The organism is Fibrobacter sp. UWH4 (genome assembly GCF_900142475.1).
Taxonomy (GTDB): Bacteria; Fibrobacterota; Fibrobacteria; order Fibrobacterales; family Fibrobacteraceae; genus Fibrobacter.
Window position 1 is genome coordinate 230,687 of the sequence record NZ_FRAY01000005.1, and the last position, 115,343, is coordinate 346,029.

The window sequence follows — 115,343 nt, forward strand, 5'->3', positions numbered from 1 at the left end:
GGGAATTGCCGTGCGCTGCGATTACGATACGCTTGCCGGCCTTCATTTGAGGTTTGATTTCTTCGAGATAGTAGGGGATTACGCGAGCAATTGTCGTTTCGAGGCTTTCGTTCTGCGGGAGGAACGATTCGTCTACATCTCGGTACATGGCCTGTTTCTTTGCGCTGCGTTCGTCGTCATCGGCGAGTACGGGCGGCTTGATATCGAAGGAACGGCGCCAGATCTTCACTTGGTCTTCGCCGAACTTCTCGGCGGCTTCGGACTTGTTCTTGCCCTGCAAGTCCCCATAGTGACGTTCGTTCAGTTTCCAGCTTTTAACGACCGGGAGCCAGGCTCGGTCCATTTCGTCAAGAACGTGATTCAGTGTATGGATGGCTCGCTTCAGGTAAGAGGTGTAGCAGAGGTCAAAATCGTAACCTTCATTCTTCAGAAGCTGGCCGGCGGCAGCCGCTTCTTCGTGGCCTTTTTCGCTAAGGTCTACGTCCATCCAGCCGGTAAAGAGGTTCTTCTTGTTCCATTCACTTTCGCCGTGGCGTACAAGAACGAGTTTAATCATGAGGATTCTCCTATTTGTTAAATCTGATGAACGCAATAATAGAAAAAATCCTTGCTAAAGTTAGATTTAGTTAATAAAATTAACTTAATCTAACTAAAAAGGGGAGAAAGTGGTGCGTTTCTCCGTAACAAAAATAACCCTCCCTTTACGGGGAGGGTTTAAACTTGGTTTTAGACCCGATTACTGGACCTTGTAAATCTTGACCTTGAAGGTGTAGTAGCCGTTTTTGTCGGGGAAGCCGCTGTCGTAAACGGCGAACGGATAGAATCCAGCTCCGTTTGCAGCGTCGTATGCGGCGGTCTTTGCCACATACGACAGTCCCTCGCCGTTTTCAATCAACGTCGGGAGGCTCGACTTTTCGATCGTGCCCGCTCTGAAGTCGCTCAAATAAGCAGGACGGTTGTTGACGTCTTCGGGCCACATGCCGTTACCGTAGTCGTCGTTGCTAATCGTGAGGAACGTGACGCCTGCGCCTGCATTGGCGGTGACATCGGGTTCGCTCTTGGAGCCGGACTTTTCAAAGACGATGTCTGCAGCTTCGGCGGGAACCGCAGTGCAAGTAGCGAGGCTGACGCCGCTGATGTTTTTATCGGCCGTAGAGACCGTCACTTCACAGGGAGTCATGACAATTTCGTCGGAACCCGGATCGGTGGAGGCGGAAGAGGCCGGTTCCACGTTCTTGCAGAGACGTTCCGTCTTGGCTTCTGCATCGAAAGGAATCACGTCGGTTCTGAAGTAATCCTTGGCGCCGTCGTTTGCGGTTACCGTAACGACCAGGCTATAGTCATCGCATGTGAAGATAGGGTCAGCCAGGTTGATTTTCACGAAAGCAGACATCATTGAATTGAGGTCAATTTCGTTTGCTGTCGGGACGACTGCTTCGTTGTAAATAACCTGATACTGGACCTCCTGCTGGGCGGAGTTCATGACTTGGAACTTAATCGCGGTAAACAGCAGGTTCGAAGAGTTTTCGTTGGTTTCGTCCGTGCGGTCCAGACCATAGATACCCTTGAAGCGGAGTGTGTCGCCAGACACTCTGGAAACGAGACCGTTGGCAGAAATGTTGGGTGCGTTGTTATCCGGAATAACAATCTTGCCGTTGTCCTTGTTAGAGGCGTTCGTGCTGCTGTCGTCACCGCAGGCAATGAGACCGAAAGCGCCCATGGCGATAACGGAACCCAGGAAAATTTTCTTAAAGTCCATGATTTTTCCTCATAAAAAGTTTTTCTGCCCTTGAAAATAAACAAAAATGGTCAAAAAAGCAACTGAAAATATGAAAAAAAGGTAAAAAGAACTTAGAACTTAGAGCTTGGTGCTTAGATTGTTGGTTCGACAGGCTCACCAACCTTTGGTTAAGGTCCCTTACTGCACTAAGTATGGCCGAAGTGAGCTTGCCGAATGGCCAACTAATTTCCGCCCAATTTATTTCATGCCGCGGATAATGTCGCGGAGGCGTGCGGCTTCCTCGAAGTCGAGTTTGGCGGCAGCTTCCTTCATCTGGCGTTCCAGGTCTTCGAGCTTGTCCCCTGTTTTCGACCCACGATTCCCTTCTGTCATCCTCGCCCCACGAATCATCCCTTCTGTCATCCTCGACCCACGAAGTGGGGAGGGGATCTCATCGCCTTCTGCTCCAGGATGGCGCTTCTGGGTGCTGCCTCGAGTCCCCTTCTTCTTCGTCTTGCTGCTCGGTTGGAGCGGTTCCATCGGGCGAATGCCTCCGGAGGTCCCTGAGCTTGTCGAAGGGCCGTCGTCTTCGTAGTCGTCGTCGACGGAATCGTCGCCGTCGATTCCAAGGGGATCCGCAATCCTCAGGTCGTCTTCCAACTTGCGGGTCACGGACTTCGGCGTAATGCCGTGTTCCTTGTTGAATTCTTCCTGCACGGCCCTGCGGCGGGCGGTTTCGGTGACGGCCTTCTCCAGGCTGTCGGTCATGTTGTCAGCGAACAAGAGCACTGTGCCGTTCACGTTACGGCTCGCGCGGCCCATCGTCTGGATGAGGCTGCGGTAGTTGCGGAGGAACCCTTCCTTGTCGGCGTCGAGTATGGCCACCATGCTCACTTCGGGCAGGTCCAGGCCTTCGCGCAGCAGGTTGATGCCCACCAGCACGTCAAATTCTCCGGTACGCAAGCCCCGGATGAGTTCGTGGCGTTCCAGCGTCTTGATGTCGCTGTGCAGGTAACGCGCACGGATGCCCGCTTCCACGAAAAAGTCGGTAAGGTCCTGCGCCATCTTCTTGGTGAGGGTCGTCACCAGCACGCGGTCGCCGTTCTTGACGACCTCCTCGATGCGGTACAGGAGCACGTCCATCTGACCCTTGATGGGGAACATCTCGATTTTTGGGTCCAAAAGTCCGGTGGGTCTGTTAATTTGTTCGGTAACGACGCCGCCCGTCTTGGTAAGTTCGTAATCGCCGGGGGTTGCAGACACGAAAAGCACCTGCTTCGGGTACATGTACTCGAATTCGGCAAAGTTCATCGGGCGGTTGTCGAGTGCGCAGGGGAGGCGGAACCCGTACTGTACAAGGGTTGTCTTGCGGGATTTGTCGCCCTCGGCCATGCCGCCCACCTGCGGAATACTCACGTGGGATTCGTCCACCATCAGGAGCCAGTCGTCACCGAAGTAGTCGATGAGCGTGAACGGGCGCGTACCCGGGGCGCGGTTCTCGATAATGCGGGAGTAGTTCTCGATGCCGCTGCACATGCCGGTCTCGCGAATCATTTCCATGTCGTATCGAGTGCGGCTCGAAAGGCGGGCCGATTCTAGAACTTTGCCTTCTTTGTCGAGTTCGGCGAGGCGCTCGGTCAGTTCCACCTGCATGCGTTGCAAAATGCCCGCGCGGCCTTCTTCTTTCGTCACAAAGTGCTTTGCCGGTGCAATCGTCATCTCGTCCATTTCCTGAGTAACTTCGCCGGTAATGATGTTGAAGCGAACGAGACGGTCCACTTCGTCGCCGAACAGTTCGATGCGGAGCCCTTCTTCGTCGTAGCTCGGGTGAATTTCAATCACGTCGCCGTGCACGCGGAAACTGCCGCGCTCCAGGCTGAAATCGTTTCTCGTGTATTGAATTCGCACCAGGTCGTGCAGAATCTTGTCCCGGTCGTAAACGTCACCCTTCTTGATACGCACCATCAAGTCAAAGTATTCGCTGGGGCTGCCCAAACCGTAGATGCAGCTCACGGAAGCCACGATAATCACGTCGCGGCGGGTGAGCAAGTTTGCGGTGGCGCGCAGGCGGAGCTTGTCAATCTCGTCGTTGATGCTCGCATCTTTCTCGATAAACGTGTCCGTATGCGGGATGTACGCTTCGGGCTGGAAGTAGTCGTAATAGCTCACGAAGTATTCCACCGCATTGTGCGGGAAGAACGCCTTGAATTCTTGGTAGAGCTGCGCCGCCAGCGTCTTGTTGTGCGTGAGAATCAGCGTCGGCTTGCCCACGTTCTTGATGACGTTCGCCATCGTGAAAGTCTTGCCGGAACCGGTCACGCCAAGCAGCGTCTGGAACTGTTCTCCGTGTTTGAAACCTTCGGTGAGTTCCTCAATGGCCTTCGGCTGGTCACCCGCCGCTCCGTAAGGGCTCACCAGTTCGAAGTTTGCGCGAGTGGGCGACTGGAACTGCTTTAACTTCCCCGGTAAACTCTGCTCGGGCGGTAGCGGTTTCGCTATCGGTTTTGCATACGGGTCAGGTGTAATTGTCTTGCGTGCGCGTGCCATGGAAATTCAGAATTCGGAATTCAAATTTCGGGGTTAAAAAGCGACGCGGTTTCTGCCGTTTTCCTTGGCGACATACAGCAGACGGTCGCATTCGGCGATCATTTCTTCGATCTTGCCGATGCTTTCGCCCTGACGGCTAGCGAGTCCCAATGAAATTGTCACGGGGATAACGGTATCCTTCCATGAAAAACGGTGGCGTTCCACGGCGCTGCGCAGGCGTTCGGCGCTTTTCTTGGCGTCTTCGGGGCCGATTCCGCTTAAAAGCAACACGAATTCTTCGCCGCCGTAGCGGGCGAGCAGGTCGGATTCGCGCTTTTCTTCTTTGAGAATTCGGGCAATCTCCTTAAGGACCATGTCGCCGCACTGGTGGCCCCAGGTGTCGTTTACGTGTTTGAAATGGTCTGCATCGACCATTATAGTATGTATATAATAGTTGTTGCGGCGGGCGAGGGCGAGTTCGCCGAGGCTTCTGTCCATAAAGGTGCGGCGGTTGCTGATTTTGGTCAGCGGGTCCATGGTGGCCGCCTCGTAGAGTTCTCGGTCGAAGGCTTCTTCGCTGGCGTCCTTGAAGTCAACCTTCAGGACCATCTTGCCGATTTGCAGACGGTTGTGGTCTTCAAGCTTGCTTTCGGCGACGGGGCTACCGTCGACGAAGGTGCCGTTGGTGCTGCCCAGGTCCTTCACGGTGACGTCGATGCCGTCGAAGGTGAGTGCGCAATGCCTGCGGCTTACCAGTTCGTCGTCCATGCGGATGTCGGCATCTTGGCCGCGGCCTAGGATGACGGTGCCCTTTTCAAGGGGAATCTGCTTGAACTGGTTTTGCGGGTAGAGTACAATCAGGTGCGGCCTCATCTTTGCGATGGGGAGTTTGATGGTGTTGCCGCTGGCAATTGTTCGGTCCATGTCCTGCATAAGTGCTCCGTTGTTCACTCGAAATGTAGTAAAAAGATGCAACTTGTGGGTCCCCTCCCGCGCTGCCGCTTCGTCGAGGATGACTTTGAGGGGGGGGGGGATGTCCGCGGACCGTTCCTGCCGAGGATGACGTTTCGGGGGATGCCCGCGGACCGATCCTGTCGAGGATGACGTTAAGGGGAGGTGCGGGGGCTGTTCCTTGTTGGGGAGACATTTTAATATACAGTCATCCTGGAGGGAGTGCGCGACCGACGGGATCCATTGTAGATCCCCTCCCGCGCTACCGCTTGGTCGAGGATGACTTTGAGGGGGGGGGGGATGTCCGCGGACCGTTCCTGCTGAGGATGACGTTTCGGGGGATGCCCGCGGACCGTTCCTGCTGAGGATGACGTTTCAAGGAAAGCCCGTGAATTGTTCCTGCCGAGGATGACATTAAGGGGAGGTGCGGGGACTGTTCCTTGTAGGGGAGGCATTTTAATATGCGGTCATCCTGGAGGGAGCTGCGCGACCGACGGGATCCATTGTAGATCCCCTCCCGCGCTGCCGCTTGGTCGAGGATGACGTTTCAAGGAAAGCCCGGGAACTGTTCCTGCCGAGGATGACGTTTCGGGGGATGCTCGGGGACTTTTAAACTGTTTTGAAAACAGTTGTTTACAAACGGGGCTTTCTCGGTGTGATTTTATTCACTATTAAATGCGAATCCACCGTTTGTTTACAAAAATGAACGGAATTTTTATCAAAAATTACAAAAACAGTTGGCATTTTTCGCTAGAAAAGAATAAATTTGAGGGTGGTATGTGGCATTTCAAAAAGGCCGGTCTTTTTGTTATGCCGTTGGTAGGAAAAACATCGATGGAAACTAAAATGATGAAAAAAACGAAAATCTCCATGTGGAAGTGGGTTTTGGGTACCTGTCTGATTTTCGCTGGAGTGCAGAATGTTATTGCCGCCTGCGAAGGCACGCTGCATTTTAAGAAGCCTGATGACTGGACTAGTGTCTTTGTTACGATGAATAACATTGCCGCTCCAGTCCCGGCAACCGCCTTGAATGCGGCGACCGGTTATTATGATTATGATTTGTCTGCTGCCAAGGGCGAAGCTCAGGAAATGACCTTCGGTCTTGCAAGTTCGTCTACAAATCCGTTGAACTACGTGCTCAAGAGCACTTGGAACGGAAAGTCCGCCTACGACCCGAACCTTCCGAAGAACCAACGTGACATCGCCTGCCCTGGTGCCGGTAAGGATGTCTGGGTGCTCGAAAACCCGAAACAGGCGAGCAAGACCCTGGTTTCCTATGAAGAACCGAAAATCAAGTACTTCTATGTCCTGGTTCCCGATGACGAAGACTGGAAGTCCACCGTGCCGCAGTGGTCTCCCGATGCAACTTTCGAAAACCGCCAGCCGTTGAAGGTAGACCCCAACTTGTGCGGGTGGTACTACGTGGTCTGGATGAACGAAGCCATGCCGGAAAACTTTATCATCTTCCGTGAAGACGACGAAACTCTCGACGACGCGATTGGTGTCGATGGCTGGGGTGCTCCGCTCACTGCGTTCCCGATGAATGTTTTCTTTGACGCTTATCCGAATACCAACAAGATTTACTTTATTGCCGACCCGGAAAAGGCTGAAGAAGAGGGTGTACCTTCTATTTCTGAAACGGACCCCATGGTTGAAGGAAACTGCACCTATCAGTTGGCCGCCTTCCTTTACGATACCGATGCGAGCCTGCACGGCGCCTTTACTTGCGATGCTTACCCGCAGGCTGGAGCAAATAAGTGCTATGTTGCCACAGCTCCCTTTGGTTATGCTGGTGGCGGTGCCGCCAATACGGTTCCCTGTATCGGTGTGACCAAGGGAATTGTGTCTGATCTTTTGGATCCTTCTACCAAGAAGCCGACTTACAATGCCGCAAGCGGATGCTTTGCAAGTGCGGATGCCTTCAATGCCATGTTCGATGACTCCAAGGGTACTAGCGTAAAGCATTGCCGCAACGTGACTTTCAGCCTCACCAAGGAAGGTATGTGGGAATATGATTCCTATAACGAACCGACCGGCGCCTTTACCATCCTGAACGACTTGGCTGACTCTATCTTGGCGGGGACTTGCACGGGTCTCTGTGCCCAGGCAGCGAACCCCCGTGAGGGTCTAGGCAACGTTGCCTATGGTCTTGGGGAAGGCCAGTTGACTAACACTGCTGCCCAGAATGCTACCGCGAACAATATCTCCGCTGCCGCTCAGGCTGCCCTTCCTGGTGTAATGGACTGGTCTGCCATTGATCCTGTTTCCGGTTTGCCCTATATTGACCTTTATCCGGTGGCCAATGGCGAATTTGGTGACGGTACGCACCCCAACGTTTATGATAACTCCACTTGGGATTTGCGTATTAAGGGGAATAACAACCAAATGTTCTGCTTTGAATCCCATGCGAACTTCACCTACCGCGCCGGAATGCAGTTCTCGTTCCGTGGTGATGACGACATTTGGGTGTACATCGACAACAAGCTTGCCGTGGACCTCGGCGGTACCCACCTTGCCGCTCCGGGTTACGTGAACCTCGATCAGTTTACGGGGGCCTCAGGTGCGCTTAAGGATGGCACAAAGTATGACATTGACATCTTCTTCTGCGACCGCCGTACCGATATGAGTAACGTGCGTATCAAGACGAACATGTATATCGTCCAGCAGACTGCTATTGCTTTGACGCGCAAGAAGAATGGTACAGCGACTTCGTACGACATTTGCTATTCCAAGTCGGGTGACGGTTCCTGCGAGGCCGCTGCGAAGGGCCAGTCTGAAACCCAGGTCTTCTGTGGTGCGCAAATTGCAGATGCTGGCCTGCCGATTTCCTACACCCTCGTTCAGGGAAGCAAGATTACGGACCCGGCCGTGGCCATGCCTGAACTGGCCGCTTCCGGTATTACCAAGTTCGAAAACATTTCTGCCCCCGGTATTTACAAGGGTGGTATCGACTTGAGAAACCTGGCCGCTCCCTCGATTGACGGGACCAAGGTCAATCTCGGCGCCGGCAGCTACACGTTGTTCGTAACCATCGATGGCAAGACCAAGAAGATAAAAAGCTTCCGCCCGAGTGGCGAAGTCGACGTGGTCTACGCCGATGGCGAAGCGGTCGATATCAACGAAGATACGGGCGAAATGAAGAAACTCGGTAAGTACAAGGCAGTGAAGAGCGCCATGGGTGGCGAATTCGTGCCGGTCTATATTTCTAACGTGGGCAAAGCAGAAAATCCGGGCCAGCCGCTGGTCATTCAGCCTATCGATGCCAAGGGTATGAAGTATACGCTGACCCCGTCCAGCAACCTGATGAAGCTTTATGAAAGAACGGTGGACGAAAACGGTGCTGAAACATTCAAGAAGATCGCCTTTGGTGATTCCCGTGAGATTGGCGAAAGCGGTGTCGATACCGTCTATGTGACCGTGGAAATGGACGACCTGACCGAACCGAACAACGAGTTTACCGTCGGCGTGACCGGCAGGCCCAACGCTTTGAAGATTAATTTCTACTTGCCGATTATCCAGTTCGTGTCCGCTCCGGATAGCACGGGTGAAGTTGTCAATGGCGACAAGCCCGAAGCTGACGGCACCTACGACGAACGCTGGGTCGGTAGTATCTATGAACTTTACCTTGCCGTGCTTAAGCCGAACGACAACGGCGACTACTATATCTGCGAAGACTGTAACTTCACGATTCATAGGGATCCGAGGACTTCTGACTACATCACCTTCGCCGATGCCGAATTCGTGAACGGTTATGCAACGATTTCTATCGTAGCTACCAAGGAATACCGCTTCGATACGGACCCGACGATCCATAATCCGGGTATGGTTGTTGCGGCCTACAATGACTACGTGTTCACGAACCCGGGGTATTCTCCGATTTACTTCCGCGAACCGCCGGTTCCGTCTCCGCGTCTTGCCGATGTGTTCGACGTTCACGGTGCTTCGCCCGAAGTTGAATTCAAGATTCCGGCCCCGTACTTCAGCATGAACCAGGAATACCTCGACGGTGTGGCTGACTCTGTGGTCATCTACTATCACCGCGCCATCCATAAGGACTCCGTGCCGACCCAGATTTGCGTGGTGTGGGATTCCACTTCCGCCAAGAAGCACAACCCGATCGCAGAAGGATTCTCCAATATCTCGAAGGATACCGCGATTGTCTGTAACGCTCTTGTCAAGGTGAACAAGGATACCGATATCGACTGCTCTGGTGCCGGTGCCGACGGCTACTGCACCAACGTGGTCAAGTTGAGCTCCAGCTACTTCAAGGGAGATTCTACCAAGCTTTCTAATGGTGTCAAGACCTCCGGTAAGGGTAAGGTGATTTCTTACGCCGAATTCAAGGACAAGGGTAAGGACATCAAGCAGGGATTCCCTGGCGAGCTGACTGACCGCATGGCTCCTGTGCCGCTGCGTGCTGAAGTGCGTGCCATTAGAAAGGGCGACGAACTCAGCGACTTCGATAGCCTTGTGGTAATTATGTCTGAACCGGTCAGGATCGTGACGGACCAGAAGAAGAACGCTCTGGACTTCTACCTGAATTCCGCTGTAGACCTCTCCGAAGACAGTCGTTTCGTCTCTATCCTGAACAGCACTGTTGCCTCGGTGACCGGTGCCCAGGACGCCCTTGTGGGTTCTGCAAATGGCCAGGGCCGTATCAAGTACCAGTATATCCGTGGCAATGTTTCTCCGCACGTGGGTGACTTTGTCCGCCTCTCCGGTGACATGTCCACCATCTTCTGGGTCGACAGTGCCGATATCGCCGTGCCGGGTGCCGATACGCTCCGTGCCGCTGCCGATGCCGCATACAACTGGAACTCCCCGACGTCTTACAACGAGACCAAGCGTCTCCCGACTCCGTGGGTGTTGGTGAGCGGTGAACCTGAAGTCAAGGTTGTCGAAAACAACTTTGCCAATACGGGTAACTCTCCTGTTGGCGAAAATGTTCCGGTCGTAACGGTGAATGGCTATTCTACCAACCTGTCGAAGAACGAAGTGATCGCTGCAGAAGGTGGCCGTCTGGGCTTGTTCGCTCAAGCGGATATGTACTCCCTGATCAACGACATGAAGGCTAAGGGCTTCAAGGACGAAGATCTGGATCCTGCAAAGATTTACTTCTCTTACGATCTGCAGATCTACACCAACCTGGGTAACTACGTGGCTGGCAAGAGTGGCAAGATCTTCTGCGACGACAGCAAGAATACGGAAACCGACGAAAATGGCAAGAAGATTGACTACTTCGGCGGTAAGACCTGTATCGATGCAGGTATCGGTTCCAACTTCTTCATCGGCTGGAATACTCGCTCTGACAAGGGCCGCATGGTCGGAACAGGCGCCTACATTGTCAAGTACACGACCTTTATCAGACTCGATAAGGCCGGCAAGTACGGCAAGAAGGAAGACACCTCGGTCTGGGGCGTGAAGCGTTCTCCGCTTCCCAATACGGACTACCTGAAAAAGGCTGCCAAGTAAATCCAACCGGAACTTAATTTGAAAAGGCCCCTGCTTAGGCAGGGCCTTTTTGTTATATTTGCGGCATGCGAAAGATTTTAGCTGCTATGAGTCTGTGTGCCGCCGCGACGGTTGCGTCGTTTGCGGCTGAACCTACGGATTTGGATTCCCTGTTCCGCGGCAAGGAATATAAGCCTGTGTTGAGCGCCTCGTTGCGCGATTCCGCGGCGAACGAAGCTTCGGCGGTGCCCGGCAAGGCTGCCGCGAAGACGTCCAAGTCCGACGGCTACTATATGCTGCAGTTTGAATCGGTCGCCGATTTTGATGCCGCCCAGCGTCGCCGTGCGCAGATTTCTGCAAGTACCGGCTACGCTATCCAGGTGGTATTCGACGCTCCCTTCTACAAGCTTCGTGGCGGTGGATGGGGCAATAAGAAAGCCGCCGAGGACAAGGCCCGTGAACTTTCTGCTTATAACATTACCGCTTTCGTCGTGAAAGTGAAGTAATCGCAGCGAATCCGTTTATCTTTTTCGGTGGAGGATTTTTCCAGAGTCCGAATGTTGAAAATTTAAGGGCCTGGATTCCCTCCCGCGCTGACGCTTGGTCGAGGATGACTTATACCGAAGGCCTGCCGCGTCCTTGCAGACGAGGGTGACTTGTAGCGAAGGCTTGTCGCGGCTTTGCAGGCGAGGGTGACTTACTCTAGCAGTCCCATTGCTTCTTTGAGGGCGTGCTCGTCCATGCTTTGCGGCATGAGGGCGCGTTCTTCCGGTGCGACGTAGGCGAGTTTCCTTTCGAAGTCGGGGCGTCCGGCGCGGTTGCGCGGGGCAAGTTCCTTGGGTTTGAGCGAGTAGAAGAACGGACCGGTCTTGATGAAGCGTTTTTTCTGCAACCCCTGGTTGATGGCTTCGGTGAGAGCCTTCTGGAGGATTGGCCCCATGCGGTCCACATGGTGGAGTTCCAGGATGCGCAGTATCAGGACGTCCTGGTGGATGGGAGCCTCAGAGTCCACGTAGAATTTGAGTTGCGTGATGAGTGCCGCGGCAGGGAGTTCCGCAATCGGCTTGTCGTGGGCGGTACCCTCGATTTTCGGATGCTGCACCTGGTACGGGACCGTTGTCGGGGCGCTGTTGGCAAAGACTTCCGATTCGTCGTCTTCTTCGGTCGAAGCGGACGGCGGCGGGGCGACGCTCTGTTCGATGGCGATGGTCGCCACGAGGTGGCCGACTTCGTCCTTCTGCGCCATGAACCAGAAGGGGAGCCAGAGGTTCATGACCTTCCAGCCGAGCTGTTTTAAAATCTGCGGACGGATGTAGTCGCGGTCTTCGACCGAGTCGCGGAAACGTTCCGCGGTGCAGTCGTCCTCGATGAGTGCCAGGTAGCGGTTCGGATTGTTCGCGTCGATAATGACGGGACCGACGGGGATTCCTCCGCGGGAGAAGCTTTCTTTCGCCTGGATGTTCTCGCTGGCGAGTGCCTTGAGTACCTGTTCGCGGAGCGGCGATGTGGCAGATGTTGCCGTGTCGTCTGCGTTGTATTCCTTGTTCTGCAAGTGGCTGATCCATTCGCGGAAAAGGGTGTGCTTCTGGTCGTTGCCTTTTGCGGAGTCTGTTTCCGATACGAAAACTTGCAGTTCCTTTTTAGCGAGGGTCGAGCAGATGGCGACCTTGTTGTTGCTTGCAATTTCCGGTTCACCACAAACGAGGACGACGTCCCTGAAACGGTCGACGGCGCGGTCCGGCGTCTTTACGAAGAAACTGATGTCCGGGTTCGGGCGCGTGAAAAATGCCGCAATGGGGGTGCCAGTCAGGAGCTGGGCGCGAATGGCGTCTTCGATTTCGCGACAGGTGGACTGGTGGAATGCGATGATCCCGAGAGTCTTTTCGGGGTGGCGCTCGGCGTGCTGCAGGGCGGCCTGCGCAATGGCGTTCACCTTGTCTTCGACGACCTTGAGTCGGATTCCCTTGAACGGTTCGCTGCTAGGCGTCGGGAACTGCTTGATGCCGTGGTTGTAGATATGGCTGTTGGCGAATGCGACGAGTGCGGCATCGCCGTACAGCGAAGAGAACCAGAGCTCGCGGGTCGGGATGCCCTGCCGGAGTGCCGCTGTCAGGATGCTTTCCTGGAAGAAGGGCGAGTGCGGGAACGGCTGGTCTTGGAAGGCGTCAAGCGGCTGGAACTCCAGCGCCGGATTGTGCGGGTCGCCGACAAGGATGGTCTTGCCTGCAGCAAGAATGGTCGGGATCGCTTCGGCGATCGAGATGCTGTCGGCATCCAGGATGAGAGCGATGTCAAAAGAGGTCTTCCCGGAAATGCGGAAGGTGTCGCTCAGCGAAAGGTGCGTCAGGGCGTCGGGATTCTTTTCGACGGCCTGGTGCAATTCGCTGAAGTTTGCGTTGCTGAATTTGTCCAGAAGTTCGCGGTACGCCTTGCCTTTCTTGGAACGTTCCTTGGGCGGTTGCGTAAACAGGTTCGGGCAGGTCTTGGTGACATTCTGAATCTGTTCCCTGCTCCAGCAGGAAGACACGACGTTGATGAGTTCCTTGTCCGCATTTTCGGGGTCGGAAATGAATTGTACCAAACCCTTGCACGGGTAGCTTTCCATTTTCTTGAACAAGGCGGTCAGCTGCACGTGGATGTCAAGGTGGTCCCAGTTTTCGCTCCACGATTTGATCCTGCCGAGCCATTTTTCGATGCTCAGGCTTTCGAGCGGAGTGTCCAGTTCCATCGCCTTGTTGATTTGCTTGATGGACTGCTGTAGTTCGAGGACCGAACGGTACAGCTCGTCGAATTGCGGGAGCATATCCTTGAACAGGTGCCATTGTTCCAGAATCTGCAGGAGCAGGTCGAGCTTGGGGTCGTTCTTGTGTTTGTCGCGGAATTCGTAGATAAACTGGATCTTGCTGTTGAGTTCGACCCAGTTGGACCGTTCGTAGTGCCAGTCCTTGCCGAGCAGATGGTTGCCGAGGACTGCGCTTTCCTTGTACGCTCGCTTGTTGGCTTGCAGTTCAAGCAGGGTGTCTATCAGGTCGAGTAGGTTGGCGTCGGATTCGACATCCTTCGGATTGCGGAGCACCGAGAGGAGCTTGCGCCGAGAAGAACGGTAACGGTCGGAAAGCCCCTTGAGGGTGGCCTTCTGGCTTTCGGCAAAGTCGTCGCGCGCCGACTGGATGTTTTCGTCGACGGCTGTGTCCGTATAAATTTCGGAGGTCTGTCTGCGGTAGCGTACCCATTGGTCGCCCGCTTCGGGAAGCGCCGTGAGCGTGTCTCTGTAGGCGGTCCAGTTGTAGCTTCGCAGTTGCCAATCTTCGAACTCGGGAGTGTCCTTGTTGAAGTGGTCGCGGATGATTTCCAGCGTGTCGGCGAGGCTCGAAAGGAAAATGCCCGTGGGGAATAGCCCGGTGGCCTCCATGATCTTGATGAGTCCGTCGAGGCTCGAGGCGCGGCTTGCGGCACGGCCCAGTTCCTGCGACAAGGTCTGTTGCAGTTCGGCGTTGAGACCGGGGAGCTTTACTCCCTGGAATGCCCTGCGCGCTTCGATTCCTTTCTTTTCGAAATAGAGCTCGTTCAGAAGGTTGAGATCGTTCTTGAGGTCTAGGTATTCCTGGTAGCTCAGCGAAGAAATTCCTTGCAGGACCGAAGCGGGATACTTGCGCTTGGACGGCTTGATGGCGATGAATTCTTCGAGGAGGCTTGCCAGCGGAACATTTGCCGGCGCAATCGGATTGTTGACCGTGTCGTAGTATTCCTGGAATTCCGCGCGCATCTTGCGGACGTCCTGTTCCAGGGCGCTTCGGTCGGCTTGCGGAAAACTGCGGAAAGCGGGTTTCCAGGCTTCCTTGAAGGCACGGCCGGAAACGGCGCGACGGTGAACCACGAGAACCTTTTGTCCCTTGGCGACGGAATCGGCCACGATGTTCGCGGCGACCTTCATCTTGTCGGTACCGGGGAGCGCCTGTATGGCATAGGCTTTCGCCTCGTCGTTCAGGGCGTCGACAATGACCTTGTCGGTATGCGAATCCGTGGTGTAAAGGAAGTGGTGATCCGCGGGCGAGAATACCTTGTCAAAATTCTGTTCCTCGAAAAGGGATTCCTGCGTCTGGAAGCCGTCTTCGCTGAAAAGGGAGGCGAGCGCCGGATTGGCGTTGACCGTCTTGTCCTGGAATCCTTGGGCCATTCGCTTCTTGAGAAGCAACTGGTCCGTGTTGAAGAAACTGAGACAGAGACCGTGGCGCGTAAATTTCCAGTTGCGGTTGCTTGCGATCGCCTTTTCGAAAAGCGAAAAATAGAGGAGCAGGCTGAACTTGCCGTTGATGACCGCGTCCTCGGTGGTGGGGAGCGTCACGGAATCCTTGAGTCGTTCGCGGAGGATGACGTTCTCGATGGGGGTACGCTTTGAAATGGTAAGCGTCTTTTGGACGGGGTCGGCATCCAGGGGAATGAGCAGGCTCGGGGCGAGCGCGTTGCCGTCCCACTTCAGGAATCCGAGGACCAGGTAAAGGTCTGTTTCGCCGAAGTCTTCGAGCTTGTTGCGGAGAACCGCCGTCATCGCGTCAATGGCGGTTATCTTTTGCTGAGCTGTAAAGTTGGCAGAAACCTGGAAGAACGATTCTAGCGGAAGGGGACCCTTGGCCTGAAGCCATTTTTCAAAGAAAAGGTCGCCGGCTTCCATGACGAGTGGGGATTGGAAGTCGTTCTTGGTGGCGAAATTGAGGAGACGGTCCTTGGTATCGAAGAGGGCCGCTTCTTGCCTTATTTTTGCAACAATAGCGGATGGCGATGACATACCCTGAATATACTTATTTTTTGCGGGGAAAACCGAGATGGTCGCTATAAAGTACGGATGATTTGTCCAAGTGCGTCTTCCAGGGGGGTGGGGAGGTCGCTTTCCTGGAGCTTTGCCTTGAAAAGGACCCTTCCGAAAAGGGCTTCCGGGGTGATTCCGGCTTCCTTGTCTTGGCGAAGGCTATGGGCATGTTCGCGCTTGGAAAGCTTTTTGCCGCTGCCGTCGACGATAAGGGGGTGGTGCAGGTACAGGGGGCGCGTATAGGCGGGAACCTGGAGCGAGGCGTCGCCTGTACAGGCATCTGCAATCATCTGCGAAAGAGCGATCTGGCGAGCGGTGGAATTGAGGATGTCTTCGCCGCGGACGATGTGCGATATACCCTGCGTGAGGTCGTCGATGCAGACCGCGAATTGGTAGGTCCAGTAACCGTCGCGGTCACGGATCGGGAAATCGCCGCATTGCAATTTGGGGTTTTCGTGGAAGTCGCCGAGGCGCTCGTCGTGCCAGTCAATTACTTTGTCTGGAATGACGATGCGGAGGCTGTGCGGAGTTTCTCTGTTTGACTGAATGGGTCTGCATTTTCCCTGATAGATGACTTCGCCGGTTTCGCTTCGTGGGTTTTCGGCAAGGAGCTGCTTGCGGCTGCAGGTGCAGGGGTAAACAAGTCCAAGAGCGTCCAGTTTTTCGAGGATGCGCTGGTAGAAATTGAATCGTGTGCTCTGGATGCTTTCGCTGTCGTACTTGAATCCAAGCCAGGCGAGGTCTTCGTAGATGCTGTCGATGTATTCCTTTCGGGCACGACCCTGGTCGTGGTCCTCGATGCGCAAGTGAACTTTCAGGTCCCATTTTTTTGCCGCCGCCCACACGTAAAGGGCAGAAAGCAGATGCCCTTCGTGGAGGTAGCCCGTAGGGCTCGGTGCAAAACGGATTGTGCCTGGCATACGCGAAAATATAGAATTTGGAGTTTAGTGTTTAGAGCTTAGAGTTTAGAACTTAGAACTTAGATATGTTCTACGAAGCTCTACCTGGTAATTTACTATCTTATTCAAGGATGAGTTTTATGTTTAAAATATTTCTTTCGACGGCTGTGTCCGCACTTACGTTGGTTGCCTGTTCCGGTGCGCCGGAGCCGCAGACGGAACCCGTTGCTTCTGCTGTGCCGGCAGATACGGTACCTGCTCCTGTTGTAGAACAGGTTGCGGCGGCTTCGCTGCCGCAAGGTGAAGTGTCCGCTGTTCCTGAGAGCTACAAGGATATCCAGTTTCCGGAATACAAGTATGTTGCGCCTTATCCGAAGGATTACCGCGTGGAAATTGCGCCGGGGATTGCCGGTTACATCGTGAGTGACCGCAGCCTGCCCCTGGTGAATTTTGCGGTTTTCTTTGAACAGCCGCGCGTGCCGATGGTCTTGAAGGACGAGGCGGCAAGTTCCATGGTGGGAAGCATGCTGCGTCGCGGCGGCGGTGGCGGTATTTCGGCTCGTGCCCTCGATGATTCCCTGGAATTTATCAGTGCGGGAATCGGTTCGTCGGTCGGGACCTTTACCTCGACTTTTGACATTGACTGCCTTTCGAAGGATTTTGACAATATGCTTGCCTTGGCGAAACAGGTGCTCACGGCCCCCGCCTTTGACAAGGAACAGCTTGAGATTTTGCGGGCGAATTTCCTGACTGCTTATGACCGCCGTTACGATACTCCGGCGAAGGTGCTTTCGGCGCTCCGTTCCAAGGTGAACTATGCCCCGAATCCGAGGTTGTGGGATGCCAACGCGGAGGAGTACAAGAAGGTTTCCGTTGCCGACGTGAAACGCTTGTCCCAGGGAGTCTATTCCTCGAACCGGATCGTGTTTGCGCTTTCGGGCGATGTGGACCGGGATTCCGCTGTCACGAAACTCAAGGAATTCTTCGAAGGCTGGAAAATTGCGGTCGGTGCGGCGGACTCTTCGGCAAAGAAGAAGGCGGCGAAACCCACGGTGGCAGAACCGCAGCCGCTTTCGTTCTTGCGCAAGCCCGGCATTTACGTGGTGGACAAGGATATAACGCAGGCGAATATCTCGATGAACCAACCTTTCGTAAAGAGGCCGCACGAAGATTACTACCCGGCGGCGGTGGCGAGTTTCATCTTGGGTGGCGGAAGTTTTACAAGCCGCCTGATGAACCGTGTCCGCAGCGACGAAGGCCTTGCCTATAGCGTGTACAGTTCGGTCGGTAACGACTACCGCGATACGGCTATGGTGACGATTGCCTTGCAGACCAAGGTGGAATCGGTGGATTTCGCTCTGAAGCTGATTCGCGAGGTAGTGCAGGAATTTGCCGAAAAAGGCCCCACCGAAGAAGAACTTTCGCAGGCGAAAAAGTCGCTGATCGAAAGTCTCCCTAGCCTGTTCGATAGCCCCGAAGCGACCGCGACGATTTTTGCGAGAGGCGAACTTGTCGGGAAAACCTTCGACCATTATCTGGACTATGTCAAGGAAATCAATGCCGTGACGGCGGACCAGGTGAAGGCGATGACCAAGAAATACTTTGACATGGACAAGATGACGGTCTCGATTGTGGCGCCCGTGGCGAAACTGGATGCCGTGAAGCCGTTTACGGTAGTGCCGCTTGATAGCCTGGAGTTCAGGGATTGATGTTTCGCTTTGTTCGACAGGTGATGCTAGCCTCTGTTGCGATGCTTATGGGCGTTGTGGTGTCGCTAGCTGCGGACAATGCTGCGCGGACGGTGCCGGCGGATTCGCTTGCCAAGATGTGGGTCCATGACAACCTCCGGAAAAAACTGGGCAACGACGACGACTTGCGTTCGCTCTGCTCGGGGCTCAAGATCTGCATGGACATTGACTACGAAGGCTGTTTCGAGGAAGACAAGAAACCCTGGCCGCACCACAAGTACGACAAAGAATTCTGCGGCGTTTACAAGGAAGTGGAAAAACGCGGCTACTTGCCTAATCCCAAGGTCCCGATGGCGGCGGAAGTCTTTGCGAGGCTCGGACGGCGCTACCGTGCGGTCTATGTAAACGAGGGAACGCTTCCGCTCAACGAGGATGTCTTCAGGTACCTGTTTGACAATATGCCCTTTACGGCGCAACTGATCAACGCCTACCTGGATGAAAATTACACGCTTGAGTATACGCATCCGAACAGGCGTTTCTTTAACGGAAGCAACGGTCGCAGCCTTTCCGGGGAATTCTACTGGGCCCTGCAGGATAGCGCCGGAAAACGGCTCGGGATGCGCAACCTGTTCTTTGGTTACGGCCATGCGCATGTGCTCAAGTGGCAGTTGCACGGAACGGCAATCGCGTATCTGGACATGGATCCCCTTCCGGGAAACAAGATTAAGTACAAATTAACTGCTATCGTGTTTCCGGCGAATTCGGTGCTGAATTCCATTATGCAGATGAAGGTGTTCCGGAGTGTCGTGAACAGCAAAATCGACCATATTGTCGATGATATCAAGAAGGCTTCCAAGATGTACTTTAGCGGCAACAAGGAACCCATGCTGAAGAGTGCAGCCCTGAAATCTTCCGAGAATGTACAGTACGTGCTGGATTTTGAAGAGGTGGTCAACGGCGCCCATTGGGAACTGGGCGACTTTGAACGTTTGCAGAAGGCCCGCAAGGAAAAGCGCAAGCAGGATATGCAGGCTGTGCCCATCATGGTAGACGACAATCAAATAATCAAGGACAAGAAATGAGCGAAGAAAGAGAATCGATGGAATCCCTGTTGGCGCGCGTAACGGAACGCCGCCGCGAACTTTTGACATCTGTGGTGGATCGTCGCACAAGGCATTTTTGCATGGTGCTGGAAGACCTGTTCGATCCGCACAACATTTCTGCCGTGATTCGAACCGCCGAAGTTTTTGGCCTTCAGGATGTCCACATTATCGAAGAGGACAATGCCTACAGCGTGAACAAGTCCATTCTGAAGGGGTCCTACAAGTGGATGAGCCTGTACCTTTACAAGAAGCGTATGCTCTGCATGGAAAAGCTGCGTGCGAAGGGCTACAAGATTGCCGTGGCAAGCACCAATACGACCAACTCCGTTCTGGACTTGGACTTGAGCCAGCCTATGGCCTTTTACCTGGGAAGCGAATTCCACGGGAACCATCCCGATACGCTCGCCCATGCCGATTACGAGTTCAAGCTTCCGCAGTACGGCATTACCGAATCGATGAACGTGTCGGTGGCCGGTGGCGTGCTGATGACCTACCTCGATGTGTTCATGCAGAAGGAAGGCCGCGAGAAATTCCTGCTCAAGAAGGACGAGCGCGACGCCTTGCTGTGGGATTGGCTCGATCGCCATGTGAACGGCATCGAGAACAACAGCCCCATTACGCGGGTGGAAGAATAATCCGTCTGTCCCGTTCGTAAAAATGCGATTTCAGCCTCAAAGCCCCCTTTTTAGAGGGCTTTTTTTCTGCGCTGTATACAAAAATGCTAGATTGCTTCACAAATGAAAAAGTATACGGCTCTTTATTTTTCAGTCGGCCTAGTGGTCATACTGGCCCTTATCATTCTTGTTTTCGGAATTTTCTTTTTGAACGAGAAGGATCCACGGGAAACGTACAATACCTTCCATCTCCGTTTTACCCAGGTGAGTACTCTCGTTTTGGATGACCCCGTCAAGGTGAACGGCGTGAAACTCGGAAAGGTCGAGGCCATCGAACTTTCGGGACACCGCGTGGTGGTGACCATCCGCCTGCGTACCGACGTGAAAATTCCGAAGGATTCTGAAATCCGCGTGCAGAACATCGGCATCATGGGTGAACGCCAGATTGGCATTATCCTGGGCGACCAGATGGAGTACTTTGCACCGGGCGATACCATTACGGGCCAGTTCGATGCGGGTATTGCCGAGGCGATTGGCCTTGCGGGCGAACTTTGCGACAGTACCAAGGTGCTTTTGGAATCGGTGAAACTTGCGCTTAACCAGACGATTGTGAATCCTGAATTCCAGGAAAGGTTCAAGACCCTGCTCGTGAAGGCGGAAACCCTGGAAGACCGTGCCATTACCATGCTGAATACGACGGATCCGCAGCTCAAGAAGAGCCTGCTGGGGCTGAACCAGGTGGTGGCGAAGGTCGACGCCCTTTTAGACGGGGTGAAACCGCCCATCGACAATATGTTTGCCAATACCGACAAGGTGATGAGCGATGCCGACAAGCTGATCGGCGAACTCGAAGGCGTGACGAACCATTTGGATGAACTGATCGTCAAGGTTCAGACGAAGATTGAATCCAAGGACAATACGGTCGGCATCTTGCTGAACGACAGGACCTTGCATGACGATTTGGTGAAGACGGTGCACTCGGCGGATAGTTTGGTACGCGTTATCCTGCACGACGGTCTCGATATCAATGTGGATTTGTTCTGAGGAAAAAATGATAGAGAAAACACTGGTGGTGACAAACAAGTTGGGAATTCACGCTAGGCCGGCCGGAATGATCGTCGATATTACCGGTCAGGCGAAAAGCGACATCTCGATTGTGTTCGAAGGCTCCAAGGCAAATGCAAAGAGCATCTTGAATGTGATGATGCTCGCCATTCCCGCTGGCTCCGAAGTCAAGTTCGAGATAGACGGCGAAGATGAAGAAAGCGTGGCTTCTCAGCTGGAAAGTCTGTTCAATGACCACTTCAACGAAGAACCCTGCTAGCAAGAAGGCTCCCGCCCGTATCGTGATGACGGGCGTGCCTGCGTCTCCGGGCTTTGCCATGGGACGCGTTTTTCCGGTAATCAACCGGAATATCTCGGTGGTGGAAGAAACATTGCCGGAAAGCCGTCTTGCCGACGAGGAACAGCTTTTCTTGAAGGCGATCCACAAGACGGTCAAGGAAGTTTCGCAGATCAAGGAAATTTCCGAAAGTCGCACCGGGATGAAGGATAGCCTCATCTTCGCGACTCACTTGATGATTTTGCAGGATCCCGTGTTGATTAACGGAATCCTTGATAAGGTCCGCAAGGAACACAAGAACGCTCGTTGGGCGGTTCACGTGGTGCTGGGTTCCTATATCGACCAGTTCGAAAAGGTCGATTCCCCGGCGATGCGCGACAAGGCGGCGGACCTGAGGGACGTGTACAACCGCTTGATGGCGGCGATGGAAGACTCCGGACCTGTGTTGGAGGATGAAGCTCGCGAAGACGGCATTATCCTTGTGGGCCATGAGTTGCTGCCGAGCCTTTTGATGTCGATCAAGCCCGGCCAGGTGGCGGCGCTTGCGATGGATACCGGTGGCCGTACAAGCCATGTGGCGATTCTCGCGCGTTCGCTCCAGATACCCCTGGTGTCGGGTCTCCGTAATTTTGCCGCCCTGGTGAAATCCGGCGATACGGTCATTGTCGACGGTTCGAGCGGACAGGTCGTCATCAATCCGAACCAGGATGACGTCAATGATTTCCACGCCCGTCAGGAAGTCTTTGAACGGCAGCGTCGTGAACTGTTCACGATGCGCCAGCTGGAACCGATGACGCGCGATGGCAAGTATATCACCTTGCACGCCAATATCGAACTTCCGTCTGAATCAGAAAAGGTGACGGATTTCGGTGCGACGGGTATCGGCCTTTACCGTTCTGAATTTTTGTTCCTGCGCAAGGATGCGCCGACTCAGGACGAACAGCGCGATGCCTACCGCTATATCCTCGAGACGATGTACCCGTGCCCCGTGACGATCCGTACATTGGATGCCGGTGGCGACAAGTTGGTGAATGGCATTACGGCGGTGAACGAGTCGAACCCGTTTATGGGGTGGCGCTCGATTCGCGTGTGTCTCGACCGCGAAGATATTTTCTGCACCCAGCTGAAGGCGTTGCTGCTTGCGAATACCAAGGGTAACCTGCGCTTGTTGTTGCCGATGATTTCGGGGATGACGGAACTCCGCCGTGCCCGCGCCTGCATCGAGAAAAGCCGCAAGGAACTCGAAGCCGAAGGCCACAAGGTCGCCAAGGTGAAGATGGGCGTGATGATCGAAGTCCCTGCCGCGGTGATGATTGTGGACAAACTAGCGAAAGAGGTGGATTTCTTCAGCATCGGAACGAACGACCTGGTTCAGTTTACCTTGGCCGTGGACCGGACGAACGAATTGATTACGGACATGTTCCAGCCGCACCATCCGGCAGTGCTCAGCATGATTTACCAGACGGTCCAGGCGGCACACCGCGAGGGAATTCCCGTGGCGGTTTGCGGCGAAATGAGTGCGGACCCGATGAGCGTGCTGCTCTTGGTGGGACTCGGAGTCGATGAACTTTCGATGACGCCCTGGAGCGTGATGTCGACCAAGAAGATTATCCGTTCCATCAACTTCGAGGATGTGCGCGATTCGGCCCTTACGGTTTTGCAGATGGATGACGCCGAAAGCGTGAACAGCTATATGCACGGCAAGTATGCCCAGACGATTCGCGACCTGGGAATATCGAGCTTTGTGGGCCAGGTGGACAGTAGCAAAAAATGATGCTGCCGTGCCTGCTTCCTTTGATAAACATTTCGATTGAATCGGAACTCCGTTCGTATATCGTGGCTGTCGGAGTCGCGTGTCGCCGGAAAAGACTTTAGGAGAAAATATGTGTAGGATTTTTTGTTTGGTTGTTTTTTTAAGTGTGCTCGCCCTGGCGGATTCGTCGAAGGTCGCGCCTGTTGCCCCTGCGGCTCCTAAGGAAAATGCCGTAGCGCCGCAGGGACCGCTCCCGTCGCAGACGACGGATAGCCTGATTGCGACGATGCCCCTGGCGCCCGTCGATCCGTATGCGGAACTGGAGCAGATTGCACCGGCGCATTTCCAGGACATGGTGGTGCGTCAGCAGCGCCTGAAAGCGATAAGCGAGGATGAGTCGCAGCCGAAGAACGTGCGCGACTTCGCCCGTGCGGCCCAGTTCTTTTACAAGGAACAGTGGGACAGTTCCTATGCGGCATACGATGTATTGCGAGGTCGCGATACGCTGTTGGACGGTGCGGTCATTCTCCGCATGGCAACGGCGAAGTTCAAGCTGGGCGATTACAAGATGATGCGTTCCGCTTTGGCGGCCTATAAGAATTACGAGAAGGACGCCTCGTTTGACAGGGCGGCCTCCCGCCTGAGAATCGAGGCGGCAATGGCGGATTCGACCTTGAGTGACCATGCCCATGCAGACTCGCTGAAGGCGTTCGTGGAAAAGTACCCGAAATCCGACGATGCGGCGGCTCTCCGTTACCGTTACGCGCAGTACCTGGAACAGTTCAAGCAACTGAAGGATGCCAAGCGCGTTTACCTGAAGCTCTTGACGAGTTCCTCGGTGTATAAGGATTCTGCGTTCATGGCGATTCGCAGGCTCCGCAAGGTGCGCGGCGCCCCCGAGACTCTGGAAGAAAAGGTGGCGTATGCCAAGATGGCATGTGCGAAGGATAATGCAAACGAATGCCTGACGCTGTTGGATTCGATTCGGATTCTGGATTCCCTGCTGATTACGCTTTCGCCGGAAGCGGCCCTCCCGCCTCCTGAAGATTCGTTGCAGAAAAATCTGCCGCCCAGTTCCCTGGATATGGCGACCCGTATCAACTTGTGGGAAAAACGCGCCGTGACACTGCGTACCTTGAAACGCGAAGAGGAATCGATCAAGCAGTTCAGGTTCCTGCTGGATTCCGTGGAAGCGCGGCCGCTGTGGATGCAGTCCATCTTGCGCCTTTACAGGAATAATGCCGGACGCTACGAAAAGGAAATCCGAGCGATGGATGCCGCGTTGCAGGATGCGAGCCAGTTCAGCAAGGAAAATGCGAACAACCTCTGGGTGAAGGGTTTTGAATACGAACAGAAGGAAAATTACGATAGCGCGATCGTCTGTTACAAGACGCTTTCCCATAAGCGCTTTAAGAACAACATAAAGAGACAATGGGCGAAGTTCCGTATCGGTTTTGTGTACTTTAAGCAGGAAAAGTGGAACGAAGCCGTGGCGGCCTTTATCGATGCGAGCAAGGAACCGTTCCTGTGGAGCGGAAGCGGCGCCCGTATGTTCCTGGGCGATGCCTATATGAAGCTCGGCAAGGATTCCCTTGCCCGCGAAGCCTTCCTCGACTGTATCCGCGATTTTCCGCTGGCCTACTATGCGCACCGCAGCCGCCTGAAGTTGGTGGAATACGGATTGATGGCCGAGAAGGATGTCCCGTATGCGCACGGCGTGCTGATGGCGCCTGAACAGACTCTTGCTTGGGTGCGTGCCTCGCAGAAGGTCGGAAAACCCGACACGAGCTACAATGCGGAACGTTACAACAGAATCCGTACCCTGTTCCAGTACGGCTTTAGCGAACAGGCCTTTGCGCTTTACGACGAGGCCCGCAAGAAAAATGCGAAACGCCTGGATTTCTTGTACGAGTACGGCAAGCTTTTCTATGAAATGGGCGAGACTGCAGCGGGTTACCGCCTCGCTCGCCAGTTCCAGAACAACATCGATCGACGCCGCCTGATGGCGCCGCCCATCGACGTGCTGCATTACCTGTACCCGATTCCGTACAAGGAACAGGTCAAGTTCCATTCGGGCGAACGCATCGACCCGTTCTTCGTGTACAGCGTGATGCGCCAGGAATCGATTTTCAACTTCGAAATCATGTCGCCGGCAGGTGCTTGCGGGCTACTGCAGATTATGCCCGCGACCGGCAAGATGCTCGCCGGCAAGGAAGGCCTCGAAAACTTCGAACCGCGCCAGCTCTTTAATGCCTACATGAACATTCGCCTGGGAATTCGTTACTTGGTGGACTTGAAGGCCGAATACAACGACGACTATATGTACGTCCTCGGCAACTACAACGCTGGCCCCAAGCCCACCAAACGCTGGCAGGCCGCCGGTGAGGGCAAACACTGGGATGTCCGCGCCGAAGAAATCAGCTACTGGGAAACCCGCGACTACGTGAAACGCGTCATGGGAAATTATTGGATATACCAGGAAATCTACGAAGGACTGTAGCTTAGAGCTTAGAACTTAGAACTTAGAACTTAGAACATTCCTTCTTCTATATGCGTATGGAATCAAATTACAAGAAATTAATTGTTTGGCAAAAGGCGATGCAATTGACGACAGGTATTTATAGAAACGTGAAAAAATTACCAAAGGAAGAATTGTTTGCTTTGTCTGATCAAATGAGAAGGGCTGTAGTATCAATTCCCTCAAATATTGCAGAAGGTTGTGGTCGTCAGTCTCCTAATGAAATGTCCTATTTCTTACGAATAGCAAGTGGATCCGCCTCAGAATTAGAAACACAATTGTTAATTTGCAAAAATCTAGGTTATTTAAATGATGAAGATTTAAAAGAATCTATGCCGTTGTTGAATGAAATCATAAGAATGCTTTCTCGACTAGGAAAAAGAACTGCTAAATCTCTAAGCTCTACCAACTAAGTTCTACCAACTACTATGCTCTTTCTTCTCCTTACAATCGGTCCGGCATTTCTTTTTGCTTGCGGGAACATCCTCGAAAAGTCGGGGGTGTCCACGGTCGGCAAGCGTACGGGCGGAACTTCGCAGCCTTGGGAATTTTTCAAAGGCGTGATTACGAATAAATTCTGGTGGCTGGGCATTGGCTGCTCGGGGCTTGCCACGCTCGGTTATTACATTGCCATGGCGCAGTACGACCTTTCGCAGGTGCAGCCGATGATGGTGCTGAACCCGGTGCTTACGGCCCTGATGGGTTTTTGCATCTTGAAGGAGGTCCTGACAAAGCGAATTGTCATTGCCATTTGCTTTGTGGTGGCGGGCCTCCTGTATTCGGTGGAAAATCTGGGAGAATCGACCGCGGTTCAGAATATCCCGATGCTCTGGGCGTATGCGGGCGGACTCAGTGCCGTGACGCTTGTGGCGCACCTTTGGGTGAAGGACCGCGAAATGGTAGATTCGCTGATCATGGGCGTTGGCTTCGGCCTTTCGGCGGCGTTCTACAAGAGCCTCTCTATGGACTTTGACCTGGAACATATCGAGCTGTCTTCTGTAGCGAACCTGTTGCTGGATTTTAGGACGCTCGGCTACATTGCGACTTACGGCATTGCGTTCCTTTATTCGCAGGTGTCTTTCTCCCGTGGGCGAGCCTTGTTCATCATCCCGTTCAGCGCGGCGGTGGGCGCGGCGGTTCCGACCCTTGCGGGGGCGCTCGTCTTTTCCGAGGCGTTCCCCGTGGGGAAGGCGATTTCGGTGACTCTCGTGCTGATTGGCGCATGCCTGTTTATTGTCCGCAGGCCGAGACGCAAGAAAAAGTGTGATTAAAACAGATTTTTCTTATAAAAAGGCTCCGTTCGTGACAAAGATGCGAATACATTTGTAATGACCTACGATTGCAAATGGATTTCTAGTCTTAATTTAATTTTTGGCGGTGATTTATTATTCTGTTGCGTCAATAACAAGAAAGAAAAAGATAATCGTCAAATGAAATAATTCCGAAATTCGAATTAATAATATATATTACTCCTGATGTATAGGGATTTTTTTCAAATGAGTGGTTCGCGAACATCGCCTGTCGCGGTCCTAGAGGTGGTTGTTGCAGTCTGCTTGTCTGCATTCCTATTGGCGTGCTCGGACGATTCGTCCAGTTCGTCTAGGGATGCCGAGACGGATGTTCCCGCAAGCAGTTCTTCGCATGATTCCCTTGCGGCACCTGTGCTTCCGTTTGTGGGTGGCCCCGTCATGTTTACCGAGGTCGATCCGATTAACATTGGGTACGAAGACCATGAGGGTGACGATGCGGGCTGGGTTGAAATTTTCAATACTTCTTCTGATACGGCCGACTTGTCGGGAATGTTCCTAACAGATACGCAGTCGGAGCCGTTCAAGTGGAAGTTCGGGAAGGCGAAGGTCGCCCCGAATTCGTTCCTGCTCGTTTTTATGTCGGGGAAGAACTATCCCGATTATGTGCTGCCGCATGATACGCTTGACATGGTTGGAAGTGGTTGCTGGACCTGGACCGATGCGCAGAACGATCCGCCGGGATTCAGTTATGCGGACCCGTTGCCAGGTAAGACGAAGAACTGTTTCAAGGAAGACGGTGTACAACGTTTCGGTAGTGTGATGCGGCTTGGTGAAAACGAAGAACTCGGCTGGTCGTCCATTTCTTTTTTCGTAGGGACGGGAAATGCTGATCCTTCGGATGTGCAGGATATTTCGGCGGCGAATGAGTTGCTGGTTCACGCCTACATCACCAAGGACCGCAAGGTTTCTTTTCGCCTGGCGCAACCCGATATGGATGATTGGAAAGGTTACGAGCTGATTCTGGAAGGCACGGGGGATTCCTCGACGGTTTATCGGTTGCCGCTCCCGACGGGGACGACTTTCCCCGACCTCAAGAATATTTACGGCACGCGTATTAGCCCCGAGGCAAGCGATTCGCGGGAGGTGGCGCTCAAGGTGTTTAGCTACATCGCCCGTAATCGCGGGCATGAGCCGCACGCCGGTTTCAAGCTCTCGCAGAAGGGCGGCTCGCTGTACCTGGTGAATGCCGATACGGCGATCGTGGATTCCGTGGCGTACCCTGAAACGCCCGTGGGAAAAACGTGGGGCTTTGGTGTCTTGGCGGACGGTTCGAGTGGCTTTGGATACGGGGATGCTTCCCCGTACGGTCTTACTGCATCGGTGGTGGCGCCGTCGCGATCCCCGTCGGTCGACACGTTGGCGGATTTCCCGCCGTCGGGATTCTATGCGGAGCCGTTCGAGGTGCAGATTCCGCGGAACAATTCGGTGCGCTGTGTCGTAGGGGGTGCTTCTCCTACGGAAGGCCCGACGGAAACGGCGCTAGTACAGATAAAGTCTTCGGCGACGGTTCGTTGCGCCTCGTTTGCGAAGGGGGCGCTCCCTGGCGAAGAACTGGTCCGCACCTACATTATCGGGGAGGCCCCCGCCTTGCCGGTCGTATTCGTGACTGCAGATCCGAATTCCATGTTCGATCCCGATTCGGGAATCTATATGGAGGGGCCTAATGCGCAGAGCAAGGAACCGCATTACGGAGCGAACTACTGGCTCGACAAGGAAATCCCCGTGACGGTGGAACTGGTGGAGCCGGGCGCGAGTTCGCCTGCATTTTCCAAGAATGCCGGCCTCAAGATTTTCGGCAATTACAGCCGCCAGAATGACAAGAAGTCTGTCTCCATCACGTTCCGCGAAAAGTACGGCGACAGTCGCCTCAAATACGCGTTGTTCCCGGATTTCCCGGAGCTGAACAAGTTCAAGGTGTTCCTGCTGCGTAATAACGGCAGCAATTTCGGCAACGACTATATTCGTGACCGTCTCGCGAGTTCCATTAGCGAAGGACTCGAAGTCGATTACCAGCGGGGACGTTTTGCGGTGGTGTATTACAATGGCGAATACTACGGCATTCACAGTATCCGTGAACGTTCTACGGAATACTATTTCGAGACGCATTACGGCCTGGACCCCGACGAAATTGACTTGCTCAAGGCGGACAATTCCGTCTCGGCGGGCTCCGCTGTCGATTACGTGGCGTTGATGGACTGGATAGAATCGCGTTCGCTTGAAAGTGCGGAAAATTACGCCTATGTTGAGTCGCAAATCGATGTCGATAATTTCATCAACTACATGCAAACCGAAATCTACGCGAACAATCGCGACTGGCCGGGAAACAACCTCAAGAAATGGCGCGGCACGAATCCGAAGACCAAGTGGAAATGGTTTCTGTATGATATGGATTTCGGAATGGGAAATGACTATAGCGAATTTACGAACAACGTATTTGAATTTGCAACGGCTGAAGATGGCCCTTCGTGGCCGAATGGCCCCGAGTATACTCTGTTGCTTCGCCGCCTGTTGGAAAATGAAGGCTTCAGGGCCGCATTTGTCAATCGCATGGCGGTGCTCCTGCAGATGAATTTTGAAAGTTCCCGCGTGCTGGCCCGCATCGACAAGATGATGGCGGAAATCGAGTCGGAAATTCCCCGCGACCAGAAACGCTGGGGCTTGAGTGCGACGCGGATGGCGTCACAGCTGAATTTGATCAAGGATTTCGCGAAGGCGCGCCCCGGTGTCGTATATGACGAGTTGCGTGAATATTTTGCTCTGGACGAACCGGTGCCAGTAAGTTTGTCTGTAAATGGCCTCGGTGCGATTCATGTACACGGATTGAAGGTCGATTCGTCTCCCATCAAGGTAAACTTTTTCAAAGGCTTTCCTGTGACGGTAACGGCGGTCGCCTCGGCCGGGGGAATTTGGGCGGGCTGGAGCGACGGCGTGATGGATGCGACCCGGACGGTCTTGCCGGAGAATGTCGGTTCGTTGACAGCTAATTTTAAGTAGCTTATGACGGTGGCGCCCATTGCGAACGCCAAGGGAACAGAAAAATGTGATGTAAATCCTAAAGAATGCCGCTTTCCCGTTTTTTTAGCTAAAATAAAGGGTGCGGGAAATGCGGTTTTTCTAAATTTGGGGTACTATGAGTTACAATACCAAGATTCTTTGCATTGGCGCGGGCTATGTCGGTGGCCCCACTATGACTGTTATTGCCGACAAGTGTCCTGATGTCAAGGTGACCGTAGTCGATATCAACCAGGCCCGTATTGATGCCTGGAACAGCGACAATCTTCCGATTTTTGAACCTGGCCTCGATGACGTGGTGAAGCGTGCCCGTGGCCGTAACCTCTTCTTTAGCACCGATATCCCGGCTGCCATTAAAGAAGCGGACATTATCTTTGTTTCTGTGAACACCCCGACCAAGACGTTCGGCCATGGAGCCGGAAAGGCTTCTGACCTCCAGTACTGGGAAAAGACCGCGCGCAACATCTTGGAAATCGCCGACGAAGGCAAGATTATCGTGGAAAAGTCCACGCTCCCGGTGCGTACCGCCGCCGCCATGGAACGAATCCTGAACTCCAACGACAAGGGCCTTCACTTCGAAGTGCTTAGCAACCCGGAATTCTTGGCGGAAGGTACCGCCATTAACGACCTTTTCGAACCGGATCGCGTTCTTATCGGTAGCCACCAGACGGAATCTGGCCTCGCTGCCTGCCAGAAACTGGTGGACGTGTATGCTCATTGGGTGCCGCGTGACCGAATCCTTACGACGAACCTCTGGAGTTCCGAACTCACGAAGCTTACCGCTAACGCCTTCTTGGCTCAGCGCATCAGCTCCATCAACTCCATCAGTGCTCTCTGCGAAAAGACCGGCGCCGACGTGGATGAAGTCGCCTACGTGATGGGTAAGGACCGTCGTATCGGCCCGAAGTTCCTCAAGGCCTCCATCGGCTTTGGCGGTTCCTGCTTCAAGAAAGATATTTTGAACCTCGTGTACCTGTGCGGCTACTATGGACTCCCCGAAGTGGCCGCCTATTGGGAAAGCGTCGTGAAAATCAACGAATGGCAGACCCACCGCGTGGTGGACCGCATGCTCGAGACGATGTTCAATACCATCGCGAGCAAGAAAATTGCCGTTTTCGGCTTTGCTTTCAAGGCGAATACCGGCGATACCCGTGAAAGCCCCGCTAACTTGGTTGTTCGCGATTTGCTCGCCGAACATGCACAGCCGGTCGTGACCGACCCGAAGGCGATTCCCGATGCCAAGCGCGACCTGAAGGACGTGATTGACCAGGTGCAGTTCGAAGAAGACCCGTACAAGGCCGCCGAAGGCGCTCATGCCGTGGTGGTTTGCACGGAATGGAAATGCTTTGCCGAACTCGACTGGAAGCGCATCTATAAGGGCATGGCCAAGCCCGCTTTCGTATTCGATGGCCGCAACATTTTGGATGCCGACGCCCTCCGTAAGATTGGATTTGAAGTATCCAGTATCGGTAAGGGCAAGGCGGAGTAGTTTAAGTTGAAAGTCGCTGTTGTTGGCACTCGCGGAATTCCTGACATCATGGGCGGAATTGAAACCCATTGTCAGGAATTGTATCCACGCCTGGTGGAACGCGGTGCTTCTGTCGTAATTTTTGCGCGAAAGGCCTATACGCCCCAGAAAAAACCTTATTTCTATAAGGGCGTCGAGGTCGTTCCTGTCTATGCTCCCAAGATTTCGGGAGTGGAGACGTTCGTCCATACCTTCAGGTGCTTCCTCAAGGTGTTGGCCTGGAAACCCGATGTCGTTCATCTGCACGCCATCGGTCCCTCCTTTATTGCCCCGTTGTTCAGGCTCGCAGGCCTCAAGGTGGTCTATACCCATCATGGTCAGGACTACAATCGTGCCAAGTGGGGCAAGCTCGCCAAGGCAATCCTTCGCTTGAGCGAATACGTGGGAACCAAGTTCTCGAATCGCGTTATCGTGATTTCGGATTTGCTGGAAGACTGGCTGCAGAAAAAATACCATTGCAACAAGACGGTCCGCATCAATAACGGTGTGACCCTGTTGTCTGCCCTTCCCGAAGAAACAACGAAAAAATGGCTCAGCAAGTATGGGCTCGAAGGCAAACGCTATATTTTCGCGCTTGGAAGATTCGTCAAGGAAAAGGGCTTCCATGACCTGATTGCTGCTTACAAGAAGGCGAGCCTTGTCGATGTGCAACTTGTGATTGCCGGATCGGCGGATTTTCAGTCGGAGTATGCGACTAGGATGAAGCGTGACGCCGAGGAAGTCGGTGCGATTCTTCCGGGCTTTATTCACGGCGAAGAACTGCAGGTCCTTTTTGAAAATGCGTCTCTGTTTGTGATTCCGAGTTACCATGAAGGTCTTCCGATTGCGTTGCTCGAGGCTCTCGGCTACAACAGGAACGTTGTGGCGAGTGATATCCCTGCGAATATGGAAGTCCCGCTTCCTGAAGAGTGCTTCTATGAATTGGGCGATGTCGACGAACTTGCCGACAAGATGACCCTGTTTATGGAAAACCCCGTGCAAAGGGATTTCAGACATATCGTCGAATACCATTACGATTGGGACAAGATTGCAGACCAGACGATGGATCTGTATAAGAGTCTCGTCAAGAAAAAATAGGCCTGCGTCTGGTAATGAATCGGTTTGAATCGCTTGATTGCTTAAGGGCTTTTGCGGTAATCGGTATCGTAATTTGTCATGTTCTTTCGAATGCCGATTTGAACTTGCCGGAAAATTTCTTGTTTCAGAAATTTCTTCCGTTCGGGTCGGAATATGTTTTTCTGTTCATGATGCTTAGCGCGTTTTCGATGTGCTGCGCCTATTATCAGAAATTCAAAGACCGTCAAGTTGATTTAAATACTTTCTACAAGAGGCGTTACCTTCGTATATGGCCTTTTTTTGCTTTGATGGTCCTGATTGATGTTGCCTTGGGCTTTTCAAGGGAATCTCTTATCGAGGCCTTTGCGGATTTGACGCTCTTTTTTGGCTTCTTGCCGAATCCGGACATCCATGTGATTGGGGTAGGGTGGTTCCTCGGGCTGATTTTTGTTTTCTATGCAATCTTTCCCTTTTTTGTATTCCTGATGGATAACAAGAAAAGGGCGTGGTTTGTTCTTGCCTTGTCGATTGCGATGATGTATTTTGCGTCGTCGTATTTCTCTAGGCCAGAATTAGTCGTGCGTTCCGTGAGCAAGTGGAGCATCCTGTTCTGCATGCCCATGTTCGTTAGCGGCGGCATCATTTATCTTTATATTGACAAGATCAAGAAGATTCCTGTTTTGTGGGCCCTTGCGATTGCGGTTTTGACTACTGCCCTGTTTTTTATTCTGGGAAAGGATCTTTTTGTGTTTAAGATGCTCGTGTTTGCATCGTGGCTGGTTTTTGCCATTGCGGATAGCGTTCGTCCGGCCCAGTGGACCCTGATGAAAAACAAGTATGTCGCCTTTTTGAGTGGCGTCTCGATGGAAGTGTATCTGTGTCACATGATGTTTTTCAGGGCCGTCGAGAAAACGCATATTCTGGATGCCTTTTCTTCGGGAATTGTCCGATTCCTGGTTTGCTTGACTCTGACTTTGGCGGGGGCCATTGTATTTTCCTTTGCCGTCAAGAAAACGATCTTTCGCGGTATTCACCGATAACGGTATTCTCTAGAGATGAAACGGCTCCTGCTGCCATTTCTTTTTGTAATCGCGTTTGGTAGCTGCGCCTTCGAAGAAGGTGAAGACGAACTGTGTTTTGTGGGGGATTCCATTACCTATCTGTGGGATCTTGAGTACTATTTCCCGAACTACATTATTCATAAGCATGCGGTTAGCGGTGCGGGACTGAAACAGATGGATTCCTGGGATGTATCCGATTGCAAAGGGCGTACGACAATTCTCTTGATAGGCACCAACGACATTGGCTATTGGAAATCGACTGCCGATGGTATTGAGCGTTTGCGTGAAGATTACAAGGACAGGTTTATCAAGAGTGCAAAAAGGATTGGCGGAAAGCCGATGCTGATCATGTCGATTTTACCTCGGAATGAATGGGGAAAACAGGATTCGCTGGTAAACGAAAATATTCGGGCGCAAAACGGAGTTCTCCGTCGTTCGTTGAAAGATATCCCCGATTGGGAATTTGTAGATGTCTTTGATTTATTCTTGGACAAAGGCCTTCAGATACGCGAGGACTTGTTTAAGGATGGACTACATCCGAATGACGAAGGCTATGAAATTTTGTCTCGCCAAATACAGGGGGTCTTATGAGAAAGTTTATCTTGATCGCATTGTTGCTAAGTTCTATAAATTTGTATGCAGACGAATCGTTCTCTTACCTGATGGGAATGCGGAATAACCGCTATGTGTTTGCCGGAGTGGAGTATGCGGCGCGTTTTGGAATTGCAGTTGAAAATTCGGTATTTACGCAAGGAACAGAAAAACAGTATATCCGCGTGGCTCCTTATTACCGCTGGAATTTAGGTGAAGGGCTTGTCGGTAGTTATGCCCTGTATACGGGAATGCGCTATGACCGTGATTATTACGATACAGGGGCGCGTTTGGATGTCCTTTGGACAAATTACCGCTACTTGCAGGTTGGGGGAACGCTGATGCCCTTTTACGACAGTTTCTTGAAGGGGCTGGTCGGGTATCAGGCGTATGTCCAAAGTTTTCTGCTGAAAGAAATCGGCGTGTTTGCTGGAGCGAAAAACTTGCCTGATTTTAGGAATGTGGAACGTCGTTTTATGGGCGGCTTGGTGTTCGAATCGGGAAACCTGTGCGTTCGCCCGGAAGTATCGGTTCCGATGAACGGGGGGACGCATTTGTCGCGGGTGTCTCTATTTTTTGTTTACCGGTCCCCCTGAAAGTCCTGCTGAAAGCTGGCGAAAAGCAAGGCAGTGGTGTCGGCGGGCAGACTTAAATTGCTATAATTGTAGAAGTTGTTCTTGGGTAGAAAAGGAGGCTTGCTGAGGTTTTATGTCTTGCTCGAATTGTAGTCATTGTAATTCTAAGATTCAGATGCCGACGGACGTGTCGGTGATTACGACATATCGTTGCCAGATGCGCTGCAAGATGTGCAACATCTGGAAGAATCCGACCAAGAAGAGTGAGGAAGTCCAGGCAAAGGATTTGGAAATCCTTCCGCAGCTTAAATTTGCCAACGTGACCGGCGGTGAACCGTTCATTCGCCAGGATTTGGAAGATATCGTTGAAGTGCTCTATACCAAGGCCCCGCGCATCGTGATCAGTACGAGCGGCTGGTGGGTAGACCGTGTTATCAAACTGGCCGAACGTTTCCCGAACATTGGTATCCGCGTCTCCATCGAAGGCCTTGAAGGCACCAACAATTTCTTGCGAGGCCGGGACGATGGCTTTGAACGCGGCATGAAGACGCTCAAGACCCTGCATGAAATGGGCGTGAAGGATATCGGCTTCGGTCAGACGCTCAGCAACTGGAACAGTAACGACTTGATTCCGCTTTATGAACTCGCGCTTTCGATGAATTTCGAATTTGCGACGGCTGCCTTCCATAACAGTTACTACTTCCATAAGGAAGACAACCAGATCAGTAACAAGGAAGAACTCTGCGACAATATCGGCAAGCTGGTGAACCGCCTCCTCAAGGAAAACCATCCGAAGTCCTGGTTCCGCGCCTTCTTCAACCTGGGTCTCATCAAGTACATCCAGGGAGGCAAGCGAATGCTGCCTTGTGAAGCAGGTTCCGTGAACTTCTTTACGGATCCGTGGGGCGAAGTCTACCCCTGCAACGGTCTTGAACCGCGCTACTGGCAGGAAAGCATGGGTAACATCCATAACGCGAAGAATTTCGAGGAAATCTGGTTCAGCGAACAGGCCCAGAAGGTGCGCGAAAAGGTGCGTACCTGCCCCAAGAACTGCTGGATGGTTGGTACTGCCGCTCCGGTCATGAAAAAGTACATTGCGCACGTGGCACCGTGGGTGCTGACGGCGAAACTCAAGAGCCTGTTCGGCAAGGAAATCGACTGCTCCAAGTTCCCGACGTTCGATGTCGGCCAGGACCCGCGTCAGGGCAACCTGAGAATCGAAGGGTAGAGAGCTCACGATGCGGATTCTGCTTGCAAATAAGTTTTACTACCGTCGTGGTGGTGATTGCGTTTATTCTATAGAACTGGAAAACCTGCTCAAGGCTTCGGGGCACGAGGTCGCTTTTTTTGCGATGGATTATCCCGAAAACCAGAACAGCGAATGGAAAAGCTACTGGCCGAGCGAGGTCGCCTTTTCTCCGAAGAAACCAGTCGCTTTTCTCAAGGCGTTCAAGCGTCCGTTTGGCGATGCAGAAACCGTAAGGAAATTTACCGCGCTGCTTGATAAATTTAAGCCCGACGTGCTGCACCTGAACAACATCCATACGCAACTTTCGCCTGTAATGGCCGAAATTGCGCATGCGCGCGGCGTCAAGGTGGTGTGGACGTTGCACGACTACAAGCTGGTTTGCCCCGCCTATACGTGCCTCTGCAACGGTAAAATCTGTGAAGACTGCATCGGTGGTGACAAGCGGAACTGCACCGCGAAAAAATGCCTCAAGAACAACTGGCTTGCAAGCAAGATTGCCGAGAAAGAAGCCGTGGTGTGGAATCGCGAGCGGCTGGAACGCTGCGTGGACAAGTTTATCTGCCCGAGCCATTTCATGAAGCAGAAAATGGAACAGGACGGTTTTGATGCTTCGAAGCTGGTTGCTCTCCATAATTTTGTCGATGAATCGAAATTTGCACATGGGCCGGTGGAACGCGAAAATTCCTACTGTTTCGTGGGACGCCTTTCCAACGAGAAGGGTGCCGAAACCCTGCTGCGCGTGGCGTCGAAAATTGAGGCGACTCTCAATGTGCTCGGTACGGGCCCGCTGGAGGCCGAACTCAATGCGAAATATGCGTCGGCAAGGCAGATTCGGTTTATGGGACACTGCGACTGGGAAACCTGCAAGTCCGTGTTGCTCAAGTCCAAGTTCAGCGTGGTGCCGAGCGAATGGTACGAGAACAATCCGTTCTCAGTGATTGAACCGCTCTGCCTTGGAACTCCCGTGCTGGGGGCGAACATCGGCGGAATTCCCGAACTGATCGAACCGGGAAAGACCGGCGAGCTTTTTGAGATGGGTAACGCCGAGGACCTCGAAGCGAAAATCCGCAAGATGCTTTCCGGCGACTATTCCTTTGATGTGGAACCTCTCCGTCAGCATTTCTCCAAGGACAATTACTTGGAACAGATGATGTCTGTTTATAGGTAACGAGCATGCCGCAAGAACAACCGTTGATTTCTGTTATCGTTCCTGTCTATAAGGTCGAGGCGTACTTGGACCAGTGTGTCGAAAGTATCGTAAACCAGACCTACCGGAACTTGGAAATCATTCTGGTAGATGACGGCTCTCCGGATCGTTGTGGCGAAATGTGCGATGCGTGGGCCAAGAAGGATTCCCGAATCAAGGTCGTCCATAAGGAGAACGGGGGACTTGGCGATGCTCGCAATGCGGGTGTTGCTATAGCGAGGGGCGACTATTTCGGGTTTATTGATAGCGATGACTGGTGCGAGCCGGATATGTATCAGGAACTCTTGGATTCGTGCGTGCGATTTGACGCTCCTGTCTCGGTCTGTAATGTTTTTATTAACTGGGAATGCGGCTGGCCAACAGAACAGACTGTTTTTGCAAAAGAAAAATCTGCTATAGAACGTGATGAAGTCCTGCGGAGGTTCTTTAGCGACCGCCTTACGGCTTGGGCCTGGAACAAGCTGTATCACCGTGATCTTGCTGGAATATTGACGTATCCCAAGCAGGGCTATGAGGACATTCCTGTAGCAAGAGAACTTTTTATAAAAGTGTCCTGTATTGCGTTTACGGGAAAATCTCTTTACCATTATCGACAGCGTCAAGGAAGTATTGTTAATTCGACGGTAAATCTTTCGCAATATATTTTTATAGAGGAACTGCGCAAGAATGTTGAACTCGCACGGGAATGGAACTTTGAAAAGGAATCTGTGGCGCGGCTATCGGTGAGCGCCTTTAACTTCCTTGAAAAAATTTATTCAAATCGAACTAAAGAATTGGAATGTAAAATTCCTGCGTTGATAGAAGATGTTTCTCAAGGTAGAATGTATTTTAAGGATCTGAAGACTCGAAAGTTGGATAAATTTTTCATGGGACTGTTGGCGAAGGGTGTTTCCTATAAGAAAATTTTCGCCGTTCGTCAATTGTTTCAGTGGTTCTATAGAAAACTGAACTTGAAGAAATTCTGAATTTATGCATGTTGCTATTGCCATATATATAGCGTTTGCTTTTATAAACTATCGTGTTGCCGTACTCCTTCTGGCTCCGTGGGGACTGTTTTTAGGACATTTTCCTGCCGTGGATGGCCAATATACGTCTATATTTGATCTCTGCTGTTTGGGCTTGACCGTTTTGCTTCCGATAAAGACAAATATCATTACGAAAATAAAAACATATCCGTTTTTGATTCCGACCTTATTAGTATTAGTTTCTTATTGCACAACAAATCTACTTGCTGAAACTCACTGGCCAAGTACAATTATCTTTTATAATACGGTATTTCTTTATCCTTTGGCAGTGTGGAGTGTCTTGGAGGAAAAAGATGATTTACGTCTGTTGTTGATTAGCAACATTGTTTTCTTTGCGCTCTGTGCTATTTATGCTTTGGTGGAATTGGCTCTGGATCAGAATATAATTCTTGAAACCATTATTCAGAAAAGAATGGTGAATGAAAACGTGTTGAACTACACAGAAGTACGTTTTGGAATCAAACGTATCCAGAGTGTTTTCTGTACGCCCATGTCTATGGGGCTTGCTATGACCACCTTTGCTTATGTACTTTATGAAAAGTATAAGATGATGGAAGAAAAAATCCTACTGCTTTTCGTGCTCATTGTAATGTGCTTTATTTTGCCGTGGCTTACGGGGGCTCGTTCCGTATTTGTCTCGGCACTGATTATCCTAATTCCGGTTCTACGTGAAGTATTTAAAGATGGTCGTTTTGCTCTTTTGAAAATAGGTATTGTTGGCTTGGTTGTTTTTGTAGGTGGAAACTGGATCCTTACTCTGATAGATTCGTTCGTCCATTCCGACACGGCTGTCGCCGGAAGCAGCTTGGATATGCGCTTAATGCAATTTGCGGTGATTGTTCCGTTCTTCCTGAATTCTCCCATTTGGGGAAATGGCTATGCTTTCATTTGGACATTTGTAAAGGCGGTAGATAAGGATATTTTGGGTGCCGAAAGTATTTGGATTCAGCTCCTGGTGGATTACGGACTCCTGGGCGCCTTGGCTTATTTATCTTGCATCGTGTCTATTTATCGTAATTTGACTAGGTTTCGCCCTGAAGGAAAATTTCTGCCACTCGCCATAATTGTCGGCTATACGTTGTCGACGTTCCTTGAATTGGAAATGAACTTTTTCTTCATTATGAGTATCATTCTGATAAAACTCTATGCGTGGAATGATGAAGAAAATGCGCGGCAGAATATCAAAGAGGATGACGAAACCGACATCAACCCTAAAAAGGATCTTCAAGAATCAAAGGCAGACTAGTGCTTGAATTTGTTCCTGATTTTCTTGAAGTATTTCAGGGCGATGGCGTCGCGAATCAAGTAGAGCACGAGGCTGTAGGCCGGCATGAAGATCGCTGTTGACAGAATAATGTTCAGCAGGTGCATGTCGGTTTGGATTCCCTTTGTGATACCCCAGGCAATCGGGTAGGCAATGAGTATATATTTGACGAGGTCGAATAGCTGCATCGCGTAGTTGTATTGCAGAATCTTTTTGGTCGGATACAAGTTGATGAGCGCTGCGGAGAAATTGATGAAAAACTGCGCAAACGCAAGGCCGATTACTCCGTATTGAATGCCGACAACGATAAAGAGGACGCAAAGGGTCTTCTTGGGAAATTCCAGTTTTAGGATGGTCCCCGTGCGGTTGACAACTTGCAATAGGCTGAGGCTGAGTTGACCAATAGGATTCCAGATGTTACTTGTGACAAGAATCTGGAAAAAGATAACGGCCGGTAGCCATTTTTCGGTCCAGAGAAAGACGATGATATCGCGCCCGGTAAAGCAGAGTATCGCCGACATGGGGGCCGTAATCATGACAAGCAGGCGCATGACTTCGCGAAAACGATCCTTGAGAACGGCGGTGTCGTTCTGGTACTTGGATAGGACTGGCAGCGCAATCTTTTGGACGATGCCGGAGCTGATGGAATTGACGTTGCACCTCAGACCGTTTGCCTTCGAGAAATACCCGAGGTCTGCTTTGGTAAAGAACTTACCGATGACAACAGAATAGATTTCGTTGAATACGGTTCCGATGAGGTTCGCGCTGAGCAGTTTGGAACCGAATCCGAACAGGTAACGGAACGATTCTTTGCTGAATCCTTCACGTGGATGCCACTTGGCGCAAATCCAGAGGAGAATGGTGCGGATGAAGGCCGCAAGGACAGTCTGTAAAGCGAGCGTGTAGACTCCCCATCCGTAAAAGGCGAGGACGATTGCCACGAGGCCCGCGGGAATTTGACCGCACAGGCCGATAATCGTCTGAAGTCTGATGTTCAGTTTTGCCGTCAGGATGGCGTTCTGGACGATACAGAGGGAATTGAGGAGTACGCTGAGGCCGACAATCTTGATGAGCGGTATCAACAGCGGCTCGTCGAAGAAATTTGCAATGAGTGGGGAACAAACCCAGAGGATTGCATAGGCGACAATGCCCACAACTACATTGAAGTAGAAGGCTGTCGCCAGATCCTTTTCGGTGCGGTCTATCTTACGGATCAGTCCGTTGGCAAAGCCGGAGTCGACGAACGTGTTGGACAGCGAGATGAATATGGTCGTGAGCCCTACGATGCCGTATTCGTTAGGTGTCAGCAGTCGGGCAAGAACGATGCCGATGGCAAAGCTTACAATCTGCGAAGAGAGCCTTTCGAGAAGGCTCCAAACTGCAGCGAGAAAGGGCGTGTTCTTTTTATAGGACATCGGTCTTGGGCCTAATCAAGATACCGGTAATTTCGTTGGGGGTGTAGTAGGTGGCGCACTTGTTGCCGCCGTTTTTACCGGTCCAATTCGGATTCGGAATCATGAAATCTTCGCCGTAGTACATAGATAGTGTCTTGACCGGGTCGGCGGGGGCGCCCAATTCAACTCCGTTGATCGTTACGGTAGACAAAGGTTCCTTGGTGCTGAAGGTGTAAGACCTTGTCGAAGAAACGATGTCGCCCTTTTCGACTTCGTAGCAGTACACAGTGCGGGTGTCTCCCTCGCGGATACCGAGGAAAATATCGAAGGCGAGTCCCTTGTAGTGGAAGGCGTATTCCGAAGGTTTGCGTTCTCCAGTCGAGACCTTGACGACGTCAAAGGAATGATCCTTGACAAAGCCTTTGGCGATCAGTTTTTTTTCGAAATCTTCCGTATAGGAATCTTCGAGGATGCCTACGTCTAGATCAAAATCATGGGGAATGAAGGACTTGTGCCTTACGGCTCCAAGCAGGGTTCCGAATTCCAGCCAGTAGCCTACGCTGGATTCCCGGCAGATTTCTTTGAATGCCTGCAGGGCTTCAATACCGTATTGGCGCAACAGTTTCTGTTTTCTTTTCAGGTCTTTGCCGATGCAATAATTGGACCACTTAGTCTGAAGAAAGGAACCTTCTTTTCCTCCGAGGAGGGTGTAAACTTTATGCACGATACCCATGATAATCCTTGATAACTATATCCAGTAGATGTTGCTTAAGGTGTGAGGCGATGTACGGTCTTTGTTTGCCGGTGGCGTCATATAGTCTCCGTACATTCCCGTGAGCCATTGGTCATAATCGGCGATGGCCATGAATTTTCCGTCTTCGAAAGGAACTTCGATGAATTTTTCGAACGTACTTCGCGGTGATATGGAGCGGATGGCAGCCTCCTTTTCGGGATCTACGGCCATGGCGACCCATTGGGCGGAAGGGTTGTTCAAATCACCAATCTTTGCGTATTCCATTTCGGTGATGCTCCTAATGGACCACGGAAGAACTGCAATTTTAGAGAGCCTGATTAGAATCCGTTTCCACCAAGAGTTTTTCTTACCCGGCTTTACGAGCTTGATGCGGAAAAGGGTTTTGAGTCTGTTGAGAGAGTGAATGAAATTTTTGCAATCATCTTTCTTGTCGAACATATAGTCGAACGGGAAAACATCGATATTGACGCCGATGTTCTTGGTCGAGACATTCTCTTCAAGAAGGGTGCGGGTGTCGGCGACCTTGGCGTAAGGGTTGTGGTAGTCTTTGTCTTTGCGAAAGTCGTAGACGTGATACCAACCATCTTTATGTTTGTAGTGAGCGACGAATTTTTCGTAGTCGGGACGCATCATGGCGATGTCGATGTCGTCGTCCCAGGGAATGTAGCCCTTATGGCGAATGGCGCCTAGTAGCGTTCCGAAAATAAGTGTGTAATGAATGTTGTTTTCGATGCAGAATCGATGGACGTCCTTGAGAATGTCCAACTGAATGTGCTTCATTTTGTCTACGTCAATTTTCTTCATTTTGTCTTCCAGTAGAACTGGGTGTGATCGCAGCTGTGCTGGCGACGCTCTTCTTCTGGCGGGAGCTGCATATAGTCTCCGTACAGCTCCGAAAGACAGCGGTCCCACTGCTTGATCGCCTTGAATTGATGACCCTCGAATTCAATATCGGTATAGTCTTCGAAGAAGGCGATGGGCAAGTGCTCGATGCTTTTTTCGTCGGGGCAGGCGAGTTGGGTGCAATGGGTAGTGGTTTCACTCGCTTTCGCGGTGCATAGTTTGTTCAGCCGGTCATTGATAATGGCAATGTCAAGATTCCTGTATTTGACCTTCCTGCAAATTTGCTTGAAAGCGGATTTAAACCCCTTTTTCCAAGGGATTTCGGGTGTGGCTCTTCTTGCGGCCAGCTGGGTTTCGTATAAGCGAAGTGCTTCCTTTAGCTTGTCTTGATAGACGGCCTTGTCGTCATCGATGGGGTCAATTGGGAACAGGTCTATCCAAATGCCGGTTCCTTTTACTTTTGTCCAGGGGAGGACCGTTTGGGTTGTCGTCTGCTCGGTGTCGCAAATTCTAGCGAATGCGATATAGCTCTCCTGGCCTGCGATGAGTTTCAAATTTTTTCTGGTGCCGAATGTTTTGATGAACCGTTCGTAATTTGGGCGGGTCATGTAGAGATCGATGTCGTCGTCCCAGGGAATAAAGCCCTTATGGCGGATGGCGCCTAAAAGGGTTCCGTAGGCGAGAGAGTACTGAATTCCGTTCTCCATGCAGAATGAGTGAACTTCTTTCAGAATTTCCAGCGAAACTTGCTGGATGTCTTTGAGAGTCATCGGTTTCATATCTTAAAAAGAAGGAAATTCTAGAATTCTTTATAGTCGATCGGAGTGCCGATGGTTTCCAGGTATTCGTTCAGGTCTTTGAGTGTATGGGGAATGCCGATATCCTTCGGATAGCCTCTCCAATTTTTCCCAAACTGCTTGTCGAGCATAATATCGGGTTCGTTGGGACCCGGCAAGGCAGTATTTTCAAACGGGATGGGCTTGAGCGGATAGAGCTCGTTGTAGTTTCTGAATCCGTGGAATTTGTATTCCGTGAGGACCCAGTTGCCGAGCCCCGGAGTAATTCGGGATGTTTCTTCGAGGGAGTAGATTTCGCTGTTTTTCAGCTCGGCTTCGTAAAATTCGAAAATTTCTTTCCAGGAACGGTTACTGTGGACGAATTGGATAACCTTTTCGCGGTAGGCCATATAGGCCTCTTCAGTAACACCTTCTTTGACAAAGTCGTTGGAGAAGAATTCCAGGTTCAGTGCGTCTTTCAGGCAGGTGCCCTTATACAGGTGAATGCAGTAAGGCGTCATTAGGAAGACATACTTGCCGGGATTGGCGCGGATGGCGTTATCGTAGAACTCGGCGTAGTTCCCGTTTTTCTGGGAGGAGTCGATCCAGACGAAGTCTTTCTTGGCGATTTCGATCAGCTTGAGGTAATCGGCGCGTGTCACGCCAACATCGATATCGTCGTCCCAGGGAATGAATCCTCCATGCCTCTGGGCGCCAAGGAGCGCGCCGCCTTCAAGGAAAGGCTTGATGTCATAGGCCTTGAGCATTTCGAGGATTTCTTGCGTGAACTGAAGCTCCTTGAGCTGATATTCACGCAGGTAACCCGTGGCGGGTTTCATTTGTTTGATGTCGAAATGGTGCTTGAAGTATTCCAGTTGGAATTGCAACGATTTGATTTCTTCTTTCATCTGTGGGCGAAAGAAAAAATTGTAGATAGGACGCAGGTATCTTTTGATGCGCCTTTTAGCTTTGCCTGCTAGCGACATTCTAAGTCCTTTTTGATTTGGGTTGTGCTGATTTCCGGAGTGCGTTCCAGATAAACGACTTCGCACTGCTCTTTGAGGAAGTCGAATTTACCCTTCCAGTCGTCACCCATGACAAATGTGTCGATGCGGAATTCCTTGACGTCGGTCTTCTTTTGTTCCCAGTTTTCTTCGGGAATGACTAAGTCTACGTAGCGGATGGCTTCGAGCAACTGCTTGCGTTTTTCGTAGCTGAAGTAACATTTTTTCTGCTTGGCGTTCCAGTTGAACTCGTCAGTCGAAAGAGCGACGATGAGATAATCACCTAAAGCCTTGGCGCGGCGCAGAAGATTTATGTGCCCGTAATGTAGAAGGTCAAAAGTTCCGTAGGTAATGACTCGTTTCATACTAAATCCTAATTCTGTTAGATGAAATTTTTCTTCATCAGGTCGCGGAAAGCATCAAGCAGCTTGTCGTAATCGGCGGTTGTCAAGGATCCGATGTGACCTACGCGGAAAACGGTTTCCTTCATTTCGCCGCCGTTGGGGCAGATCCACATGCCGTATTCGTCCTTGATTTTGAGGAAGATATCGTAGGCGGAAGCAGTTGTCGGGTGAAGCGGAGTCACTGCATTCGAGAGAGATTCCGAAACGATTTCGAAGGGAAGTCCCTTGATGCGTTCGCGGAAGTAGTTGGCAAGCGATGCCGTGCGGGCGATTTCTGCCTCTACGCCGCCGTTTGTGTCAATTTCCTTGAGGCGCACATTGATTTGGCGTAGGATACTGACGGCGGGCGTCCACGGGGTCTGTCCACGTTCGGCGTTTTTCAGGGCTAGCTTCAGGTCCAGGTACTGACACTTGCATTTGATTTTTTCGATGCGAGCAAGCGCCTTCGGTGAAAGCGCCATCACCGTGATTCCCGGTGGGCAGGCGAGAGCCTTTTGCGAACCTGTAATCATAATGTCTGCGCCGAGTGCCCCCATGTCGAAAGGGTCGGCGAGGAAGGTGCTGATGCAGTCCACAATCAGAAACAGGTTGTTTCGCTTGCAGAAATCACTGATGAGCTGCATGTCGTAGTGCACGCCGGTGGAGGTTTCGTGTTTGTTCACGATGAAGGTGGTGTAGCCCTTGCCTTCGAATTCTTTCAGGTGTTCGGCCTTGAGTGCCTTGCCCGGCTGGAGCTTGATTTCGGTGAAGGGAATTTCGTGCAGTTCGCAGAGCTCCACGAAACGGTGACCGAAGCTTCCTCCGTTGACGACAATCGCGTTGTCGGCAGGAGTCAAGGTGTTCATGATGGCGGTCTCCATGCCTGCCGAACCCGAACCCGTAATGAAGACGACCCTGGAGTCGTCGGAGGCCTTTGCGAATTTCTTGACCAGGCGTTCGTTTTCGAGCATCAGTTCCGAGAATTCCGCCGTGCGGAAATAAGGAACCTGTTCTGCACCGATGGCGCGTACGGCATCGCTGGATTGTACCGGGCCTACAGTAAAGTTAATCATAACAACCTCTAAATCTCGTAAAAATTCTTTCGTTCGTTGAACTGCTGCATGATGTATGCCATCTGGATGCTTTCGCGGCGTCTTAGACGTGCTGAAGAGAAACGGTGGTTCAAAACGCAGCTGATGAACTCCTGGACTTCGTAGCGAAGTCCAAATCCGTCCCATTTGTAGAAAAACTTCTTGTTGTCGTTAGGATTTTCGTAACGCAGTTCAAAGTAGTCCGTTTTCCACCAGGGTGCGGGAACATAGGCGTAGCCTTTGGTCCCGGAAATGACCAGGTCGCCTTCGGTTTTTACGCCCAGGCCTACCTTGAAGGAACAAACGGCCTTGGGATAGCGGAAAACACCCTTGGTGTGGATGTCCACGCCGTTTTCGATGCGTGAGAAAAGCTGCAGGCTTTCGTACTGAATGCCCATCAGCTTGAGAATGGGAAGTAACGGGTATGACCCCTGCTCGAACATGGCTCCGCCGGCCTGCTTCGGGTCGAATTCGCGCCCCCCTTTGTCCAGCAGCTGCGAAAGGGATGCCTCAATGTCGACGACTTCGCCGATCAGTCCGGACTTGATCATGACCATCAGGTGGTTGAAGGCGGGGCAATGAGCGGTCTTGTTGGCTTCCATCAAAATAAGACCGTTAGATTCGGCGAAATTATACAGTTCCTTTGCCTGCAATCCGTCAAGGACGAGGGGTGTTTCGCAAAGGACATGCTTCTTGGCTAGGAGGGAATCCTTGATGCACCGGTAATGTTCCAGGTGCGGGGTCGCCACGTAAACAGCGTCAACCCGGCTGTAGAAATCATCAAGGCTCTTGCAGGGGGTGATACCATCGAATTGCTTTGCGAAAGTGGAACATTTTTCAAAATCTGTATCGTAGGCGGCAGAAATGCTCACTCCGCTCACGACTTGCGCTTCGCTGGGGAAGCGGTTGGCGACACGGCCGCAACCGATGATACCCACCCTGACGATGTCCTGGGTTTCTTCGCGGAGCATAGTAGAGGAAATCCCCTCGGTGCGGGGAAGGTATACGACCTGACAGAATTCGTTCAGATAGTCGAATTTGCCTTCCCAGTCGGAACCGATGGCGAAAATGTCCACATTGTATTTCTGGACATCGTCAATTTTTTGGCCGACGTAATCTTCGATGATGATTTGGTCGGCAATTCCGGTCGCTTTTACGGCCTCGACTCGTTCAAGAACGTTGTTGCGTACATTGAGTTTTCCTCGGTCGCGGTCAAAATTGTCATTGGTGACACCAACAATCAAGTAGTCACCAAGAGCCTTTGCTCGTTTCAGCAAATTGATGTGCCCCTGGTGTAGTAGGTCGTATGTTCCGTAAGTAATGACTTTTTTCATGAGATCAAGTTTTTCTTGTACCATAATCAAATATAGAAAATTGGGAAAAAAGCTATTATTGGACTATAGAATACTATGAAGATCGTACACCTTTTATGGGGCCTTGCTACTGGCGGCATTGAAAATATGCTGGTGGATATCGTCAACCAACAGGTTGAGGGTAATGAAATATCGTTAATTGTGATCAACAATATGCTAGACGAGTCCATTCAGGCCCGTTTAGACAAGCGTATCCATATCTATTGTTGTGGCCGTAAAGTCAAAAGCAAGAATCCGCTCCCGATCCTCAAGCTCAATTATTTCCTTAGAAAGATTCGACCTGACATTGTCCATGCCCATTATGATGAAATGGCAAAATTTGTTTTCGGCAAGTGGACGATGGTGCGTACCATTCACAATACCACGAATGATTTTGACGAATCGAAGTATTTCAAAGCTTGCTACGCAATATCGAAAGCGGTTCAGGAAGAATGGATGCAGGCTGGTAAGGAATCGATTCTAGTTGAAAATGGGATTCCCTGCGATAGTATCAATTGTGAAAAGACGGGGCTTTTTAACGACGGTTTGCTGCATTTTGTTCAGGTGTCAAGGCTTTATATCAAGCAAAAAGGCCAAGATATCCTTTTAAAGGCCCTCGCCGAAATCAAGAATAATAATTTGTGCAAAATAAATTTTAAAATGCACTTTGTCGGCGATGGTTCCAGCAGGGAACTGTTGCAGAACATGACGAAAACCCTGGGAATTGAAGACTTGGTGCTTTTCGAAGGCAACAAGCCTAGGAAATGGATTTACGAGAATCTCTGTAATTTTGATTTGTTTATCCAACCTTCACGTTATGAGGGATTTGGCTTGACCGTTGCCGAGGCGATGGTGGCTAAAGTTCCTGTATTGTCGAGTAATATCGAAGGCCCCGTAGAAATTATGTCGGTCGTCAAGGATGGCGCTAAGCAACTGCTAGGCTATACGTTTGAGTCTGAAAATTCCGAAGATCTTGCCCGTCAAATTGCCGCTTTTGTGCAACAGGGCCGTCATGAAGAAAACATCGAATTCGGCCGTCAGCATGTCATGCGAAATTACAGTATCAAGAAGACGGCGCTACAATATTTGGACGAATACCGCAAAGTTATCGCCTATAGGTGATTGTCTATCCAATCCATTCGCTGGTTGATCCAGCTGTTGAGTGAATCAACAGCTTCGTCGTAGCTGTCGTAGGCTTCCTTGTAGGTCCAGTTTTCGGTGTTTTCGAGCACGGGCCAGCGCTTGAATTCGTTTTTGGTGACCGGTGCGAGTTCATTGGCGTACTTTCGGATAGAATCGGGGAACGTGGCGAAGAAATCACGGTGGTCTTTCCAGTAACGGACTGCTTCTTGCCAGTACTTTTCTCGTTTGAAAATAAGGCCGTTCCAGCCGCTTGGGCGTATATACCAGTCGGTCACGGAGCGAAGGGATTTAGTTTCCCAGTTTCCGTAGGCCACGTCAAAATCCCAGACGGGACCGAGACGTATAACGTCTCCTTTTTGCCAAGTCAAGAAAATGCTTCGTCTAAAGGCTCCGTCCATATTCTTGGAGAGTTCCTGAATCCAGTAGTAGCGTAAGTAATCCTCGAAATCGAGGTAGTCTGTAATTTCGCCTTTTGGATTGTCGCTTCCCAGAAAACTTTCAAATTGGCTTAGAGCTTTCTTGATGAGTGCTGTCGAGGAATCGGTTGGCTCCTTGGGCGACTTGATTTCGAATTTGGTGCCTTGTTCAGTGACGACGAAGTGTTCTCCGCCATGTTCCGTAGGGCCTCTTTCGAGTAGGAAGGAACTGCCACTTTGAGGAATGTTGACTCGGTGCTCGCCAACCTTGACTGTCTCGACCAGTTGGTAGACACCTTGGTATTGCCTGTTCAGATAAAGTTCGACGAATTTGCTTCTCGGGGTGTATTCGTCGCCGAGCCAACCTGCAAGTTTGTATGTGATAAAGTTCTTGAGGAGTGTCTTGTCGGCGGAATTGCCGATGAGAGCCCATTCCTTGTCTTTGGACATTCCCAGAAGTTCCTGTTTTTTTTCGAATTTGATCTTGTAACCGGGCTTGGGCATTCCCGTGAAACTGGAGTTTCCGCGGCCCTTGATGGTCAAATCAAGGACGTCGCTTTCGGGGGCGTCTTTGCCGTATATTTGTAACTTTGCGGGAATCTTGGTTTCGCGATCGCGAATCTGCGTGAAGTCCTCTGTCTCGATGACAAGTCGCGGCAAGTCTGCATAGGGGTACTCCGAATCGTCAATGGGTAGGTAACCGGGCGCGCTCTCGGGATCGTTCCAGACGCAGGAACAGAGAAAAAAAAACAGGAATATGGTTGCCATGCGAAACAACATACTGAAAATTTAACAACTGTATCTGTTGGCGTTGTTTTGAAGTTAACGGTGTATGGGTGGGGAGTGCCTTTATAAGGCATTTTCTGCAACGTTGAATTACAATCTGGTAAAAAAAACTTACCTTATTGCTATGAAAGAGAAAATTTATTTTATCAAAATGTCGCTTTTGGTGGCATTGATTGTTGCCGCTTGTAGTAATTCCGAACCTTATCAGGAAGGGGGCTGTGGTAGCTGTTCGACAGTGCTGGACGATGTTGGGAATCTCGCAGATATGCTTCTTGTTGCTGGATCCAACGATGTTGTTAAACTCGGGAGCAACGCCCCTGGGTCAAAATTAAATGAGAAACCTGAAATGAAGGTTGTGTTGGACTATGATTATTATTTAGATGCTCATGAAACCACCTGTGGTGATTATGTTTTGTTCATGAAGGAATATGGAGCGAAAGAAAGTTTTGCTCGGAATTTTAAATGCTTTGAAGATTCTCTTCCTATTGTGGATGTGACTTATTTTGATGCGGTCCTTTTTGCTAATGCTAAAAGCGTTGCCGACGGAATGGATTCGGTGTATAGTTATTCTAACGCCTTTTTTGATGAAAGTGGCCACTGTACGGATTTGAAAGGCCTTGTTTTTCATGTGGATCGGAAAGGCTTTCGTTTGCCAACAGAAGCGGAATGGGTGAAAGCGGCTGCGAGTGACTTTGATGTCCGGAGCAGTTGGAATAATGAAAACTCTGAATTTAAATCTCATGAAGTGTGCTCGCGAAAAATGGATAAGCGTGGTTTCTGTGATTTAGCTGGGAATGTAATGGAATGGGTTAATGACTGGCTAGGAGTTTTTCGCGATACGACTGTATCGAATTATGTCGGAGCTCCTGATGGCGGTTCCCTTGGTGAACGGGTTATAAAAGGGGGTGCGTTCAATGCGGATCCCTCCAATATTAATACGTATAGTCGAGGAGATGTCTATACAGTTACTTCATCTACAAGAACAAATTATGTAGGTTTCCGCTTGGCGATTGGAACTATTCCGAATGCGGTTTGGATGGGTGCTGATGGTGTCCCAAAGACAAGTATCGTTAATTTGTTGTCGTCATCTACAGATATCTATTCTTATACGAAGTCATATAATGTTAAACTTGCTTTTAGGAATGATGAAACGGGAAATGTCGCGTTTATTGATTATGCCGATGGCGCACAATCTGTGATAGAAATTCAGGATACAATCGATGCTTATCATCCTGAAATTTCCCCTGATGGAAATAAGGTAGCTTTCTGCACCAAATTGGAAGGCGTTGCAGGAAAATCGGCTTTGTATGTTCGTGATTTAGATGTAAATGGTCGTGGGCTTGTTAGACTTGATGTTGCAAGCGCCTCAATTCCACGATGGAGTGTCCTAGAAAACGGAGATACGGTCATCACGTATGTGACTGATGCAGGAAGTAATCAAAACGAAGTGACTTGGAAAAAATATAGTACATGGCAGGTTCCTTTTTCAAGAGGGACTTTTGGTTCTCCTAAAAAAATAATGGATGGCTCCTTTCATGGAGGAGTTAGCAAAGACGGAAGTTTTGCTGTGACTGGATCGCAATTACTTAGGATTCGCATAAATTCAAAAGATTCCTTGTGGTACAATGGCGAACAGGCTTGCAATGTGTCTATGGCTCAGGACGATAGTAAACGTACGGCGTTCCTTGACTTTGGTGGAAAAACGGGACAAGCTTATGTGGGGCACAGATACGGGGTTCACCAAAATATATTGATTGCTGATAGCACGGGTAAGTTAATTCAATATGTAACGGCTCCAGTCGGATATGCTTTTGACCATAGTGAATGGGCGGTTGGTAGTGTGAAAGAAAATATTGTAGCGACATTAACAAATCCGGATGGTGCGCATAAGAAAATCGTGCTTGTAAACCTTGAGGAAGGGGTGTTGTTAGATCTTGCTGAAGGAAATGAATTGTGGCATCCGAGTATTTGGATTAAGGGTGGGAACTCAGCGCTTTCTAGCAGTGGCACAAATGAAGGTGTCTCGTCTAGCAGTGCTGTCATGGAGTTGGATGACAAACAATCAAGTAGCTCAATAATTAATTACGAATTTGATCCAGATAGTGTAGGAATGTACTATAATAATTCTGGAGCATGCAGTTATGCCTTATATTATCGGTACAAAATGGAATTTCTTTGGCAATATAAGGATTCTGCTAATGTTGTCATTGTTGGTTCATCTAGATCGTATTATGGTGTGATGCCGCAGAAGTTTAAAAAACCAATAATCGCTGTGAATTTAGCTGTTCCAACAGGTATTATGAGAGGAAGTAAATATTTTCTGGATAATTATGTAATTCCTCATTATGGACATCTAAAGGCTATTGTCATATCGCTTGATTTAGACCGCTCTGATGATTTGGGACTTGCTGATTATAACCTTTTTTATAAAACATACGAGTCGTATTCGGGGTATGTTTATGATAAAAAGCATGATTTTTGGAAAGGCTACAATACTAATAAATTGTATGATGCTACTTATAATGCGCTTGGATCAAATGAACTTGCTTCGACGTTGCGTCCAACGGCTGGTTATCCTTCTGGAAGTGGCTACTCTAGTTGGGGAAATCCCTTTGTTCAGAATGATTCAAATTCTATTTCAGCTAAATCGCCTGTTTTTGAGACGAATTTTAATATGCTGAAGGATTTGGCTAAGACATGTCAAGAAAATAATATCGTTTTGGTGGGTGTGTTTTTCCCGTTGAATCCTAAGTATCGTGAAACGGGGGCTTATGGAAGGCACGGCCTTCGCAGGAGTGAGGCTCCTGCCATAATTGAGAAAATACAGAAATTAAATGAGGCTTATCCGAACTTTATTATATTTGATGAAAATAAAATGGGAAACCATGATTACACAGATGAAATGGCTCGAGATACGGACCATCTAGGCGATTTAGGGGCTGCTCAAATGAGCTTGCGTTTGGATTCTCTATTGCAGAATCAAAATATAAATTGGGAAGAATAATTTAACGACTTGTTTAGTAGGATGTTTTTTTAAATTTGAGGAGAATGTTGTTTCGACGATTGTTCTGGTTTTTGCCGCTAGTTCCCCTCTCGCTTTTTGCCCGCGAGACGGTTTCACCGGTGCGCGCTCCCGAAAGTTTTGTGCTGCTGGGGGCCATTGCGGAACTCCGCGATGATGTTTATAGTGGCGATATCAATGTGGCGGGGGAGTATGCGCCCTGCAACTGCTTTAGCATCTATGGGGATTTTGCCTACCGACTCGTAAGTTACGAGTGGAATACGATGGCGCACGACCAGATTCACGAGATGGTGAACTTGCAGGTGAACGGGCTCAACGAATCGTACCTGGGCATGAAACTGGCGCCTTTCCCGTTTGCAGGCGTCGATGTCAGCTGGAGGTTTCCGCCGCGTGAAGGTTCCCGCGTGAACCGTTTCCATCGGCTGGGCGTTTCGCCTTTTGGCCTCTATGAATTCTCGCGGAACATGACTCTCGGTGCTGCGGCGGAATACTTTACTTTCCTCGAAGAACGCGACTTTCAGCCGGGCGACGAGCTTGGCCTCAAGGGATCTATTTCGTGGAAGTTCCTGTGGGATCGTGACGATCATTCGGGCTGGAAATTCGACTATGTTTTCCTGTACCGCTGGCGAATCCAGGAATCCGAAAACTTGAGTCTGCAGAAACCATATCGCAATATGGATGACCTTTATCGCGGGTACAAGATGCGCCTAGATGCGGCGCGTTATTTTTCTTCGTTCGGCAACTCTCTCGGCGTAGCCCTTTTCTACGAGATGAATCGCGGGTACCTGTTCGGGATGGAAACGGGGCACACTTTAGGTTTGTATGCAAAGTTCTTGTTCCTATAAGGCGGTCTTGATTGGTAACGGTACCATGGGGCAGCGGCACAAGCGGCTGTTCGAAGAAGTCGGTGTAGAATTTATCGGTGTCGTGGACACTGCAACCGAGGCGGCAACCCTGTTTGAACAAATCGCTGCCGGAGCCCTGGCTCCTGATTTTGCCATTGTCGCGTCTCCTGCGGTAACGCACGATGAATACGTGAAAAAATGCATCGACATAAAGCTCCCTGTGCTTGTGGAAAAGCCGGTTTTCGTCTCGGCTGTTGCAGCGATGGAATACCAGAAACTTGCCCTTGAACGGAACGCGTTTGTCTTTGTCGGCCATTCGGAACGTTACAACCCTGCGATCGAGAATTTTTCGAAAACGGTCTTTTTTAAGGAGATGCGGGAATACTTGAAATATTGGTATCTGCAGAAAAAAGATGCGGGCCCGGTGAGTTTCAAGTTTACGCGAACGCATGGGTTTTCGCCGCGCAACCGCGATGTCCCCGTGGAATACGACCTGATGATTCACGACATGGACTTGCTTAGTTTCTTTGGCGACAAGAACGCCATGATGTACAAGTCGTTTCGTTGCGAGGAATTGTCTGACGACCGTGTCCACGCTTTCTATGACTTGAGGACGCTCAAGGCTGAATTTATCGCAGACCGAAACTCCGCCAAGGATTCCCGTATGGTAGAAATTTCGATGAACGGCCTTTCTACATCACTGGATCTGGGGGCCTATCGAAACGGCAATCCGGCGTATGCGCTGCAAAAGGAGCATCAGGCATTTCTAAATTATTTGAACTCGTACAGGAATTCGGCGCAAGACGAGGTTCACGAGTACGATTGGTATGGAGACTTTTACGACGCCTGCAACGCGGTCATAATGGTTTCGTTGATTGGTGAAGTGTACAGAAAGGGGAGAGCGGATGAATCCGATGCAAAATAAGTTTGTGCCTGCGCTTTTGTGGTTCTGCACGGCGCTCGCCTTTGCCTATATTCCCGGCGAGTCGGGTTTTGTGTCGCTCGCAAATGAACACGGTATTTGGGGCAACCCGGCGGGGCTTACCGCTTTTGATTCCAAGGGTGCGTTGGTGAGCTACGATTACGATGACGGCATCAAGAACTTCCGTATCGGTGGCAATCTGGACCATTGGGCGGCGGGCTTCGATTACACGCAGGGGCCCGATCACTTGGATTTGTCCCGCTGGAGCCTCACGCACGGTAACGACTTGTGGAACCGCAGCATCTTTGTCGGTGAACGCGTCACGGCTCTCCGCAGCGCTGACTTTACCGGCACCGAATGGGGCTTGGACCTCGGCGTGATGATCCGCCCGTTCAGTTTCCTTTCTGTGGGCTATTCCTGCGACAATGTACTTTATACGGGGCCGCAGGCTCCCGACCGTATACAGAACCTGGGCGCGACGGTTCGTTTCGGGCCTCTGATGAGCGTGAGCTACGATGTGGAGGATTTCGAAAATCACCGCTTGCTGGTGGAACTGGGCATGTACGGTGCCCGCTGGGGACTCCGCATTCCGCTTTATGGTGACGATGAATACCAGCTGAGCTTCTCGATGGCTTTCGGCGGTTACAATAACGTCGCGGTGCATGTCTACGACGACCTGTTGCCGAAGGGTGTTGCGTGGGGCTACCACAGCGCACGTAATCCGGAAGCATCGTTGAGTGCGCAGATTATTCGCGTTCCGCTTGATATTGAAGTTTCCGAGACCGAAGACGAATTCGCCTTTTTCCGCAAGAATTCGATTTATCTTTGGCATGTCCGTAATTTATTCGAACACATGTTGCGCGACCCTGCCTCGGGGCTTGTGATCTTGGACTTTTCCGGGTACAAGGGCAATGTCGGTATTTCGAGTGAAATTGACCGCTACGTGCAAAAGCTCAAGGCCCGTGGCGGCAAGGTAATTGCCTATATGGATGACATTCGCCCTGCGGTATTATTGGCGTCTGCGCATGTGGACCGCATCGTGGTGGAGCCTTCGGCGCACATGAACTGGCGCGGTTTTGGCGGAAACGTGCTCTTTTACAAGGGACTTTTCGACAAGCTCGGCGTGAAGGTGGAATTCCTGCGTCACGGCAAGTTCAAGTCGGCGGTGGAACCTTACGTGGCCGATTCGATGTCTGCGGAATCCCGCTCCAACCTGGATTCGCTTTATTCGGACTTGTGGACGGCGATGCAGACCTATATATCGATGCGCTATGCGGGTGGCGCTAGGGCTTCCGCTGCGGCCATGAGCCAGGCTTATGCGCATCTGGATTCCCTGGCGAAACAGCCTTTAGTGACGGCGTCTGCCGCAAAGCGCGCGGGCCTCGTCGATACGCTGCTTTACCTCGATCAGGTTCCTTCTTATGCGCTCAAGACGTTCTTCGGCATCGATTACCCGCAGGCATCTTACCGCACCTGGTATCCGACGGACAAGCGGATTTTCAACGAGAGCTGGAATCGCCGGGCATCGGTCGCGCTCCTGAATATCGACGGGACGATCGATTCGCGTATGGAACGCTCCGTTCTGGAATCTCTCCGCAAGTTGCCCGCGACGGGTGCCGAGGCGTTGATCGTTCGCATTTCTTCGCCGGGTGGTTCCGCAATCGCTTCGGACAAGATTTGGGCGGCACTCCGCCATGTGAGCGAACAGGGAATTCCCGTGGTTTCAAGCATCGGCTACATGGGGGCTTCGGGCGGTTACTACATTGCCTGCGCGGGCGACCGGATTTTGGCGGAGCCCATGGCGATTGTCGGGAGCATCGGCATTTATGGCGGCAAGATCGATGTGTCGGGACTGATGTCGAAAATCGGGCTGAAGGCCGAAACGGTCAAGACGCATGAGTATGCGGATGCGACGACTTTTACGCGCCCCTGGAGTGATGCGGAAAAGGCGGCGTTGCAGCAGTATATGGATGAGTTCTACGATCGCTTTACGGGAGTTGTCTCGAAGGCGACGGGAATTCCGCAGGCAACTGTCGATACGGCGTACGGTGGCGGTCGCGTGATGATTGGCGTCAAGGCGCTTCAGGCTGGTCTGGTGCATGATCTCGGCGGCATTGACGATGCGATTGCCGCTGCAAAACAGTTGGCGCATATCGGCGAATCGACCGACGTGGATTTGATGGTGCTCGGCTCGGGAAATTCGTTTACGTTGCCCGCGTTCGGCGCCAAGTTGGGAGGCAAGAACCTGACGGATTTCTCGGATTGGGCTGACTACCTTTATGATCTAGGCCGTCCGCAACTTTGGGCGATTGAACCGGCCTTGTTTGAATCGTCGTTACTGGGTGTTGAATAATGCTTTCTATTGTCTTGACTGTTCTCGGTTGCCTTACGATCTCGGCGTTCTGCTCCGTGACGGAGGCGTCGTTCTATAGTGTCCCGCCTGCGATCATCGATTTTTTGCAGAAGCATAAAAAGTTTACCGCGCGCTACATGGTGCACGTGAAGGAAAATATCGACCGCTACATCGCTTCGGTGCTGGTGGTGAATACGATTGCGAATACCGTGGGCGCGTCCTTGGCGACGGCGCTTGCCGTGAAGAATCTACCTCCGATTGGGCAGGTGTCGCTCCCGATTGTCTTGACGATTTTAATTTTGCTGTTCGGCGAAATTACCCCGAAGACTTTGGGCGTCAAGCAGGCGAAAGTCGTGGCGCCCTTGGTTGCCGTTCCGTTCTACTACATTACCATCGTTCTTTCTTGGACGGGAGTCATTTGGCTGTGCCTTACGCTCACCAAGCATTGGACCCGCGAAAAGGAAGACAAGAAGGACGTGAGCATCGATGACATCAACAGCCTCGTGAGCCTTGGCCTCCGCGAAGATGTGATTGACCGTCAGCAGTCCCTGGTCATCAAGAATATCCTGGCGCTGAAATCGGTGCCGGTGCGCAAGGTGATGACGCCCCGCCAGGTGGTATTTTCGCTCAAGGCGGATTCTACCATCGGCGAAACGTTGGATGAACGCGGTAACTGGCCATTCTCGCGAGTGCCGCTTTACGAAAAGGGGAAGGACAACTGGATCGGAATTGTGCTTCGCCGCGACGCGTACAACAAACTCGCCGAAGGACTCCGCGATGTAAAGCTCCGACAGATGATGCGGCCGCTGCAGCTTATTCCTGACAGTCTTACTTTGGACAAGCTGCTTCTCCGTTTCTTGAAACAGCGGGGGCATATCGTGGGTGTTGTCGATGAGTGGGGTGCCATTGCCGGCATCGTGAGCCTCGAAGACGTACTCGAAGAAATCCTCGGCCGCGAAATTGTGGATGAATACGACGAAAACGTGGACCTCCAGGAAACAGCACGCCGCCGCTCCAAGGCCCTCGCCCGCATCCGCCAACAACAAAAGAACTTAGAACTTAGAACATTTTCTTCTCTCTAAGCTCTGAGAGCGAAGCGGTCTAAGTTCTGCCAACTTTTTATTATGGAAAAAATAAAGCCTAACTACTTTCCTGCGCTTGACGGTCTCCGTCTTTTAGCGAGTATAAACATCGTGATGCTTCATTTGGGTAGCTCCTCGGCGCTCAATTATATGGCGGACTTCAAGTGGGTTATGCCCATTATCAATGCGCCGGCTTTTGCGGCGGGGATCTTCTACGTGCTGGCAGGTTTCCTTTTCGCGAGCAAGTTTAGCGACCCAGAACGCCGCATCCCGGTAGTCCCCTTTATGTTTGCGCGAATCGCGAAGCTTTACCGCCTGCATTTCTTCATGACGCTCCTGATGTTCGTGGTGCTTGTCTTCAAGTTCAGCGGCTACACGCACTTGCCCGCCTTGAATGAAATAGGTGACTGCGCCGCGGCGGGCCTCGCCAAGATGACACACCCGTGGCGGAGCCTCTTCTTGCACCTTTCGCTCACCTGGTCCATTGTCCCTGATTTGGGCATGAAACTGAATGAGCCATCGTGGTCATTGACGAGTTTCTTCGTGTGCTATGCGGTGACTCCCTGGTTTAGCCGCTGGCTTTTCAAACAGAGCGATCGCACACTCTGGGTGCTTTTCGGAACGCTCTTTATTCCGGGTATTCTGTGGGCGACCTTCTTCGGCCTCTCGGATAATCTATGGTTTGACAGCTACGACGCCAAGTACCGTTTCTTCCACATTTTTGCGCCGGTGCGAATTTTTGAATACCTGTTTGGCATGGTGCTTTTCAGACTCTTCAAGGAAGGTCATTTCGATTTCTTGAAACGGAGATTCATGAGCGGTGCCGCGCAGTTCCTGATGCTCGCTGCTATTTACGGGAGCCTTTTCCTGATGCGTCCGGAACTGAACCCCGGCTTCAACTATTTCTTCCACCATTCGCTCCCGATTATGTTGTACGGACTGTTCCTGGTTTCGCTCCTTACGGGCGAGGGCTTCATGGCGAGTTTCTTCTGCATTGGAATCGTTCGCAAGATTGGACGCGCGTCCTTTTACCCGTATCTGATTCACTTGCCGATCATCACGATTGCCTGGGGCATTTGCAACTTGAACCGCCCGAAGAATACGATCCTCCTGCTCCTCTTTATTTACACCGTGAGCACGCTCTACAGCGAATTCAAGGTGTGGCGCCGTAAAAAGCAGAAGGCAAAACTGCAGGCAGCCTCTTCCACCGCGCCGCCAACCAAATAAGCGTTCTGCAAAAAAGCTCTCCGAACGAATCGGAGAGCTTTTTGTGTGCAGGAGTAAAATGTTACATCTCTTCGAGTTCCTTGCCCTTCGTCTCCTTGATGAACCTTGCCACGAAGAAGATGCTGAAAATGGCGAAGAACGAGTAGATGGCGTAGGTGGGGCCGACTCCGATACCGTCTTTGCCGGTAAGCACCGGGAAAGTCCATGTGACCACGAAGTTCGCGAACCACTGGGCAAGTCCGCAAATGGCAATCGCGATGGTACGGATGCGGTTGTTGAACATTTCGCCGAGCATCACCCACATGACCGGTCCCCACGTTGCGGCGAAGAAGGTGATGTAGAGGTTCGCTGCAATCAGGGCGATGATGGCGGCATGTCCCGGGAGGCTTCCGCTTTCGCCCGCACTCATGAAGCAGAGCGTAAGTGTGCTCAAGGTGACTGCCATGCCGATACTACCAATCAACAAGAGCGGTTTTCGGCCAATCTTGTCAATGAGCATAATTGCGACCACGGTCATCACCAAGTTGACTGCGCTCGAAATCACGCTTGTGAGGAAGGCGTCGCTTTCACCGAAGCCCACACTCTGCCAGAGCATTGTCCCATAATAGAAAATCACGTTGATGCCTACCAACTGCTGCAAAATGGCGAGGCCGAGGCCAGCCCACAGAACCGGCGAAACCTTTTCCTTGCCGTCAATAATTTCGAGCATGTCGGTAAATTTGGCGGATTTCTTGTTTTTAAAGGTGGACTGAATCGTTTCGACTTCTTTGTCGATGCCTTCGGGGTTGATCATGGCGAGTACTTTCTTGGCCTGGTCAAGATAGCCCTTGCGGACAAGGTAACGCGGCGATTCGGGAAGTTTCCAGGCGGCATAACCGTAAATCACGGCCGGAATGACTTCGACCCAGAACATCACCTGCCAGGCCTTGATGTTGCCGAACATGGGAGCGTTTGCAGACCCCGCGATGCGTACAATCAGGTAGTTCGACAGCAGCGCCACGAAGATACCGATCACGATGGCGAACTGTTGCATCGACCCTAGTCGCCCTCGCAAATGGGCGGGTGCCGTTTCGGCGATGTAAATCGGGGCGATAATACTTGCCATACCGATGCCGAGACCGCCGATGACGCGCCACATGATAAAGTCAGGAATGCCGAAGGGAATGCCCGAACCGATGGCGCTTAAAACGAAAAGGTCCGATGCGAAAAGCATGCAACGCACGCGGCCCAGGGCGTCGGCGATTTTACCTGCAAAAAATGCACCGATGGCTGCACCGATCAGCGCAAGCGAAACGGACCAGGCAAGTTCATAATCCGTTGCGTTGAAGTGAACTTTCAGGGCCCCGTTGGCACCGTTGATTACGGACGAGTCAAAGCCGAATAGGAATCCGCCAATCGCTGCGGAGAGGGTAATCAGGACAATGTGCCTGAGGTTGGAATTTGTATTTGTCATAACTATACCGTATGGATGGGTTATGACTAACAATATATTTGTTTGTTCGCAAAAATGCCATATCAAATAATCAAAATAAAAGGAATTTTTTATTCCAAATTGGAATAATCTAGATTGGAATAATTGAATTTTTTGCCGCATTTGAAACCGAAGGTTTCCACGCTCATGGCTCACAGCCTGGCCGAAGGCCGAGAGGTAACCCATGTTTCGTGAAGTAAAGAAAGAAGAGACGTTGCGCAAGCGCCAACTTCTTCGCCTCGGTCATGGGAGCCTGTAAACAGTCTCCCGCGACTCTCGGCTTGCGAAGTTGTCCCGCAAATCGAAGAGCGCGTGCTTTCCCTTTTGAATTCTTAGTCAGTTTTTTCTAAATTTCCCCGCGTAAATTTTATAGAGGTTATTATAATGGCTTTGTTTCGCGAAGTAGATAAAAACGAGACGTTCCCTGATATTGAGGAACGAGTTCTTACCTTGTGGGATAAGGATGAATCGTTCAAGAAGTCGCTGGACTCCCGTCCGGAAACTGAACCGTACACTTTCTACGATGGCCCTCCGTTTGCAACGGGCCTTCCGCACTACGGTCACTTGCTTGCCGGTACCATCAAGGATATCGTTCCGCGTTACTGGACCATGAAGGGCAAGAAGGTTCCCCGCGGTTTCGGTTGGGACTGCCACGGCCTTCCGATTGAATCTCTCGTGCAGAACGAACTCGGTCTCGCGGGCGTTGCCGAAATCCAGAAGCTCGGCGTCGACAAGTTCAACGAAACCTGCCGCGGCAAGGTGCTCAAGTACACCAGCGAATGGAAGAAGACGGTGCGCCGCATGGGCCGCTGGGTGGACTTCGACAAGGGCTACAAGACCATGGACAAGAACTTCATGGAATCTGTGTGGTGGGTGTTCAAGCAGTGCTTCGACAAGGGCCTCATCTACCAGGGCTACCGCATCCAGCCGTATAGCCCGGCGCTTGCCACTCCGCTTTCGAACTTCGAAACGAACCAGGGCTATAAGGACCGTCAGGACCCGTCACTCACGCTGATTTTCCCGATCAACTCGAACGAGCCCAAGTTCAAGGATACGAGCATCCTCGTGTGGACGACGACCCCGTGGACGCTTTACTCCAACTTCTGCATCGTTGTGGGCCCGGACATGGACTACAACCTGGTGGAACAGGACGGCAAGAAGTACTGGATTGCCGCAAGCCGTACCGCCGCCTACTTCAAGAACCCGAACATCGTGGATACCTGCAAGGGTTCCGAACTCGTGGGCAAGGACTACGAGCCGCTCTCCCGCATTTCCGATGCGTTTGTGACGCCGGACCAGCTGTCCCGCCACTACAAGATTTACCCGGCCGACTACGTGAGTACCGAAGACGGTACCGGCGCCGTGCATACCGCTCCATCCTTCGGTGAAGAAGACTTCCAGAAGGGCGCAGAACTCGACCTCGGCCTTTTCGACCCGCTGGATACCGAAGGCAAGTTCACCGACAAGGTCCCGATGTGGAAGGGCCTGGGTGCCAAGGAAGCCGACAAGGAAATTATCCGCTACTTCAAGGAACAGGGCCGCGTGTTCAAGCAGGACGTGATTGTCCATAGCTACCCGCACTGCTGGCGTACCGGCGTTCCTCTGATTTACCGCGCCCTCAAGACTTGGTTCCTGAAGATTGACGCCCCTGTCACGAGCAAGGACGGCGTGACCAAGACTCTGAAGGAATGGATGGTCGAAAACAACCAGACCGTGAACTGGGTGCCGGACCACATCAAGAACGGACGCTTTGGCAAGTGGCTCGAAGGCGCCCGCGACTGGAACCTTTCCCGTAACCGCTTCTGGGGTACGCCGATTCCGGTGTGGCTCAGCGACGACGGCGACATGATTGCCGTGGGCAGCATCGAAGAATTGCAGCAACTCACTGGCGTGAAGCTCGATGACTTGCACAAGCATTTTGTGGACAAGCTTACCATTGAAAAGGACGGCAAGGTTTACCGCCGCACGCCTGAAGTGTTCGACTGCTGGTTCGAATCCGGCTCCATGCCGTATGCCAGCCGCCATTACCCGTTCGAAAACAAGGAACTGGTGGAACGCAGCTTCCCGGCGGACTTCATCGCCGAAGGCCTCGACCAGACCCGCGGTTGGTTCTACACGCTGACGGTGCTTTCTAACGCTTTGTTCCAAAAGCCCGCATTCAAGAACGTGATTGTGAACGGTATCATCTTGGCCGAAGACGGTTCCAAGATGAGCAAGTCCAAGCGCAACTACCCGGACCCGAACGACCTCATCGAACGCACGGGTGCCGACGCAATTCGCTTGTTCATGATCAACTCCGCCGCTTTGAAGGCTGAAGACCTCCGCTTCAGCGAAGAAGGCGTGAAGGGCATCGTGAAGCAGGTGATGTTGCCGCTCTGGAACGCCGTGGCATTCTTTGTGTCTAACCACAACGCCGACGCTGCCAAGGGCCAGCTCAACTGGAAGCCGGGTCAGGAAGTCAAGAGCGAAAACGAACTTGACCGCTGGATGCTTGCAACGCTGCAGGATTTGGCCGCCAAGGTCGAAGTGGAAATGAAGGCTTACCGCCTGTACAACGTGGTGCCCGCCGTGATTGCCGCGGTGGATGACCTCACGAACTGGTACGTGCGCCGCAGCCGTCGCCGTTTCTGGAAGAGCGAAAACGATGGCGACAAGAATGCCGCCTACGCCACCATGTACAAGGTGCTGGTGGACTTTTCCAAGATTCTCGCTCCGTTCCTCCCGCTCCTCGCCGAAGAAATCTACCAGATTCTCGTTCGCGAAGTCGATGCCAACGCTCCGGTGAGCGTACACCTCTGCGAATTCCCGAGCGCCGACAAGTCCCTGATGGACGAAAAGCTTGTGGAACGCATCGCCATGGTGCGTGGCATGGTCGAAATGGGCCGCGTGATTCGCGCTACGAACAACGTAAAGAACCGTATGCCGATTGCCAGCATGACGGTCGTTGCTCATGGCACCGAAGAAAAGAATGTTGCTGAAACGATGAAGGACTTGATCCTCGAAGAACTCAATGTTCGCGAAATGAAGTTCCTCGAAGATGAGACGAAACTCGTGAAACTTTCCGCCAAGCCGAACTTCCTTGCCATCAAGGCGAAGGGCCCGGATTACGCGAAGAACATGAAGGTGATTTCTGCCAAGCTCAACAGCCTCTCGGTTGACGAAATCAAGGCTCTGCAGAATGGCGAAACCATCAAGTTCGACTTCGGTGAAGTCGGTGCCGATTGCCTGATGCTTAACCGCATCGTGGCCGATGGCATGGCCGTGGAAGCCAACCAGCACTTCACCGTGGCTCTGGACTTGAAGATTACCGACGAACTCCGCCGCGCCTGCGTGGCCCGCGAACTCGTGAACCGCATCCAGAACCGCCGTAAGGATCAGAACTTTGCAATCTCTGACCGTATCAGCATTGAACTTTATTCTGAAAGTGAAGTGCTGAAGCAGGCTGTGAAGGAAAACGAATCTTACATCAAGGGCGAGACGCAGGCTGATGCTATCGTGTGGAAGGATTCTGCAACAGGCTTGCAGGATACTGATGCTGACGGCGAAAAGGTTGCTGTCGAAACAGTGAGATAGGCCTCGAAGCCAACGACGCTGATGGTGACAACTGCAAAAGGCGAGAGTCGCGACCGTGCTTGCACGGGCATGACCGAGCCGCAGCAGTTGGTGCTCGAAGAGCACAGCCTTTCAGCTTTACGACGGTTAAGGCTTAATCAAAGAGAATGGTTTAAATCAAAAATGGCGTTCCCCGTGGGAGCGCCGTTTCCTTTTTTCTGAAAATTATCTATCTTCAAAACGAAAGAACAGAGATGATCTGAAGAGAGAAAAATGGGTGATATAAAAGTATTCATCAGCAGTGTTCAGCGAGAGTTTGCTTGCGAACGACGACTCTTGTGCGATTATATCCGGACGGATTCCCTGCTCGGTCGATTCTTTGTGCCGTTTATTTTTGAGGATATGCCTGCATCCGAGGTTTCTGCACAAAAGGCGTATCTTGCTCAAGCTGCCGAAAGCCATATTTATTTGGGTATTTTCGGCACGCAATACGGCTACGAGGACTCTGAGGGCGTTTCACCCACGGAACGTGAATACGATACAGCAAAGGCTCATTTTGTACATCGGTTGGTGTACACGTTGCGAACTGAATCCAAGCGAGAGCCAAAGGAACAAGTTTTTGTAAAGAAGGTCGAGCAGGAACTTGTTCGTCGCAGCTTTACCACCTACGAAGAACTGCGCACTGCTGTTTACAACTCCCTCATTGATTATCTGGAACAAAAGGAATTCATTCGTAAGGCTCCCTTTGATGCTGCGGCTCATCCGGTTGCAACTTACGATGATATTGACCCTGAGCGGGTGCGGACATTCATCAACAGGGCAAAGGAAAAACGCAATTTCCCGCTGACATTTGCCGATGGTATGGAAAAGATTTTTTCGGGCATACATGTATTGACGGATGACGGTCGCTTGACAAATTCAGCTCTACTCCTTTTTGCCAAGGATCCGCAACGGTTCTTCCGCACATCGGAGGTTCGCTGCGCTCAGTTCTATGGCACAAAAGTGGAAAAACCCATCCGCAATTATCAAGTGTTCGCTGGTTCGCTCTTTGAGATGATAGATAAGGCCGTTGGTTTCGTAATGTCGCGTATAGACGCTCGCGTGGGTACTCGCGACCATTCGGCGGATGCTCCTGTGGATTACGAATTGCCGGAAAGTGCCGTGGCAGAAGCTATTGCCAATGCCGTTGCGCATCGTGACTATACCAGCAATGCCAGCGTGCAGGTGATGCTTTTTCGTGATCGTGTCGAGATTTGGAACCCTGGACGGCTTCCCGATGGTTTTACTGTACAGAAACTGCGTGAAATGCATTCGTCTGAGCCCACAAATCCCGTCATTGCGCACCCGTTGTTCCTTGCCGGCTATATTGAGCATTTGGGAACAGGAACGACCGATTTGATAGCGGCCTGTGAACAATATGGTCTCCAGACACCGGAATTTTACCAGGCAGAAGACTTCCGCACGGTCATATATCGTAAGACAAAGGTGTCAGACCCCGATGAAAAAGTAACCAACTCCAGCGAAAAGGTAACCAACCTTGACAAAAAAGTAACCAACTTAGGCGGGGAAGTAACCAAGCATGGTGGAAAAGGTGATAAAATGCGTCTTACTGCCAAGCAGCAAAAGGTACTGGAATTTTGCAATGAAATGCCCCGAACGGCACAAGAAATTTTGGACATGTTAGGCGTGAAAAATCAAACAAAGACCCGTCAGCAATATACTACCAAATTGGTTATGATGGGTATGCTTCGCCCGACTACCACGGCTTCCCATGATCCAAACCGCAAATACATCACGTCGCATGGCGAACGGGATGATTAAGCCCCCATTACAACTTGGAACAGCCCTTTTCCTTTACAATTTGCTCCAAATTCGCCTTTTTTATGGCAAAAACGCTCGTTTTTGTAAACTTTTAGGACTTTTTTCTCGTTTTTATGTTATTTTTTAAAGAGTAAAAGAGTTTTTGCTCTTGTTCTCTAGATGAAATGTGCAAATTTCAAATAACCGAGGACAAGACGAACGCTCACGCAGGTATGCCGTTTTTGCGGTATGCTTCAGTTTGTCGTACCGACTTTTTGGTCGGTCTTTGGTCGTATAGACCAAGGGCAACAGCCCTTTTGGGGCGTGGGTCGTTTGTGTTTATCGGTTATTAGGCATGCACAGCCTCATCTAGGTAAATGCAACGATCTGCGCCTTTTTTTGTATTCTCTCGAAAATTGGCTTGGCTTCCGAGTGGAACAAGACATAATCTCGCCAAATCATAAACTTAAACGGCTTGATACATCAAAGGAGTCAGCTATCATGGAATTTTCAATTCAAGGAAAGACCCTATCTTTTTCCGACAACCAGATTGAAATCGCAAAAATATTGAAGCATTACCATAAGTTGGCTTCGGAGGGCAGAGAGGTTGCTAGAGTTCTTCTTATTGCAAGAAAATTCACTCCTATTCAATTTGTAAAAAACGGCGATAACTTTGCTTTGGCTATTATCGGTTCTTATGGAGAGCAGGTTATCCAGGATTTTATCAATAAGGGCTTTTTCTCTTATGATGAAAGTAAACTAAAGAAAGATTTTGAAGATACGTTTAATTTCAACGATGAATGGGAAGAGCTTATTGCTCCAATGGTTGAAATCATACAAAAGAACCAAGACACGCAGTTGTATCGAGAATTCCGCAAAGAAGAACGTGGACGTGTCGTTGGCGGGGGATTTGGCTTGGAAGGCGCCTTGAAAGGTTTTGTTGCTGCAGGTGCTTTGAATATGGCATCCGATATTGGACACAGCATATTCAATAGTATTGCAAATGCAATTGATGAAACTTCGCAAGAAACACAACTTAAAGAACTTTTCAATGAAGATCTTATTGATGATTATCTTGAACTTGTTTATGATGGAATTTACTCTTTTGGAAAGGTGTTCGTTCAAAAGTTGGTAGATTACGATTTTATGGATCCTGATGATTTGGGTAATTTATTCAATGAAGGTAAACAGAAAGAGTATTGATCCATTTTTCTTAATCTTTTAAAAAATCGAATTCCCGAAACAGAACGCGTGAATGTTGCGTTGCATTTGATTGAATGTTCTCCATATGAACATGGCGAGTATTACGAATACTTGAAAAAGAATGTTGCAGACCATGATGCCGATCAAGTAGTCGCAATGAAGTCAATGATGTATGCTCGCAATAGTCGGTATGCTCTATCTGACTTTTCGGAAGATGTCGTGAAGCCAACGGAATTTGATATCGCAGTGGGTCAAAAAATTGAAAAAACATACGGCATTAGAATTCCAATTTTGTTCGAAGGAAAGAAAGAACAGCCTAAGGTCGAAAAGAAAGAAGTGAAAACATCATCTTCTGTTGAACAGAAAAAAGATGCCGAAATTTCTCAGGCAAAAGCCCCTGAGAAGACATCTATATTTACGGCTATTCATGGATGTACTTGGTTTGTAGTGGTGGCTGTTGCGATTGCAATTGCTTTAAATTACTATAATCATCCGATTCTAAGCAATCTAAGTCTTCTTGTGACGATGGCGGTTGACTTTTTCATAATTGGCATTGGTATTTTTGCAATTGCAGATATGTGGGGACATATAACGAATCAAAAGCAGACGATTTTTGAAGAAATGGGGAAAAATTCGGATTCGGTCTTTTTTGCCAAAGCTTCAGGAGGAAGTTTTGTCATAACTTTGATAACTCTAATTATGTTTGTTGTAATGCTGTTTATTTGCAGGATTCACTATTTTACAATCACGTTTTGGTTTATGGTTGCGGCAGGATTAATTAATTTGTTGATTCTTCCGTTTATTGTGTTGTTTGGACTAAAAAATCTTGGAGATTCTGCAAAGAAAAAAAGTTCCCAAAATAAACAAAAAGAAAGGCGGAATGACAAAGAAATTAGCGTAGAAAAAGAGAATGAAAAATAATATGATGCAGGATGATTATGTTGATTAATGTTAAGAGCTGTTTGCAAAAGGGAGCGGCTGTATGTTTTGTGATGCTTTTATCTTCTTGTATGGAAACAAAAACATTGGAATCTTTTGATTTTGAGTACTCAGCTCTTTGTGATGATGTCAAGTGCTCTGAAATAATCAATCCCGAATCAACGGCTTTGTATAAGCAGACGAATCTTCGTGGGGAAATAGAAAATAATCTCAAAAATATGAAAGCCCTACTTAATGCAGCTCGATCAGAAGCTGATTATCAAGAGGGTTTTCGAGCCTATCAGGCAGCCGAATTATTTTACGCTTTTCATGGTGTCCCCTTCAAAGTTCAGTTTTCGGAAATGACAGGAATTCCATTTTTTGGAGATGGAAAGAAAATAGATATAAAAGGCGGCTATCTTGAATTTTCTTCTTTAATCGAAAAAGAGGGGAAAAAAGGAAATTCCCATATATACACTATTAGTGACAAAGACCATAAGTTTATAGTGATTGTTCCAATAGATATGCTTTCTTATCCTATAATTGTTTTATTAGACGCAAATAGCGAAGCCAGAGTTATTTTGGGAAAGAGTAAAAACTTCTTGGATGTTGAACGTATTTTCATGAAAACATTGGGTGGGTGAACACATTTGCGTTAGGGATAGTGACCCCTTGGGGCGGCGCTGAGGCGCCGTTTTATGAGGTTGGGCGGGAACGGAGTGAACCGGGCAACCCATAAAATATAGCCCGACCCACGAAGTGGGCGGACAGCACTTAACAACTTGTTGTTTAGTGCGCATGGCCACCAAGGTGGGGAACGCCCTAAAAAAGAAGAACTCAACGTTCGCGAAATGAAGTTCCTCGGAGACGACAAATGTGTAAGGCGAGAGTCGCGACCGTGCTTGCACGGGCATGACCGAGCCGCAGCAGTTGGTGCTCGAAGAGTACAGCCTTCAGCATCACGACGGTTAAGGCATAGCAAAGATCGCTGAGCTTGCCAAAGCGCTAAAGTGAAAAAATCTGAGAAACGCTCTTTCCTATGGGAGGGGCGTTTTTCTTGTTTGCGCAGAAATCTATATTTAACACAAATTTTCATAGGAGGCTTTTATGAACAAGATGGTTTTGAATTTCGCTGGAATGTTGTCGGTTGCCCTGCTTGCCGGAAGTCTTTTGGCTGCTTGTGATGACGATAGTTCTACAGCGCCGAATACGGATAATGCCGCTTTGAGTTCTTCTACAGAGGTGACTCCGCAGCCTGGTGATGCGCTGTATTCATCTGAAGCGTTGCCGGGAATTTCTTCGGCGGAGATGTCCTCGGCGATTGAAGAAAGTTCTTCTAGCGAGGCCCTGCCGACGACTCTTTGCAAATTTACTCTGGTGACGCAGACGAGCTACTACCCGATGGCGATTATCACGGGCGTGACGACGCTTTGCTTGCCGATGGCGGAATGCGACACTTCGGCGTTGAACATGTGGATGGATCAGTGCTACGAAGACCATGCGACTGTTGAAGGCTGCTATTCCAGCTTTAAGGCGGAAGTCGTCGAAGATTGTGGCGACAGCTACAGTGAAACTTGTGAAACGCGTAATGGAACGGCCTACATTTCTGGGCGATTCAAGGGCGACTGCGGCCTTATTGTGCGTTAAAGGTTCGCAAAAACAACACTAAAAATCGGAGGTGATATGTTCCGTAATTTTAAATGGGTTCTTGCTACGGCCTCGGCTATTAGCCTGTCTGTGATGTTTGCTGCGTGCAACGAGCAGGAGTCTAAAACCGAGATGAAAAAGGATGTCGCTGAGGTGGCGACGCCTGCACCTACGCCGGCTCCCACGAAGTCAGTGGTGGTGTACTATTCGCAGAATGGAGCAACCAAGAAACTCGCCGAAATTTTCCAGAAGGCGAAGAACGCCGAAGCGGTGGAACTTAAACTTGTAAAACCGTACCCCTCGACTTACGACAGCACTGTTGCCGCGGTTGGTGCCGAACGTGAAAGCAAGCTGTGGCCTGCTCTTGAAAATGCGAAGGTGGATCTCGCCAAGTACGATACGGTGTACTTGGGGTATCCGATCATGTTCGGGAGTTTCGCTCCGCCGATTTACACCTTCCTCGATTCAAACGACTTGAGTGGCAAGGTTGTGGTGCCGTTCTGCACGTACGGTAGCGGAGGCCGCAAGGCGAGCGCTGCAGAACTCAAGACTCTTGAACCGAATGCGAACGTGACGCTAGCTTATGGAATTTCGAACAAGCGAATCACGGCGGAAAATGGCGCCGAAGTGGCCGCGGGTGAAGTCGAGGCCTTCTTTGGGAATCTGGAAGCCGGTAAGACTGACGAAATGCTTCTGGGCGGCTACTCGGAACAGCGCCCGCTTACTGCGGAAGATTCTGCGGTCTTTGCCGAGGCGACCAAGGATTACGCCTACTTGAGCCTCAAGCCGCTGAGTGTCGCGACGCAGATTGTGGCCGGCACGAATTACTTGTTCGTTTGCGAAATGAAGGCCTTCGGTGGGCCAGCCACTCAGACATACGTGAAAATATTTAAGCCGCTCCCGGGTCGCGGTGCGGCTGAACTGATTGTCGTTGAAAAGTAGAAATCGTCATTGGAAATAAAAGAAAGCGGGCTTGAATCCCGCTTTTTTTACGCCTTCACGTGGAAGTAGTCGATTTCGGGGTGGCTGATGTAGAGGCCGCTTACGGAGGCTTGCGGGTACATGGCGCCGTTCTCGGTGAGCGATATTCCGACACTTTCGAAGTCGATGAGTTTCGCGACGTTGAAGATTTCCTTGATGTTCGGTAGCACGGGGTATCCGACGGCCGGGCGGATGCCCTTCCAGCTGTTGGTGCGCGCGAGTTCCTGGCTTAGGTATTCGGCGCCTGCTTCGGCGAGGCGGTCGGCGACAGTCTGCATCAGGAGAACGTCGTAGTCGCTGCCGCCCTGTTCGGCTTTGAGCTTTTCGAGACGCTTCACGAAGGCGTCGCTCACGGTGACGGCGAAGGCACCTACGATGTCGCGGAAAACATCTTTACCGGCGGGAGCAGCGAAGATGCTTGCGGTGTTCGCGTTGGCAGGGGCTACGTAGTCGCAGAGGGCGAGACAGGTGCCTTCGGGGTTCTGCTGGCGTGCTGTGGCGACTTCGACAAGGTCGGAGTCGGTGCCGGTACGGCCCGTGTTGAACCTGATGGAATTTTCCGTACCGGCGGCAGGGTAGAACGCCTGCACGGCACGGAGTGCGTATTCGGGCTTTGTGAGCGACTTGATGAGCGCTTCGGCGTCGGCCTTAAGTTTTTTCGCCTCTTCTTCGTCTGGCTTGATTTTCCAAGTGAAGAAGAAGTATTCCCAGCTGATGAGCGGGATAATCTTTTCGATAGGAATCGGCGGGAGCTTGCTTTCGCCCATGAACGGCGGCTGTACCGGCTGGTATTTGCTCCAGTCGTACTGGAAACGGCGTTCGACGGTCGTTTTGGCGCTTGCGGCTTCGGTCTGGATGCCGTTCTGTTTGTCGCGAATGCGCTGCTGCTCGGCCCGGTTTTCTTGAATCGTAGCTTCGCTTGTCGCGGGGTCCAAGAGCTTTTGCACGAGGCCCGGGTTGCTGGCGGCATCGCGCACGTGGAATACGGGGCCGTCGTAGCACGGAGCAATCTTTACGGCCGTGTGCGTGGGCGAGGTGGTGGCACCGCCGACGATAATCGGGATGCGCTGGCCTGCATCTTGCATGGCCTTCGCCACAGTGCACATTTCTTCGAGCGAGGGCGTAATCAGCCCGGAGAGGCTCAATATATCGGCCTTGTTCTCGATGACCGCTTTCACGATGACGTCTTCGGGAACCATCACGCCGAGGTCCACCATCTCGTAGCCGTTACAGGCCATAATCACGGAGACGATGTTCTTGCCGATATCGTGCACGTCGCCCTTCACGGTCGCAATCACGATTTTTCCGCGGTTAGAAGCATTGGCGTCCTTGCCCGCCTCGATGTAGGGCTGCAAAATTTCCACCGCCTTCTTCATGGTGCGTGCGGTTTTTACCACCTGCGGCAAGAACATCTTGCCTTCGCCGAAGCGACGGCCCACTTCGTTCATGCCGTCCATGAGCGGGCCAGAGATGATTCCCACCGGGCTATCGCCACGGTTGATGAGTTCCATCAGGTCGGGCTGAAGCGTTGTAGAAGTTCCCTTGAGTAAGGCTTCTTGCAGGCGTTCTTCGGGGGTGGTGGGCTTGGCTTCGGCGGCAGCGCTGGCGTTGTCGTCAGAAGAGCTCGCGCCTGTGCTCATGGCGAAAATTGCCTTCGGGTCGTATTTGGTGCCTGCTTCCTTGGCGGCAGCGGCGGCCGCGGTCATGCGGCTTGCAATTTCAATGAGCGCTTCGCTCGCATCCGGTTCCGTGTTGTAGATGACTTCGGTAATGGCCATGCGGAGTTCCAGCGGAATCGTCTTGTATTCGATAATCGCGCTCGGGTTCATGATGGCCATGCCCATGCCGTTCGGAATCGCGTAATGCAGGAAGGTGGTATGCATCGCTTCGCGCAGGTAGTTATTGCCGCGGAAGGCGAAGGAAAGGTTCGAAAGACCGCCCGAGATGCGCACGCCGGGCAAGTTGTCCATAATCCAGCGGACCGCACGGATAAAGTCAATGGCGTAAGCGTTGTGTTCCGCCATGCCCGTAGCGACAGTCAAAACGTTCGGATCGTAAATGATGTCAGAAGGATCGAAGCCGAGCTTTTTGACCATGATGTCGTAAGCGCGGGCGGCAATTTGTACGCGGCGCTCGTAGTTGGTGGCCTGGCCTTCTTCGTCAAAGAGCATCACGATGACCGCACCGCCGAGTCGCTTGATGGTGCGCGCGTGATCGATGAAAGCTTGTTCACCCATCTTGAGTGAGATAGAGTTCACGATGCACTTGCCCTGGGCGCACTTGAGGCCCGCTTCGATGACTTCGAACCGGGAAGAGTCCACCATGATGGGCACGCGGCTGATGGCGGGGTCCGAAGCGAGCAAGTTCAAGAAGGTCTGCATTTCAGCGGTAGCATCCAAGAGACCGTCGTCCATGTTCACGTCGATCACGTCGGCGCCGTCTTCGACTTGCTTACGAGCGATGTCGAGAGCTTCTTCGTAATTTTTTTCGTTGATGAGTCGCAGGAACTTCTTGGAGCCCGCCACGTTGCAGCGTTCGCCCACCTTCACAAAATCTTCGGCGTTGCAGCTGTCGGCGCCGTTGCTCGGGCGCACCTGTTCCTTGAACAGCGGTTCCAAACCGGCGAGGCGGAGCAGCGGGCTCGTCGCATACTTGGGTGCTGGCTTACGGCGTTCGTAATCGGCCGGCAGGGCGTCAAGCATCTTGCGCATGGCGGCGATGTGTTCCGGTGTGGTACCGCAGCAACCGCCAATCATGTTCACTAGTTTGTCATCCAGGTAAACGCCCATCAGGCGCACCATGTCTTCGGGCGTATCGTCGTAACCGCCGAACTGGTTCGGGAGCCCCGCATTCGGGTGACAGCTAATGTAGCAGGGCGCGACCTTGCCCATGCGGCGCAGGTACGGCACCATGCCGTCGGCACCGAGACCGCAGTTCAGGCCAATCGAAAGCGGATGCATGTGCATCACGCTCACGGCGAACGCTTCTACCGTCTGGCCCGAAAGTGTACGGCCCGAGGCGTCGCTCACCGTCATCGAAAACATGACTTCAACCGGCTTGAGGTCGGCAACCGCGGACCCTTCGGCAAGCTCAGGGACCTTGGCTGCAGCGCGTTTTTCCATCACTTTGGTAAATGCGCTTGCGGCGGCTTTTGCGTTCAGCGTATCAAAAATCGTTTCAATCAGAATCGCATCGACGCCTTCTTCCACCAGCACCTGGATCTGTTCCAGGTAGGCGTCTTCCAGTTCGTCGAAAGTAATGCTACGGCTCGCGGGATCGTTCACGTCTTCGCTCATCGAAAGCATTTTGCTCGTGGGGCCCACGTCACCCAGGATGTACACCTGGCGGCCGTACTTTTCCATGGCCTCTGCCGCCGCCTGCTTCGCAATCTTCACCGCGGCGCGGTTCATTTCGGCAATGCGGTGTTCCTGGTGGTATTCGTGCTGGCTTACGCGCTGGCTCGAGAAGGTATTCGTGGTGAGGCAATCTACGCCCGCATCCACGTATCGACGCTGGATATCAAGAATGATATCCGGCTTTTCGATAGAGAGCATGTCGTTGTTCGCGCCCTTGATTCCGTAAGTCTGAATGACAGAACCCATGCCGCCGTCGAGCAGCATCATCTTGCTTTCAAAAGCTTCGCGTAGAGTCATTTTCTTGTCCATTGCACGAACCGCCGTATTTTACGTTTTATGCGTTTATTTAGTTTTATGCATAAAAGATAGGAAATGCCGATGGACTTTTCAAGCGGGATATGTAAAAACCGGGGCACCTCGCGGCACCCCGGTTCCACTTTACCACAACACAAACTTTTAAAGATTAGCCAATACGGTCGTTGACCTCCTTTAAAGTCGGTACTTTTATGAGGTTTAATTGTCCTGCACGACAGTGAATGCCTATCCGTTTGTCGGGGCGTTCGCCTGCAGCGAGTTCAAGATTCTTGGTAAAGTCGCGTAGCGAACTTAATACCTCTTCAAGGCTACCGATGTTGGTGCATTCGATGATCCATCCACTATTAGGGAATATTATATCTGGATTTGCATTGGCTTTGCTCATGTGGCCTCCTTTGCGATGCTTTTTAAAATCGCTTTCGCTAAAGCCCTTAGCTGGGTCAAGGGATGCTCTGGAAAGAATTCATCGTAGAAGGGGTCTTCGCCAATCGTGTAACAGCAACCTTTTCTAGGTTCTCTATCCATGAGGTTGAATGATGTTGTTGAGTTTTTGGAACCAAAGGCTTTTAAGACGACTTCCTTGTAGCATTTTTTCGGTTGGGTCCGACGTAGGGATGCTTCACCGAGCTCATCACCGGAAGCGAACAGTTGAAAGGCTTGTCCTTCGTGGAAAACATCCATTATCAGGGTGTAATGGACTGCTTCGTCGTTCTCTTTGGTGAGGTAGTAGCGGCATAGCGTAGAGCCAATGGCTACATCACGGAAATCAACGAAGCATGTGTTGTCGTTCTCGAATCTTGCAAGCCAGAAAACATCATCTCGAAAGTGCTTTTCGGGTAGGAATGTTTTTGTCGTATTTTTTTCAATAACGGCCATTATGCAGGATTGCTTGGATTGGCGAACGAACCAAGTGGACTTGCCACGACCTTGCTTAAGTATTTTGTAGTCGGGAGGGAGCAGGTTTGCGAATTGCTTAGTGGTCATACCCAATCTCCTAGAAAATGCGTACGTGAAGTACGCGGACAAGCTTGTCAATGAAACTCGTTTTGGGAATGATTGCCTCGGATAGGTCAAGGCCGTAGGTTGCCGCCTTCCCGAAGCCGATACAGAATGCTTGGCCTTTGACGTAGCGATTGGGTTCGCAGTAGCAGACGATTTTTTCACCGAGGTTCGTGACAAATCCGGTTTCAAAGCAGAAACGTCCTCGCTCAAAGCGGTACATCCCGATGCCATTCAGGGCCTTTTCGTAGTTGGAGTTGATGCGCATCAGGGCTTCCTTGAAAGAAACTGTGTTGCGTTCGTTGGATTGCATGATTAGGTGGTTGATTTTGCCCTGTTCATTCTTGATAAAAATTTCTTCATGTAATTTCATATGGTTAAACCTTTGTTTTGATAGTTTGTGTGTAATTTGGTCGCAGGACCGTTGGTCCGTGGATGTAAGCGGAAATGGCGGCCGGTAATGTGGAAATTACCGGCCTTTTCCATTCCGTTTATTGCGACTCTATAGTCGCCATTGAGTGATATGCTTTAGTGTATTATTGCTTAGATCGTTTAATTATTCGTCGTAGAATTCCTCAAAGGCTGTGTCGTCAAAGTCGTTGGGATCATCGAGTGGATCGATGTATCCCATAGTCTCGAGATAGTCGCCGTCGGGATTGAAACCCATCCAAGGATCGGGATCAGGTTCTTCCTCTTCCAAGTCTTCATCAGAATCTCCATTAGCGCGTTTCCTTTCCAACTCTTCTAACAGACGTTCTTTTTCGGCTTCGAGTTCAATCTCATATTGGAGTTCGGTCATCTCACCCCACTTAGTCCATATTAAATGGTCTTTCATAATGAATGTCCTCTTGTTTTTTTTGAAAAATTGATTTTATCATAAGCTCCGGACTCGAATCCCCGAGGGTTTGCAAGCCGCTGGCTCCAATTATTATTAAGCTCCGGACTCGAATCCCCGAGGGTTTGCAAGCCGCTGGCTCCAATTATTATTAAGCTCCGGACTCGAATCCCCGAGGGTTTGCAAGCCGCTGGCTCCAATTATTATTAAGCTCCGGACTCGAATCCCCGAGGGTTTGCAAGCCGCTGGCTCCAATTATTATTAAGCTCCGGACTCGAATCCCCGAGGGTTTGCAAGCCGCTGGCTCCAATTATTATTAAGCTCCGGACTCGAATCCCCGAGGGTTTGCAAGCCGCTGGCTCCAATTATTATTAAGCTCCGGACTTGAATCCTTGAGGGATTGCAAGCCACTGGCTCCGATTATATGTACTTAGACGTTAGAGTCGCTTGACTTATCGGTCAGGTACATTTACACCTAGACAGGTGTAGGTGTACAAGTTACAAAAATTCTATAATGCTGTCAACCCATTTCCACAAAAAAATAGAAAAGGGTTGACGCTGTTTCATTTTGTCATATTACTATGATTGCTTGTAGGGTTTTCCTTCATAAATTTGCGGTTAGTCAAGGCATTTTTCGAGTTCCGTTCGGATGGATTCCTTGTTGTAGCCCTTGCCGATAAAGACGACTTGGTTTTCGCGGTCGCCGTAGCGGGAATCCCAGTTTTCCCGGACTTCGGGATTGTCGGCGAGGTAGGCTTGCTTCTGGTCTTCGCGCAGGGCGTCTATCCAAAAAGATACTGGCATGACCGAGGAATTCCGGCCGGCCTGTTCGAACAGTTGAACGTCCCTGCTGGCGTCCGAGAACCAGATGTAGCCCTTGGAGCGGATGAGTTCGGCAGGGTAGCGGTTGTTGACGAAATCCATGAAGCGGGTCCTGTTGAACGGTTGCCTTGTCTCGAAAACGAAGGACGAAATTCCGTATTCGTCTACGCAGCTGTCGCGACGGCGTCCTGACTGCAACAGGCTTGCGGTGGCTTTTTGAATGGCCGAGGACGATTCGATTTGACCGTAGTTGAAAGGTTTTGTCGTAAGGATTTTTTCGATGTCGATGTCGCCGTTTACCGAATGGATAATTGGTGCGCGGGGCTGGAAATCGCGTACGATGGATTCGACTTCCTTGAGTTGGTCTTCGCTGAGCAAGTCGCACTTGTTCAAGACGATAAAGTTGCAGAATTCAATCTGGTCTACAATCAGGGTGGAAATTTCTTCTTGCGAAAGATCGTACTGATCGGCTAAGTGGTCCCGCTGTTCTTTTTTGTGTTTCAGGTCGCTGAGGAATTCGCGGTAGATGCGGTCGGCATCGACGACGGTCACGATGGAGGTCAGGTAAACGTTGGTGTCGGGATTGTCTTCTTCGTAGGCCAAGAAGCTTGCGCTCACGGCGCCGGGGTCGCTGATGCCGGAGGCTTCGACGAATACGACTTCGATGGAATCCAGTTTGGAAATCTTTTCGACTTGCTCGATGAATTCGTCGCGCAGCGTGCAGCAGATGCAACCGTTTTGCAGTTCGAACATCGGGCATTCGGCCACGTTCGAGCCGTTCTTTTTCAGAATTTCGGCATCGACGTTGATGCTTCCCATGTCGTTGACGATAAGGGCGACTTTCCGCTTCTCCTGCTTAAGAATATTGTTCAAGAGGGTTGTTTTGCCGGAGCCCAAATATCCGGTAATGAGGATGACGGGTTTCTTGTTCTTTTTCATAGTTCTCCTTTGAAGATTGTGTAGTTTGTTAAAAAGTTTGTTTGTAATGAATAATGCGTTACCATTCGATTTTTGCGAGTGCGCTAAAATTGCGGCCCTTTTCGGGCATGACTGATTTTAGGCGGGAAAGATGATTACGAACGTCGGCGTCTAGCAAGTTGTCGGCGCGGAAAACGAGACTGTAGCGGGCGAGTGCAAGTTCCCAGTGGATTTCAGTTGACAGACCGAAGGTGATGTGGCCGGGAGTGCGCTCTTCGTATTTGTCTACTTTGTGCTGGGCGAGGGCCATGTCGGTGTGTGCGCCTGTGCGTACATGTTCCCAGAGGTAGGCGAGTTCGCCGTGGAATTTAAGCGGCGGAATTTGCGGCATGTCGCTCCACGTGTTCTTGGAGTCGTTGTGGCTTGAACTATTTGCGTTGCGGTACATGCCGCGCACGTAGCTTGCGGAGGCTGTCGCGTGTATGCCGCGTTCTGCCGCGGTTTCGACGGAGGCGCTGCCGCCAAAAAGGAATGCCTCGTCGCCGCTGACTTGATAGATGGGGAGTAGCTGCGACCAGTTGGTGTCTCCTGTAGCGCGGGGCGCGAGATAGTTCAAAAAATAGGTAGCGTGAGCGGCCGCGCGCCAGGTGAATAAATCGCCGTAAGAGCGGTATTCCAGTTCGCTGCCGTAGCCGCTTTCGGCGTCCTGCTTGTGGTTGCCACGCTCGTAGGTGTAAGCGGCGAGATGCGGCCCCTGATTGTATAACTCTTCGATGGTGGGCGCCCGTGTGGTCCTGAATAAATCCAGCGTCAAGAATTTGCCCACACCGACGTGCTGCGAGAATTCTGCGTCAAACGCCCATAATGCAAAGTTGCGGTCTTCGATGGCGTCTTTGTCGGCGACGACGCTTTCATGCGGGCGAAAGATCGCTCCGCCGAGTCGCGCAGCTACCGTAATTTCGAGCCCACGCCACCCACTCATGCTGGCGACGGCAAAAGCGGAACCTGCATACGACCGAGTCGGTGGCGTGAATACGTAACCGCCCATTTCGATCCAGCGGCGTTCCAATTCTGCGCCCAGGCGAATTCCGAAAAGGGGACCGAGACTTGCCAGGAGTTTTTCTAAGCGCAAGTTCTCCTGATTGACAGCAAACTCGGCCCCCACCGCCCCCTTCTTTCCTTCAAATTCTTTGTGATGATAACGGTTGATTCGAAGCGTGACATCCAGCGTGTCGCGGACGTCATTGGCCGGCAAGTAAAAGCCGCGCAGTGTCAAGTCGCGTTTCCATAATTCAATGTCGACGCCGTTCGGGTGCCCGCCAATGAATCCGCCGGGGATTCCGTAGTCGCTGTCGAACCAGCGGTAAGAGGCTCCGAAACGGAAACGCCCCAAGGCGTACGCGGCGCCTACAGCCCCGCTCCTGTTTTCAATATCCGTATTTTTCAGCGTGCCATCGGGCGTTTCCATGTCGCCCATGCGGCGGGCAGAAAGTTCTCCTTTAAGTGAAATTCCCGCCGTCGAGGCATTAGCCCCCACGGCCGTTGCGTACCCCGGCTGTGCGCTTTCGGAATACCCCGTGACATAACCGTGAAAAGGCGCTCCGTCAGAAGATGAATCGTCAAAGGGAATGTCCTTGCGTTCTACTAGCACTACGCCGCCCGCGGCTGAAAATGAATGCGCCAAAATATGCGGCCCGCGCAAAACGCGAAGCCGGTGTGCGGTTAAGACTTCAGATGCGACGGCGTGATCGGGCGAGGTGGCGCTCATGTCGCCACAGAATGCGCCGTCTTCGGTCAATTCGACATGGCTCCCCGAAAGTCCTTTGATAACGGGGCGTGCGGCCGCAGGGCCCATGGAACGGATCGCTACATCGGGCTCGTTCTTGATAGTCTCAGCAATAGTTGTAGAGATAGCGCGTTCGAGTTTGTCGCCTTTTAAATCGTCATCTTCGCGGAGGCCTTCTAAAATCGCATGCGCGGGGCTTTCCGCCTGCACTACCGAACTTCCTAAATCCTGTACAAAATCTTGGGCTGAATCCTGTTCTGTAATTTGTGCAAAAGAAGAGTGAAGGAAGCCCCCTAGAAGGAGGCTCCCCATGGCAGCCCTAATGAGGCTAATCTTCATGTTCGTGCTCGTGTTCATGATCGTGGTGTTCATGGTCGTGATCATGATCTTCGTCTTCATCCTCGTCGTGGTGATGTTCATGGAACGGGCATTCCTCGGCGTCCAAAGCCTTATCTACGACAACGCGGATTGCAGGCGTGCGAGCGTCGGCATGGTCGTGATGGTTCACCTTCAGAATCAAAGTCGTTTCGCCTTCCTTGACACCCTTCAGGTGGAAACCCCAGCTGCCGCAGGAGTGTACGTCAAGAATTTTTTCGTCGGCGATTTCCCAGGCGAGGGAATGTTCGTCATCTGTCGGGGGCTCCACTTCTTTCTTGTTGTCGTCAAGAAACTTCACGTGGATATGTTCGCTCATGCAGTTTGCGTTCACGTGCATCACTTCGATGGAAGAATCGGCCTTGCCGCGGTAAACGCTGTAGGCAAGCTGCCAGTCGCCCCAATAAAGGTTCCAGCCTTCGGCTTCAAAATGTTCGTGCTGGTCGGTAGAGGCGCTGTTGCTGTCGCCGCAGGCGGCAAAGAATACGCTGAGGATGATGCCAAAAATGGCAAAGGAAAGGGTTTGGATCAGTTTCATGTTTCTCTCGTTTAATCGGCCGTCATAATGGACGGCTTTTGTGTACAACAATCCTATCCGCGAAAAATTTTGCGGACAATACTCCAAAACACCTGGCGATTTTTCGCAAGGCAAAAAAGCAGGATATTGCGGTTAAGGTTTTAACGGATTATGCGGAGAGGGCGGGAGGGGCGCGTGGCCTCGAAAAATGAAAACGCGGGTTTGTTCTAAAAATGCGAATTTCACTTACCAGTTCGCCGATAACCACCAAAATTACAGCGACATCCGCGGTGCCGCTTGCAACGTCAAGACCATTCTGCACCAGCGCACAGACTGGGCAATCGTCATGCTCGTCAAAGTCATCGTGATGGTGCTGGGCAATAGAGAGTAGGCCCGCTACCACGAAAGCGACGATTATGGTCTTCAAGAACTTCACTAAAAAATCCAATAATTAAAATAACGGAATTACTTTTCGGTCTGCATTTCAGCGTTGCGGATGATGGGAAAACCTCCGCCCCCTTCATCGCTTTCAAAATCGAAGTCGCCCGTAATCGTGATGATGGCTCCTTCGGCGGGGTATTCCTTGGGAAATTCTCGCGGTTTTGCAAGTTCAAAGGCGAGCCCCTGCGAACAACAGGCGAGAGCGTCTTGAATCACGCAACCGTAAAAACGCCGTTCCATTTCCTCGTCGTAATAGCTCGAAAAGATTCCCTTCATCTTGATATGCTTTCCGAGATACTTGCTTGGGTACATGACCATTTGGTAAACTTGCCCATAGACCATGGTCCCGCTCATGCGGGAAATGTCAATGTCGTATTTCTCTTTACCGCCGGGTTCCTTTGCAAACAAGGCCGCAAAGGCAAGCAGAACTGCAAGAACTACTTTGAACAACTTAAGCACCTCTGCCTTGAATCAGGCTGATCGAATAGAAGAGACCAAAAGCCACAATGTCTGCCGCCACAATGGTAGAACCTACGGGAGTCCCCGCAAGAATCGCGACGACGATTCCGATAAGCGAGCACACGACCGAGATGATGGCCGATGCAACCGTTACCGCGAAGAAACTCTTGAAAACGCGCATGGCCGAAAGCGACGGGAGCACCACTAGGGCCGACACCAGGAGGGCGCCCACCAGGTTCATGGCAAGAACGATGATGACGGCCACGATGACAGCGATCAGCAAATTGAAAATCGTCGTGTTGACGCCGGTCGCCTGCGCGAAATTTTCGTCGAAGGTGATGGCGAAAATCTTGTGGTAGAAAAGAATGAATACGGCGAGGACTGCAATCGAGAGTGCGGCGCACAGGTAGACTTCTTCTACCCGGAGTGTCAAAATAGAAGTAGAGCCGAAAAGCGTCGTGCAAACGTCACCTGAAATATTCGCCGAAGTCGAGAAAATGTTCATCAATAGATAACCGATGGCAAGGGCTCCGACCGAAACCATGGCAATGGCGGCATCTCCCTTGATGCGGGCATTTTTCCCTGTACACAACAAGAGTACTGCCACCGCGACCGTCACCGGCAAGATGAGCAGCATGTTGTTCGTAATCTTGAGTACCGCTGCAATAGAGAGCGCTCCGAAGGCGACATGCGAAAGGCCGTCACCGATGTAGGAGTAACGCTTGAGCACCAAGGTCACGCCCAGGAGCGACGAACAGAGCGATACGAGAACGCCCACGATAATCGCGTAGCGAACGAAAGGGAAATCCAAGTAGAACGAAAGTTTTTCTATAAGTTCCGGCATAAAGGTTTGGGGTCGCGCTTACAGCGCTTTGAGGTATGAGGTTTGAGGACGTCGCGACATGAATCTTTTCATTTTTCTTTAGTTGAAATTTTGTTGAAGTCCAGCACGCGGGTGGCATCGTCGAGGGCAGTGTCTACATCGTGAGTGACCATGACGACGGTCATTCCCTTCTGGTGCAGTTCCTCGATGATGCGGTACATCGTTTCAGTAGATTCCGGATCGAGGCCTGTCACCGGTTCGTCGAGAAGCAACAGCCGCTCGGCGGCGCACAGGGCCCTCGCTAAAAGCACGCGCTGCTTTTGGCCCCCCGAAAGCTCACGGAAGCAAGATTTTGCGAGGCTTTCGGTACGGGTTAGCGCCATGCATTCCATGGCGCGATCCCGGTGCGCCTTCCTGTAGAAGGGCAGCAAGCGGTGCTTTCCTTGGAATGCCGACAGCACGATTTCTTCGACGGAGGCCGGGAAATCTTTCTGCACGATCGTCATTTGCGGCAGATAGCCGATTTGATTTCGGCTTAAGCTGTCGCAAAGTTCGATGACTCCTGATTTCGGCTTCAACAGCCCCGCGATACCCCTCAAGAAAGTCGTCTTTCCGGAACCGTTGCGCCCCACGATGCACAGGTAGTCACCTGCGTTTATATCGTAGTCCAGATCGCGTACCAGGTCCTTGCTCCCGTATCCGAGAGTCAGTTGCCGACACTTGAGCAACGAGGTATGGGCAGTGAGCTCGGTCGCCCTATCGCTTTCGCTCCAGGGCTCCCTTTGAGAATTTTGGCTAAGATTTTTTTTCTGTATATCTTCACTATTCATTATTCATTCTCAATTTTTAATTTTCATCGCTCACTACTCGTCACCCATTCCGCACTATTTAATTGCTTTCTTCAAAACTTCCAAATTTGATTGCATCATGCTCAGATAGTCTGTGCCAGATTGCATCTGCGCATCCGTCACCGACTGCATCGAATTCAGCGTCAGCACAGGCGTTTCCTTCGATTTTTTGCTGGCGTCGAGAATCGCACGGGCAATTTTTCCGTTGCTTCCGTCAATCGTGAAAATCGCGGGGAGCGCAAGCGAATCCATCTTGCCGGCCAAGAAGGCTACCGTCTCGAAGCTCGCTTCGCTTTCGGCGGAACAGCCAACAAACGCGGCAAAATACTTAATGCCGTAATCATCCACCAGATAGCGAAACGGGAATCGGTCGCCAAACAAAATGGTCTTGAAATGGGCACTGTCTGTTGCTGCGCGGTACTGGGCGTCCAGGGCGCTAATCTTTGCGATGTAAAGGCCCGCATTCATGTGGTATTCCGTAGCGTGCGCCGTGTCTACTTTCGAGAGGGCATCGGCAAGGTTCATCACCAGGAGTTCTGCATTTTTCAGCGAGAGCCAAATGTGTTCGTCGTTCTCGGCTTCTTCGTGGTGATGGTGCTCGTCTTCGTGTGCCTCGGCATGCTCGTGATGCCCGTCTTCATGTTCTTCTGCATGTTCGTGATGGTCATGATTCTCGTGAACTTCAGCGTGTTCATGATGATCCTCGGTCCCTGAGCTTGCCGAAGGGTCGCCGTGTTCATGGTGGTGTTCCTCTTCGGCCTGCATGCCTTCCACGACTTCTTCTTCCTTGACGCGGTCGCCTAAAGCTTCCATCAGGTTCACCTGCACGCGGCCTTCCTTCGGCGTTGCTTTCAGTGCCTTCTCGATCCATTCATCCGATTCACCGCCTACGTATACCACCATGTCGGCGCTTGCGATCGCTGCGATATCCTGTGCCGAGGGCTTGTAGCTGTGCAAGTCGGTGCCTTTCTTGATAAGCAATTTCAGGTTCACTGCGTCCAGACGGTCTCCGAGGACGTTCTTCAGCCAGTCATACTGCGGATAGATAGTCGCGACAATAGAAACTTTCTTTTGTGCGGGGGCTTTTTCGTTCGATTCCGCGCTGCAGGCGACAAACATCAGCGCCGTCGCCAAAACAAACATTGCAAATGCTGCAAATTTCTTCATAATAAGTCCTTTGCCCAATCGGGCCAAAATTTGAATTGATGCTTTATTCTCCGTGGCACTTGTCGTGCCCAGTGCGCCAATCAATTCAGTAGCAGGACTTTTTGCGATACGAGAGTTGTCGACGGCGCGACTGCCGCCTTGAAGCAAACTAATTTGAAATAGAAGAACCGTAAAGCAAGTTCAAACGGCGCTACCACCAGTTCCATGCAGACTGAAATCAGTTCCAGGCAACGGTGGATGTGGTGACACACGTGGCAGTGATCGCCGTGGCAATGGTGTTCCAGATGTTTGGCCACGTAGAGCGATGCTAAAAATACCAGCAACTTGTCGAAGAGTGCTTTAACCATGACGCCTCCGCGAACAACCGGAGCAGCGGCCAAGCAACACGGACTGTTGCTGGTCCAGTTCGAATCCGCTGCGTTGCACCGAAAGCTGCAACACCTTGAGGGCGGGGCCTTCTAGGTGAAAGAACTTGCCGCATTCCTTACACACGAGGTGCATCTTTTCTTCGCACTGGCCTGGACCCGTGTAGCGGTAGCGCAACTCGTTGTTGTCATCGGCCCCGACAATCTGCACGATTCCCGCCTTTTCCATGCGGGACAGGTTCCTGTAAATGGTACTCAGTGAAACTTCGGGCAAACTTTTGGCAATTTCGGACGCCTTGAAAATCCGGTCGGGATTCTCGGCCATGTAGTCCGTGATTTTTTGCCTTGTTTGCGTCTTGTATTCCATTTTTCCTCGTTTTTCGCAAATTTTCGCCGTTTGGAGGGCGCTCGATGCGTCTTGCACCGGATGAATTTGCGAATCGTTCGCAAAATATAGTAAAATTTCGCAAGATTTGCTACTCATTTGCAAATTGTGAGCTTTTTTCTGCGAAATGGGGCTGCGTACAGGCCAAACGGGCTGCTCCCCTCACACCCCACACCTCTCTGTGACTTGCGTCACAATCCGCTTGGATAAAACATCCATGCGAAATTCACACTGGGTATATGTTTCTTTACCTGCAAAGTCTATTTTATTTATGTAAATATACGGGTAAAATAATTATGGTTACGTTTTCTGACATATCGGATTACCGCGACTTCTTGAAGGAGTACTACGACCGCAGGAAGGCTGAGATGCCTTTCTACTCGTACCGTATGATGGGGGACAAGCTGGGGTTGGATTCCAGCTACCTTTACCGCGTGCTGCAGAAGAAGCAGCACCTCCCGGCTCATGCGCTCCCTGCCGCGAAAGAAATCCTGAATCTGTCCGGTCGCGAGGCCGAATACTTTGACCTGCTGTTCTCTGCCGCTGTAACCAAGGACAAGAACAAGCGCGAGGAACTGATGGCGAAGGCCCTCGATTTGAGGGACGTGGACCGCCACAGTCTGCAGGCAGCCGAACTCAAGCTGCTCGAAAACTGGTGGATTCCCGCCGTGCGCGCCTACCTGGAACTGAACGGTGGCGTGGTGAATGTCAAGCAGATTTCGCGCGATATCTGTCCCCCGATTACCGAGGAACAGGCAAAAGAAGCGATTGACACCTTGCTCGAAGTGGGCCTGGTGAAGAAAATGGCGTCGGGTAAACTGGCGCTGACGGATGCTCACTTGACTGTGGGTGGCCCCGAAAAGAAACAGGCCGTGCGTCATTTCCAGAAAGAAGTGCTTTCTTTGGCTAGTAATGCGCTTGACAATATTCCTGTGGACGAAAGAAATATTTCTACACTTACATTGTCCGTTGATCAGGCTTGCTTCGATGACTTGGGAGAAATGCTTAGGGAATTTAGGCGTCTGGTCCAGAAGAGGGTGGATGGTGCCAAGAATTCCGACCGGGTGATGCAGCTTTCGATGGCGTTCTATCCGATAGCGCGAAAGGGCGGTGTCCGTACCGTTGATTCTGTGGAGGGCGACAAAAGGGAGTCCAAATGAAGAAGTGGGTGTGGCATATAGGTTTGACTGCTGCGATGGGTGCGCTCATTGCGGCGTGTACGGCCGGCAAGGATACGGCTGGTTCTTCGCTTGAAACGGAGAACTCGGTCGCGGTCGTGCTTACGGTGCAGAAGGGCGATGGGACGCCTGCTGCCCGTACTAGGGTTTTTGTGCGTCCTTCCGATTTCTTGGCGGGCGCGAATAGCCTTACTTTGAGTGATGAATCCGATAATCTCGAATCTCCGGTGGTCGAAACTGATTCTGCGGCAGGTATCCTGAACGCCGAAACCGACGACCAGGGCCGGTTGAACCTCCCGAGACTGAAACCGGGTAGCTATACGATTGAGGCGCGCGAAAATACCCTCAAGGATTTCAAGCGTGTCGAGGTGACCGACAGTTCTCTGGATTCTGTTTCCCTCAAGGTGGCGGCGACGGGCTCGATGTCCGGTCAGGTGTATCTGCCCGAAGATGTCCGCTCTGTAACCGTGGGTATCCAGGGGCTTGATTACTTTGTTCAAACTGACTCGCTGGGCAACTTTGTCTTTGAAAACTTGCCGGCGGGTAATTTCAGCGTGGTGGGCTTTGTCTATAGCACCTACGAGGTTGCCGGTCTTGACGGGACCATTTCGTCTTACGACAGCTTCTTGCCGGTGGGCGCCCGCACGGTTCACGTGTCTTCCGAAAAGTCTTCCGAGAACGTGAAGATTGGCATCGCGGCCGATACGGTTTCGAAGGATACGGTTCCGAAGGATTCCGTGGTCGAGGATACGGTCGATGTTTATCCGGTGGTGTTGTTCGAAGACTTCGAGGACAGTACCTACGGCTGGTACACGACTGTTTCTCGGTACGCTAGCGCCAAGCTTGGCACTGATTCGGCCGGGCTCGATCGCGAAGGGCTGGCGGCGCACTTTGTATATACCAATGACTCCAACTACAACTGGGTATTGATGGGCAAGCCGCTCCGTGGAGTGACAGACCTTTCGGAACTTGATTCCGTTGTGTTCTGGGCTCGCGGCAGCGGGGCGCGTGAAGATTCGACGCAGTGGATTAGCTTCTCGTTCGACGTGCAGATGGACAGTGTCGATTTGGAAATGAACGGCTACGAAAACGGCAAGGCGTGGGTGCACATGACGCTCGATACCGCCTGGACCCGCTATGTGGTGACCCCGGAAGATGTTGCCGATACGGTGAGAATCGGGGGCAACATCGGTTGGGAAAAAGTCAAGGATCACGTGACCAACCTGAACATCTTTGGCGGTGGCGTTGGTGGCCCGTTTGAAATCTGGGTCGATGACATCACCATCTACGGTGTCAAGGACGTCGATTAGTTAAATCCTGAATTTTGAAGGCGAGCCCCGTGCAGAACGGGGCTTTTTCTGTATCCTATGGACAATATGTCAATGGAAACCTTCTTTGCAGGGTGAAAAAATCCCTTTTTTAAGGGTAATTTTAGGATGAGAAGGTTTGGTGTGTTTTGCCTTCAAGGAGTCCTTATGGATTTTAGGAATGTTTGGAAAGATTTTGGCCTTAAAAAGGCTGCTTGTATGGTTGCGGGTCTCGCTGCTTTTGGTCTCGCAGACAACCCGATTTCTACCTATCACTACCTGGCAGACCCGGGTGCTGCCGCCGACGACGAATACTTCTACATCATTACGGACTCCGACGACCCGGCGCCCGCAAATTCCGAAGGCTACAAGATTTACGCCCTCTATGCATTCCGCAGCAAGGATATGCAGAACTGGACCGATTACGGCATTATTTACGATGCACGCAAGGTGAACGGCATTAACGACATCTGGGCGTCTGGCATCGCGGTGCATGACGGTACGTTCTACATTGTGTTCCCCGATGGCGGTGGTGGTGGCATTGGTTACATCAAGGCCCCTGCAATTGACGGCCCGTGGACAAACGCCGTGGGCCAGGGCAAGGATAAGCTTGTCGGTGGCCGTGGCATTATCGGCTGCGATGGCGTTTCCTGGTGCTTTGACCCGGGCATCTTTATCGATGACGACGGTACGACCTACGTGACGTGGGGCGGTGGCGAAAGCACCAGCCGTCCGAATACCGACAACTTTGATATTGTCAAGCTGAACGACGCGAAGGATGCTCCGGTGGGTAACGGCTCTCACGTGAAGGTGAACAACCTGCCGACCCGCAAGATGCTCGAAGCGTCCTACATCCACAAGCACAAGGGCACTTACTACTTCTCTTACAGTACCGGTTGGCAGCAGGGTGCGCCTACTATCGACTATGGCATGTCGAACAATGTAATGGGCCCGTACACCTGGAAGGGTACGATTCTCGGCGACCCGAGCATGAACGGCAGAAGCATCAACGGCAATAACAACCACCACGGTATTGCCGAGTTTAAGGGCCATTCTTACGTTGTCTATCATGACCGCCGTATTGCAAAGGGGCATAACGGTCTTGAAATTATCCCGGCCGATGACGGTCAGCCGAAGCCGAACGAGGGTTTCCACCGCAGCGTTTCCGTAGACGAAATGTTCTACAATGCTGACGGCACCATTCAGACGGTGAAGGTGACGGACGAAGGCCCGAAGCAGATCGAGAACTTCGACCCGTATGATTGGTACCCGGCTCTCACGAGTTCCAAGCAGAAGGGGATCCGTAGCCGCTCCAACTTTGTCGTGGGCAAGAGGGCTGAACACGTGCTGATTCCGCTTTCCAGCAAGGAATCCTGGATCCGCGTGAGTGGCGTGGACTTCGGTACTGCGGCGACCGGCTTTACGGTCGAAGCTTCGAGTGCTGCTGACGGCAATAAGATTGAAATCCGCACGGGTTCTGCAACAGGAACTCTCGCGGGAACTTGCTCGCTCAAGAATACCGGCAGCAAGAACACTTACGCCGAAAACAAGTGCGAAGTTTCTGGCCTCAAGGGCATCGTGAACCAGCTGTTCCTCGTGTTCAAGGGTAGCCAGGATTCGACCATGTACGTGAAGGCTTGGGGCTTCGAGGGCAGCGGTACGACTCCTCCTGAACCGCAGAAACCGTTCGGTGGCACGGCCTGGGCTATCCCCGGCAAGATTGAGATGGAAAACTTTGATGAACCGGGGACTGGCCGTGGCGCAGGAGTCGATTCCTACAGTGACAATGATTCCGATGACCATGGCGCCGAAAGCAATGGTGGCAAGAGCTACCGCGAAGGCACCGGCGTCGATATCTACAAGAAGGCTACGGGTTATGTCGTGGGTTACAACCAGGCCAGCGAATGGCTGGAATACACCGTGAATGTGAAGGAATCCGGCGACTACACGATGTTCGCGGCGGTGGCTTCCGCCAATGCGACCTCTGGCTTCAAGCTCTCTATCGACGGCGACGACATTACCGAAGAAATTGCGGTTCCGCAGGCGAGTTCCGGCGAAGAGAACTATGACGACTACAACAAGGTCTCTGCCAACGTGAAGCTGACTGCTGGCGAACATATCCTCCGCTTTACCGTGACCGGTGACTGGATGGATATCGACTATATCAACTTTGTCGCGGGTAAGGATGCCGACGATACCGATCCGATCGGTACGGACGCTATCGGTCAGGGCGCAAAGTTCAATGTCGCTGCTTCGGCTAGCTTCGACGTGTTCGACTTGAAGGGCTCAAAGATTGCAAGCTTTACCGCCCGCAACATGGCAGAAGCGTCCAAGCTTTGGCGTGATGGCTCTATCAAGGGTGCAGAGAAGGCTAGCGGAATTTGCCTGATCCGTAACCGTGCCAATGGCATGATAGCAAAGGTGCGAGCAGCCCGTTAAGTTTCCCATAAACACATCCAACCAGGAGGACACCCCCGAACGGGGGTGCCTTTCCTTGAAACCGCGGTGGATGCTTGATTTTTGAATAAGGGATGGTTCAAAAGTGGAGTGCGCGGAAAAAAGGAGTAAAAAATGACAATCCAAAAGATTGCAAAGAGTGTGGGTTTCGTCTTTGGTGTGGCGGGACTCTGGAGTATGGCTGCCGCTTCGACGGTCAATGTGGATCTTGGTGAAGAACACCAGGTAATCCGTGGCTTTGGCGGCATGGTGCATAACCAGTGGCAGGGCGGTGGCGGACTCTCCGAAGCCGATGCGAAGATTGCTTTCGGTACGGGTGAAGGTACAATCGGCCTCAATACGCTCCGTATTCCGGTGTATGCAAGCTCAAACGATTTTAATAAAGAAGTACAGGCCGCAAAGTATGCCGAAAAGTACGCCGGCGATGACTTTATTTTGTATGCAACTCCGTGGACTTCTCCGTATGCGGGGGCAAACCAGCACATGGCTTCTTCGAACTACCAGAAGTACGTGGATCACCTGAACAGCTTTAACGATTACATGAAGAATCAGGGCGTTCCTCTGTATGCAATTTCCATCAGTAACGAACCGGACTGGTGCCATGAATGGGCTTGCTGGAGCGCCGACGAAATCTACAATTTCACCAAGGGCTATGCCGACAAAATGCGCAAGAACGGGGTCAAGGTGATTTCGACGGAGTCTTTTGCCTACCAGAAAAGTCTGTATGACAAGGTGCTGAACGATGCGAGCGCCCTCAAGAACTGGGACATTCTCGGTGCGCACTTCTACGCCAGCGACAGAAGAACTGGGGATAACTTCTTCCAGTATTCTTTGGCTGACCAGAAGGGCGTAGAACGCTGGATGACGGAACACTACACCGAAAGCCAGGGTAGCGGTAACTACTGGCGCACGATTACGAATACGGGTGACCAGGCGAACGCCAATAAGCGCGATACCGTGAATGCCATGGATGTGGCTTACGAAATCCACCGCGCTATGGTCGTGGGCAACTTCAATCAGTACACCTGGTGGTATATCCGCCGTTGCTACGGCCTAATCATGGAAAAGGATTTTGGCAACAAGCTCCAGATTCCGTCTAACGAAATCGGCAAGATTTCTAAGCGCGGCTATGTGCTTTCCCAGTTTGCTCGCTTTGTGCGTCCGGGAGCTTTTCGCGTGGGCGCTACGGCTAATCCCGAAAAAGAAGTGTTCGCTTCTGCCTACAAGAGCGCAAACGGCGACAGCGTCATCGTGGTGCTCGTGAACCGCGACTACGGCTCGGCTAAAACCGTGACGGTGAACGTGCCGGGTGTATCGAAACTCGAAAGCTTCCACATGTACACCACGAGCGAAGCGAAGAACGCAAAGGACGAAGGCTTTGTGGATGTGAAGAATGGCTCCGTGACCATTACTATGGAATCGGGTGCAACGAACAAGGACTGCATCGTGACGCTCGTGGGCGAAATCGGCGACGTGGTCAAGACTCCGCGTGAACCGTTCGGCGGCAAGGCCGTAGAACTTCCGGGCAAGATTGAAGCCGAAAACTTCGACATTCCGGGAACCGGCAAGGAAAATAAGACCTACAACGAAAATGACGCTGACGATCACGGCGAAACCAATTACCGCGAAGGTACGGGCGTTGATATCTACAAGAAGGCGACTGGCTATATCGTGGGCTACAACCAGGAAGGTGAATGGCTGGAATACACCGTGAACGTGAAGGAGGCTGGCGACTACACCTTCTTTGCCGCCGTGGCCTCCGCGAATGCGACGTCGGGCTTTAACATGACACTCGACGGCAAGGAACTCACGGGCGACATTTCTGTCCCGAAGAACGACGGCGAAGAAAACTACGACGACTATAACAAGGTGCAGAAGAACGTGACTCTCCCGGCGGGCGAGCATATCCTCCGCTTTACGGTGGTGGGTTCCTGGATGGACGTGGATTACTTCACCTTCGTGAAGGGCAAGGATGCGACTGATCCTGAACCGATCGGTGATTCTACGACCTTTATGGAAAATCGTCTGCGCCTGCCGACCGAAGCCGAAAATTACCGTATTTTCGACATGAATGGCGGCTTCCTTGGCTTTGTCCGTGCGGCAGGAGCTCAGGAACTGAAGTCCAATACGGCAAGTCTTGTGAAGCGTGGCGGTGTCTATTTGGCGAAATCTGCAAATGGCCGCGTTATGCGCCTCCAGGTGACAAAGTAGTGTCATCCTGGAAGGAGCGAAGCGACTGACGGGATCCAGCTCTGGATTCTCCCCATTCGAAGACCATGCGCACTAAGGCAACAAGTTGCCAAGTGCTGTCCGGCCTCCCTTCGGTCGAGAATGACTTAAGAGCCAAGAAACCCGCTGAAAAGCGGGTTTTTTGTTACGTTTTCGTTATCTCCCGTTGACTATTTGTCCATAGTTTTTGGCGAAATTCGCGGAAATTTGCCGTTTTTTAGGATAATTTTAAGGGAGTAAAAGGAGTGTTTTATGGATTTCAAAAAAGTTTCTGAGTTGCTGACTCCGGCCCTGTGGCTCGTGGGTGGGCTTTTGATGCTCGCGACGCTCGCGACTGCGGCCCCGAACCCCAATTTCCATATTTATATTGCCTACGGGCAGTCCAACATGGCCGGTAACGGCGATATCGTTTCGGCGGAGGACCAGGACAAGTATTCCGAAAAGTTCCTGATGCTTGCCTCGCATAACGCAAACGCGAGCCAGCGTAGCGGCAAGACGAACCAGTCCATCAAGACTGGCGAATGGTACACCGCGATTCCCCCGATGTTCCACCCGTTCGAGAACCTCTCCCCGGCGGACTATTTTGGCCGTGCGATGGTGGATTCCCTGCCGGGCGTTACTGTGGGCATTATCCCGGTCGCTATCGGTGCGGTGAGCATCCGCGCCTTCGACAAGGACCAGTACGAAAGCTACTTCAAGGGCGACGGCAAGGACATTATGAGCTGGGGCTGGCCCAAGGATTACGACAACAATCCTCCGGGACGCATTCTGGAACTCGCCAAGAAGGCAAAGGAAGTGGGCGTCATCAAGGGCTTCATCTTCCACCAGGGTGAAAGTGACGGCACCGACGACAATTGGCGCAAGACCGTCTACAAGACCTACAAGGATATTATCGACGCGCTCGACCTCGACGAAAACGAGGTTCCGTTTGTGGCCGGCGAACTCCTCCAGGAAGGCAACAACTGCTGCTCTAGCAAGAATGGCGGCATTGCCCAGCTCAAGAACAACTTCAAGAAGTTCGGGCTTGCGTCCTCGAAGGGCTTGCAGGGCAACGGCAAGGACCCGTACCACTTCGGGCGCGCGGGCGTGATTGAACTCGGCAGGCGCTACTGCTCCGAGATGCTCAAGCTTATCGACAAGACGATTGACCCGGATGCCCCGCCGGTAAACTTGGTGGACCCGAGCCAGTCTACGGTTCCTGATGAACCTCCCGAGGAATATGGGCCCTATACCGACCCGATCGAAATCCCGGGCAAGGTGCAGGCCGAAAACTACAACAAGGGTGGAGCAAACGTTGCCTACTACGATTTGAACAAGGGTAACGAGGGCGGTAAGCTCCGCAAGGACGATGTGGACATTTACCAGCCGAACATGGGTATTGTCGTGGGCTACAACCAGAAGGGCGAATGGCTCAAGTACACCGTGAACGTGGCCGCCGATGGCGATTACGAGATTTCTGCCAACGTGGCGGGCGAGAACGGAACCGGCAGCCTGATGCTTTACATGGATGACCAGCCTATCGGTACCGAGATGGCCAATACCGGGAAAGGCTTTGATGCGTTTGAAGTGGTTCGCGGCGGCAAGGCTACGCTGAAGGCGGGTGAGCACGAACTGAAACTTGAAATTACCAACGACTGGATTGACATTGACTATGTCGAATTCAAGGCGGTTTCCTCCCAACAGCCTCTTGGATTTAAGGATGTCCGCCTTGACGTGACCGAGGCGGAAAGCTGCTTCAACCTTTTCGACTTGCAGGGTAAGCATGTGGCGACTTTCAAGGCTGCCGGTATGGATGATGCGGTCCGTATGGTCAAGGATGGTATCAAAGGTGTCCGTCAGGGCGTGTACCTGGTGCGCGCTGCGGGCTCTGCAGGTATCAAGCAAAAGGTGGTGGTCTATGAAAAGTAGTGAAATAACCATTGTCAAGCAGATTGTCGTTATCTCGATACTCGCGGTTGTGCTCGGTCTGCTTTACGGGTAATATAAAAGTCTTTCTCTCTCGTTATCGTTTTCACCTCTGGGAATCCGGAGGTGTTTTTAGATCGCTCGCCCATACGAAAAAAAAAGCCCCGTTGGCGGGGCAATTTGCAGAATGGCGGAAAACCGGTCCGGTTTCCTTAAGTTTTGGTAGAAGCCGATTGCCTAGAACAGTTCCTTCAGGCTCGGGACGAGGGAGCAGATGAGAACCCACGGGTAAGAAAGTGAACCCCTGAGCCAGCCGGTCTTGGCGGAGATGGGCGCGACCGGGGCGACGGTGTTCAGCGAGGTGTGGAGACTGCTGCGGACTCCTTCGATGGAGCTATCGAATGCCTGCTTGTTGGCGGAGGCCGAATTAATATATTTTTCGAAACGATAGTTCATATTTTTTCCTTATATTCTCTCTCTTGTGTGTAAATTTAGAAACATTTTGTTTTGGTTGCAACCCATTTTGTAAACGCGAATTTACCGATTCCGTCGAGGCCGTCTAATGTCATTTTGGATAAAATCTTTGAAATTTGCGTAAAAACGCAATTTTTAGAGAAAAAAGGTGGTCTGTGGGGGCGTTTTATTTGTATTTTAGACCCGAAAAGGGCGTATAAAAAGTGTTCGCTCTCTGTTCCTGTCTCTAATTTCTATTATTGTTTGTGTTTCAAATCACTATTCGCCAAGGAAATAGAATGAATTTTAGCCGTCTTTCCTGTGCTGTTTTGCCCCTTTGCAGTGTTCTCGTCGCTTGTGGCGGTGCCCAGAAACCCGCCGTGGAACCCGCTCCCGCGGCCGATACGACTGCAGTGGCCGTGCCCGCGAAGCCCGACCTGGACAACCCTACGAACCGCTACAGCTATGCGCTGGGAATGGACCTGGGCAAGGCGATTGCGAATGTGAACGTGCCGCTGAATTTGGATGTGCTCATGGGCGCGATCCAGGACCAGGTGGATTCGGCGCGGCCGGTGCTGATGACCGATACGGTCGCGGAATCGGCGCTGCAGGATTTGCTGTTGCAGATGCAGAAGCAGAAGGAAGCCGACGAAAAGGTAGCGGCCCAGAAGGCCCTTGAAGAACAGACGAAGTTCTTCGCCGAAAACGCGAAGGATACGACGGTCAAGGTGACTCCGAAGGGCGTGCAGTACAAGGTCCTCAAGGAAGGTACGGGAATAGTTCCCAAGCAGGGTGACCGCGTGCAGGTGCACTACATCGGCTCGCTCCTGAACGGAACCGAATTTGACAATAGCGTGAAGCGCGGCGAACCGCTGGAATTCCCGGTGAACGCCGTGATCGAAGGCTGGCAGGACCTGCTCCAGGTGATGAAAGAAGGCATGAAGGTAAAGGCTTGGATCCCGAGCGCCCTGGCTTATGGCGAGGCGGGCGTCCCGCCGATGATTCCTGCGAATGCGATGCTCGTGTTCGAGGTGGAACTCTTGAAGGTGTATGCCGAGGTCCCTGCGATCGACAGTACGGCGATTGCGCCTGCTGCATCCGTTGCCCCTGCCGCGGAACAGACCGGTGCTGCGCCCGCCGCAACGGAAACGGTTCCCGCAAAGGCCGAAGCAAAGCCTGCAACCAAGAAGTAGTTTCAACTTATGTCATCCTCGACCGACTCTGAAAGAGGAGGGAGGGGATCCAGTGCCAAAATCCCCGCGAAAGCGGGGTTCTTTTTTTCTAATTTTAGGTGACACTTTCGACCTCCTCGGGTGTTTCACTGGTATGAACGGGAAAAATCTCTCTGAGCAATTGGCGTTTTCGAAACTGTACGAGGCTTATGCCCCGATGGTTTATCGCCGCTGCATGTTTCTGCTCAAGGACGAAGCCGAAGCGAAGGACATGGTACAGAACGTGTTTCTGCGCGTGTACGAGCGTGTAGAATCCATCGATCTTTCGCAACCGTCCAGCTTGCTGTGGAATACGGCGACCAGGCTTTGCCTGAACCGCATCCGTGACAAGCGCCGCCGCGGACTTGACGTGGACTCGAGCGAGCTTCTGCTCAACATCGCCTGCGCCGAAGACGATGGCCGCGAAGCTAGTGGAATTCTCGCGAGGATTTTTTCCAAGGAACAGGAATCGACCAGGACAATCGCCGTGCTCCATTATGTGGACGGCATGACCCTGGAAGAAACTGCGGAGACTGTAGGTCTTTCGGTAAGCGGCGTGCGCAAGCGTTTGCGTACCCTGCAGGCGAAAGTCAAGAATCTGGAGGTCGAAAGATGACGAATGTCAAACAAATTTCCGATTTCAAGTTGGAACGCTACCTTCTGGGGGAACTCCCCGAAGTCGAAATGGCTGCCCTGCGCAAGCGCGAGGCAGAAGACGAGCTCTTTGCGGCCCGTGTAAAGATGATGCGCGAGGAGGGCGAACACTTCCTTGCGGAAAATCCGTTCAGCGGATTGGAAAATAAGCTGGAAAAAGAGGAACGGGAGTTGATTTCGCCGAATCGGTCCTTCAGCGGGTGGTGGCTCCGGGTCGCTGCCGTGCTGGTTGTTGCGTTCGGCGTTTTCTCGTTGGTGGTGCTGAATCGCCAGACGGAAATCGTGAATGAATCTTCGGTGACTTCCGGAATGGATGTCGCGATGGCGGATGTCGATAACGGCACGCGCATCAAGGGAATGACCGCGGGTCTCGAAGTCTGGAAGAAAATGGGCGATAGCGCCGTGCAGATGGTGAACCTGGGCGAGGCTCGCGAAGGCGACGAAATCCAGCTGCGTTACCGCGTTCCGCAAAAGTGCTTCGGTATGCTTTTCAGCATGGACGGTAACGGTACCGTCACGATGCACATGGGCGAAGGCAACCGTGCGGTCGAACTGGAACCGGGCAAGATGACCACGCTCCCGTTCGCCTACAAGTTGGATAATGCACCCAAGTTCGAAAAGTTTTTCTTGCTCACGTCTGGGGAAATGTTTGAGTTTGACGGGAATGATATCGACAAGACCCTGAAAAGCAGTGGTGTCGAATCGGTTTCGTTTACGTTGCGCAAGGTGGAAAAGTAAGGGGGAGAACGATGAAAAAGTTTATAGGAAAAATTTTGAGTTGCGATTTTGGTGTGAGCAGCATCGCGTTTTGCACCTTCTTTCTGATGGCGGTCCTTGCTTCGGCGAGTTTTGTGCACGCATCGGGCGAGTCTTCGGGCTCGATTGCGATTGAACGCTACGTGTTTGCGGTGAGCGCGAATAACGGCGGTAAGGAACGCCCGCGTCTGCGTTATGCCGAAACGGATGCGCGCGCCTTTGCGGAAGTGCTTTCGCAGATGGGCGGCGTGCCGAAGCAGAATGTGTACCGTGTCACGGAGCCGAGTGTAGAGAGCCTCCAAAAGCAACTTGATGCGCTCGACAAGAAACTTGTCGCAGCGAAAACGGCAAAGTCTGCTAAAACCGGTAACGGTGCGGCTGAAGATTTCCGCGAAGAAGTGCTGGTGTATTATAGCGGTCACGCCGACGAAAAGGGGCTTCGCCTCGGCGAAGAAGTCTATACCTGGAAGGAATTCCGCAAGCGTATCGATGCGTTGAATGCCGACGTGAAAATCGCGGTGATTGATGCGTGCGGCTCGGGCGCCATCACGCGAGTGAAGGGCGGTGTCGCTGTCCCTGCGTTCATGGTCGACAAGAGTAGCGACATGAAAGGCTACGCCTTTATCACGAGCAGCACGCAAGATGAATCTAGCCAGGAAAGTGACAAGCTGAAGGGCTCCTTCTTTACACATTCGCTTGTAAGTGGCCTCCGCGGCGCCGGTGACATCAGTGGCGACGGCAAGGTGACCTTGTCCGAAGCCTATCAGTTCGCTTTCAACGAAACCCTGCAGAAAACCGAAGCGACGATGGGCGGCGCGCAGCATCCGAGTCGTGACATGAACCTCGCGGGAACGGGTGATGTGGTGATGACGGATTTGCGCAGCACGAGCGCCGGCCTGGAATTCGACGACGATATCGAAGGGCGCCTCTTTATCCGCGACGACAAGGGTGAATTGGTCGCCGAAGTGTACAAGAAGCAGGGCCGCGCGATGAGTCTCGGTTTCCCTGCGGGAAAGTACAGTGTACGTCTGGAACGCCCCGTCGAATACAAAGAAGCCTCGGTGACGCTCCAGGATAATTACCGTGCGCGTCTTTCCCAGAAACAGTTCGCAGCGGTCTCTGCCGAGCGTACGACGCTTCGCGGCGAAATCAAGAACGACAACCGCCCCGATTCCGTGGAATATTCGATTGACTCGCTGGACCACAACGGAAAATACCGCGTGACGTTCAACCTGGTCGATAAGGATCGTGAACCCCGCAAGGGTGTGCAGCTGGGCCTGTTCGTGACGCGTACTGACAGCTATATGCTGGGAACCCAGGTGAGCCTTTTTGCAAACATTGCCCGTAAGGAAATGCATGGTGTGCAGCTGTCGGCTGTGTACAACGGGTCTAAGGAACATTTTGAGGGCGCCCAGGCTTCAGCGGTTGTCAACTACGCAAAATCCTTTGACGGTGTACAGGTGGCGGCAACGGCGAACGTGACGAAGGACAAATCTTCGGGCCTCCAGATTTCACCCTCCCTCAACTATGCGGGCGATACTTTGTCTGGAATGCAGCTTGCTGCAGGCATTAATTGTGCCCGCAAGACCAAGGCTCAGGTTTCTGCAGCCATGAATGTTGCGAGCGAATCCAACGTGCAGGCGACTGCCGCGATGAACATTGCCGGTAAATCCGATGTGCAGGCCTCTGCTGCGATGAATATCGCCAAGAAATCCGACGTGCAGGCGACCGCCGCCATGAATATCGCGGATGAGTCCGACGTGCAGGTTTCGACCTTGAACATTGCGGGTAAACTCGACGAGGTTCAAGTGGGTATCCTGAACATTACGGGCAAGGCCTCGGGCCGCCAGGTTGGTCTCGTGAATATCTGCGGTGACTGCGAAAAGACTCCGGTAGGCCTGATCAATATTGTGGGTAACGGTGTATGGAGCGCAACCGCCTCGATGAACGAAATGGGTGCGTTCGGCCTGTCTTTCCGCATGGGGACGCCTTATCTATTCACCGCTCTTGAAGGCGCCCGCCTGATTGAAAAGGGATCGCATTTCAAGAAATTCAGCGATATCTATGAAACGGGTGTGGGCCTAGGGACTCAGTTTGGTAAATATGGAAGCCATTTTGAGCTTGAGTATATGTTCCTGACGGCGCAAACCCTCGATGTAGAGTGTGATGAAGACGACGAAGAGGTAAAAGTCGAATTCGAAGATGACGATGGTCCCAACTTTCATCACCGCCTGCGCTTGGGCTACACGACACAAGTATTCCCCTTCCTCGGACTTTCGGTGGGCGGAACGCTCAACTGGGCAACTATTGGCTATGCCGATAAAGTGTGGTTGAAACCGCGGGCTGAATACCACGACGACTTCGGCAGCGAAAAGCATGCAGGCCGTTGGTGGGCCGGTTTCTATGCCGGCATCACCGTGGGAAAATTCTAAAAATTAAAGTGACGCTTTCTACTCTTTCAGGTGTTACAATAGCAAATAAGGTTACCTTATTTGCTATTTTTAATTAGAACGCGAGATTTTGTTTGAAGCTTCAAATTTGCATTATCGTTTTGTTGGCGGCAATCGCTGCTATGGCGCAAGAGACCGCGTCGGATTCCCTTGCGCTTGATACCCTTGCTCCGAAGGGGATTGTCTTTAACGGCGTCGTGCTGGATTCCTCTTTTGCGGCAGACGAAAAGCTGAATGTTGAAATCCTGGAATCGGGCGAGGCCTTGCAAACGACTGTCGGTAAGCCCTTCAGTGTTGTACTCCCCGAAGATACACTCTGGAATATCTGCGTTACCAATTCCGACACGGCCGGTGCCGAGAAGGAAAAGTGCTACGAACTCAAGTACATTGGTGCGGAACGCCAGTTCTCGCAGGCGCTTGGCGAAGCTTTTGTAGACGATGCGTCTATGGATTCTGTCGCCCCTGCGGGGCTCCAGAATGACGGTTCTAATGCCGTTTCGCGCGACTCCGCTAGTGTCATTGCTCAAGATGGTCATCCTGGAGCGCAGCGACGGGATCCAGAGCAGTCCGCTTCGGATTCATCTGACAGTACCAAAGAGGATGTCAATGTCGATGCACTCCTTGCGGCGGGCGACAATTCCCGTGTGACCGAACTCAAGAAAGTGGTGGTACAGCTGCGTCGCCGTCCGAAGCGCAAACCCGGCGAATCCGTAGTTTCCGCGAAGTCCATCAAGCGTATGCCGGGGCTTGCCGAAGCGGATGTCATCAAGAGCATCCAGGCGCTTCCGGGCGTGGTCGCGAGCTCCGATTTCAGCTCCAAGATTTATGTGCGCGGCGGTGCCGCCGACCAGAACCTTTTCCTGTTCGACAATGCGGTGGTCTATTCGCCGGTGCATTTTTTCGGACTGTTCAGCACCTTCCTGGTCGAAGGCATAGACGATGTGCAGTTCTACAAGAGCGGTTTCCCCGCACAGTACGGTAACCGCCTGAGTTCCGTCCTCAAGATGGATGGCCGCGCAGGTGGCCAGGATACGGTCGACGAATGGTTCAGCAAGTCGAGCATCAAAATCAGCACTTTCGCTGCACAGGTCCATACCGAAGGCCATCAGGGACCCGTGCGCTGGATTTTTGCGGGGCGCACCACTTACATCGGCTATGTGCTTGACTTTTGTAACTACATCGGTCTTCTGGACCTGAGCCTGGATTATGAATTCACGGACTTGCAAGGGACCATGATGTATGATTTCTCCAAGGATACGCGATTCAAGTTCAGCTATTACATCGGCAAGGACCGCCTGAGTTTCGACCCGCTCTATATGGATTGGGGAAACATCGCCATTCCGTTCGGCATTTACCACCGTTTTAACGGGGACTGGGATTACAACGCGACGCTTGCCTTCAGTGAATTCTACCAGACCATGAAAATCGGCGAACTCATGTCGATTGAAATGTATCTGTATACCTTCGCCGGCAAGCAGTGGTTGAATTACCGCGGCATTCCGAACCATACGTTGACATTGGGTTACGAACTGGAATACGATTACGAACGTTACCAGGAAGCGATGGCGTCCATCAGTATCGCCGATATCCAGAAACCTTTCCACCATGTGGCCTACGTGCAGGATGCCTGGAAACTCGCTCCTGATTACCTGCTGCAATATGGCCTCCGCTTTAACTACCAGACGGCGGCGGAACATTTCGGCGTGGAACCCCGAGCCTCCTTGACGGTGAACCTCGACGATTCCAAGACGCTTGAGTTCTACGGTGGCTATTACTTGCAGTACCTGAATTCGATTGTCTACACCGACCAGGAAACTTTGAACGAATTCTATTACCCGGCAACGACAACTACCAAGGGAACGCATATCGATCCTGCTTCGTCGTGGCTGTTCGCGGCGGAATACAGCCGGCGTGGCATCCTTGACGATTACGATGCGACCGTGGGTGTCTATTACAAGACGCAGAACAATCTGAACACGTTCGTGATGCAGCTCGACAGCAACGAGGAAACGACTTCGTCCGATTTCGTGATGGCCGATCATTTTGGCACGGCGGACGGCTATTCGCTCGGCTACGAGCTTTCGCTGCGCAAGGATAAAGGCTGGTGGTTTGGCGGGATCAACTGGAGCCAGAGTATCAGCGTGATGCGCACCAACGACGGTACCAAACCGTACTATCCGAGTTGGCATCAGCCTTACGCGCTCAAGATGGACATGGGAATCAACTGGAGTGGCGGCGAGGATGCCCTCCGCAAGCACAAGAAAAAAGGCCGCTACTTCCGTTCGTCGGTCATCATGAAATATTCGGCGGGAATGCCTATCAGCGAATACAAGGGTTGCTATATGTCGCAGGAGCTAGGACACCAGCAGTATAGCGACGAGGTGGTGGTGCTGCCGGGAAGCCGCAATGCAGGCCGTCAGTCGGATTACTTCCGCATCGACGTGAAGGCGATTGATGTCGGCCGCGAAGACAGTTGGAACTTCAGCTGGACCATCATCAACTTGACGGACCACAAGAACATGTTCTACACGTTCTACGATACGAGCAAGAATCCTCCCGAGAAGACCGAGATTACGCAGTTCCCGTTCTTGCCTATTATGTTAAGTTTCGAGATGTATTTTTAAATAGAAGGTTTTTTAGTAGGAATGTTTAGTCATCCTGGAAGGAGTAAAGCGACTGACGGGATCCATGGTTGAAGTAAAGGTATGAATTCGGTGAATGTATAGAAGCTGTCATCCTGGAAGGCGTGAAACGACTGACGGGAACCATCGTTGAATTAAAGGTTTGGCTTTGATGAATGTATAGAAGCTGTCATCCTGGAAGGAGTGAAGCGACTGACGGGAACCATGGTTGAATTAAAGGTATGAATTTGGTGAATGTATAGAAGCAGTCATCCTGGAAGGAGTAAAACGACTGACGGGATCCATAGTTGATGAATAAGGCTGATTTATGAATTATTGGAGATTGATAAATAAAATTGATGGATGGCGGAAGAGCCTTTGTTCCCTTGCGGTGTTTTTCTTGGTGGCCTGCAGCGATTTTCACGGTCCGTGGGAATACACCCCGGAAGAACGTGAAATCTACACGGGCATTTACACCTACGGCTATGTGGTCGAAAACCGTAATGCAGAAATCTGCTTTTCGAAGGTCTACGAATTGGACGAAACTGCTGCAGAGGATTTCGCTTTTTACGATAGCGCCTATGTCACGCTGCAAGGTCGCTTCAATCGTTCGTTCCTTGGTGATGTGGATACGACCATTGAACTTCATGGTGACAACTGCTTTACCAATAGTCTTTTTGAGGGTGTCGCGGGTGAATCCTATACGATGAACGCCTACTTTGAGTGGGACAGCTCGGGACACCGGGCAAAATCCAGGTACAAGGCAGTCGCGACAATTCCGAATGGCGTGAAAATCAAGGGAATGAACGTGCCTTTGCGCGACGGGAGCTATGTGTGGAAGGCGAACGAAAATTACGATGTCAATAAGGGCTTTGGAAGGTCGGCGAATTTTTCCGTCAAGTTCCTGGAATTCCCGATGGATATGGAATTCTTCAAGTGTGCCCTGGAGTTTGACAACACGGTGGGCGGAGTCCTCTCGGTCTTGAATTACGGGATGGAAAACGGTGAATCGGTGAAGACGACGTTCAACCAGATGTTCAAGGGAATGACCGATGCAGATTCGTCGGGGTACCGCGGAATTTCGATGCATGACCCGCTGGAAACGCAACAAAATTACGGCTATACGCTCAATCGTTGGATTGCCGGGCTCAATAACCTGGATACGCTCTACCTGATGAACATGATGCTGCCTATTGGCGAAGTCTCTGTTGACCTGTATGCGACGGACCGCGCCTATGTGGATTACGTGGAAAAGGTGAAGGAATCCGTATCCGATTCGCGTGTCGTTCCCGAGTCGAATATCGAAAACGGCATGGGAGTCTTTACGGGAATAGCCGTCTCGCATGTTTATTTGAATGTGAAGGGGGAGGGCGTGAACTTCAGCCATGTGGCCGATTACAACTGCGACAATTTGGAAAAATCCTGGGATTCCCGTGGATGCAGGCTCTTCCAGGATGTCGCGTGTGCAGGGTGGTCTGACTTGCACGGTTACGAAGACTTGATTTCGGCGAATGCGCATGCCTATGAACAATACCGGGATACGGTCTACAACAAGGATTTGAAAAAGTGCTACGCTTCCAACGTGAAGGCCGCCATGATGCTCGATACGGCCAGCTGGTCAATTTTCTTGCCCGATTCGATGGATGAAAAGGAAAAGTCCAATGCGTATGCCGATGGTCTCAAACGTTATTGCGCCGCTAGCGGCTTTGAAAGTAACCATATCGCGGACTGCTCGGAACTTGAAAAGGAATGCCTTGAAGATCCCGAGAAGAACAACTGCAAGGAATATCTGTGGAACTGGTGTGCCGACCGCGGCTGGCCGGAATATGACCAATGCAAGAGTGCACTTGTGAGTCGCTACTACCTGATGAACCAAAAGTCAAGTATTCTTCATCGCGAAGTTGAAGAAATTTGCAATGAATTTTTGCTGGGTGATAACGAGAAATCGACAGACGGCAAAATCAAGGTCAAGCTGGAATTCAAGACATCGATATGCAGAAATTGGTGCGAACTTGATTCTGCCAAGGAACACGCCGAATGCAAGTAGCGGCGGAGCTTGTTGCGGATTAAATCCACCTGGTTAAATTCGCACGATTTCGTCGCACATGTCGCAGATGGCAGGGCGGTGCGTCACGAAAATCATCGTCTTGTTCGGGTAAGTCTCGAATAGGCGACGGTAGAGTTCCGCTTCGGTCGCCTCGTCGAGCGAGGAACTGATTTCGTCGAACAGGAGAATGTTTCCCGGTCGCAAGAGACCGCGTGCAATCGCGATGCGTGCCGCCTGCCCTTCGCTGAGCCCGTAGCCGCGTTCGCCGAGTTCGAAATCGAGGCCTCCCTTGAGTTCCTGGACGTAATCGGCGCAGGCCGTATGGAGCGCCTCAAGCATGTCCTTTTCGGTGGCGTTTGGGCAGGCGAGTTGCAGGTTGTAGCGGATGGTCCCGCTCATGAGGGTGTTTCCCTGTGGAACGTAGACGAAGTTTACGCGGGTGCTTTCCGAAACGGCCCCGACCTCATTTTCCGAATAAATGAGCATCCTTCCCGCATCGGGTTCAATGAAGCCGAGTAGCAACCGAAAGAGGGTGGTCTTGCCCTTACCTGTTTCGCCGAGAATGGCGGTTTTGCTTCCCGGTGCAAAGTCGTGAGAGAACTGCTGCATGACTTCGTGGCCGCTCCCGACGTAGCTGAAACTGATGTTTTCGAGCTTTACACCGAGGCTCCCCTGCATGACTTGTTCCGCTATCGTCAGGGAATCGCTTTCGCGGGCGCTGCTCTCAAGTTCGTTCAAGCGGTCGATGCTCGCTGTAGAATGTACCAGTTGCGGCATCAGGCCGAGCAGAGTCAAAATCGGGTGCTGGATTTGTCCGACCAGCTGCAAGAAGGCGGTCATCATGCCGAAGGTGATGGTGCCGTCGCGGAGCCCGAGGCCGCCCCAAATAAACGCGAGCAGGTATCCGAGGCCGAAGGCGGAGCCGATGGCGAAACGGGAATAGGTGGTGAAGCGCGTGCGGCGCAGGACTTCGCCTTCCAACTGGTCTTGCCTGGAATCGAAACGTTCCGTAACCCATTTCTCGCTCTTGAGCGAACGCAGCACGGCGTTGTATTCGACGCCTTCCTGTACCTGCATCTGAATCTTGCTTTCGCTGTTGCGGATTTCAAGCGTCATTTTGCGGAGCTTGCGCGCAATCAGCTTGCCGACAACGATGACTATGGGTGTCAGCAGCAACAGCGCCCACGCCAACCATGCGTCGAACCAGCGCATCAGTAGGAACGCCCCCACCAGTTGGAGGGCCGTTACCGCCATCTGCGGAAGTGTATCGATCGTGGAAGTCGCTACGTTCTCGATATCCTTGGAAAGTCTCGACGATACATCGCCGGAATGCAGCTCCTGGCCGTTGTAGAGGTCGCGTGCGAAAAGCGACTTGAAAAGGTTCAGTCGAAGGGCGTTCGACTTTTTCACCATGGCTGAAGCGGTCATATAGTAGTACACGAGCCTAAGGACGATGGTGCCTACCATGGTCAGCACCAGGAACGCAATCATGCGTGCAATGTCGTCGCGGGTGCCCGTTCGGATGGTTTCGTCGATAAAACGCTTGCTCAACCATACCATCAGCAATCCGAGCGCAACGCGCCCGGTTCCCGCCAAAATCCGAATGGCGATGCTTGTGCGGAAACCCCGCATCGCCTGCCACAGGTAACGGGCGTATTTCATTCGACCACGTTGACTTTCTGCCATTCGCCGACAATCGCGATGACGTCGGCCTTGGCCTGTTCAGGGGAAACTTCGTATTCGTTCAGCAGAACTTCGGCGAGGGAATCTACAGTCCATTCGCCAAGGGTTTCCGCCTGTTTCCAGAGGAATGCCGCCGTTTCGTTCAGGCAAAGCATTTTTCCGAAATCGAGGGCTCCGATTCCTTCGCCCATAATCACCTGTTCGCCGCACACGTCGCGCAGCACAAAGCCGTTCTTGATTTTCATACTATTATACTTTCCTATAAATCCAAAGCAGGTAGCGCCTCAAGGGTAAAAGAATATACCATATTTTGGCGGCCAAGCGGAAACGAAACGTCCCCAGGGAGCGTCGCTTGCCACCGGGAAGTACGACCCAGGTGACTTGCGCGAAAACGTCGCTCTTGCTGCAGTGCTCGCGTCCGGCGAGATTGCCGTCCCCCATCAGGGTCAGGGAACTTTTGTCCATCGATTCAATCCTATGGATCACGAAATGTCCGGTGTCCGCCTTGGCGAGCACGATGTCCCCGATTTTCAGCTCGCGAGGCTTCTCGAGAATCACGCTGTCGCGTCCGCCAACGATAAACGGGAGCATGCTCCGCCCGTTTACGGGGAAGGTCACGCTGACTCCGTCTTGAACGAGTCGGATAGCTTCGGACAGGATGACATCATCGGAAATCATGCGATGGTTTCCTGGCAAAGTTTTGCTGCGGTTTCGTCTGGCAGGCATTCCAGGTGCCATACGGGAACATGGGTGGCCAGGGCGTTTTCGGTTTGGTGGATTCCGTTTGCAATTTCCTTGTTCCAGCGCATTCCCGAAATGCAGGGGACAAGTGCGGCGTAGGCCGCGACTCCCTTTAAGGAAAAAATCTTGTTGTACGGAGCCTGCGAAAGCAGGACGAATCCACCGATGTCGACGACTTCGTTCTTGTAACACGGGGTCTTTCCGCTCCAGGGGGAACCGTAGACTTTCGCAGAAATCTTGCCGCCGTCCGCATTAAACAAGCGTACTATGGGGTTGTCGTCGTTGAGCAAGGTGGAACCTTTGATGTACTGGAGCCATAGCCTCGCATGGGTGCTTTTGCCCGTGCCGCTTTTCCCGAGGAAAAGGTAGCCGCGGTCCTCGTGGCGGATGACTGCAGCATGAAAAAGGGCCGTCAGTTTGTCTGCCGTTGCCAACGAGTACAGGACCATCAGCGAGTTGTTCACTGCAAAGATGTCCAGGTGCGTTACCTTCTGCGCGCCCTCTTCTGTCATCCCTGTGTTCTTTTCTGTCATCCCCGCGAATGCGGGCGGACAGCACTTAGAACTCTGTTCTTTAGTGCGCATGGCCACCAGGGTGGGGATCTCCCTTTCCCGATGAACAAAAAGATTTGCTTTTTTGAAGTCCTTCTCGCAAACGAGAATCCCCGCGCACTTCCCGAACAGCCAAAAATCAAATGTCGGCAGTCCTTCCGCCGTGCGCCCGCATAGAATGGCCTGCCCTTCTTCTTCCTGGCGGGTGTCTTCGGTGTATACAGGGGCGTCTGTGTCTGTGTGTACAACAAGTGAAAATGCAGGGACTTTTACGGATTCGGTTTCAAACGGGGCGTAGTTGGTCATCTGCGACAGAAAACCCTCGCTTGCCTCGACAGAAAAAAAATGTTCCGCCACCTTGTAGTAAATCGTCTTGTTTTGCATTAGGCTTTGTTGCTGTGGTCGTATTGTTGCTGGTAAATGTCCCTATTTCGTCGTTTTTAACGCAAGAATTCGCTTGACGCTTTCGTCAATGCGGCTTTCTTTTATGTCGCCTTTTTCAACCGCATTCACGACGGCGTCGAATACCTGCGTGAAATCCTTGGAGCAAAGTACCACGTCGACGCCTGCCTGAATCGACTTGATGGCGGCTTCGGCGTTCCCGAATTGCGTGGTGATGGCGCCCATGTCCATGGCGTCGGTTACGATGATTCCCTTGAATCCGAGTTCGCCGCGGAGCTTGTCTTGCAGAATGACCGATGAAAGTGTCGCGGGCAGATCGTCACCGGTGACCTTCGGGGCGGCGATGTGCGCGGTCATGATCATCTGCGCGCCCGCCTCGATGCCTGCCTTGAACGGGATCATTTCGCATTCGAGCATTTCTTCCCAGGTCTTGTTCGTTTCGGCGTAACCGGAATGCGTGTCGGTCTTTACGTCACCGTGACCGGGAAAGTGCTTGAGCGTGCCGATGACACCTGCGGAATCGAGGCCGTTCAGGTAACTTACCACGAATTCGGCGGCGGTCTCGGGGTCGTCCGAGAAGGCTCGCGGCCCGATGACGATGTTCTCGGGATTCGTGTTCACGTCGGCGACCGGGGCGTAGTCGATGTCGAATCCGTATTCCTTGACATAGCTTCCGATGGTGAAAGCGGCTTTGTAAGCTTCGCTCGGGTCGCCGCTTTCGGCGATGGCGGCCATGCTTTCGTACTTGGGTACGTTGAAGTTCTCGTTGTTCGCGATGCGGGCGATGCGACCTCCCTCTTCATCTATCGCAAGGAGCGGAGAACCGTTCAGCGTTCTGATTTCGGCAATGAATTCACCGAGTTGCGCTTCGTCTACAATGTTGTGTGCGTAAAGAATCATTCCGCCAACGGGGTAGTCCTTGTTGACGGCGAGTATAGTTTTGTTCACGTGCTGCAGCTTGTAATCTGGGAGTTCCGCATATTCGTTCCAGTGGATGCTCGTGTCGAGTGCCTCGGGACGCACGAAGAACATCTGCCCCACCTTCTCGCGGATGCTCATTTTGCTTATGTCGAGCGTGGAGGTCCCGGAGCTTGTCGAATGGGCTGGCCCGCTCGAAGAGTCGTCGCCGCAGGCGGCAAGGAGTGCTATGGATGCAACTGCAATTGTTATTTTGGAGACTCGCAGGGCGCGATACAATCCATTAGCCATTTTATAAATCCTTTAAAAACTACTCTTCAATCTTGAAAATCTTTCCGGCGAGCATCTTGAGCAGCGACTTCGAAAGGGCTTCCTTCGGGGTGAGCTTTTCCGTATCAACTTCCTTGCGTGTGCCGCCAATGTCAAAGGCGAGCATTGCGCCATCGTCGGTGACTTTCATCTGAACTTCAGCTCCCATCACGATCGGAAGGTTGATGTCGTCATGACCCGCCGGGAATCCGCACATCACGGGAATGTCGTATTTTTTCAGATACTTGGAAAGCATGGCCTCAGTGCTTTCGTAGTCGAGGTCGGTGCCGGAATCCACGAATTCGCCGAGGATAACGCCCTTTACATTTTCCATGACGCCGTGCAGTTCGATCGAGTGGAACATGCGGTCAATGTTGCGCAGGTTTTCGCCGATTTCTTCCATAAAGAGGATGATGCCTTCGTTCTGGAATACGTCGATGTCGGATGCGCCGATGAGAGGAACGAAGGTCGACATGTTGCCGCCCACGAGAATGCCCTTGGCGGTCCCGTTCTGGTTATACTTGTGCGAAGGAACCTTGTATACGGGAACATCACCCTTGAGAAGATCGCGCAGGAGCTTGCTGTTGTCTTCGTCGCCGCCGGTCTTTGCGATGCTTGAGCTCATGGTTCCGTGAATGCTAGCGACTCCCGCCTTGGTCTGCATGGCGTGCAGCGTGGTGATGTCGCTGTAACCGATGACCCACTTGGGATTTTCCTGGATGAGCTTCGGGTCGATGAGGTCTACCAATTGGATGGTGCCGTAGCCGCCACGGTTGCAGAGGATCGCCTTGATGCTGGTATCCTTGAGCGCGGCCCTAAAGTCGTCGGCGCGTTCTTCGATGGTGCCTGCGAATTTGCCTGCATCGAGCTTGTCGACATTTTTACCGATAACCGGTTCGAAGCCCCATTCCCTAATGACATCGGCCGTTTTCTGGATGTTGGAATCGGGGGTGGTGTACGAAGGTGAAAGCAATGCAATCTTGTCGCCTTTTTTTAGGAATGCCGGGGTCGTGTTTTCGAGTGGCATCGCGAGCTTTTCGTTTTCTGCAGCAGTACTTTCGATGGTGTCGCTGCTACAGGCCGCAAAGGCCATGGCGATAGACAATGCGATTACGGGGCGTACCTTGCCTTTCCGGAACGAGCATCCGCTCTGCGTATTCTTCATAAAATTCATAAACACTTCCTTTTTTGTAATTGCCACGGCACTATGAACGGGGGAACTGCGCTGATAACTTTGTAAACGCAGGCATTTGAAATCCGTTGAAGCACCTCTTTTTCTATGTAAAATATAATATACTCGCAAATTTCGGGCATTGTCATATTACGGAAATCTTACGAGAATGATGGTGGAAAATGATGCTGAACATGAAATTTTTTTATTGCATTCCTTGTAAAAATATATTATCTTCAGTGAGGAATAAGGAAGAAAAAAATGAAAAGAATTATCGTGTCAGCATTAATTACTTGCGCAACCGTTTTTGCTCAGGAAACGGTTGCACCTGCCGATACGGCAGCCAAGGTCACCGAGTCTGCTGCCCAAGTGGTGGAACCTGCAGCTCCGGTCACTGAGTCCGTCGAAGCGGCTTCTGCAGAACCGGCGACACAGACTGCTGAAGTGGCGGAGCCTGCCGCCTCTGCCGAAACACCCGCTGGTACTGTAGCACAAGCTGCAGAACCGCCCGAGGCGCCCGCAGAAACTGCCCAGGCTGTAACCTCTGCCGAAATGGCTGAGCCTATTGCTCAGACCGCCGTTCCCGTTTCCCAGCCTGCCGAAGGGCCGGTTGCCGAATCTTCCGCTACGGTTTTCGCCGCCTCTGCTCCCGCTCCCGTTAACGCTCCTGCCGCCGAAAAGACCTGGACGCACTTGTGGGGTGTCGGTGCGACGGTTCCTGTGGAACAGTACAAGTCTCGCGGCAATAAAATTGACTTGATTAACTACGGCCTCGATCTCTCCTATACGGGAGTTGCCCGTTTTGGTCTTGCGTTGCATCTGTCCATTGCGGCGGGTTCTTCGTTGACCGACAACATCCGTTTTGAAAAAAACGACGACTGGCTGGTCGGATCTTTCGGTGCGGTTGAAGCGGGTCTCGGTTTCAGCCCCGTGAACACCAATGGCTTTACGTTGGTCGTGCTTGCCGTGGCTGGCTACGAATATGCCGAGTTCGAATCCGACGAAAATGAGGTTCGCCATTCTGAACTTGGAATCGTCGAACGCCGTTTCACGGAAACCATGGGCGCACTATCTGTCGGTGGTGACCTCGTGCTGCGTTTCGGACTTTCCGAACATATCGGCATCTTCGCGAGCGTGGGTGGCCGCTGGCTCCCCATTACGGTGACCGAATCTTCGGTGAGGTACGAGAAGGATGACGATTACGTCCGTACCGAAAGCTACATCGAAGATGATCGAGGCGTCTATAGCGTCGTTCCTGTCATTGGTGCGATGTGGAAGTTCTAGCAAAACAAAAAAATATGTTGTCTAGGTAACACTTTCCGCTTGGTAGGGTGTTTTAAATATGTAATTTTGAAACAAACCCTATTGTGGAAAGTTATGAAACGACTGAAATTAGTGCCCTTGGCACATCTGATGCTTTTTGTGTTGCTGTTTTCGGGGGTAGCACTTGCCGACCGTGATGCCGAAATTCGCGACCTCAAGCTCGAAAAAGAAAGGCTCAATTCTGAAATCCAGAAATTGAACCGCCAGATAGCCTCGACCGACTCGATGCTCAAGGCGGACGATTCCCGTTACAAGACGCTTTCGCAGCGCTACAAGGCCGATACGGAACGCCGCCGCAGCGAAATCGATACGCTGAACAATAAAATTAAGGCGGTTGCGGGGGAGCTCCAGACGGAACGCAATAAGCAGGATCGCGCCAAGAACCGTAGCGACAATGTGGCTGCCAAGCGCAAGGCCTTGCGTGCGGAACTGGCGGGCATCAGCAAGAAACTAGAGGCTCAGGTGGCCGAAACGCTCCCCTGGGAACGTGAAAGTAGGCTTGACCGAGTCAAGTCGCTCACTCGCGATATCGAAAGTGGCAATGCCAGCGAAGAAGAAGCTTTTTCTCGCCTTAAGTCGCTCATTGCCGAAGAAACCAAGTTCGGCGACGAAGTGGCAATCATCAACAGTCCGCTTACCCGCAAGAATGGAGAGCTGATCAACGCCTCTATCCTCCGCATCGGAAACCAGTGGATGGTCTACAGCGACGAGAACGGAACCGTTTTCGGAACGCTTGTGCGTAAGGTGGAAAACGGAAAGGTAAGCTACGATTGGAACGAGGATCTGAATCTGGAAGAACGCGCCGCGGTTCGGCTTGCTATCGATGTGAAACAGGCTAAGAAACCGCCCCAGATCGTGAACCTGCCCGTGAGCCTTTCTGTCGTAGGGGGTGAAAGATGAGATTAGACGAAAGACGAAAGACGAAAGACGAGAGAATGTATAAACATGTCATTGCGAGCGTAGCGAAGCAATCCAGAACAGCTTTATTTGCAACGGTTCTCTTCCTCTCGGCCTCTTCCGCCTTTGCGTGGCCGTGGTCGGGTTCCGGTGAAAAGAAGGTTTCTGCCGAAGACCAGGCGCGAATCAAGGATTCGTTGCAGATGGAAGAAGTCCGCAACTTGCAGCGCGAAGTGGACGCCTTGACCCGCATCCGTTTGCAGAAGGCCGATTCGCTCGAAAAGCTCGAAGCGGAACATTGGCGCAAACGTTATGCCGAATCGCAGCTGACCGAAGAACATCAGGCGCAGTCGCGTGAACTCGACGGTCGCTATTCCAAGCTTTCAACGGATCTTGGCCGCGTGAGCGAAGAAGTCATGGCGAGCAAGAATATGACTAGCGAAGTCGAAGAACGCGCTCAATCCGATGAATCCGCTTACGATGCTTTGAATACGCAGGTCAAACTTTCGATTGACAAGACGCTCGGCGATGTCATGGGTGATTATCCGGTGGGTATGAACGGTCGACTGCTCCGGCTCCGTCAGGCTGCCGGCGAGGCCGACAAGAAGATTCCGAACACCATCGGTGCCGTACAGGGCTTTATGGACGACCTGCTGCTCCGCCACGAAATGACGTATACGCAGTCCTATGGCCGCGAGGTGTCCCAGGTGGGTTCTCGCCCCGACGTGAACGTGAACCGCTTGCGTTTGGGAACGGTATTCCTTGGCGAAGTGGCGCAGGATAACGGCGATGTGCAGGCGTTGCTCCGTTCGGGCGCGCTGCAAGGAAAAATCTTTGAATGGAATGCGGCGCTTCCGCCCGAAATGGCTGCAAATATCAAGCTGGCCGTGACGCAGGCAAGTAGCGGTTCCGTGGTGAGTGTTCCGCTCGATGTGTTGCAGAACAAGGCAATCAAGAATACCATTACCGATACGAAGGAACTTACCTGGGACGAGGAACTCAAGGCGTTCTTCAAGAAGGGCGGAATCGTGATGTATCCGCTTGCTCTCGTGGCAATCTTTGCGCTGCTCCTTTGCCTGGAACGGTTCCTGGTGTTGACGCACCGTGGACATCTGGGACGCCGCTTTATGAAGAAACTGAACGCACTCGTAAAGGATGGACACTACGAAGATGCCGCCGCCCTCTGCCTCAAGAAGGAAACGAGTCTTTCAATGGTTCTGTTCGCCGTGCTGAACCGTGCTCGCGACAAGCGCGAAGATGCGGAACGTTCCTTGCAGGAAGCACTGCTTCGAGAACAGCCGAAATTGGAGCGTCGTATGGGCCTTTTGGCGGCCATGGGGACGATTGCTCCGTTGCTCGGCCTGCTGGGTACGGTGACGGGTATCATTACGCTTTTTACTGTGATTACCGAGGTGGGTACGAATGATGCTCGCGTGTTGGCTGGCGGTATTTCCGAAGCCCTCGTGACGACGGAAACTGGCCTCGTGATTGCTATCCCCGTGATGATTCTGCATGGTCTTTTGAGCGAAAAAATTGAAAAGGTCACGAGCGAACTCTACGTACAGAGCACCTCGCTCTTGAACAGAATCTTCGGGAAGGTTGAATAAGCGCCATTGCGAATGGAATGTCATTGCGAGCGAAGCGACGCAATCTCTAGCTGAATGTTATGAGCAATACGCATTACATATTCCTTGAATCCTTGCAGAACACTTACCAGGCGGGAGGCGTGGTCATGCTACCGATTCTGCTGGCGGGCGTTATCGGATTCTACTTCCTGTTCTCGAGTTGGCTGCGCATCGGTAAGGATTTTTTTCGTGCAGATGTCCACAAGGTGGTCAAACGCATGCGTCGCGACTTGAACGGCGGTGAACGCGACCGCTTAAATAGCAAGTCGCCTATGGGTGTAGAGATGGCTATTAAGCGCTTGCGCAAACGTGGCGGTCTTTTGGGCAGGGAACTTTGCAATGCCGTTGAAATTGCTGCGAAGGATCCTGCGTCGTTTAAGGATTATATGCAGGTCCGTATGATGAAGACCGTCCGTTATATGGAGCAGGGAACCCACATTGTATCGGTGATGGCGTCCGCGGCACCGCTTTTGGGCTTGCTCGGCACGGTGACGGGCATGGTTTCGACATTCGAAGTGATAACACTGTACGGAAACCAAAACCCGGTGCTGATGGCCGACGGCATTTCTGAAGCGTTGATTTCAACGCAGAGTGGTTTGCTCGTGGCTTTTCCACTGACACTTCTGAAACAGCGCCTTGACGAACGAATCGAAATTTTACGGCAGAACATGGAACTGGGTGCGACTGTAATAGAGAACTGTTTAGTAGAGAAGGTGAGCTGCTGACACATCATTGCGAGGCGCGAAGCGACGAAGCAATCCAAGGACGAAGGATTTATTATGGAATTCAATTTGCCGAGAAGAAAACAGAAGGATATGGGCATCGAGATGGGCCCGCTGATGGACATCGTGTTTATCTTGCTCATCTTCTTTGTGGTGACCTCTTCGTTTACCCGCGAAACGGGCGTGGATGTGACCAAGCCGCAGGCGCAAACCGCAAGTCAACTCGAAAAGGAGAACTTGCTGATAGCCATTACACGAGAAGGGACTATTCACATGAACGAACGCCAGGTGGATTTAGCGAGCCTGCAGGATATTTTGAAACAGTCATTGGCGAAAACTCCCGATCGCGAAGCCGTTGTAATCGCGGACAAGGAAGCGGAAACGGGTGTGCTGGTGCAGGTGATCGATATGTGTAACTTGGCTGGAGTGAAAAAGGTTTCTATCGCGGCCCAGGCGGAGTAGGAGCTATGAGCAATGAGGTGTGAGGTCGGCACTTCGTGCCTTTGAGGTATGAGGTAGATAGTGGTTAGTAAACTGTGGTTAGTGGTTAGGAACGTGCCACGAGGCGGTCATCCTGGAAGGAGTGCAACGACTGACGGGATCCAGAGAAGATTGTTCAAGTAGGATGTGATTAGTGATGAGGGTCAAGAAGAATCGTCATTGCGAGGAATGAAACGATGAAGCAATCTATGTTAGAAAGATGATTTATGTTTAGATATTTGAAAAAAATAGTGAAGCGTTTTAGCATTTTGCTTGCGGCGATTCTCGCGAGTATGCTTCTCGTGTTCTCCGTGACGATGGCGAACTTGTTTTTGAGCGGTAAGGTGTTTCACGAAAAGAAGTACGCGAAGACAGAAGTGAGTGTCAAGAAGGTGGACGAGGTCGAGAAGAAGGTAGAAAAGAAAAAGCCGACTCGCAAGCCGAACCGTATGAAGTCCAATTCGCGTTCGCCCAAGGCTGGGCCTCGTTTTGCGATGAATCTCGGTGCTGCCTCGGGAACGGCAGGTGCCGCTATCAGTGATGAATTGGTTGCCGATTTTCGTGGCGGTGCGCTTTCAACAGAAAAGGGCGATGTCGACAAAAAACCGGAAAGCCGCAGTATGGCGA

General features: G+C 51.7%; 90 protein-coding genes (2 of these 90 running past the window's edge). 52 read left to right on the forward strand and 38 right to left on the reverse strand.

Going from position 1 to position 115,343, the window contains the following annotated elements; genetic code table 11:
• The 4 genes from gpmA to BUA93_RS10845 all read right to left on the reverse strand — a co-directional run.
• A protein-coding gene (gene gpmA / locus BUA93_RS10830) for a 2,3-diphosphoglycerate-dependent phosphoglycerate mutase (RefSeq protein ID WP_072979545.1) crosses the window boundary here: on the reverse strand, positions 1–553 show its 5' portion. Its footprint begins 191 nt before the window's first position; only the first 553 of its 744 coding nucleotides appear in the window; the start codon lies at positions 551–553; its stop codon lies beyond the left edge, outside the window.
• Positions 554–736: 183 nt separating this feature from the next.
• A complete protein-coding gene (locus BUA93_RS10835; protein ID WP_072979282.1) occupies positions 737–1,759 on the reverse strand; it encodes a hypothetical protein in 1,023 nt (340 codons plus the stop codon).
• A gap of 219 nt (positions 1,760–1,978) precedes the next feature.
• On the reverse strand, positions 1,979–4,267 hold the full coding sequence (gene uvrB, locus BUA93_RS10840; protein ID WP_072979283.1) for an excinuclease ABC subunit UvrB: 2,289 nt from the start codon (positions 4,265–4,267) through the stop codon (positions 1,979–1,981).
• Between the two features lie 33 nt (positions 4,268–4,300).
• On the reverse strand, positions 4,301–5,170 hold the full coding sequence (locus BUA93_RS10845) for a GGDEF domain-containing protein (protein WP_072979547.1): 870 nt from the start codon (positions 5,168–5,170) through the stop codon (positions 4,301–4,303).
• A gap of 873 nt (positions 5,171–6,043) precedes the next feature.
• Between BUA93_RS10845 and BUA93_RS10850 the strand changes: the two genes are divergently transcribed.
• Positions 6,044–10,669, forward strand: a complete 4,626-nt coding sequence (locus BUA93_RS10850; RefSeq protein WP_175547425.1) for a fibro-slime domain-containing protein — start codon at positions 6,044–6,046, stop codon at positions 10,667–10,669.
• A gap of 65 nt (positions 10,670–10,734) precedes the next feature.
• The gene (locus BUA93_RS10855) at positions 10,735–11,154 is read left to right on the forward strand and encodes an SPOR domain-containing protein (protein WP_072979287.1); all 420 of its coding nucleotides are present in this window, start codon (positions 10,735–10,737) and stop codon (positions 11,152–11,154) included.
• Between the two features lie 191 nt (positions 11,155–11,345).
• Here the strand turns inward: BUA93_RS10855 and BUA93_RS10860 are convergent, their stop codons facing one another.
• Entirely contained in the window at positions 11,346–15,434 is a 4,089-nt protein-coding gene (locus tag BUA93_RS10860) for a DUF3320 domain-containing protein (RefSeq protein ID WP_072979289.1), read from the reverse strand.
• 44 nt (positions 15,435–15,478) lie between these two features.
• The gene (locus BUA93_RS10865) at positions 15,479–16,375 is read right to left on the reverse strand and encodes a glutamate--tRNA ligase family protein (protein ID WP_072979291.1); all 897 of its coding nucleotides are present in this window, start codon (positions 16,373–16,375) and stop codon (positions 15,479–15,481) included.
• A 119-nt stretch (positions 16,376–16,494) separates the two neighbouring features.
• On the opposite strand from BUA93_RS10865, the gene BUA93_RS10870 reads away from it, so the two are divergent.
• The 19 genes from BUA93_RS10870 to BUA93_RS10960 all read left to right on the forward strand — a co-directional run bounded on the left by BUA93_RS10870 (position 16,495) and on the right by BUA93_RS10960 (position 39,232).
• Positions 16,495–18,063: a M16 family metallopeptidase gene (locus BUA93_RS10870; RefSeq protein ID WP_254793945.1), complete on the forward strand. Its 1,569-nt coding sequence runs from the start codon at positions 16,495–16,497 to the stop codon at positions 18,061–18,063.
• Entirely contained in the window at positions 18,063–19,124 is a 1,062-nt protein-coding gene (locus BUA93_RS10875; protein WP_139257996.1) for a hypothetical protein, read from the forward strand. Before BUA93_RS10870 ends, BUA93_RS10875 begins: the two co-directional genes overlap by 1 nt.
• Positions 19,121–19,780, forward strand: a complete 660-nt coding sequence (locus BUA93_RS10880; protein ID WP_072979297.1) for a TrmH family RNA methyltransferase — start codon at positions 19,121–19,123, stop codon at positions 19,778–19,780. Before BUA93_RS10875 ends, BUA93_RS10880 begins: the two co-directional genes overlap by 4 nt.
• A 102-nt stretch (positions 19,781–19,882) precedes the next feature.
• Complete coding sequence (locus BUA93_RS10885; protein WP_072979299.1) at positions 19,883–20,803, forward strand: MlaD family protein; 921 nt, start codon at positions 19,883–19,885, stop codon at positions 20,801–20,803.
• A gap of 7 nt (positions 20,804–20,810) precedes the next feature.
• Positions 20,811–21,083, forward strand: a complete 273-nt coding sequence (locus BUA93_RS10890; protein WP_072979301.1) for an HPr family phosphocarrier protein — start codon at positions 20,811–20,813, stop codon at positions 21,081–21,083.
• Positions 21,055–22,875 carry a phosphoenolpyruvate--protein phosphotransferase gene (gene ptsP, locus BUA93_RS10895; protein WP_072979303.1) on the forward strand — a complete coding sequence of 607 codons (1,821 nt, stop codon included), beginning with the start codon at positions 21,055–21,057 and terminating at the stop codon, positions 22,873–22,875. The genes BUA93_RS10890 and ptsP overlap by 29 nt, the downstream gene beginning before the upstream one ends.
• A gap of 127 nt (positions 22,876–23,002) precedes the next feature.
• Entirely contained in the window at positions 23,003–25,354 is a 2,352-nt protein-coding gene (locus BUA93_RS10900; protein WP_072979305.1) for a transglycosylase SLT domain-containing protein, read from the forward strand.
• Between the two features lie 56 nt (positions 25,355–25,410).
• The gene (locus tag BUA93_RS10905; protein WP_217650999.1) at positions 25,411–25,785 is read left to right on the forward strand and encodes a four helix bundle protein; all 375 of its coding nucleotides are present in this window, start codon (positions 25,411–25,413) and stop codon (positions 25,783–25,785) included.
• 15 nt (positions 25,786–25,800) lie between these two features.
• A complete protein-coding gene (locus BUA93_RS10910) occupies positions 25,801–26,643 on the forward strand; it encodes an EamA family transporter (protein ID WP_072979309.1) in 843 nt (280 codons plus the stop codon).
• A gap of 225 nt (positions 26,644–26,868) precedes the next feature.
• The gene (locus BUA93_RS10915) at positions 26,869–29,676 is read left to right on the forward strand and encodes a CotH kinase family protein (protein ID WP_072979549.1); all 2,808 of its coding nucleotides are present in this window, start codon (positions 26,869–26,871) and stop codon (positions 29,674–29,676) included.
• 136 nt (positions 29,677–29,812) lie between these two features.
• Positions 29,813–31,183, forward strand: a complete 1,371-nt coding sequence (locus BUA93_RS10920; RefSeq protein WP_072979311.1) for a nucleotide sugar dehydrogenase — start codon at positions 29,813–29,815, stop codon at positions 31,181–31,183.
• A 6-nt stretch (positions 31,184–31,189) separates the two neighbouring features.
• Positions 31,190–32,299 (forward strand): glycosyltransferase family 4 protein, encoded by a 1,110-nt coding sequence (locus BUA93_RS10925; RefSeq protein ID WP_072979313.1) that lies wholly within the window; start codon positions 31,190–31,192, stop codon positions 32,297–32,299.
• Between the two features lie 14 nt (positions 32,300–32,313).
• The gene (locus tag BUA93_RS10930; protein ID WP_072979315.1) at positions 32,314–33,318 is read left to right on the forward strand and encodes an acyltransferase family protein; all 1,005 of its coding nucleotides are present in this window, start codon (positions 32,314–32,316) and stop codon (positions 33,316–33,318) included.
• A 15-nt stretch (positions 33,319–33,333) separates the two neighbouring features.
• Complete coding sequence (locus BUA93_RS10935; RefSeq protein ID WP_072979317.1) at positions 33,334–33,930, forward strand: SGNH/GDSL hydrolase family protein; 597 nt, start codon at positions 33,334–33,336, stop codon at positions 33,928–33,930.
• Positions 33,927–34,526 (forward strand): hypothetical protein, encoded by a 600-nt coding sequence (locus BUA93_RS10940; protein WP_072979319.1) that lies wholly within the window; start codon positions 33,927–33,929, stop codon positions 34,524–34,526. Before BUA93_RS10935 ends, BUA93_RS10940 begins: the two co-directional genes overlap by 4 nt.
• Before the next feature lie 154 nt (positions 34,527–34,680).
• Positions 34,681–35,733, forward strand: coding sequence for a radical SAM protein (locus tag BUA93_RS10945; RefSeq protein WP_072979321.1), 1,053 nt, complete (start codon positions 34,681–34,683; stop codon positions 35,731–35,733).
• 10 nt (positions 35,734–35,743) lie between these two features.
• The gene (locus BUA93_RS10950) at positions 35,744–36,922 is read left to right on the forward strand and encodes a glycosyltransferase (RefSeq protein WP_072979324.1); all 1,179 of its coding nucleotides are present in this window, start codon (positions 35,744–35,746) and stop codon (positions 36,920–36,922) included.
• Between the two features lie 5 nt (positions 36,923–36,927).
• The gene (locus tag BUA93_RS10955; RefSeq protein ID WP_072979326.1) at positions 36,928–37,926 is read left to right on the forward strand and encodes a glycosyltransferase family 2 protein; all 999 of its coding nucleotides are present in this window, start codon (positions 36,928–36,930) and stop codon (positions 37,924–37,926) included.
• 4 nt (positions 37,927–37,930) lie between these two features.
• A complete protein-coding gene (locus tag BUA93_RS10960; RefSeq protein ID WP_072979328.1) occupies positions 37,931–39,232 on the forward strand; it encodes an O-antigen ligase family protein in 1,302 nt (433 codons plus the stop codon).
• On the opposite strand, the gene BUA93_RS10965 is transcribed toward BUA93_RS10960, so the two are convergent.
• The 8 genes from BUA93_RS10965 to BUA93_RS11000 all read right to left on the reverse strand — a co-directional run bounded on the left by BUA93_RS10965 (position 39,229) and on the right by BUA93_RS11000 (position 46,829).
• On the reverse strand, positions 39,229–40,665 hold the full coding sequence (locus tag BUA93_RS10965; protein WP_072979330.1) for a lipopolysaccharide biosynthesis protein: 1,437 nt from the start codon (positions 40,663–40,665) through the stop codon (positions 39,229–39,231). The two genes, BUA93_RS10960 and BUA93_RS10965, sit on opposite strands and share 4 nt — an antisense overlap.
• Positions 40,655–41,377, reverse strand: a complete 723-nt coding sequence (locus BUA93_RS10970; protein WP_072979332.1) for a LicD family protein — start codon at positions 41,375–41,377, stop codon at positions 40,655–40,657. Before BUA93_RS10970 ends, BUA93_RS10965 begins: the two co-directional genes overlap by 11 nt.
• Positions 41,378–41,392: 15 nt before the next feature.
• The gene (locus BUA93_RS10975) at positions 41,393–42,202 is read right to left on the reverse strand and encodes a LicD family protein (RefSeq protein WP_072979334.1); all 810 of its coding nucleotides are present in this window, start codon (positions 42,200–42,202) and stop codon (positions 41,393–41,395) included.
• Complete coding sequence (locus tag BUA93_RS10980) at positions 42,199–43,020, reverse strand: LicD family protein (RefSeq protein ID WP_083597365.1); 822 nt, start codon at positions 43,018–43,020, stop codon at positions 42,199–42,201. The genes BUA93_RS10975 and BUA93_RS10980 overlap by 4 nt, the downstream gene beginning before the upstream one ends.
• Before the next feature lie 20 nt (positions 43,021–43,040).
• Entirely contained in the window at positions 43,041–43,925 is an 885-nt protein-coding gene (locus tag BUA93_RS10985) for a LicD family protein (RefSeq protein WP_175547426.1), read from the reverse strand.
• 68 nt (positions 43,926–43,993) lie between these two features.
• Positions 43,994–44,386, reverse strand: coding sequence for a glycerol-3-phosphate cytidylyltransferase (tagD, locus tag BUA93_RS10990; RefSeq protein ID WP_072979340.1), 393 nt, complete (start codon positions 44,384–44,386; stop codon positions 43,994–43,996).
• A 17-nt stretch (positions 44,387–44,403) separates the two neighbouring features.
• The gene (locus BUA93_RS10995; RefSeq protein WP_072979342.1) at positions 44,404–45,477 is read right to left on the reverse strand and encodes a pyridoxal-phosphate-dependent aminotransferase family protein; all 1,074 of its coding nucleotides are present in this window, start codon (positions 45,475–45,477) and stop codon (positions 44,404–44,406) included.
• An 8-nt stretch (positions 45,478–45,485) separates the two neighbouring features.
• Positions 45,486–46,829 carry a Gfo/Idh/MocA family oxidoreductase gene (locus BUA93_RS11000; RefSeq protein WP_072979344.1) on the reverse strand — a complete coding sequence of 448 codons (1,344 nt, stop codon included), beginning with the start codon at positions 46,827–46,829 and terminating at the stop codon, positions 45,486–45,488.
• 75 nt (positions 46,830–46,904) lie between these two features.
• Here BUA93_RS11000 and BUA93_RS11005 point away from each other — a divergent pair, with 75 nt between their 5' ends.
• Entirely contained in the window at positions 46,905–47,969 is a 1,065-nt protein-coding gene (locus BUA93_RS11005; protein ID WP_072979346.1) for a glycosyltransferase, read from the forward strand.
• On the opposite strand, the gene BUA93_RS11010 is transcribed toward BUA93_RS11005, so the two are convergent.
• A complete protein-coding gene (locus BUA93_RS11010) occupies positions 47,960–49,186 on the reverse strand; it encodes a CotH kinase family protein (RefSeq protein ID WP_072979348.1) in 1,227 nt (408 codons plus the stop codon). The genes BUA93_RS11005 and BUA93_RS11010 overlap by 10 nt on opposite strands.
• Before the next feature lie 130 nt (positions 49,187–49,316).
• Here BUA93_RS11010 and BUA93_RS11015 point away from each other — a divergent pair, with 130 nt between their 5' ends.
• From BUA93_RS11015 to BUA93_RS11040, 6 genes are read left to right on the forward strand one after another with little or no spacing between them, the layout of a single operon-like run.
• Positions 49,317–52,196: a TIGR02171 family lipoprotein gene (locus BUA93_RS11015; RefSeq protein ID WP_072979551.1), complete on the forward strand. Its 2,880-nt coding sequence runs from the start codon at positions 49,317–49,319 to the stop codon at positions 52,194–52,196.
• A gap of 44 nt (positions 52,197–52,240) precedes the next feature.
• Entirely contained in the window at positions 52,241–53,059 is an 819-nt protein-coding gene (locus BUA93_RS11020; protein WP_139257998.1) for a hypothetical protein, read from the forward strand.
• Entirely contained in the window at positions 53,037–53,984 is a 948-nt protein-coding gene (locus BUA93_RS11025) for a Gfo/Idh/MocA family protein (RefSeq protein ID WP_083597369.1), read from the forward strand. The genes BUA93_RS11020 and BUA93_RS11025 overlap by 23 nt, the downstream gene beginning before the upstream one ends.
• A complete protein-coding gene (gene sppA / locus BUA93_RS11030; protein ID WP_072979553.1) occupies positions 53,974–56,334 on the forward strand; it encodes a signal peptide peptidase SppA in 2,361 nt (786 codons plus the stop codon). Before BUA93_RS11025 ends, sppA begins: the two co-directional genes overlap by 11 nt.
• Complete coding sequence (locus BUA93_RS11035; protein ID WP_072979354.1) at positions 56,334–57,416, forward strand: hemolysin family protein; 1,083 nt, start codon at positions 56,334–56,336, stop codon at positions 57,414–57,416. Before sppA ends, BUA93_RS11035 begins: the two co-directional genes overlap by 1 nt.
• A 42-nt stretch (positions 57,417–57,458) precedes the next feature.
• Complete coding sequence (locus tag BUA93_RS11040) at positions 57,459–58,643, forward strand: acyltransferase family protein (protein WP_072979356.1); 1,185 nt, start codon at positions 57,459–57,461, stop codon at positions 58,641–58,643.
• 61 nt (positions 58,644–58,704) lie between these two features.
• On the opposite strand, the gene BUA93_RS11045 is transcribed toward BUA93_RS11040, so the two are convergent.
• Positions 58,705–60,096 (reverse strand): sugar porter family MFS transporter, encoded by a 1,392-nt coding sequence (locus BUA93_RS11045; protein ID WP_072979358.1) that lies wholly within the window; start codon positions 60,094–60,096, stop codon positions 58,705–58,707.
• A 402-nt stretch (positions 60,097–60,498) separates the two neighbouring features.
• On the opposite strand from BUA93_RS11045, the gene ileS reads away from it, so the two are divergent.
• The 7 genes from ileS to BUA93_RS11080 all read left to right on the forward strand — a co-directional run bounded on the left by ileS (position 60,499) and on the right by BUA93_RS11080 (position 70,176).
• Positions 60,499–63,687, forward strand: coding sequence for an isoleucine--tRNA ligase (gene ileS, locus BUA93_RS11050; protein WP_254793946.1), 3,189 nt, complete (start codon positions 60,499–60,501; stop codon positions 63,685–63,687).
• A 252-nt stretch (positions 63,688–63,939) separates the two neighbouring features.
• Complete coding sequence (locus BUA93_RS11055; protein WP_072979360.1) at positions 63,940–65,487, forward strand: ATP-binding protein; 1,548 nt, start codon at positions 63,940–63,942, stop codon at positions 65,485–65,487.
• Between the two features lie 228 nt (positions 65,488–65,715).
• Complete coding sequence (locus BUA93_RS11060; RefSeq protein WP_072979362.1) at positions 65,716–66,669, forward strand: hypothetical protein; 954 nt, start codon at positions 65,716–65,718, stop codon at positions 66,667–66,669.
• Between the two features lie 48 nt (positions 66,670–66,717).
• Entirely contained in the window at positions 66,718–67,590 is an 873-nt protein-coding gene (locus BUA93_RS11065) for a hypothetical protein (protein WP_072979364.1), read from the forward strand.
• Positions 67,591–67,601: 11 nt separating this feature from the next.
• Entirely contained in the window at positions 67,602–68,231 is a 630-nt protein-coding gene (locus BUA93_RS11070) for a hypothetical protein (protein WP_072979366.1), read from the forward strand.
• Between the two features lie 463 nt (positions 68,232–68,694).
• Positions 68,695–69,234: a hypothetical protein gene (locus BUA93_RS11075; protein ID WP_072979368.1), complete on the forward strand. Its 540-nt coding sequence runs from the start codon at positions 68,695–68,697 to the stop codon at positions 69,232–69,234.
• Between the two features lie 36 nt (positions 69,235–69,270).
• Positions 69,271–70,176, forward strand: a complete 906-nt coding sequence (locus BUA93_RS11080) for a flavodoxin (protein ID WP_072979370.1) — start codon at positions 69,271–69,273, stop codon at positions 70,174–70,176.
• Between the two features lie 47 nt (positions 70,177–70,223).
• Here BUA93_RS11080 and metH read toward each other — a convergent pair whose 3' ends face one another.
• The 15 genes from metH to BUA93_RS11150 all read right to left on the reverse strand — a co-directional run bounded on the left by metH (position 70,224) and on the right by BUA93_RS11150 (position 84,608).
• Positions 70,224–73,880 carry a methionine synthase gene (metH, locus tag BUA93_RS11085; protein WP_254793947.1) on the reverse strand — a complete coding sequence of 1,219 codons (3,657 nt, stop codon included), beginning with the start codon at positions 73,878–73,880 and terminating at the stop codon, positions 70,224–70,226.
• A gap of 154 nt (positions 73,881–74,034) precedes the next feature.
• Complete coding sequence (locus BUA93_RS11090; RefSeq protein ID WP_072979372.1) at positions 74,035–74,271, reverse strand: hypothetical protein; 237 nt, start codon at positions 74,269–74,271, stop codon at positions 74,035–74,037.
• On the reverse strand, positions 74,268–74,870 hold the full coding sequence (locus BUA93_RS11095; protein ID WP_072979374.1) for a hypothetical protein: 603 nt from the start codon (positions 74,868–74,870) through the stop codon (positions 74,268–74,270). Before BUA93_RS11095 ends, BUA93_RS11090 begins: the two co-directional genes overlap by 4 nt.
• 10 nt (positions 74,871–74,880) lie before the next feature.
• Entirely contained in the window at positions 74,881–75,258 is a 378-nt protein-coding gene (locus BUA93_RS11100) for a hypothetical protein (protein ID WP_072979376.1), read from the reverse strand.
• Between the two features lie 183 nt (positions 75,259–75,441).
• Entirely contained in the window at positions 75,442–75,720 is a 279-nt protein-coding gene (locus BUA93_RS11105; protein ID WP_072979378.1) for a hypothetical protein, read from the reverse strand.
• A gap of 618 nt (positions 75,721–76,338) precedes the next feature.
• Complete coding sequence (locus tag BUA93_RS11110; protein WP_072979380.1) at positions 76,339–77,481, reverse strand: CobW family GTP-binding protein; 1,143 nt, start codon at positions 77,479–77,481, stop codon at positions 76,339–76,341.
• Positions 77,482–77,539: 58 nt separating this feature from the next.
• A complete protein-coding gene (locus BUA93_RS11115) occupies positions 77,540–79,645 on the reverse strand; it encodes a TonB-dependent receptor (protein ID WP_254793948.1) in 2,106 nt (701 codons plus the stop codon).
• A complete protein-coding gene (locus BUA93_RS11120) occupies positions 79,575–80,159 on the reverse strand; it encodes a hypothetical protein (protein ID WP_254793949.1) in 585 nt (194 codons plus the stop codon). Before BUA93_RS11120 ends, BUA93_RS11115 begins: the two co-directional genes overlap by 71 nt.
• A 148-nt stretch (positions 80,160–80,307) precedes the next feature.
• Positions 80,308–80,574: a DUF2946 family protein gene (locus tag BUA93_RS16785; RefSeq protein WP_139258000.1), complete on the reverse strand. Its 267-nt coding sequence runs from the start codon at positions 80,572–80,574 to the stop codon at positions 80,308–80,310.
• Between the two features lie 29 nt (positions 80,575–80,603).
• The gene (locus BUA93_RS11130) at positions 80,604–81,029 is read right to left on the reverse strand and encodes a hypothetical protein (protein WP_371359318.1); all 426 of its coding nucleotides are present in this window, start codon (positions 81,027–81,029) and stop codon (positions 80,604–80,606) included.
• Position 81,030: 1 nt separating this feature from the next.
• A complete protein-coding gene (locus tag BUA93_RS11135; protein ID WP_072979386.1) occupies positions 81,031–81,882 on the reverse strand; it encodes a metal ABC transporter permease in 852 nt (283 codons plus the stop codon).
• 68 nt (positions 81,883–81,950) lie between these two features.
• Complete coding sequence (locus tag BUA93_RS11140; protein ID WP_083597370.1) at positions 81,951–82,691, reverse strand: metal ABC transporter ATP-binding protein; 741 nt, start codon at positions 82,689–82,691, stop codon at positions 81,951–81,953.
• A 54-nt stretch (positions 82,692–82,745) separates the two neighbouring features.
• On the reverse strand, positions 82,746–83,876 hold the full coding sequence (locus BUA93_RS11145; RefSeq protein WP_072979388.1) for a metal ABC transporter substrate-binding protein: 1,131 nt from the start codon (positions 83,874–83,876) through the stop codon (positions 82,746–82,748).
• A gap of 80 nt (positions 83,877–83,956) precedes the next feature.
• On the reverse strand, positions 83,957–84,223 hold the full coding sequence (locus BUA93_RS15980) for a hypothetical protein (protein ID WP_139258002.1): 267 nt from the start codon (positions 84,221–84,223) through the stop codon (positions 83,957–83,959).
• Entirely contained in the window at positions 84,216–84,608 is a 393-nt protein-coding gene (locus BUA93_RS11150) for a Fur family transcriptional regulator (RefSeq protein ID WP_072979563.1), read from the reverse strand. The genes BUA93_RS15980 and BUA93_RS11150 overlap by 8 nt, the downstream gene beginning before the upstream one ends.
• Positions 84,609–84,922: 314 nt before the next feature.
• On the opposite strand from BUA93_RS11150, the gene BUA93_RS11155 reads away from it, so the two are divergent.
• The 5 genes from BUA93_RS11155 to BUA93_RS11175 all read left to right on the forward strand — a co-directional run bounded on the left by BUA93_RS11155 (position 84,923) and on the right by BUA93_RS11175 (position 93,705).
• Positions 84,923–85,786, forward strand: a complete 864-nt coding sequence (locus BUA93_RS11155) for a DUF4423 domain-containing protein (protein ID WP_072979390.1) — start codon at positions 84,923–84,925, stop codon at positions 85,784–85,786.
• Positions 85,783–87,114 carry a hypothetical protein gene (locus tag BUA93_RS11160; protein ID WP_072979392.1) on the forward strand — a complete coding sequence of 444 codons (1,332 nt, stop codon included), beginning with the start codon at positions 85,783–85,785 and terminating at the stop codon, positions 87,112–87,114. Before BUA93_RS11155 ends, BUA93_RS11160 begins: the two co-directional genes overlap by 4 nt.
• A gap of 165 nt (positions 87,115–87,279) precedes the next feature.
• The gene (locus BUA93_RS11165) at positions 87,280–89,550 is read left to right on the forward strand and encodes a carbohydrate-binding protein (RefSeq protein WP_371359322.1); all 2,271 of its coding nucleotides are present in this window, start codon (positions 87,280–87,282) and stop codon (positions 89,548–89,550) included.
• A gap of 132 nt (positions 89,551–89,682) precedes the next feature.
• On the forward strand, positions 89,683–91,779 hold the full coding sequence (locus tag BUA93_RS11170; protein ID WP_254793950.1) for a carbohydrate-binding protein: 2,097 nt from the start codon (positions 89,683–89,685) through the stop codon (positions 91,777–91,779).
• Positions 91,780–92,049: 270 nt separating this feature from the next.
• Positions 92,050–93,705, forward strand: coding sequence for a sialate O-acetylesterase (locus BUA93_RS11175; RefSeq protein WP_072979394.1), 1,656 nt, complete (start codon positions 92,050–92,052; stop codon positions 93,703–93,705).
• Positions 93,706–93,939: 234 nt separating this feature from the next.
• Here the strand turns inward: BUA93_RS11175 and BUA93_RS11180 are convergent, their stop codons facing one another.
• Positions 93,940–94,158 carry a hypothetical protein gene (locus BUA93_RS11180; protein ID WP_072979396.1) on the reverse strand — a complete coding sequence of 73 codons (219 nt, stop codon included), beginning with the start codon at positions 94,156–94,158 and terminating at the stop codon, positions 93,940–93,942.
• A 296-nt stretch (positions 94,159–94,454) separates the two neighbouring features.
• Between BUA93_RS11180 and BUA93_RS11185 the strand changes: the two genes are divergently transcribed.
• The 6 genes from BUA93_RS11185 (at position 94,455) to BUA93_RS11210 (ending at position 103,894) form a co-directional block, all read left to right on the forward strand.
• A complete protein-coding gene (locus BUA93_RS11185; RefSeq protein ID WP_072979398.1) occupies positions 94,455–95,348 on the forward strand; it encodes an FKBP-type peptidyl-prolyl cis-trans isomerase in 894 nt (297 codons plus the stop codon).
• A gap of 133 nt (positions 95,349–95,481) precedes the next feature.
• Positions 95,482–95,982, forward strand: coding sequence for an RNA polymerase sigma factor (locus tag BUA93_RS11190; RefSeq protein WP_072979400.1), 501 nt, complete (start codon positions 95,482–95,484; stop codon positions 95,980–95,982).
• Positions 95,979–96,758, forward strand: coding sequence for a hypothetical protein (locus BUA93_RS11195; RefSeq protein ID WP_072979402.1), 780 nt, complete (start codon positions 95,979–95,981; stop codon positions 96,756–96,758). The genes BUA93_RS11190 and BUA93_RS11195 overlap by 4 nt, the downstream gene beginning before the upstream one ends.
• An 11-nt stretch (positions 96,759–96,769) precedes the next feature.
• Positions 96,770–99,208, forward strand: a complete 2,439-nt coding sequence (locus BUA93_RS11200; RefSeq protein ID WP_072979404.1) for a caspase family protein — start codon at positions 96,770–96,772, stop codon at positions 99,206–99,208.
• A 92-nt stretch (positions 99,209–99,300) separates the two neighbouring features.
• On the forward strand, positions 99,301–101,850 hold the full coding sequence (locus tag BUA93_RS11205) for a TonB-dependent receptor plug domain-containing protein (RefSeq protein WP_072979406.1): 2,550 nt from the start codon (positions 99,301–99,303) through the stop codon (positions 101,848–101,850).
• A gap of 325 nt (positions 101,851–102,175) precedes the next feature.
• A complete protein-coding gene (locus BUA93_RS11210; protein WP_175547427.1) occupies positions 102,176–103,894 on the forward strand; it encodes a hypothetical protein in 1,719 nt (572 codons plus the stop codon).
• Positions 103,895–103,927: 33 nt separating this feature from the next.
• On the opposite strand, the gene BUA93_RS11215 is transcribed toward BUA93_RS11210, so the two are convergent.
• From BUA93_RS11215 to BUA93_RS11240, 6 genes are read right to left on the reverse strand one after another with little or no spacing between them, the layout of a single operon-like run.
• Complete coding sequence (locus BUA93_RS11215; protein ID WP_083597372.1) at positions 103,928–105,580, reverse strand: ABC transporter ATP-binding protein; 1,653 nt, start codon at positions 105,578–105,580, stop codon at positions 103,928–103,930.
• Positions 105,553–105,822 carry a PqqD family protein gene (locus BUA93_RS11220; RefSeq protein WP_072979411.1) on the reverse strand — a complete coding sequence of 90 codons (270 nt, stop codon included), beginning with the start codon at positions 105,820–105,822 and terminating at the stop codon, positions 105,553–105,555. The genes BUA93_RS11215 and BUA93_RS11220 overlap by 28 nt, the downstream gene beginning before the upstream one ends.
• A gap of 4 nt (positions 105,823–105,826) precedes the next feature.
• The gene (locus BUA93_RS11225) at positions 105,827–106,255 is read right to left on the reverse strand and encodes a S24/S26 family peptidase (RefSeq protein ID WP_217651001.1); all 429 of its coding nucleotides are present in this window, start codon (positions 106,253–106,255) and stop codon (positions 105,827–105,829) included.
• The gene (locus BUA93_RS11230; protein WP_072979413.1) at positions 106,252–107,253 is read right to left on the reverse strand and encodes a hypothetical protein; all 1,002 of its coding nucleotides are present in this window, start codon (positions 107,251–107,253) and stop codon (positions 106,252–106,254) included. Before BUA93_RS11230 ends, BUA93_RS11225 begins: the two co-directional genes overlap by 4 nt.
• A gap of 42 nt (positions 107,254–107,295) precedes the next feature.
• The gene (locus BUA93_RS11235; protein ID WP_072979415.1) at positions 107,296–108,480 is read right to left on the reverse strand and encodes a glycoside hydrolase family 3 protein; all 1,185 of its coding nucleotides are present in this window, start codon (positions 108,478–108,480) and stop codon (positions 107,296–107,298) included.
• Between the two features lie 19 nt (positions 108,481–108,499).
• The gene (locus BUA93_RS11240) at positions 108,500–109,672 is read right to left on the reverse strand and encodes a S66 peptidase family protein (RefSeq protein ID WP_254793951.1); all 1,173 of its coding nucleotides are present in this window, start codon (positions 109,670–109,672) and stop codon (positions 108,500–108,502) included.
• 258 nt (positions 109,673–109,930) lie between these two features.
• Between BUA93_RS11240 and BUA93_RS11245 the strand changes: the two genes are divergently transcribed.
• The 6 genes from BUA93_RS11245 to BUA93_RS11270 all read left to right on the forward strand — a co-directional run.
• Positions 109,931–110,953, forward strand: a complete 1,023-nt coding sequence (locus BUA93_RS11245; protein ID WP_072979417.1) for a hypothetical protein — start codon at positions 109,931–109,933, stop codon at positions 110,951–110,953.
• A 93-nt stretch (positions 110,954–111,046) separates the two neighbouring features.
• On the forward strand, positions 111,047–111,892 hold the full coding sequence (locus tag BUA93_RS11250; RefSeq protein ID WP_072979419.1) for a DUF3450 family protein: 846 nt from the start codon (positions 111,047–111,049) through the stop codon (positions 111,890–111,892).
• Positions 111,889–113,496 (forward strand): MotA/TolQ/ExbB proton channel family protein, encoded by a 1,608-nt coding sequence (locus BUA93_RS11255; RefSeq protein ID WP_254793952.1) that lies wholly within the window; start codon positions 111,889–111,891, stop codon positions 113,494–113,496. Before BUA93_RS11250 ends, BUA93_RS11255 begins: the two co-directional genes overlap by 4 nt.
• Before the next feature lie 59 nt (positions 113,497–113,555).
• A complete protein-coding gene (locus BUA93_RS11260) occupies positions 113,556–114,239 on the forward strand; it encodes a MotA/TolQ/ExbB proton channel family protein (protein WP_072979423.1) in 684 nt (227 codons plus the stop codon).
• A 54-nt stretch (positions 114,240–114,293) separates the two neighbouring features.
• The gene (locus BUA93_RS11265) at positions 114,294–114,698 is read left to right on the forward strand and encodes an ExbD/TolR family protein (RefSeq protein ID WP_072979425.1); all 405 of its coding nucleotides are present in this window, start codon (positions 114,294–114,296) and stop codon (positions 114,696–114,698) included.
• Positions 114,699–114,967: 269 nt separating this feature from the next.
• Positions 114,968–115,343 carry the 5' portion of an energy transducer TonB gene (locus BUA93_RS11270; RefSeq protein WP_254793953.1) on the forward strand. The gene runs 248 nt beyond the window's last position, so 376 of the gene's 624 nt are visible here — the first part of the coding sequence; its start codon is at positions 114,968–114,970; its stop codon lies beyond the right edge, outside the window.

Coding starts and splice junctions, on each gene's coding strand:
- BUA93_RS11150 (WP_072979563.1), bottom strand. CDS start 84,608: ATGGAATACAAGACGCAAACAAGGCAAAAAATCACGGACTACATGGCC.
- BUA93_RS11055 (WP_072979360.1), top strand. CDS start 63,940: ATGGGTGATATAAAAGTATTCATCAGCAGTGTTCAGCGAGAGTTTGCT.
- BUA93_RS11165 (WP_371359322.1), top strand. CDS start 87,280: ATGGATTTTAGGAATGTTTGGAAAGATTTTGGCCTTAAAAAGGCTGCT.
- BUA93_RS10885 (WP_072979299.1), top strand. CDS start 19,883: ATGAAAAAGTATACGGCTCTTTATTTTTCAGTCGGCCTAGTGGTCATA.
- BUA93_RS11060 (WP_072979362.1), top strand. CDS start 65,716: ATGCTTCAGTTTGTCGTACCGACTTTTTGGTCGGTCTTTGGTCGTATA.
- BUA93_RS11110 (WP_072979380.1), bottom strand. CDS start 77,481: ATGAAAAAGAACAAGAAACCCGTCATCCTCATTACCGGATATTTGGGC.
- BUA93_RS11210 (WP_175547427.1), top strand. CDS start 102,176: ATGAATTATTGGAGATTGATAAATAAAATTGATGGATGGCGGAAGAGC.
- BUA93_RS10835 (WP_072979282.1), bottom strand. CDS start 1,759: ATGGACTTTAAGAAAATTTTCCTGGGTTCCGTTATCGCCATGGGCGCT.
- metH (WP_254793947.1), bottom strand. CDS start 73,880: ATGGACAAGAAAATGACTCTACGCGAAGCTTTTGAAAGCAAGATGATG.
- BUA93_RS10965 (WP_072979330.1), bottom strand. CDS start 40,665: ATGTCCTATAAAAAGAACACGCCCTTTCTCGCTGCAGTTTGGAGCCTT.
- BUA93_RS15980 (WP_139258002.1), bottom strand. CDS start 84,223: ATGGTTAAAGCACTCTTCGACAAGTTGCTGGTATTTTTAGCATCGCTC.
- BUA93_RS11160 (WP_072979392.1), top strand. CDS start 85,783: ATGAAGAAGTGGGTGTGGCATATAGGTTTGACTGCTGCGATGGGTGCG.
- BUA93_RS10955 (WP_072979326.1), top strand. CDS start 36,928: ATGCCGCAAGAACAACCGTTGATTTCTGTTATCGTTCCTGTCTATAAG.
- BUA93_RS11220 (WP_072979411.1), bottom strand. CDS start 105,822: ATGAAAATCAAGAACGGCTTTGTGCTGCGCGACGTGTGCGGCGAACAG.
- BUA93_RS10995 (WP_072979342.1), bottom strand. CDS start 45,477: ATGATTAACTTTACTGTAGGCCCGGTACAATCCAGCGATGCCGTACGC.
- BUA93_RS11040 (WP_072979356.1), top strand. CDS start 57,459: ATGGAAAAAATAAAGCCTAACTACTTTCCTGCGCTTGACGGTCTCCGT.
- BUA93_RS10905 (WP_217650999.1), top strand. CDS start 25,411: ATGGAATCAAATTACAAGAAATTAATTGTTTGGCAAAAGGCGATGCAA.
- BUA93_RS11015 (WP_072979551.1), top strand. CDS start 49,317: ATGAAAGAGAAAATTTATTTTATCAAAATGTCGCTTTTGGTGGCATTG.
- BUA93_RS11145 (WP_072979388.1), bottom strand. CDS start 83,876: ATGAAGAAATTTGCAGCATTTGCAATGTTTGTTTTGGCGACGGCGCTG.
- BUA93_RS10985 (WP_175547426.1), bottom strand. CDS start 43,925: ATGAAAGAAGAAATCAAATCGTTGCAATTCCAACTGGAATACTTCAAG.
- BUA93_RS10970 (WP_072979332.1), bottom strand. CDS start 41,377: ATGGGTATCGTGCATAAAGTTTACACCCTCCTCGGAGGAAAAGAAGGT.
- BUA93_RS11045 (WP_072979358.1), bottom strand. CDS start 60,096: ATGACAAATACAAATTCCAACCTCAGGCACATTGTCCTGATTACCCTC.
- BUA93_RS10915 (WP_072979549.1), top strand. CDS start 26,869: ATGAGTGGTTCGCGAACATCGCCTGTCGCGGTCCTAGAGGTGGTTGTT.
- BUA93_RS11100 (WP_072979376.1), bottom strand. CDS start 75,258: ATGAAATTACATGAAGAAATTTTTATCAAGAATGAACAGGGCAAAATC.
- BUA93_RS11190 (WP_072979400.1), top strand. CDS start 95,482: ATGAACGGGAAAAATCTCTCTGAGCAATTGGCGTTTTCGAAACTGTAC.
- BUA93_RS11215 (WP_083597372.1), bottom strand. CDS start 105,580: ATGGCAGAAAGTCAACGTGGTCGAATGAAATACGCCCGTTACCTGTGG.
- BUA93_RS11095 (WP_072979374.1), bottom strand. CDS start 74,870: ATGACCACTAAGCAATTCGCAAACCTGCTCCCTCCCGACTACAAAATA.
- BUA93_RS11005 (WP_072979346.1), top strand. CDS start 46,905: ATGAAGATCGTACACCTTTTATGGGGCCTTGCTACTGGCGGCATTGAA.
- BUA93_RS11135 (WP_072979386.1), bottom strand. CDS start 81,882: ATGCCGGAACTTATAGAAAAACTTTCGTTCTACTTGGATTTCCCTTTC.
- BUA93_RS10890 (WP_072979301.1), top strand. CDS start 20,811: ATGATAGAGAAAACACTGGTGGTGACAAACAAGTTGGGAATTCACGCT.
- BUA93_RS11155 (WP_072979390.1), top strand. CDS start 84,923: ATGGTTACGTTTTCTGACATATCGGATTACCGCGACTTCTTGAAGGAG.
- BUA93_RS11225 (WP_217651001.1), bottom strand. CDS start 106,255: ATGATTTCCGATGATGTCATCCTGTCCGAAGCTATCCGACTCGTTCAA.
- BUA93_RS10865 (WP_072979291.1), bottom strand. CDS start 16,375: ATGCCAGGCACAATCCGTTTTGCACCGAGCCCTACGGGCTACCTCCAC.
- BUA93_RS10855 (WP_072979287.1), top strand. CDS start 10,735: ATGCGAAAGATTTTAGCTGCTATGAGTCTGTGTGCCGCCGCGACGGTT.
- BUA93_RS10910 (WP_072979309.1), top strand. CDS start 25,801: ATGCTCTTTCTTCTCCTTACAATCGGTCCGGCATTTCTTTTTGCTTGC.
- ileS (WP_254793946.1), top strand. CDS start 60,499: ATGGCTTTGTTTCGCGAAGTAGATAAAAACGAGACGTTCCCTGATATT.
- BUA93_RS10920 (WP_072979311.1), top strand. CDS start 29,813: ATGAGTTACAATACCAAGATTCTTTGCATTGGCGCGGGCTATGTCGGT.
- BUA93_RS11170 (WP_254793950.1), top strand. CDS start 89,683: ATGACAATCCAAAAGATTGCAAAGAGTGTGGGTTTCGTCTTTGGTGTG.
- BUA93_RS11115 (WP_254793948.1), bottom strand. CDS start 79,645: ATGAAGACGAAGATCATGATCACGACCATGAACACCACGATCATGAAC.
- BUA93_RS10930 (WP_072979315.1), top strand. CDS start 32,314: ATGAATCGGTTTGAATCGCTTGATTGCTTAAGGGCTTTTGCGGTAATC.
- BUA93_RS11010 (WP_072979348.1), bottom strand. CDS start 49,186: ATGTTGTTTCGCATGGCAACCATATTCCTGTTTTTTTTTCTCTGTTCC.
- ptsP (WP_072979303.1), top strand. CDS start 21,055: ATGACCACTTCAACGAAGAACCCTGCTAGCAAGAAGGCTCCCGCCCGT.
- BUA93_RS10860 (WP_072979289.1), bottom strand. CDS start 15,434: ATGTCATCGCCATCCGCTATTGTTGCAAAAATAAGGCAAGAAGCGGCC.
- BUA93_RS11240 (WP_254793951.1), bottom strand. CDS start 109,672: ATGAATTTTATGAAGAATACGCAGAGCGGATGCTCGTTCCGGAAAGGC.
- BUA93_RS11250 (WP_072979419.1), top strand. CDS start 111,047: ATGAAACGACTGAAATTAGTGCCCTTGGCACATCTGATGCTTTTTGTG.
- BUA93_RS11120 (WP_254793949.1), bottom strand. CDS start 80,159: ATGAAACTGATCCAAACCCTTTCCTTTGCCATTTTTGGCATCATCCTC.
- BUA93_RS11180 (WP_072979396.1), bottom strand. CDS start 94,158: ATGAACTATCGTTTCGAAAAATATATTAATTCGGCCTCCGCCAACAAG.
- uvrB (WP_072979283.1), bottom strand. CDS start 4,267: ATGGCACGCGCACGCAAGACAATTACACCTGACCCGTATGCAAAACCG.
- BUA93_RS11025 (WP_083597369.1), top strand. CDS start 53,037: ATGCAAAGTTCTTGTTCCTATAAGGCGGTCTTGATTGGTAACGGTACC.
- BUA93_RS11245 (WP_072979417.1), top strand. CDS start 109,931: ATGAAAAGAATTATCGTGTCAGCATTAATTACTTGCGCAACCGTTTTT.
- BUA93_RS10845 (WP_072979547.1), bottom strand. CDS start 5,170: ATGGACCGAACAATTGCCAGCGGCAACACCATCAAACTCCCCATCGCA.
- BUA93_RS11265 (WP_072979425.1), top strand. CDS start 114,294: ATGGAATTCAATTTGCCGAGAAGAAAACAGAAGGATATGGGCATCGAG.
- BUA93_RS11235 (WP_072979415.1), bottom strand. CDS start 108,480: ATGGCTAATGGATTGTATCGCGCCCTGCGAGTCTCCAAAATAACAATT.
- BUA93_RS11080 (WP_072979370.1), top strand. CDS start 69,271: ATGTTCCGTAATTTTAAATGGGTTCTTGCTACGGCCTCGGCTATTAGC.
- BUA93_RS10875 (WP_139257996.1), top strand. CDS start 18,063: ATGTTTCGCTTTGTTCGACAGGTGATGCTAGCCTCTGTTGCGATGCTT.
- BUA93_RS10960 (WP_072979328.1), top strand. CDS start 37,931: ATGCATGTTGCTATTGCCATATATATAGCGTTTGCTTTTATAAACTAT.
- BUA93_RS11195 (WP_072979402.1), top strand. CDS start 95,979: ATGACGAATGTCAAACAAATTTCCGATTTCAAGTTGGAACGCTACCTT.
- BUA93_RS10945 (WP_072979321.1), top strand. CDS start 34,681: ATGCCGACGGACGTGTCGGTGATTACGACATATCGTTGCCAGATGCGC.
- BUA93_RS11260 (WP_072979423.1), top strand. CDS start 113,556: ATGAGCAATACGCATTACATATTCCTTGAATCCTTGCAGAACACTTAC.
- sppA (WP_072979553.1), top strand. CDS start 53,974: ATGCAAAATAAGTTTGTGCCTGCGCTTTTGTGGTTCTGCACGGCGCTC.
- BUA93_RS11070 (WP_072979366.1), top strand. CDS start 67,602: ATGATTATGTTGATTAATGTTAAGAGCTGTTTGCAAAAGGGAGCGGCT.
- BUA93_RS10940 (WP_072979319.1), top strand. CDS start 33,927: ATGAGAAAGTTTATCTTGATCGCATTGTTGCTAAGTTCTATAAATTTG.
- BUA93_RS11175 (WP_072979394.1), top strand. CDS start 92,050: ATGGATTTCAAAAAAGTTTCTGAGTTGCTGACTCCGGCCCTGTGGCTC.
- BUA93_RS10850 (WP_175547425.1), top strand. CDS start 6,044: ATGATGAAAAAAACGAAAATCTCCATGTGGAAGTGGGTTTTGGGTACC.
- BUA93_RS11075 (WP_072979368.1), top strand. CDS start 68,695: ATGAACAAGATGGTTTTGAATTTCGCTGGAATGTTGTCGGTTGCCCTG.
- BUA93_RS11020 (WP_139257998.1), top strand. CDS start 52,241: ATGTTGTTTCGACGATTGTTCTGGTTTTTGCCGCTAGTTCCCCTCTCG.
- BUA93_RS10870 (WP_254793945.1), top strand. CDS start 16,495: ATGTTTAAAATATTTCTTTCGACGGCTGTGTCCGCACTTACGTTGGTT.
- BUA93_RS11140 (WP_083597370.1), bottom strand. CDS start 82,691: ATGAATAGTGAAGATATACAGAAAAAAAATCTTAGCCAAAATTCTCAA.
- BUA93_RS11090 (WP_072979372.1), bottom strand. CDS start 74,271: ATGAGCAAAGCCAATGCAAATCCAGATATAATATTCCCTAATAGTGGA.
- BUA93_RS11105 (WP_072979378.1), bottom strand. CDS start 75,720: ATGAAAGACCATTTAATATGGACTAAGTGGGGTGAGATGACCGAACTC.
- BUA93_RS11255 (WP_254793952.1), top strand. CDS start 111,889: ATGAGATTAGACGAAAGACGAAAGACGAAAGACGAGAGAATGTATAAA.
- BUA93_RS11035 (WP_072979354.1), top strand. CDS start 56,334: ATGCTTTCTATTGTCTTGACTGTTCTCGGTTGCCTTACGATCTCGGCG.
- tagD (WP_072979340.1), bottom strand. CDS start 44,386: ATGAAACGAGTCATTACCTACGGAACTTTTGACCTTCTACATTACGGG.
- BUA93_RS10950 (WP_072979324.1), top strand. CDS start 35,744: ATGCGGATTCTGCTTGCAAATAAGTTTTACTACCGTCGTGGTGGTGAT.
- BUA93_RS11000 (WP_072979344.1), bottom strand. CDS start 46,829: ATGAAAAAAGTCATTACTTACGGAACATACGACCTACTACACCAGGGG.
- BUA93_RS10880 (WP_072979297.1), top strand. CDS start 19,121: ATGAGCGAAGAAAGAGAATCGATGGAATCCCTGTTGGCGCGCGTAACG.
- BUA93_RS10975 (WP_072979334.1), bottom strand. CDS start 42,202: ATGAAGAAAATTGACGTAGACAAAATGAAGCACATTCAGTTGGACATT.
- BUA93_RS10980 (WP_083597365.1), bottom strand. CDS start 43,020: ATGAAACCGATGACTCTCAAAGACATCCAGCAAGTTTCGCTGGAAATT.
- BUA93_RS11185 (WP_072979398.1), top strand. CDS start 94,455: ATGAATTTTAGCCGTCTTTCCTGTGCTGTTTTGCCCCTTTGCAGTGTT.
- BUA93_RS11230 (WP_072979413.1), bottom strand. CDS start 107,253: ATGCAAAACAAGACGATTTACTACAAGGTGGCGGAACATTTTTTTTCT.
- BUA93_RS11200 (WP_072979404.1), top strand. CDS start 96,770: ATGAAAAAGTTTATAGGAAAAATTTTGAGTTGCGATTTTGGTGTGAGC.
- BUA93_RS10935 (WP_072979317.1), top strand. CDS start 33,334: ATGAAACGGCTCCTGCTGCCATTTCTTTTTGTAATCGCGTTTGGTAGC.